This is a genomic window from Pseudorhodoplanes sp. (assembly GCF_046289595.1).
Lineage (GTDB): Bacteria > Pseudomonadota > Alphaproteobacteria > Rhizobiales > Xanthobacteraceae > Pseudorhodoplanes.
Window position 1 is genome coordinate 1 of sequence record NZ_JBKBVB010000003.1, and the last position, 103,060, is coordinate 103,060.

The following is a 103,060-nucleotide window of genomic DNA, read 5'->3' on the forward strand; positions in this document are numbered from 1 at the left end:
GCGGCATGGACGAGCCCGAACTCAAGATCATCGACGTATTCATCTGCAAGCTGCGCAAGAAGCTTGCGAATGCCTCGAACGGCAAGAACTACATCGAGACGGTGTGGGGCCGCGGCTATGTACTGCGCGAGCCGTCCGACGACGAAGCGCGTATCCCGGCCTGACGGCGTGTTGAAGGTTTTCCCTGGGGACGTAAGCCGTGCGTTGAACTGATCTCTCCTCTTCAAGAGCACTGAACCCCGCCGGAAACGGCGGGGTTTTTTCATACCGCGCGGCGTTAACCATTCCTTGGTTTTACCGGAACCCGCCACGATTTCGTCGCCTACAATCCTTTCTCGCGCCTTTACCCGCGTTTAACCACGCCGGGCCAAGGTGAGAGGGGGAAGTCTCCGTTGGGTTGTGTGGGGGTATTGCGTTCGATGACGCGTGCGACCTCTGGCCGGCGCGCCGCAGCGCCCGGGCGGCATCGGCCGTTTTGTCCTGTCCGCATGACCGTGTCGCTGATGCGCGGCGCCGCCGCAATCGCAGTGGCGCTGGCGGTCGTGACCGCGGCACTCTCGGCGGCTGGCTGGGTGTTCTCTGTCGCCCATGATGCGCGGGCGGAACGGCGCAGCACCATCGGGCTGCCCCCGGAATCCCGGCTTGCCTGGCTCTCGATCCCGGCGAGCGCCATCGCTTCGACCCTTCCCTATGTCACCCGCAACTGGCCGGAAGAGAGGCCGGACGTCACCGGCTCGGTTGCGCCGGACAGGATCGCGCTGCCCGCCGCCGGCTTTCTCGGCGAGGATGCGTCGCTCGACCCGTTCTTCACGGGCCTGCCGGTGCAGCAGGCACTGCGCTTCGAGCAACGCTTCTCGGCGGTCACCAACCGCTTCGAGCCGGCGGTTCGCAAGGCGATCGTGCCGCCAATGATTATGCCGCGCGCACGGCCGCAACGGCTGGCGTCGTTGCCGCCCGCAACCGGCATCACGATCCCGGACGAGGATCCCAAGCTCGAAAAGACCGCGATCTACGACATCACCGCCAAAGCCGTTTACATGCCGAACGGCGAGAAGCTCGAAGCCCATTCCGGCTTCGGCCAGTACATGGACAATCCGAAATACGTGAAGCTGCGCATGCGCGGCGTGACGCCGCCCAACACCTATCGGCTGCGCATGCGCGAGGCGCTGTTCCACGGTACCGAGGCGATCCGCATGCTGCCCGAGGACAGGGCTGCGATGTTCGGACGCGACGGCATCCTGGTGCACCCCTATTTGCTCGGACCGAATGGGCAGTCGAACGGCTGTGTTTCAATCAAGGACTATGACAAGTTCCTCGCCGCCTATAAGCGCGGCGAGGTCACCCGCATGGTGGTCGTATTCCGCCTGCCCGAGCCGCCGGCCTCCTATGCGCGGCGCCAGTCGAGAAGCGCGCGGGCCCTGTAGCGGGCGAATGCCGGGCCGGCATGCGCCGCCCAGACGATCCCCGCAATCAGCATGAGGGCGAATATCGTCTTGATCATGCGACCTCCGCCCTGTTGCCGGTGGCGGTCGCATTGACCCGAGACGCCAGCCAGGCGCAGGCGCGCATGGCGCCGGCGCCGGGAAATGGCCGAGTCGGCGGCTCAGGGCTGCGCGTGAAATTCACCCGCACGATGTTGTGCTCCCGGCCGATCACATAGCGGTCGAGATTAGCTGCGATCATTGCCCGCCCCTATTGCAGAGACCGGCCCTGATCGGGATCGGGATCGCGGCGCCGGATCAGCCCGCGCAGCCGCCGCCGGCGATAGCCACGGGCAACGCCGGGCATCGCCTCGCTGGCCTGCCGGTCAAGTTCGCGAAGACACTCCATGATGTCGTCGAAGCGCACGCGCGCCCCGCCCGGTATCTCGCGGAGCTCCGGGGTGGCTTCCAGCGCACAGGCATCCGACGCCCAGGATGCGAGGATTGCGCGCTTCTCGTTCAGGCTGAGATCGGCATCGCGCACGACATCGCGCGGATGCGCAAAAGCCCGTTCCGGGTGCAGAAGGTTGTCCAGATCAAGGGCTCTCACAGCTACATCCTCCGTAGAGCAACATTGCCATGAGCGTTGCGCCGGACGGTCCGCCGGCGCCCGCAACAGTCCCCGTCGGGGCGGCTGTCAGCGGCAAGATTTGGGATGACGGCGCGCCGGGTCAAGGGCTTTCCGGCATCCGATGCGTGACCCGGTGACCGGATTTTATCTTTTCAATTCAGATGGATAGCCGCAGGCGACAGCTTGTCGCGCAACTCGCCACGGCCGCCCGCCGGGAAGCACAGACGTCCGCAAAAATTTTCGTTCCCGGCTTTCCCCGTTGCGAAATCACGCTATGCATCGCCGAAATCCAAGGCGGGCGGCGCCGTCCCCCTCGGACCATGAGCGCACCGAGCTGTCTCTCCCGATGGACGCCAAGATCCGACACGCCTCCCATCACGCGCACGCCGATGCAAAGGCCGGCGCTCCTGTTGCCGGCCGCACCGCGACCCTGATCGGCTTCTGCGCCGTGCTGCTCTGGGGCACGCTGGCGACGCTGACCACACTGAAGGGCGGCGACATCGCGCCGTTCCAGTCCACCGCCATCACCTTCGCGGTCGGCGGCGTCACGATCGCGGGCTATGCCCTCGCCACCGGCCGCGCCCGCATGATGTTGCCGACGCTGCCGTCTTTCCTGCTCGGCATCTACGGCCTGTTCGTGTTTCACGCCATGTATTTTGCGGCGCTGAAATTCGCGCCGCCGGCGGAAGCCGGGCTGATCGCCTCGCTCTGGGCGCTGCTCACCGTCTTGTTGTCCGGCTTCCTGCCCGGCGTGACGTTAAGCTATCGTCACATCGTCGGCGCGCTGATGGGCTTCACCGCCGCAGCGCTATTGGTCTTTGACAAGATCGGCGCATCGAGCGGCTATCCCGATGCGCTGTTGGGCTTCATCTTCGCCTTCGGCAGCGCCGTGGTCTGGGCAACCTATTCGGTGATGTCGCGGCTGATCGCGGCGGTGCCGAGCGAAAGCGTGGCGCCGGCCTGTTTCGCCACCGCCTTGCTCGCGCTTGCGTGCAATCTGGTTTTCGAGGGCTGGACCGAACCGAGCGCCGCCCAATGGATCACCATGGTCTTTCTGGGGCTCGGCCCCATCGGCGCCGCCTTTATGCTCTGGGACATCGGCATGAAGCACGGCAATGTCGCGTTTCTCGGCGTGCTCGGCTATGCCTCGCCGGTGATCTCGACCGCACTTCTGATCACGCTCGGCTTCGCGCAGCCGACCTGGGTGTTGCTGGTTTCGGTGTCGCTGATCGTGGCCGCGGCAAGGTTCGCGGCGCCGCGCCGCCGCAAATCATGACGCGAGGCTTGATGCGACGCTTTCCCGCTCAAGGCCGGGCTGGAGGGTCACGGCTTCGGCCGGAGCGTAAAGGCCGCGCCGGCCGGGCACGGTCAAGAAAGCCTGTGTGAGACCGACCGTGGTCTCGGCGGCGCCAAGGATCAGAAAGCCGTCCGGTGCGATGGTTCGTGCCAGCCGGTCCAGGACATCCGTCTTGGTCGGCTGATCGAAATAGATCAAGACGTTACGGCAGACGATCAGGTCGAACCGGCCGAGCCGGGAGAAATCGGAGAGCAGATTGAGGCTGCGGAACTGAACCATGGAACGGATCTGCGGTGCGATCTGCCACATCTCCCCGACCTGCGTGAAATATTTGAGCAGAAGCTGGATCGGCAGCCCGCGCTGTACCTCGAACTGGCTGTAGATGCCGGCCTTTGCCTTTTCCAGAACGTCGTTCGACAGGTCGGTCGCGAGAATTTCGATGCAGTAGTCCTTCAGCGCGGGCGCCATTTCCCTGATGCCCATCGCCAGCGAATAGGGCTCCTGCCCGGACGAGGCCGCCGCGCACCAGATGCGGATACGCCTGGTGCGCTCGCGCGCCGCCATCAGCGAGGGCAGAACGAAGTCCCTGACCTGCTCGAACGGTATGCGATCGCGGAAGAAGAAGGTCTCGTTGGTGGTCATGGCCTCGACCACATCGGCGGTCAGCGTGCCGTCGGCGTCTCCGCGCAGGCGCTGCGCCAGCTCGCCAAGGTCCGGAATGCGGTGACGCTGCGCCACCGGCATCAGGCGGCTCTCGATCAGATATTCCTTGTCCGCCGCCAGCATCAGGCCGGAGCGCTGCTTCAGGAGCGCGCGGATGAATTCATAGTCGCTGGCGTTCATGCAGGCCTCCCGAAGGCCTGCAGGATCGCGGGTGCGATCTGCGGCAGCGGGAGAATCCGCGAGCAGAGGCCGGCCTCCGCGACCGAGCCGGGCATGCCCCAGACCACGCTGGTGCTTTCGTCCTGGGCGAGGAGCGTGCCGCCGGCCTCGACGATATCTCTGCCGCCGTCCAAGCCGTCTGTCCCCATTCCGGTCAGAACGACGCCGAGGGCCGCCGCGCCGAACACAGCCGCAGCCGAGGAGAACAGCACATCGACCGACGGCTTGCAAAAATGCACGGGTCCGGAATCGTCGAGTCTTGCGACCGCCTGGCCATTGATGCGTCCGATCCGCAGATGGCGATGTCCGGGTGCAACATAGATGCGGCCAGCGAGGAGCGGTTCGCCGTCTTCCGCCTCCCGCGCCGGATAGGCCGTCACACGCGCAAGGTGCTCGGCCAGGATGGTCGTGAAGGTCGGCGGCATGTGCTGGGCGATCAGGACCGGCACGGTTTCGATCACCGCACCGAGATGGCAGCAAACTTCGTTCAGCGCCTGCGGCCCGCCGGTGGACGAACCGATCACCAGTACGCGCGGTGTCACGGCCGAAGCGGATCTCAGCACCAGCGCCCGTTGGTCCCCGTCCAGGACCGGGCGCTCCCTGGGCGCTGGCATCGATACCGGCCGCAACATGGCGCGCGGGTTAAGCCTGCGGCGCGTGCGCGCACCGAGTTCGCGGAATTTGGTGATCAGGGCCTGGCGATAATCCTCGCTCGTGACCACACCCTGCGCGTCCGGTTTCTGAATGCAGTCCACGGCGCCAAGCGACAAGGCGCGCATCGTGACCTCGGCATTCTTTCGAGTCAGCGTCGAAGCCATGATGACCGCAAGTCCGGGCTTCTTTCTCAGAAGCAGCGGCAGCACCGTGATGCCGTCCATATCCGGCATCGCGACATCGAGCACCACAACATCCGGATCGACGCGATCCAGATACTCGATCGCCTCGCGGCCGGTATGCAGCGAGGCGACGATGACGATGTCGGGCTCGGCTTCGACCCAGCGGCGGATGAACCCGCGCGCCACCGCAGAATCGTCGACCAGCATCACTCGCAACGGCGATGCCAGCGCCGGAGACCAACCCTCGCCTCTGTTGGAAAGCGCCGTCACGTTTTTTCTCACGCCGGATGCCGGTTCAGATCAGTCCGACTTCCTGGAATTTTGCCTCGACGATGTCCCGGTCAAACGGCTTCATGATGTATTCGTTGGCGCCGGCATGGAGCGCGCGCGCGATATGTGCGACATCGTTCTCGGTGGTGCAGAAAACGACCTTCGGCCGTTCGCCGCCCGGCATGCGCCGCAGCGCCTTCAGAAAGTCGTAGCCGTCCATCTTCGGCATGTTCCAGTCGAGCAGGATCGCATCGGGCAGCCTGCGATGGCACTGATCCAGCGCCTGCTGGCCGTCCTCGGCCTCCGTGATCTCAAAATCGAGACCCTCGAGAATCCGCTTCGCCACTTTGCGGATGACGCTGGAATCATCAACAACGAGACAGGTCTTCATGGCTTCCCTCATTTCCAATTCAAGCGGACAAAGCCGCATATTTCCGCCGCCTCATGCGGCCATATCGGCAGGCTTCAGATCGATCAGCTTGTCCACATCGAGGACGACCAGCAGGCCGCCATCCAGGCGGTGAACGGCCGACGCGACGCGACGCAGCCGTTCGTCAAGATTGACCGGCACGGGCTCGGCGGTGTCGTCGCCGAGTTTCATGACCTCGCCGACTGTATCGATCACGAGGCCGTACGCTTCGCCTTCATAGTCGATGCCAACCGCCATGTGCGCGCGGCGGTCGGCCGCGACGCCAAGCCGCCGCCGAAGATCGATCGCGGTCACGATGCGGCCGCGCAGGTTGACGACGCCCGCAATATCGTCCGCCGCCAGCGGCACGCAGGTCATCTGGCTCAGCATGAACACGTCCTGTACGCGCGCGATCGGCAGGCCGAATAGCTGTCCCCCGATGGTGATCGTGACATATTCTCCTGGCGGACAGTTGTGCGGCATGGATGCCATCGTCTCACGCCGCCCGCTCGGTCATGGCGCCGGACTGCTCCTTGATCGCAGCGATCAGGCCCTGGCGGTCGAATTTTGCAACGAAATCGTGGAATCCGGCGCGCCGCACACGCGCAATGGTCTCGGGGGTGGCCATCGAGGATAGCGCGATCATCGGAACATGAGCCGTTGTGGACTCGGCGCGTAGCGCACGCGCCAGCGCAATGCCGTCCATGCCGGGCATTTCCAGATCGGTCACCACGAGATCAAAAGCCCGGCCGCTACGGATCAGACCGATGGCTTCGTGTCCGCTCGACGCTGCGGTGACGGCAAAACCAGCCGCACGAAGGACCGGCGACAGCATATTGCGGAAGAAGGCGGAATCGTCCACTAGCAGCACGTGCTGGCGGGTCGGATGCCGCCTGCCGCCGCCGAGCCAGTCGGCATGCGCAATCGGCAAATAATGCCCGACATCGACAATATCGGTCGCTTCACCCTTGACGATCGCCGAGCCCAGAATGCCCGGACGGTCGTCGCTCACTTCGATCTCGAACTCGCCTTCGACAATATCGACGATCTGATCGACCGCGAGCGCCATCGCGTGGCTGCCCTCGGAAAAAACCAGAAGCGGCTGCGATCCGCTCTCTTTAAGACGCACACAGGCGCCGGGAAAAATCACCGGCATCAGCCGTCCGCGATACTGCACGACGTGGCGCTCGCCCGTCATCTCGATCCTTGCGACATCGATCTCTTCGAGGCGCGTCACCAGCGACAGCGGCACGGCGCGCGGCGCGTTGGAGCCTGCCCGGAAAATCAGCAGCGCTGTCTTGTTTGATTCGGCCGCCTGCTTCACGGTGTCTGCCGCCGATTCCAGCGCGACCCTGCCTCCGCGCAACGATCCGAAGGAGGCGGCGATGCCGTTCGGATCGAGGATCATGATCACAGCGCCATCGCCAAGAATGGTGTTGCCGGAAAAGATCTGGATGTGCCGCAGTTTGCTGGCGAGCGGCTTCACTACGATTTCCTCGGTATGGAACACCCGATCGACCACCATGCCGAACGTCTCGGGTCCGACCTGCATGATCACGACGAAGCCCTGCTCGGTCTCGTACTGGTCGGGCTCGCCGATTTTCAGAATCTTGCGCAGGAAAGTCAGTGGCAGAAGCTTGTTGCGAAGTCGCAAGACCGGGGCATCCTTGATGCGCTCGATGCGGTGTTCAGCCTGCGCGCGCACCCGCACCAGTTCCATCACGGCCACCTGCGGGATTGCAAACCGGTCGCCTGCAGCCTCGACGATCAGGGCCGAAACGATAGCGAGTGTCAGCGGAATCCGGATGGTAAAGACCGTGCCCTGCCCCGGTACCGACTTGACATCGATCGTGCCGCCAATCTTGTCGATATTGCTTTGCACGACGTCCATGCCGACGCCGCGGCCGGATATCGCCGTGACCGTCTCTGCGGTCGACATGCCGGGAAGAAAAATGAAACGCTGGACTTGCACGTCCGGCATCTTGTCGAGGTCAGCCTCGCTGACGAGGCCGCTGGCGAGCACCCTGTCCCGGATTTTGCGGATATCGAGGCCGCGCCCGTCGTCGGACACCTCGATAATGATATGGCCGCCCTCGTGCCGGGCGCACAGCCGGATGGTCGCGCGGGCGGGCTTGCCACAGGCGCGGCGTTCTTCAGCCGTTTCGATTCCATGGTCCGCCGAATTGCGCAGCATATGCGTCAGCGGATCCCTGAGCATGTCGAGAATCTGCCGATCGAGTTCGGTCTCGGCGCCCTGCATCTCGATTTCGATATCCTTGCCGAGTTCGGCCGACAGATCCCGCATCAGCCGCGGCAGTTTCTGCCAGGCATTGCCAATCGGCTGCATGCGCGTCTTCATCACGCTTTCCTGGAGCTCGGCGGTGACATGCGACAGTCGCTGCAGCGGTTGTTTGAAGGTGGTCTCGGCCTGCCGGCGCGCCAGCTCCATCAGCTGATTGCGGGTGAGCACAAGCTCCGACACCATGTTCATGAGGTGCTCGAGGGTGTCGACATTGACCCTGATCGACTGGTTCGCGACCTTCGGGTCATGACGGTCCGGTGTCTGAACCGTGCCAGGACTGACCTTCGCGGCCGCGGGCCCCGGAGTTTCGCGAAACGCACGCTCCAGTTCGTCGAGTGTCGCCTCGCCCGGCTTCAACGGACGTTCGAGCACCTGATAAACCAGAGTTCCGGTTTCGCTTGACGGGGCCGGACCAGTCGCGCTCTGAGCCATCGCGTCCAGACGCGCAATCAGATCGTCATCCGTGCCCGCAGGCTCGGCTTGATGCGCTTCCAGCGCGTCAAGAACGGCCTTGATGCGATCGAGCGTCTCAAGGACCAGGGACACCGCATCCGGCGTCACCGCAAGCCCCGCACGGAATTGACTCATCAGATTTTCGGCAGCGTGCGCCAGCGCTGCGAGCCGCGGAAGATTCAGAAAACCGCAGGTGCCTTTGATGGTGTGCACCAGCCGGAAAATGTTGGCCAGGATCTCGGCATTGTTCGGCTCCTGTTCGAACCGGACAAGTTCGGAATCGACCGTATCAAGACTCTCATGGGTCTCGGTCAGGAAATCCCGCAACAACTCGTCCATGGCAAAACGCCTTCCGCGCCGGAAACTCATCGGCGCCGCACCGCTCGACCATGGTAGTGTGTTGGTAACCGTTTAAAATTGCGTAAGGGAAAGGCAACAAGGCGCGCAGAGTTAATGCGCCGTTAAGCACGTTTTTTTGCCGTTCGCTTCAGCGCGCCGCGATAACGATCGCTTCGCCTTCGCTGGTTGCAGCCACGGTCAGCCCGCATTCCTTCGCAAGCAGACTGGTGTAATAAGGCTGCACCGCATGCGCATCGACGCTTCCGCCATGTGTCCGGCCGGCGAGCAGATCCGGCACACCCTGCGGCAGCTTGGCATAGCCGCCGGTGGCGGAAATCCGAAAGCTCATGGCTTCCCCCTCGCCCAGCGGATCGACACTGATCTGCCCGCCGCGCGGGATCGACTGCCCGGCAATCAGCACCATGTTGAGCAGGAGCTTCACGCGGTTTTTCGGCATCAGAGCGCGTGGCAAATTCCAGGCGATCTTCGTTTTGTCGTCCTCGAGGAAGGCCCGCGCGACCTTTTCGGCATCGCCGAGATCGATCTGCGCACCCGCCGATCCCGCGGCCCCGAAAGCCAGCCGGCAGAATTGCAGCTTGGCCGAGGCCTGCCGCACGCTCTTCTTGATCAGGTCCATGGCGAAGGCCTTGGTCTCCTGATCGTTGTCGTCCTCCATGACCTCAAGGCCATTGACTATCGCACCGACAGGGCTGATCAGATCGTGGCAGACCCGCGAACATAACAAGGCCGCGAGGTCGAGGGATTCGATATTGGCGGCTGACGTGTTTGCAGCCGTATCCTGGGCAACGGTCTGAGCAACAGCATTGGCGGACATGAATCTGGCTCCGGTCAAAGCGGCGGCGGAACGCGAATCACTCGATCCTGATGCGGCCGATCGCTTGATACACCGCGCGCGCCGCAGCGCCAAGCTGCGTCTCGCCACACTTGAAACGACGGAGTGTCCTTGAATGAAGCGCAACTACTCCGATCCGGCCCTGCTCGATGCATTGACCGAGATCGCATCGCGGGCCGGAGAGGCGATTATGCGCGTGCGCCGCGCCGGTGCCGCAATTCGCAGCAAGGCCGATGCAAGCCCGGTGACCGAAGCCGACGAAGCCGCAGAGGCCATCATTCTCGAGGGGCTCGCGCGCACCTTGCCGGATGTTGCGGTGGTGTCGGAGGAAGCGGCACAATTGGGTCTTCCATCGGCGCTGCCGGACATCTTTATCCTGGTCGATCCGCTCGATGGTACACGCGAGTTCATCGACGGCCGCGACGAATTCACCGTCAATATCGCCATCCTGCGCAGCGGCCGCCCGATCGCGGGCGTGGTCGGCGCGCCGGCGCTGGATGCGATCTGGCGCGGCGCGGAGGGCGCAGGGGCCGAGCGGCTTGTGCTGCAACCGGGTCGCGCGCCGGATGCGGCAAGCGAGCGCGTCGCTTTGCGCACCCACCCGCATCGCGGCGGCCCGTGGCGCGCCATGGTCAGCCGCTCGCATCTCGATCCGAAGACCGAGGAATGGCTGACGCGTTTTGCGGCGGTGGAGCGCATGGATTGCGGCTCGTCGGTGAAATTCTGCCGGATCGCCGAGGGCAAGGCAGATGTTTATCCGCGGCTCGGCCGTACCTCGGAATGGGACATCGCCGCGGGAGACGCAGTGCTGAGCGCGGCAGGCGGCGTGGTGCTGTCGCTCGACGGGACGCCGCTGCGCTACGGACAGGTCGGACGCGATCTCAAGGTGCCGTCCTTCGTCGCCTGGTGCGATCCGAAGGATGCGGCGGCCTATTCGGCCGCCTAACCGTAATCACGGCACCAGGGTACGGCTGAGCTGCGGCCAGTTCGCTTCGGCCTGGCCCAGAATGCCATCCGGATCGGCGGCGAAGGCCGTGCGGGCTTCCTCCGAATAGAACAGGTACAATCTGTTGCCGTGAATTGCCCAGAAATCCGGATGGCCGTCGCGCACGACATGCCCTGCGATCGCCACCGGGTCATGGCCGCCAAAGCCGGGCATGTAGATGTCGGGATCGCGGATGAAGGCGGCGCGGTTGCCCTCGTTGCAAAACCGCCACGCGACGCCGCGATAGGTCCATTCGATGCCTTCGATCCCGGTTTTCGCCGCACGGTCGGTGAAATAGGCCACCGGATCGTAGCCATAGAGTGCGAGGCCCGAGTAGCGGTCGGCCACAACCTGCTCGGTTGTCGCGGTCTGCGCGATCCGGCCCGGCATCATCGCCAATGCCGCCAAAAGCAGCGCTCCGAGCGGCGCGGCAAGCGGCCCGCGGCGTTGACGGCGCAGTGTTGTCATGATTCGGTCCAACAAGTGTTCCGATTCGGATGGCCTTTACCTGATCCCATCCGCGTGAGTATCCGGTTAAGCCCGCGCGACCGACCGTTTTCGCCATGGAGCACATGATGGCTTCGCTGATCCGCCTTGCGGCTACAGCCCTTTTCCTGGCCTGCGCCTTCGGCCAGACCGTTCATGCACAGCAGCCGGCGCCGCCGCCCGTGGTGCAGCAGCAGCCGTCCCAACCGCAATACTCCTCCAACGAGATCCTCGAAAACGGCCACCGCTTCTTCGGCACGGTGTCGCGCGGCCTGGCACAGGTGGTGGAGAAGGCCTTCAGCCAGTTCGGCCAGCCGAACGGTTATATCCTCGGCGAGGAGGCGGGCGGCGCGTTCGTCGCCGGGCTGCGCTACGGGGAAGGCGTGCTTTACACCAAGAATGCCGGCGACCTGCGGGTGTTCTGGCAGGGACCGTCGATCGGTTTCGATGCCGGCGGCGAGGGCGCGCGGACCATGATGCTGGTCTACAACCTGCCCTCGACCGAAACGATCTACAACCGCTTCGGCGGGATCGACGGTTCGGCGTATTTCATCGGCGGTTTCGGCATGACCGCACTCGGCGCCGGGAACATCGTGGTGGTGCCGATCCGGGCCGGTGTCGGCCTGCGGCTCGGCGCCAATATCGGCTATCTGAAGTTCACGCCGAAGGCGACCTGGAATCCGTTCTGATCGCCGCCGCGGGCAACGGAATTTCCTTCCCCGCCGGGTGTCACCCGGTTTAGGTTAAACAGGGATCGAGTGCAGGCACGCGGCGGGGCCTTGCGGGGGCGCCTCCGCAGCGATCTGTGATGTGGCTGTTGCGCCCGAGGGTTGGAGTTTTCGGTCATGATCGAACCGGCCATGTATCTCGCCATCGGCTTCCTGCTGGCGAGCTTGCTCGGATTGATCGTCGTGCCGCTTGTTCACGCGCGCGCAGAGCGTCTGACAATCCGCCGGATGGAAGCAGCGACGCCGCTATCGATGGCGGAAATCCAGGCCGACAAGGACCAGATCCGGGCCGAATTCGCCATGTCGACCCGGCGTCTGGAGATGAGCGTCGAGCAGCTGAAGGCCAAAAGCACGAGCCAGCGCGCCGAGCTCGGCAAGAAGAATGACGCGATCAATCGCCTGAAGGCGGAACTCGGCGAGAAATCGGCCACGATCTTCGCGCTCGAGGCGCGGGAAAAGGCGCTCAAGGAGCAGATGAAGGCGACCGAGGACGAGCTTTCGGTCAAGACGCTCGGCCTGCACGAGACCGAACGCAATCTCTCCGACAAGGAAGCCGAACTCGCCCGGCTTTCGGCCGAACTCGGGGAGCGCACCGCCACGAGCGAGGCGCAGCGGATCGAGGTGATTTCCCTGAAAACCCAGATCGACGCGCTGCGGCTGCGCATCGAGGATTACGAGCGCGACATCAAGAGGACGGAGGAGCGGCTGGACAAGGAGCGCGCCGAAGCCGCGGCCGCGAGCCGCAGTCTGGAGGAGGAACGCGGCAAGGTCGAAAATCTCGGCAAGCGGGTCGCCCAGCTCGAACAGCAGCTGGTCGCGCAAAGCACCGAGGCCGAACTCCTCGGCAAGCGTGTCGCCGAGCTGGAGACCCGGATCGCCGATCAGGGCCGTCTCTTGGTGGAGCGCGAATACGAATGCGACCGCTTGCGCGCAGAGCTGGAGAATGCGCGCCGAACCGGTTTTCACCTGCGCGAGGAGCTTGCCACCGCGGGCACGCAGCATCGCGAAGCGATCCGCAATCTCACCGCCGAAAAAGAGGTCTTGCAGAAGGAATTCGAACTCGCCAACAGCGAGCGCACCCGTCTGCATGTGGAACTTGCCGCCATGAAGCGCGAAGCGGAATCGAGTTGGGCGGCCGAGCGCGTCGAAAATGCCTTGTTGCGCGAGCGGATCAACGATGTCGCAGCCGAGGTGGCCAAACTCGCGGTCGCGCTCGAAGGGCCGAATTCCCCGATCGAGGCAATCCTGTCCTCGGCGGAAAAGTCCGCCCCCGCGCCGGCTGCGCGCAAGCCGCTATCCGCACCGGTTCCTTCCATTGACGTCGACGCCGATACCGACACCCACGTCAAGGGCAGCCTTGCCGATCGCATGCGCGCCCTGCAGACGCGGGCATCGCGGCTCACGACATCGGCGTGACGAATTGGCTTTCGCCGCTCCGCGGAGAAACCGCACAGCGCCGACGATTTGCTCCGGAAGTATGGAAACAGCATGGTGACAACGCGGATCTGGCTTTCGGCCAGCGGCCTGCCGGTATTTTCACGCATGGCGCGTCGCGCGATCGCGATGCTGTCGGCGCTTGCGATCGCAGCCATGCTGTGGCCGGCCGCCGCCGCAGCCGAGCATCCGGAGGTGACAAAACGCCGCGCGGAGGAGCGAAAGGCATTCACCGATGCGGAGATCATCGATGGCTTTTTCCGCATCGTGTTCGGCGCCGAATTTCATGTGTCCGGACGGGTTGACCGGATCCGCAAATATGAAGGACCGGTGCGGGTTTATGTCGAAAGCCGGGCCAAGCCCGACCGCCGCAAGCAGGTCGAGCGGGTGGTCGCCGACATTCGCTCAAAAATCCCCAATCTCGACATTGCGATGGCCGAAAGCCGCGACGACGCCAATGTCACGGTGACCCTGGTGCGCGACCGCGATCTCAAAAAGACGATCCGGGAATTTTACGGCCGCGAACAGGCCGCCAGAATCGTCAAATCGCTGGAACCGCAATGCCTGTCCGGCTTCCGCAAGGACGATCTCTTTCGCATCCAGCATTCCGACGTGATTGTGGTGGTCGATGCCGGAGAGTTCATTTTTCTCGATTGCATGTACGAGGAATTGCTGCAGGCGCTCGGCCCCATAAACGACGACGACGATCTGCCCTGGACCATGTTCAACGACGAGGTCCAGATGGCTTTCTTCGGCATCTACGACCAGTATCTGCTGAATATTCTGTACGACCCGCGCATCCGCGCCGGCATGACCAAGGAACAGGTCAAGGCGCTGCTGCCGCAGGTGCTGCCGGACGTGCGCGCTTTGGTCGCCAGGCTCAACGGCCTTCAGGACTAAAGCAGCATGCGCCGCACTCACAATCCCCTCAGCCATTCGACAATCTGCCCGCGCGCCTGAAACGGCGTGGACAGATGCATGCTCGCCGTGACCAGATATTTGCTCTTCGGATGCTTTGGGGCACGGCCGAAAATATAGTCCTTGCCGTGAAGCACGATCGGATCAGCAACCCCCGCCACCCACAGAAACGGCACGCTGCCCATGGCCGCGGCGTTTTTCGGCATCACCGCGGGCCCATCAGGATCGAACATCGAAAGGTAGACGCGGGCGGTGGCTTGCACCGAAAACGGAATGCCTTGTGCGAGGTCGGGAAACGACACGCGCACGTCGCCCTGGCCCGCGGCGATCATCTTGCGGGCACGCGCGATTGCGCCGCCGGTGCGCATGCGCAGCGCCCAGGCTTCCGGCAGATGGCCGGGCGCAAGCGCCACGACCGCATGCAGATCCTTGCGCCGCGCGGCGTAGCCGATCGCGGCATTGGCGCCGAGGCTGTGCCCGACCACGGCGATCCGGGTGGCGCCCGCCTTTTTCAGGCGCTCCGCTGCCGCATCGATTTCGGTCATCGCGTCGTCGAAGGTCGCATCATAGATGCGACGCGCCGACCACGGCATTTCCGGCGCTTCCACCAGCGCCCCTTGCCGCTTCAGCGCCTCATGCAGCCCCTCGATTCCTGTGGTCGGCGTTCCGCCCTTGCCGTGGATCAGCACGATGCCGAATCCGGCGAGGCCGTGTTGCTGCGCAAGCGATGAGCCAGCCGCCATCATCGCCGCGAGCGCAACGAACAGTCCCATCACGAGATTGAGGCGGCCAAAGTACATGATCCCGGGCCCGGTCCGAATCATGGGATGCCATCATAGGCGCGGGCGCGGCGCCGCGCGACCCTGCGCGGATCGCAAACGTTGTCGCAGCTCCGGCCTCTATTCGCTGACGCCGATCAGGCTCGCCAGCCGTTCCGGATCGTCGCGCAACGGCTGCGATGGGCCGTCATAGACCACCCGGCCCTTGTCCATCACCACCGTGCGCGGCGAAAAGGCAAGCGCGACCCGGCTGTTCTGCTCCACCAGCACGATGGTGAGCGCGCCCTCGTCGCGCAGCTTGCCAAGCACGTCGGCGAGCGTCTCCACCAGCACGGGCGCGAGGCCCTCGGTCGGCTCGTCCATCAGGAGAACCTGCGGATTTGTCATCAGCGCCCGGGCAATGGACAGCATCTGCTGCTCGCCCCCGGAGAGCTGATTGCCCATATTGGTCAAGCGTTCGCGCAGCCGCGGGAACAATTCGAAAATCCGCGCCTCGGTCCAGTAGCCGGGCCGTGCTGCAATCTCCAGATTCTCCCGCACCGACAGCGAGGGAAAAATCTCACGCTCCTGTGGCACGAGGCCGAGCCCGTTCAGCGCGCGCTGGTAGACCGGCAACTGCGTGATCGGCTTGCCGTCAAGCATCACGTCGCCGCTCTTGATTTCGGTATGGCCCATGGCGGTGACCAGCAGCGTGGTCTTGCCGACGCCGTTGCGGCCGATGATGCTGACGCTCTCGCCCGCAGCCACATCGAGATTGATGTCTTCGAGCACGACGGTATCGCCGTAGCCAGCCGACAGGTTTTTCCAGGACAGCGCGCTAGCCATGAGACGCCTGCCCCAGATAGACAGCGCGGACATCGGCATTGGCGCCGATCTCCTTCGGCGTGCCTTCCGCAAAGATGCGTCCGCCGACCAGAACGGTGATGCGCTCGGCGAACCGGAACACCAGATCCATATCGTGCTCGATGATCAGGACGCCGATCTCCTTCGGCAATTGCCCGATGGCATCGAGGATGATGTGGCTTTCCGCACTCGGAACTCCCGCCGCAGGTTCGTCGAGCAAAAGCACCTTCGGCGCGAGCCCGAGCGCAATCGCGATCTCGACAAGGCGCTGGCGGCCGTAGGGCAGTTCGGAAATCTTGTGGCCGGCATCGTCCTGCAGTTTGAGCATTTCGAGGAGCGCCATCGCCGCGTCGATCACGTCCTTGCGCATGCCGGCGGGCCGGAACATGTCGGGGGCGGCGCCAAACTGCTCGGCGACGGGGATATAGACATTCTCCAGCACCGACAGGCCGCGAAACAGCCGGTTGATCTGGAAAGTGCGGGCGATGCCGCGCTTGACGCGCTCGGACTGGGCGACCTGCGTCACGTCCTCGCCGTTCAGGAAGACCTGCCCTTCGGTGGGCGCAAGCACGCCGGTCAGGAGATTGATAAAGGTGGTCTTGCCGGCGCCGTTCGGGCCGATCAAGGCGTGGCGAGCGCCGCGTTCGAGGCGGAAATTAATATTGCTCGCCGCGGCCAGCGCGCCGAACCTCTTGCCGACATTGCGGGCTTCGAGCAGCGTTTGCGTCATGACGACACGGTGCGCCGGCTTCGCAGGCGGTTGAGCAGCGAATCGACGATGCCGAGAATGCCGTTGCGCGCGAACAGCGCGATGATCATCAGCATCAGCCCGAGCCCGAGCTGCCAGGCGGTCGGATAGATTTTCGCGAGATAATGCGACAGCACCATATAGGCCACCGCGCCGACAAACGCGCCGTACAGCCGGCCATAGCCGCCGAGCACGAGGATGATCAGGACGGTCGCGGCGCGGTCGAGGCTCAGCGTCGAGAGATTCACATAGGCATTGGCCTGCGCCCATAGCCCGCCCGCGATCGCCGCAATGGCCGCCGAGATGGTATAGGCGATCACAAGCCGTTCGCGCACCGGCGCACCCACCGCATGCATGCGCAGCGTATTTTCGCGGATGCCGGTCAGGCTCTGGCCGAACGGCGAATAGACCAGCGTGCGCAGGAACACGAAGCTCAGGAACAGCACGCACAGCACATAGACATATTGCGTGGTCGGATAGAGCGGGCTGAACGCGAACACGCCGAACAAGGGGGGGATCGGCACGCTGTCGAGACCGTCGAAGCCGCCGGTCCAGTGATGGCCGAGATTGGCGGCCTCCTCGAGCAAGAGCATGGTGCAGAGCGTCAGCATCAACAGCGTCAGCCCGGTGGTGCGCAGCAGCACCAGGCCCGAGGCAAGGCCGCACAAAGCGCCCATGATCGCGGCAACGACGAGACTCGATATCGGCTCGTTCCAGAGCCCGTGCTTGGCCATCATCCCGACGGTATAGGCGCCGACCCCGAAAAATGCCGCGTGTCCCAGCGTGACGATGCCGGCATAGCCGAGCACCAGATCGAGCGAGAGCGCGAACAGGATCACGATCAGCAATTCGGTGCCGAAGCCGAGATGGTTCGGATAGGCGAAGAAATAGGCGATCGCCAGAATCCACGGAATCGGCTCCCACCAGCGTAGGCGATGGCGTTCGGTGAAGCTGCGCGCGGCGTCCGACGTCATCATGCTTCTTTCCGTCCGAACAGGCCCTGCGGCCGCCACAGTAGCAGCAGGATGGTCAGGGCGAAGATGAACAGGGTGCCGCCCTGCGGGATGTATTTCTTCAGGACGAAGTCCAGTACGCCGATCAGGAGCGAGGCGACGAACACGCCGGTGATGCGGCCAAGCCCGCCGACCGCGACCACGATCAGGAAGAAGACGAGATATTTCAGCGCATATTGCGGATCGAGGCCGAGAAATTCCGCGCCCAGTCCGCCGCCGAGCGCCGCCATGCCGCTGCCGAAGGCGAACACGATGGTGAACAGTCGGTTGATGTTGATGCCGAGCGATTCGGTCATGCGGCGGTTATCGACGGCGGCGCGGATCTGCGCCCCGATCCGCGTACGCTCGAAGCCGAGCCACAGCCCCAGCATGATGAGCGTGCCGACCACGATCAGCACAATGCTGTAGGTGCGGTAGGTGGTGAAGCCGAGATTCATCTGGCCCTGCAGCCAGGAGGGCAGCATCAGCGGCTGGTTCTCAGGACCCACGATCAGCGTGACCGAGGAGATCATGACGAAGACGAGGCCGATGGTGAACAGCACCTGGTCGAGTTCGGCCGCGCGATAGAGCCGCGAATAGAATGCCCGCTCGAACACCACGCTGACCGCGGCGATGACGATGAAGCCGAGCGCCAGCGCCGGTATGAAGGGCACGCCGAGCCTGTTAACCGACAAAACGATCACATAGCCGCCGAGCATGGCGAAGCCGCCATGCGCCAGATTGACGAATCCCATCAGACCCATCGTGATCGACAGGCCGACCGACACGATGAACAGCACCATGCCGGCGGCGAGCCCGCCGAGAAGGATGCTGACGACGTCAACGCCAAAGATCACGAAAGCAAATCCCCGCCCCGGAACCGATCAAGGCCGCCGCAACGCGGAAAGCGTAGCGGCGGCCTTGAAACAGCCGTCTAACGATCCGTCACTTCTTGGTCGCGCAAGGGCCGATCTGCTGTACCTTGCACTGATCCTTCACGGCCTCGATCATGCCGATCACCTTCTGCTCGAGCTTGCCATCCTTCATGACAACCTCGGACAGATATTCGTTCATGATGATGTCGCGGGTCTCGGCGTCGATCTCGATCGGACCGCGCGGCGAGTTGAACTTCCAGCCGCGCAGCGACTTGAGCGCGCCTTCGGTGTCCATCTTGCCCTTGGTGGCCTGTACCGCATGCACGATGGCTGCCATGCCGTCATAGCCGCCGACCGCCATGAAGTCGGGCGTGGAATTCTCGCCATATTCCTTCTTCCAGGCCTCGACGAAGCGCTTGTTCTCCGGATTGTCGAGGAAGGCGTGGTAGTGATGCATGGTTGTCAGGCCGACCGCCGACTGACCCATCGCCTGCAGCTTGGTGTCCTGGGTGATGTCGCCCGGGCCGATCAGCTTGATGCCGGCGTCCTTCATGCCGAGCGCGCCATAGGTGCGGGTCACCGCGGTCGCATGGTCGCCGGCCGGGACGAACACGTAGAAAACGTCGGGCTTCTTGTCCTTGGCGCGCTGGAAGAACGGCGTGAAGTCGGGCACCGCGCCCGCGCCGCCCATCGGGATTTCGTCGACCACCTTGCCGCCGAACTTCTCGAACGCATTCTTGAAGGCGGCGAGGCTGTCCTTGCCGGGCGGGAAGTCGGTATAGCCGACCACCGCGGTCTTGGCGCCGAGCTGCTTGGCGGCGGCTTCGCCCAGCGCATAACCCGAATGCCACATGCTGAAGCCGGTGCGCACATATTGCGGCGCCATATTGGTGATATGGGCGGTGCCGGCATTCATCAGCACGGCGAGCTTGTTGCCGGCGGTCACGATCGGCGCAGATGCAATCGCATTCGGCGAATAGACCCAGCCGGCCAGCGCATCGACCTTGTCCTGGGTCAGCAACTCCTGCGTCGCGGTGCGGGCGTCGGCGCCGCCCGGATTCTTGGCATCGCGCTTGATCAGCCTGATCTTGTAGGGTGCTACCTTGTCGGCATTGAGCTTGAGATAAAGCTCCATGCCGCGGTCGATCTGCTGGGCGAGTTCGGCGCCGATCCCGGTATAGGGCAGCACGACCCCGACCTTGACTTCCTGGGAGGTCGCAACCCCTGCCGTGGCGGCGAGGATCGCGGCCGATACGATTGTTTTCTCGAACATCCTAGGCTCCCTCTGGCGTTGCGCTTTGCGCGCATTTGTTGGGGCGCAATCTATAGGGCAAGCGCCCGCGCTTGCAAGCCGCGACGGCAACGGAAGGAGAGGGACCGGGCGCGATTTTTCGCGCCGGCTTTGTTCATTGCATCATGTTAAGGCGGGCCTCCTGAACTAACCCGCAAGTCCGACACTCACCTCAGGGTTGCGCGGGCCGGCCTGTCCCGCTCGGGCACGTGAAACCCCATGTCGCTACATCTCCACCCAGCCCTCCGGCGGTGTCTTGCCGGGGTGTACTGTACCACATTGCGGGCAGGTCCGCGCCTTCTCGTCGGCATAGAATGCCTCATACAGCGGCGGCAGATCCTTGACGATATCCTTGACCTGCACCTCGACGCGATGGACCAGCGATCCGCAATTGAAGCAGAACCATTCGAAGCCGTCGCGCATCTCGTCGGTGCGGGTGCCCTCGACCACGAGGCCGATTGAGCCTTCCACAGGCCGCTGCGGCGAATGGCGCACATGCGGCGGCAGCAGGAAGACATCGCCCTCCTTGATTTTGACGTCGTAGATTTTGCCGTCCTCGGCAATCTTCAAAATCATGTCGCCCTTGAGCTGGTAGAAGAATTCCTCAACCGGGTCGTCGTGGAAATCGACCCGCTTGTTCGGGCCGCCGACGATCATCACAACCATGCCGGTCTTTTCGTCGAACAATTGCTTGTTCGAAACCGGCGGCTTCAGGTTGTTCTTGTTGCGCTCGATCCAGTCCTGGAAGTTGAATGCCTTCAGGCGCGGATGGATGGTCATCGAAAGTCTCCTTCGCTTATCGGTGTGTGGCCCCGCCATCGACCGTCAGGCATTGGCCGGTCAGAAAGGCGGATGAATCGGACGACAGGAACAGTACCGTGCCGACGAGGTCGTCTGGCGTCTCGGCGCGCGGGATACATTGCTGCGCGACGATGCGGACCTTCTGCTCGGGGCTGACGGTCTTGCGCTCGATCTCGGTAAAGGTCGCGCCCGGGAGGATCGCATTGACGGTGATGCCGTCAGGCCCAAGCTCCCGGGCCATCGATCCGGTCATGCCGGCCAGCGCCCCCTTCGACGCGATGTAATGCAGATAATTCGGCCGCCCCATCGTCACCGCGCCTGACGCCATGTGAACGATCCGGCCCCATTTCGCGCGGCGCATCGCCGGCAGCACGGCCCGCGAACACAGGAACGGGCCGGTGACGTTGACCTTCAGCACCCGCTCCCATTCGTCGAGCGGGATCTGATCGAACGGCCGCATCTCGAGGGTGGAGAAGATTCCGGCATTGTTGACCAGAATATCGATGCGACCATAGCGGCGCTCGACAGCCGCGATCATGGCAGCGATGGAGTCCTCCGACGCGACGTCAGTGGCAACCGCCAGCGCCTGTCCGCCCGCATCGGCGATCTCCTTGGCCACCGCCTCGCCTTTCGCCGCATTCAGTTCGGCGATCACGGCAACCGCGCCACTGCGCGCAAAGGCTTTGGCAAAGGCGCGGCCGAGCCCCTGCCCCGCCCCGGTGACGATGGCAACGCGGCCGCTCAGCGAGCCGAAGTCCGTTGCGCTGCCGGGTACCGGCATAGCCTGAACAGTCATATCAGGCCGCCTGCGAGGTTGCGAGCTGTTCCAGCGAATGCCGCGCATCCCACGGCATCCACCACGGCTTCAGTCCAAGGTCGCGCGCGATGATGCCCGCCGCGATATAGCTCGGCCCGCCGGAAATCGCGCCGCCCGGATGCGCGCCCGAGCCGGCGTAATAGAAATTCGGCAGCGGCGTGCGATAGCCGAAATGGTTGTACATGACCTGTTCGGCATTGAAGGCGCCCATGAAGATGTCGCCGCCGCGCATGTTCGGCAGTTCCAGCACATAGTCGCGCGCGGTATAGGCATGGCGGGCGATGATGTTATCCTTCGTCATGTTCGGGCAATAGCGCGCATAGACCTCCTCGATCCGGTCGGAAAATTCCTCCTTGAAGGCCTCGAAATCGGCATCGCTCATCTCGTCGAGCAGCGGCATGACGTGCCAGGCATAGGTTGTGTGCTTGCCCGGAGGCGCCTGGGTCGGATCCAGCAGAGAGAGCGGGCCCGAACCGAACTGGACAAGCTTGGGCACACGTCCGGCCTGCACGTCTTGATGTGCCGCAAACAGATCCTGCATGGTGTCGGCACCGAGGCTCCATTTGAGGGCGCGGTCGACATTGGGATCGAACGCCGCCGCCGCAAAGGACGGGCTTTCGTGCAGCGCGTGGTGCAGCCCGAACAGGGTCCAGGCAGTGTATTTGAAATTGTCGAGCTTTTTGCGGAAATGCTCCGGCAACTGCTCCCGGCCCAGCATGCCTTCCAGCGTCGTATGGACATCGATCGTGCTCGCAACGAATTGCGAAGCGCGAACCGTACGTCCATCGGTCAGCGCGATACCGGCGGCGCGGCCGCCCTCCACGACGATCCTTTCGATTGCGACCTGGGGCTGGAATATGCCGCCGGCGGCAATGAAAGTCTCCATCAGGCCGCGCGCCAGATTGAACGAGCCGCCCTGACAGAGCTGATAGCCGGTCTGCAGGTCGAAGGCGCGGATCACCGATCCCATCGGACTTGTCTTGGACATGGTGTCGGTGAGCCAGGTGCCGAACAGCGACACCTTGAACAGGAACAGGAGCTTGACGTGCTCGTTCTCGAACAGCTCCTCGACCAGATCGAGCGGCTGGCGCTGCGTCACAGCCAGAAAGTCCCGGCCGATTGAAGTCCGGGACAACAGCGCCTCGCGCTCGGCCTGCGGCAGAGGCTCTGCATAGCGTTCGGGAATGAGAATCTTCGCCGTCATCTCCTCGGCGCGCGCGTTCCAGTCGCGGAAGGTCTGGGCGTCCTTCTTCGAAAATCGCGCGATATTGGCGACGGTTTCCTCAAGGTCGCGGCCGAGCACCAGCGCGGTGCCGTCGAGATGCGCCTGCCCGAATTCATAGCGCGGGGTAATGTAGGTGACCTTGTCGGCGAGGTTCAGGTCACGGAACCAGGGCGTGTCGCTGATGCTGAAATGATTGATCGAATGCAGGTTATGGTAGAAGCCGGGCTTCGTGACTTCACGTGTGCACAGCCCCCCGCCATAGGTGAGCCTGCGGTCAACCAGGAGAATTCTCAGCCCGGCCTTCGCCAGGTAAGAGCCGAGCACGAGGCCATGCTGTCCCGCGCCGATGATGATGCCGTCGTAGGTTCTGTCCAGCGCCGCTGCCATGCCCTGTCCTCCGCGCCTTGCCGCCGCTTGGTTCGTGGCCTTGCGGTCATCTTATACGCCACGGCCGGGGCGCAAAGCGCGGCTGCGCATGGCGGACTTGCGTCCGACGGTGCTAAGCACCGGCCGCCTTGCGCCGCCGCAACATATGCGCGCAGCGCAGCGTCAGGATCATCTCGTCATGCTGGTTCCAGCATGGATGATCCATCACCACCACGCCGCGATCGGGCTTTGACGACGACACCCGCACCTCGATGACGTCGGCGGCGGCGCGGATGGTGTCGCCTGGCCGCATCGGCTTCAGCCACTTGACCTGTTCCATGCCGGGCGAGGCGATGATGGCGTCGGGCCACAGATCGAGATCGAAGAACAGCCGCATCGACAGGCTCAGCGTATGAAAGCCCGACGCAATCAGGCCACCGAAAGCCGAAGACTGCGCCTTGAGCGGATCGACGTGATAATATTGCGGGTCGAATTCTTTCGCGAAAGCGATGATCTCGGCCTCGGTCACTGTCCGGCTTTTCGTCTCGTAGCGCTGACCGGCTTTCAGGTCGTCCAGATAAAGGCTCATTGCAGCGTCCCATGCTCCGCGGCCTTGTGCATCCGCCCTCCCGTTCTCAACAAGACGCGGATGGCCGGGTCAAGCCCGGTCCCGACGATTTCCATCATGCATATTTTTTCGAATCTGTATTTGAATTTCTTCCGGGGCCTGCTAGCCTGCGGACAAAGGGAGGACCACGCATGATCCATCTGCCGCGCGCCGACCATGTCGGGAGCCTGCTACGCCCCGACACACTGAAAAAGGCGCACCGGGCCCATATGGAAGGCCGGATCGATGGCGCGGAGCTGGAGGAGACGGTGGCGGCCTGTATCGCGGACGCGGTGCAGCATCAGGAGCAGGCCGGGCTGCAGAACGTCACCGACGGCGAATTTCGCCGCGGTTCGTGGTTTTTGGGGTTTGTCGAATCGCTCTCCGGCATCGAACTGAAGAAGGCCGAGCTGATGTTCCGCCTCGGCGGCCATGAGGCCACCTGGTTCGGCCCCGTCGTCACCGGCAAGCTCGCCCGCAAGCATCCGATCGTGGTCGAGGACTATCGCTTTCTCGCCGGCCTGACCACCCGCACGCCCAAGGTCACGCTTCCTACGCCGAGCATCCTGCATTTCTTCGCCGGCAAGGCCGGCATGGACCCAGCCTGCTATCGCGATCGCGATGCGCTCGCCGACGACCTCTGCGCGATCTACCGGCAGGAGATCGACGAGCTTTACCGCGCCGGCTGCCACGCGGTGCAGTTCGACGAGGTCGCACTGGCGCTGCTCTGCGACGAGTCGATCCGCGCTTCGCTGAAGGCCGGCGGCGAAGACCCGGTGACGCTGACGGACTTCTATTTCGAGATGATCGCCGCGGCGCTCCGCGACAAGCCGTCCGATCTCGCCGTGCTCATGCATCTGTGCCGCGGCAATTACAAAGGCCACTGGATGGGCCAGGGCGGCTACGATCCGATCGCGGAGCGGTTGTTTTCGACGCCCGGAATCGACGGCTTCCTGCTGGAGTATGACTCGGAGCGCGCCGGCTCGTTCGCGCCGCTGCGTTTCGTGCCGGCCGGAAAGCGCGCCTATCTCGGCCTCGTCAGCAGCAAGACCAGCGCGCTCGAAGACCTCGACACGCTGCGCCGCCGCGTCGACGAGGCCGCGCAACACGCGCCGCAGGAGCGCCTTGGCGTCTGTCCGCAATGCGGCTTTGCGTCGAGCGCCGGCGGCAACCCCATCACCGAGGCCGAGCAATGGGCGAAGCTTTCCCGCGTCACTGAACTCGCGCGCGCGGTGTGGGGGACCGACTGACCCTCTCGGTCATTGCCGGGCTTGACCCGGCAATCCATCGATCGAGAAGATGGATGCGCGGGTCAAGCCCGCGCGCATGACGTTACTACTACCGGCTCCGCCCGTCGACGAAGCGGCGCGCCTTCACATCGGTCAGGAACAGCTGCGCCAGCCGTCCGGTTTCCAGAATTTCGAGCTGCGGCGTCACCTCGAACGCGGTCTTGAGCATATTCATCAGCTTCGCGGCCTCCGCATGATGATCGGCCCCGCGCATCAATTCGATCTGCAGCAGCAGCGCATCGATGCCGGAACGGTCATGCACTTCGAGCCGGAAATCGATCACCGCCGGATTGCGGTGCATGAAGTCCTCGAAATCGGCGTGGTTGATGTTGATCCCCTTCACCTTGAAGAAGCCGGCAGTGCGCGCCGCATGCTGGAACACCGGATAGACCGACAGCGGCCCCTTGGTTGCACCGCGCTCCTTGAGAACGCCGATATCGCCCGTGCTCCAGCGCAGGAAGGGCGTCATGGTGTTGGTGAAGAGCGGCGTGATCAGGAGAATGCCGGCCTCGCCCGGCGCCACCGCCTCGCCCGTCGCCTCGTTGACGACCTCGATGAAGAACAGGTCGGACCACAGATGCAGGCCGTCATGGGCGTCGGATTCGGAGCCCATAGCGCCGCCTTCGGTGCAGCCGAACTGATCGTAGACTTTCGCGCCCCACAACCGCTCCAGCTTCTGCCGCTTCGGCAGCGACAGGGGCTCTGCGGCGCACAGGATGGTGCACACGCCGCATTCGGAGATGTCGAAGCCCTGCTTCTGCGCGAGCGAAGCAAGCTGCAGGCCGTAGCTCGGCATGCCGACCCAGACGCTCGGCCGCAGGGTTCGGATCAGATCGAGCTGCAATTCGGACGGCGTATTGTTGCCCGATCCCGCCCAGATGGTTCCGATGCCGAGCATTTCGCCGGAGCGCGCATAAAGCTGGCCGACCGGATGAATGCCCATCGGGAACGAGATATGGGCCTTGTCGTCCTTGTTGCAGCCGGCCGAGAGCCAGAGCCTGCGCCACATCTCGAGCGCCACCTCCATGTCCTCCGCCGAGCGCGGATAGAACAGCGGCCGCCCGGTCGCCCCGCCCGAACGCCAATATTCGACCGCAAGCGTATCGGGTGCGATGGCGAAAGCGTCGTGGAAGCCTTCCGCCGGAATGTTGCGCAGCTCGTCCTTGGTCAGGACAGGAATTTTCCGCCATTCCTCGGGTTGGTCGAGATGGTCGGCCTTCACGTGATCGAGCCGGCCCTTGTAGAAGGGGGACAGCCTTGCCCGTTCGAACGCCAGGCGCTTGCGGGCCTTCTGGATCGCCGCGACCTGCTCGCGCGAAGCGGCCGGAAATGTCACGTCGCGATAGTCCATACGCGCCCTCCCCTCGCTTCGGCGTTGCCGGAACGTATCGCCTATCCTAACGTAGGCTCGCATTAAAATTCAAATCGAAATTCGATTTTTCGGAGAGATCTGCGATGACGGCCAAGGCGGCACGGACGGCAAGGCGGATGGAGAAGACGGCGGCGGCCCGCGAGCCTTCCCCCCATGTCAAACAGAAGCAGGAGCGCCGCCGCGGCGAAATCCTGGATGCGGCGGCAGCGGTATTTTCCGAACGCGGCTATTTCAACGCCACCATGAAGGAGATTGCCGAACGGCTCGGTATGCAGCCGGCCAGCCTCTATCATTATTACCCCTCTAAGGAGGCTGCGCTGGAGGATATGTGCCGGATCAGCGCCGTGGAGTTCTGCGAAAGGCTGCGAGGCATTCTGGCCGAAGGCGGCCCGGCGGCCGCCATGGTGCGGGCCGGCATGCTGGCGCATCTGACCAGCGAGCGGCGCGCCTATGTGGAGAATTTTGCCTTCTCGCGCCGCAATCTTCCCGCGGGCGTGGTGAGGGAGCTGAACACGCTGGCGCGCGCCTATCGCCAGATCTGGAGAAAGATTTTCATCCACGGCGCCGAACGTGGCGAATGGCGCAGCGACCTCGATATCGATGTCGCCGCCGACGCCGTGCTCGCATTGTGCAACAGCGCCGCCGTCACTCTGCCCCGCCGCAAGAATGCCGAAGAAGACGCGGCGCTGAAATGGGTCGACCTGTTCCTGCAGGGCACGCAGAAGCGCCAGAGCTAGAATATAGCAGGCTTGCTCGATCCCCTCACTCCGCCGCCTGCGGCTGCGGCTCATAGCCGAGCGCCCTGCTGAGTTCGCCGGCGCGGCGCATCAGAAGTTCGGACAGCCGCGCCTCTGCCCGCTTGGTAAAGCGCGTTTGCGGAATCGTGATGCACAGGCTGCCGACCACACGCCGCTCGGAATTGAAGATCGGGGAACCGATGCCGACCGCCCCTTCGATTTTCTGGCCGTGGGTGATGGCGTAGCCGCGGCTGCGGATCGCCGCGAGATCGGCGAGCAGCGCCTTGCGGGCAGGCGGCGGCGCCCCTGTCGCGGGCGAACGGTCTTCATTGCGGATCGCCGCATCGATATCGTCCTGCGGCAGAAAGGCCAGCACCGCGCGGCCGGTCGCGCCCCAGAGCAGCGAATGCGGCTGATAGAATTCGATCCGGTAACGCAGCGGATGCGAGGAGAATTCCGCATGCAGCGCCATCACCTGACGGCGTTCCGGAACATATTGCAGAAGGCAGCAGGTCTCGTCGCAATCCTGCACCACAGCGCGCATGAAGGGCTTGGCGACGTCCACGATGCGCACCTTTGAGGCGAGGAGCGAGGCGATCCGCACCAGTTCGAGACCAGGCGCATAATTCGGACGGTCGGCGCTGCGCTCGACCATGCCCTGCTCGGCAAGAAGACCGAGCAGACGATGGACGGTGCTCGCCGGCAGCTTCAGCGTCTGGCAGAGAAACTTGATCGAGACCGGGCCGTCGGCTTCCGCAAGGCAGGCGAGCAATTGCACGACGCGCGCCACCGTGCCCGCCGCGGATGCATCGCGCATCCTTGCCGCCGTCGTGTGAGCTACGCCACGCTCGATCTGGCGCATCGTCCTTCTTCTCCGCGATTCCCAGCTGAAGCCAGCCTACGGAAGCGCCGGCCGCCGTCAACCTATTTTCCGATTATCGGAATTATTGACCATTGAGCGGAACTGCGGCACAGATCGGGCCAAGACAGAAGAACGTGCGCCGGCATATGCCGGCGCGGGAGGAGCGAGGAAATCACGATGCGCCTGTTCGCACTGATCGTTGCCGGCCTGGCTTTGCTGGGCGGACAAGAAGCCACAGCCCAGCAGTTTCCGTCCCAGCCGGTGCGCATTGTCGTGCCGTTCCCGCCCGGCGGCGGAACCGACATTCTGGTGCGCCTGATCCAGGACAAATATTCGGCGAAGCTCGGCCAGCCGATCGTGGTCGACAACCGGCCCGGCGCCAGCGGCAATATCGGCGCGGCGGCCGTCGCCAAGTCGAAGCCCGACGGCTACACCCTGATCGTGCAGGCGACCATCGTCGGCATCTATCCGTCGGTCTTCCCGAATCTCGGTTACGATCCGCTCACCGAGCTGGCCTATGTCGGCGGCGTCGCCGAGTCGCCTGCGGTGATCGTCACCAACCCGAATTCCAAATACAAGACCATCGCCGACCTGGTCGCCGAAGGAAAAGCGCGGCCCAGGCAGGTGAACTTCGCCTCGGCCGGCGTCGGCTCGCCGCAGCATCTGGCCACCGAGCGCCTCGGCAAGCTCAACAAGGTCGAGTTCACCCACGTGCCCTACAAGGGCTCGGCCACGGCGATCACCGACCTGATGTCCGGCGTGCTCGATTTCGGCACGCTCAGTCTGTCGTCGGTGCTGCCGCTGATCCAGGAAGGCAAGCTGCGCGCGCTCGCCGTCGCCAACGAAACCCGCGCCAAGGTGCTGCCCGACGTTCCGACGCTGAAGGAATCCGGCCTTGGTGACGTGTCCGGTACCGTTCGCTTCTTCGTCGCCGCCCCCGCCGGTACGCCGGACGCCGTGGTGCAAAGGCTCAGCAACGATCTGCAGGCCGTGGTGAAGGAGCCCGACATTCAGGACGGCTTCCTGAAGCGCGGCTACGAGATCACGCTGGCCTCGCCCCAGGAGGTGCTGGCGATGGTGCGCGAGCAGAAGGAGCTGTGGCAGGAGCTGGTCCGCGACCTCAACCTGAAATTCAACTAGCTGCGGCGGGAGAAAAAGCGTGACCGCTTCGCTCGGATTCATCGGCTGCGGTCACATGGGCGGAGCGATGGCGCTCCGCCTGGTCGAAGCCGGTTATCCGCTTGTCGTGTGCGATCCGGATGCGGCGCGGCTTTCCCCGCTCATCGCGAAGGGTGCGGTGGCGGCTGCAACCCCGCGCGAGGTCGCCGATCACGCGGAGATCGTGTTCGCCTGCCTGCCGGCGCAGGAGATCAGCCGTGAGGTCGCCTGCGGCGAGCGCGGCGTCGTTCACGGCAAGGCGATCCGCATCTTTATCGAATGCTCGACCATCGGACCCGAAACCGTCGGGACCATCGCAAAAAATCTCGCGGCAGCGAATATCGACACGCTCGACATGCCGGTCAGCGGCGGACCGAGCTGGGCGCGCGAAGGCAGGCTCACCTGCATACTTTCCGGTTCGCCGGAGGCGCGCGCGAAGGTCGCACCGGTGCTCGACAAGCTCGCCGGACGCACCATCGCGGTCGGCGACAAGCCGGGCCTCGCGCAGGTGGCGAAGATCGTCAACAACGCGCTGTCGCTGACCGCGATGATGATCACCTCGGAAGCGATGGTGGCCGGCGTGAAGGCAGGCGTCGAAGCCGATGCGCTGATCGAGGTCATCAACGCGGGGACCGGGCGCAACTCCGCGACCGTCGACAAGTTTCCGAAGGCCGTGCTGCCGCGCACATTTGCCTATGGCGGCCCGGTCGCCATGGGCATCAAGGACATGGAGCTTTACTGCGAGCTCGGCCATGCGGCGCAGGCGGCAACTCCCATCGGCGAACGGGTCGCGCAGCTCTGGCGCGTCATCACCGACGACATCGGCAAGGACAGCGATCTCACCGAGATGGTCCGCCATTTCGAGACAATCGCGGGCGTCGAGGTGCGCGGACGCAAGCCGCAGGGATCGTAACACCATCGTCAGGACAGTACGGGAGTAAGCCACCATGAAACGCATCATCACCGCAGCCGCCGCACTCGCTGCCCTGGCCGGTCCGGCCGTTGCGCAGGCCGATTATCCGAACCGGCCCATCACGATCATCGTCAATATCACGCCGGGCAGCGGCACCGACCTGATCGCGCGCACCGTCGCCGACGGGCTGAAGACCACGCTGAAGCAGACTGTCGTGGTCGAGAACCGGCCGGGCGCCGGCGGCTCGATCGGAGCCAATGTGGTCGCAAATTCCGAACCGGACGGTTATCGCCTGCTCGTCACCTCCTCGGCCATCGCCTCGCTGCCGGCGGTGCAGACATCGCTGCCCTACGACACCGAGAAGGATCTGACTCCGATCGTGCCGCTTGCTGACCTTCCCGCAGTGGTGTGGGTTTCGCCGTCCAAGGGCATCAAGTCGATCAACGATCTGATCGAGAAGGCCCGCAAGGCGCCGGGCGACGTGATGTTCGGATCGAGCGGCGTCGCCAGCGCCTCGCATCTGGAGGTCGAGCGGCTGCGCGCCGCCGCCAATATCAAGCTGACGCATATTCCCTATCGCGGCGCGCCGGAGGCGATCGGCGACGCGGCCGCGGGCCGGGTCGATTTCGTGATCGCACCGCTCGCCTCTGGCCGCGCCTTCATGGACAACAATCAGCTGATCGCGATCGCCTCGACCGCCAAGAAGCGCTCGCCGCTGATCCCCGACGTGCCGACCATCGGCGAGAGCGGGCTGAAGATGCGCATGGGCGCCTGGGTCGGGCTGTTCGGACCGAAGAATTTGCCGGCCGACATTGTGAACAAGATTCACGCCGCGACCGTGGCCGCGTTGCAATTGCCGGAAGCCAAGGACCGTTTCGCCAAGCTCGGCGCCGACACGATGCCGCTGTCGCCCGCCGAATTCAAAAAGATGCTTTCGGACGAGATCGCCGAGAACAAGGAATTGCTGGCCGACCTTGCCAAGACAGAGAACAAGACGGAGAAGAAGTAGCGGGACGGTGCTCCGTCATTCCCCGCGCTTCCTGAAATAGGTCTCGCTGTCGTATTGCGCGCCGATATGCAGACCGCCGTCGACAATGACATGGGTGCCGGTGCAGCCGCGCGCGGCGTCCGAACAGAAAAACAGGATCGGGTCGGCGATCTCGTCGGGCGCGAGCCAGCGCCCGAGCGGCACCTGTTTCGGCACCGCCGCCCGGCTCTTCGCATCGATCTTGGCGTCCATCTGCGGCGTCATGACCGGTCCGGGCAGCACCGCATTGACACGGATCTTGTCGCGCGACAGTTCGAAGGCGGCGTGGCGGGTGAGCCCGAGCACGCCGGATTTCGCCGCGGTGTAGCTGACGCCGTTATTGAACGACATCTGGAATGCCGCAAGCGAGCCCACGGTGACGATCGCCCCGCCGCCAACGCGCCGCATCGCCGGCGCCACCGCCTTGATGCAATAGAACGGCGCAGTGAGGTTCAGTCCGACGATGCGGCCCCAATCCTCAGGCGTTGCGCTCTGGATCGTGGTCGGCGAGCCGCCACCCGCGACATTGACGAGAATGTCGATCCGGCCGAATTCTTGCTCGACCGCGTCGACCGCGTCGCGCACGGCGTCCCATTGCGTGACGTCGAGGCAATGAACGGAGAGCGGGCCGGACGACGACGCCTTGAGCTGATCGAGCCGCCCCTGATCGCGGTCGAAGGCCGCCACTTTCGCGCCTGCATCGAGAAAGCGCCGCACCGTGGCCGTTCCGATCCCGCCAGCGCCGCCGGTGACGATGGCGACGCGGCCTTCAAACTCAGCTTTCGCCATGTTTCGTTTTTCCGTTCAGTGGAAAATGCTTTTGTTGAACGGAATGTAGCGGACTGATACCACGCTTGCCAAGATTGCTGAAAAGTTTGCCGAACAGCGCGCTGGAAAAGCGGGCACCAGGATCACTTGCAACGATGCAGCCGGTTGCGCGATGGACGTGTGCGCTTCGCCTGAAGGAGACGAGATGACCTATTCCGTGGACGAGATCGCCAAGGTGATGCAGACGCCGCTAAAGCTCAATGCCAAGGCCGGCGACAAGATTTTCGTCATCACCGACACCAAAATGGATCCCGTGCTCTGGCAGGGCTTTTCCAAGGCCGCGAAGGAGCTCGGCATGGAAGCCGCGGTCGGCGTGATGGAGCCCCGCGCCACGCATTCGTCCAATCCGGTGAGCGCAATCCATCGCGCCGCGCTCGACCCCGAACTCGATCTGATCGTCTATCTGACATCGACCGCAATGGCGCATGCGACCATCACCGAGGAGCTGATCGACAACGGCAAGCGCCACCTGCTGATGGAGGAGCTGACGCCGGCGATGCTGTCGCCGGACGGACCCGCGGGCGCCGATTATGCGGCGCTCAACGAAGTCGGCCTGCGCATCGCCAAAATCTTCACCGAAGGCGAGACCTGCCACGTCACCTGTCCGAACGGCACGAACCTCACCGCCAGCATCAAGGGCCGGCCCGGCCGCTCGATCGCCGGCATGCCGGTGCAGCTCAAGCCCGGCGGCGGCGGCGGCTGCGCCTTTCCGGATGGCGAGGCGCATGTCTGCCCCGTCGAAGGCACCGGCAACGGCACCATTGTGTTCGATCTCACCGCGCATTCGGTCGGCGCGATCAAGCAGCACCTCAAGCTCACCGTCGAGAATGGCTGGGTGACGAAAATCGAGGGCGGACGCGAAGCTGCGATCTGGCGCGACATCCTGGACAAGCACGGCGACAGGAACAGCTATAACTGCCCGGCGGAAATCTCGATCGGCCTGAATCCGAAAGTGACGCCGACCGGCTGGATGCGCACCGACAAGAAGATGTACGCCACATCGCATATCGGCATGGGCGACACCATGGCGCTCGGCGGCACCTGCCACGCCAAGCTCCGCCTTGAAGGCGTGATCCGCTATCCGGAAATCTCGGTGGACGGCAAGACGCTGACGCGCGGCGGCAAGATCCTGGTCTGACCGTACGAAGAGGCCTCGTCATGCGCATGATATCCGAGGCGGAGACGATCGACGCGCTGTCGATCGCCGAAGCCGCCGAGGTCATTGCCGCGACCTACAAGGCGCTGGGTAACGGCGACGTCGAGCCCTCCACGCCGTCGGCCATGCGGGTGGCGGGCCCGCCGCACCGCATCCAGCTGAAGGGCGCGGTCCTGAAAGCTGACGGCATCGCCGGAGCGCGGCTCTCGTCGCGCGGCCATCCGCGCCTGATGCTGTGGGATCTTCAAAGCGGCGCGCCGATCCTGTTTCTGGAAGAGAACTGGCTCTATGCGTTTCGCACCGGCATCTCAGGCGCCGTGGTCGCGCGCTGGCTCACGCCGCGCCCGAACCCGCGCATCGCGCTGATCGGCGCGGGTGCGATCGCCACGCATATGACACGCGCCTTCGGGGAACTCTGCGCACCCCAAGTCATCGCGGTCGCATCCCGCACCCGCGCGTCCGCCGAGCGGCTCGCGGCCAATGTGGGCAACACGCGCGTCACGGTCGCGGAATCCATCGAGGCTGCGGTGCGGGGCGCCGACATCGTCGTGACCATCACCACCGCGCCGCAGCGGATCGTGCAGTCGGACTGGATCAATCCCGGCGCGACGGTGCTGTCGATGGGCGGCGGACCGGAATTCGACAACGGGGTCTGGCACAACGCCGCGCATCGTTTCGTCGACGATCTCGATTATGCGCTTTACCAGGGCGATCTCGCCGCCTGGGTCAAGGATGGGGCGCTGACCCCAGCCGGCATCGCGGCGCGTATCACCGGCATCGGCGACGTCGCGAATAACCGCTGGAGCGGACGCCGCAGCGCCGATGAAAGCGTGTTCGCGGTCATACAGGGGCTGACCGCGCTCGACCTTTCGCTGGCCTACCGGATTCTGCAGAAGCGAAGGTGACGAAGCTATCCGTTGGTCCCCGCGATCTCGATCCGCTCGGGATGCGCCATCAGATAGCGCCCGGCTTCGTCCACACCCAGCGTATGCACGTAAAACGCGGTGGTGTCCGTGTCGCGCGCTTCCATCACCGGAGACGGCGCCGACACGATGACCAGGCGGCCGCAGCGGCCGATCCAGTCGAGATGGCGATGGCCGTGCATGACGATGGCGCGCCGCGCGATGCGCTGCACCTGCCGCACGAACCACGAGCCGTTGATCAGCGCGGTGCCGATCCGCTCCGACAGCTTCAGCGCCCGCGCCGGATATTCCACCATATGGTGATGCAGGGCCACGATCCATTGCGCCTTCGGGAACTGCCGGACCACGGCATGCATGGCGCGGGTTTGCTCCGCCGACATCAGGCCGAGCGCATTGGTGAAGGAGAAATGCGTCAGCGCGGTGGAGTTCAAAAGGATGATGCCAAGCCCCCCGTCGTCCTCGGGCGGCAGCACCACCGGAAAGGCTTCGGCCCAGACCTGCGCGAGCCCGATTGACAGCCGCAGCGATCCGGTGTCGGCGAAGCTGGCAATGTCGGCGGCATGCGGCGCGAGCCATTGCTGCACGGTCGGGCCGAGCCGCCGCTTGCCGAGATCGACGACATGGGTGCGCGCGCCCTGCACGGCGCAAAGCCCGGACAGCATCCGCATTTCGCGCAGCCGCCGCCCGGGACTGGTCGGAAAGTCGAGCCGCGCCGGATTGGAGCGGTCGACCACGTTGATGTCGTGGTTGCCGGGCAGGATCAGCATGCGGGCGACAAGGTTCGGATGGCGAAGGATCGCCGCAAAGAACTCCGCCCATTCGGCGGAGCGGCCGGCATCGGTGATGTCGCCGCTGATCAGGATATGGTCAAACGGCTTCTCGGCATGCATGGCTTCAAGTTGGTCGAGCAGCCGTGCAAAGCGATCGTTGCCGCGCGCGCCGAGCCGGCCGCTTTCGAGGCGGAAGCCGTAGCGCTCGCCGACCACATGCACATCGGAGAGATGCACGATGCGCCATTTGCGCCTGAGCAGCGACCCATCGACGAAATCGGACCAGCCGCGCGGCTGGTCCATCGAGGCATCGGCGAGGCCCCAGACGAACACCGCCGCCGCCCCATAGGCGAACAGGATGACGCCGGCATTGGCAAGCGCGGGCCGGACCAGTTGCAGCGGCGTCAGCAGATCGGAAAAATGCGCGGTCCAGCGCGTATAGGGCCCGATCAGCCAGACCAGGAACAGCGAGAATGCGCAAAGCAAGAGACCGGCGGCGGCCGCGCTCCAGCCGCGCAGCCGCGCGCGCCGCGCCTCGTCCAGCCAATGCGACAGCGCGATCTCCGCAACATGGCGGATGGTCTCGCGGATCAGCGCATAAATCGGCTGCACCGCGGTGGCGTTGAGCGCCCAGAACGCCTGCTCCACGGCGCGAAAGATTTTGCGCCCGCCGAACCAGCCGATGGCGAGCACCGTGACAAGGACGCCAAATGTCAGAAGCCCGCCATAGGCCGACGCCATGCCGCGCGGAATGCTCGACAGCCAGGCAGCGACGATCAGCGGCGCAAGACCGAGCAGCAGGCTCGGCACCACCACCAGGAGAAACCACGCAGCGATCAGCTTCGGCAGGCTGATCTCGGCCAGCAGCGTGCCGGCGAGCGACAATAGCGACCGGCCCTTGGTGCTCGACGCATCGTCCTCGACATCGCCGTCGCGCGGATCGATCAGGAGCATAGGCTGTCCGGTTACCGCTTCAGATGCGTGCCTAGCGATGCATTCAGCCGCTCGAACTGAGCACCGATATCGCGCCGGATGGATTCAAGCGAGCCGAAACATTCGCTCAGGGCCGCGATGCGCCGTTCGAGATCGTTCTTGTCCTTCGACAGGCGGTCGAGCCGGTCGCCGATCGTTCCGCTGTCGTCCTTCTCCAGCGACAGGAGCGTCGTATCGACCTCTTTCTGAAGCGCGGCGACCTGCTCGACCAGCGGCTTGATGCCCGCCTCCTGGCTGCGCAGCGGCGATAGGTCGTCCTGCAATTGCCGCATGCGGTCGCGGACCTGCTCGAACTTGCCGAAGACGGATTCCAGATTGTCGAGCCGTGTATGACCGCGATTCAGAAATCCTTCGGTCTCCTCGAGCCGGACATCGAGCCCCTTGCCGGTCTCGTCCTTTTCGAGGTCACCGAGCGCGCGTTCGATCAGGGCCTGCCGCTCCTTCACTTCTCCCAGCATCGGCTCGATGACGCGGCGCTTCTCCGACACCGAGCCGAGCTGCTTGCGCAGCGCCTGCTGACGCTTGCGGATCTCGTCGATCCGGCTTTGCAGATCGACCGCTTCGTTCTGCGCCGATTGCTCGGCGGTCCGGGCTTCGGCCTCCTTCAGACGGGCCTGCACCTCGTCGATCACAGCATTCGGATCGCTGCCGACGAGATGGGCGACCGCGGCATCGGTGCGACCCTGATCCTCCTCGGCCGCGGCGGTCTGGTCGCGCAGGCCGTGCATGCGCTTCTGCAGGATGTCGAGCGCGCGCTCCTGCCGCGCGACCTTGTCGGCCTGCCAGAAGCTCGCGATCAGCAGGAACACCGCAATGGCGGCAAGCAGCAGTGCCGCAAGCCTCTGTTCGAGCGGCCAGCGCATGACCGTGCCTAATGCATCGGTCACCGTCACACCGGTGCTTTGTTGCAGGACGATGACAGCCCCGAGCAGCAGCACAACCGCAACCATCAAAACAATTCGCATAAGAAATCCCCCCACCCGACCGAAACCGCAGAACAACGGTGCGCCATGACCCGGCGGGTTCCTCTTAGGACATCGGGGAGTCCGTGCAATCTCACATGCGCGTCATCGCGCGGGCACGAGTCGGAAATGAGCCGAAATGGCAGTCGCCGGACGCCCGCGCACCCGCCACCGCATCAACTTGCGCGCGAGCGCGACCGATGCGCCTTCCAGGCTGCCGTGCAGCGCGAAAGCGCGCCACGCCAGGAAAATCTGTCTGTCGGCCGGTCGCCGATTCGAGGAAATGGCGCGCCCTGGCGAAATAAAGAAAGATAGATACTCGCTCCGGGGCGCTCGACCAGGACCAACCGAACTTTGATCACCCAAACTCCTGCGGTATTCTTTCCGTTCCCAGAGCGAACAGGGCGCCGTTGGGAACACCGGGCAGGATGCGCCCACCGTACACAAGCGCGGTGCGTTCGATCGTCATCTCCGGCCAGGCACCGAATTCGGCGCCCATCCCTTTCAGCAAGGCGATTGCCGTGGGCGTGACGGTTTCGCCTTCGGATGCAATACCCCGCACTGGCACGCCTTGCAGAAGCTCAAACACGGCGGGCGCGGGCGATGGCAGCAAGCCGTGATCGCAGCTCACGATACCGTCGCAGAGCGGCAGCGGTCCGCAGACAAAACGCGAAGGCGACAGGCGCGCAAACAGTTCTGCGCACAGGCAGATATCGAGAATGCTGTCGAGCGCTCCGACCTCATGAAAGTGAACCGCCTCGGGTGCGAGGTTGTGAATCTTCGCCTCGGTGGCGGCCAGCAGAGCGAACGTCGCCTCGGCGAATTGCTTTCCGCGCGCGCTTAGTCCGCTTTCCGCAATGAGTTTGCGGATATCGAGCCAGGTGCGATGCGACGTCGTATCGGGCAATGAAACGCGGCAACCCCAACCGGATACATTGTTGACCGCACGTGGCTCGAGCGAGATGCAATCGTCCGGCAAACCGAGCATTTCCGCCATGGCGCGCAAGTCCACGGTTCCGGCATCGGCCATTCGGGCCAACCCAGTCAGCATCATGTCGCCGGAAAGCCCGCTCGTCGGGCGAATGACGACGATTCCAGCTTGGCGCACGGCGCGCTTGTATGATCCGTCTTCGGTCTCCGATCGCCCTTCTGCGTGCTGTCGCTCAAGGTGGCGATCATGACCGCTTTTGCCGTGGTCGTGGTGACGGTGATCATGATGATGATCACCGTGTCCGTGCCGGTGCATGCGCACCGGACGCCTCGACCATCCGATAGCAGGAATTGCGGGGAATGTAGGCGACTCGGCCCGCCGGCGGGTCAGCGACATAACAAACTCACGATCCGTGCGGCCGCGCAGGCCGCGCCATAGCCGTTATCGACGTTGAATACACTTACGCCCGGGGCACAGCTGGCCAGCATGCTGTTGAGGGCACTTTCTCCCTTGTTGACAACGCCATATCCGACCGAGGTCGGCACCGCGAGCAGCGGCTTTGGGGTCAGCCCGCCCAGAACCGAGGCCAGCGCCGCATCCATGCCGGCCACGGCGATGACGACATCGTGGTCGTTGATTTCGGGAAGCCGCTCGGTCAGCCGCCACAACCCTGCGACCCCGCAATCCTCGAAAATAGTGTGCCCAATCCCGAGATAGTCCAGCGTGCGCGCGGCCTCCCAGGCTACGGCCCCGTCGGATGTGCCTGCCGAGACGATCGCGACGCGTCCCGCATTGTTGCGCCGAGGCAGCATATCGCCCCAGGCGGTGCGGGAATGTGCATGAAAATCGACACCGGCCTGCACGTCCCGCGGAAGCGACATGAAAACATCGACGGACAGGCGCGTGAACAGCACCGGGTGGCCGCTCCCACGTGCGAACTTCCGCAAAAGCGCAATCAGGCTCTCGACCGGCTTGCCCTGACAGAAAACGGATTCCGGCAGGCCGATGCGCACGTTCCTGTCGAAATCGAACAGGACGTCGCGGCTAATTCCGGTTGGCGAAGTCATTCGTTTGGTCGCTGGATCTGAGGAAAGCGGACCCCTGACGATAGGGTTTGACGCCCAAGAAATCACGCCCCGCCTCCTCGCAGAGCTGCGCAGCACGAGCCGCCAATACACCCGGCTCGGAGCCTTCCGGTCCACCGACTTCAAGCACCACGCCATGCCGGGTGAGGCGGCAGCGCACATTCGCCTGCACCGGAAGGTGCTCGCGAATCTGGCGCTCCACCGCATCGATGAAGGCAAGGTCGTCGGCCTCGATGCGGATGCCGGTTTCGACGCGGCTCGCCAAGCATGGCTGCGCCGGCAGTTCGGCAAGATCAGTCAGGCCGTGCAACCGTGCCAGTTCGCGGATGGCGCTCTTGCCGATGCCGGCTTCGACGAAGGGATGAACAACATTGCGCTCTGCCGCAGCCTTCAGACCGGGACGGAAATCGCCGAGATCGTCGAGATTGGTGCCGGAGGCTATCACGCCGAACGACAGGCCCTGAATGCGCTCGTAGAGATTGGACTTGCAGAAATAGCAACGGTCGACCGGATTGGCGCGATACGACGGGTCCGCGAATTCGCCGGCATCCACCAGCGAAAGCCGCCAGCCTTCGCGCGCGGCATAGTCCCTGATCCGCAGGGTCGCCTCCGCGGGAACGGCCGGCGAGACCGCATGCACCATCAGCGGTTCGCGCGGCAGCAGGCGATGCGCGATGAAGCCGAGCGTCATGCTATCGATGCCGCCGCTCACCGCGACGGCGAGATTGTCGTAGCGACGCAGAACCTCGTGCAGCCGGTCATTATGCGCGCCGACGGCCTTTGCCGGCCCGGCATCGACCGGCGCGAGGCCGATGCGCTCCGCAAGCATGTCAGTGATGGGCATGGACTTTTTCCTGCAATCGGGTGCGCAGCACCGACGCGATACGTTCGGCAAGCGCCACCTTATTGCGCTCGGATTCCGCAAGCGCCTTCAGCAGGGCCCCAAGACCCAGCAGCACTTCGTCGGTCGGACCAGGCAAGGCGACGACGGTCGCGTCCAGCACCCTGGCAACCCCGATCCGAACTTCATTCTTATGAACATGGCGGCCAACACCGAGTTCATACTTGACGATCGTCGGGGTCGCAGCGTCCGGATCAAGCAGCAGCAGCGCCTCGATAGTCTTGTCCTTGACCTCCGCGCCGACGCCGCCGGTCGTGACGATGAGGCTGAAGCCCTCCTCCGCGCGTTCGCGAATGCGCCCGGCGATGAAGTGTTCGTCGTCGCGCAGCGTGCCACCGAGGCTGACCGCATAGCCGTTGCTCTCCAGACGCTCGCGGATCGCGGGACTGTTAGTGTCCTTGACCTGACCATTATTGATCTCAGTTCCTGTCGCGAACACGGTCACGAGACGACCGAGCCGCTCCTGCAGATCGCCGGCCATGCCGGCGGCTTCGTCGAGCCCTTCCCGGGCGATCGCGGGATCGGCAGCGACCCAGCTCAGGAGGCCGCGGGAATCGGTGCGTGCATCCGGCCGCAACGACACGCCTGGCAGCGCCGACAACGCAATGAATAAGTCCTTTTCGCGACCGACGAGCTTGCTGGGGTCGAGCCCCTTCTGCAGGATGTCGAGTACGAGATGCTCGCCGCGAACATCGGTTACGAGCACATCGCTGCGATGCAATCCGAGAACCTGCGCTACGACATCTGCCACGCCGCCAAGATCGGCGTTCTGCAGAACGATCCCGTGGATGCTCAGCTCGGTCTTCCCAAGCAAGTCGTAGTCGACCATTCAGCCCTCGCCTCGTCTGTTGCCGTGAGCTCTAAAGGGCCTCGGACGGATCGAGCCCGCGCTGCCGCAGCCATTTCGGCATCATCTCCTCCTCGACCCGCCGGCTCACTTCCGGCGCCCGTTTAATCAGGTGATCTGCGAGCTGCTCGCTGCAGGTGATGGCCCCATACGCGCCGTCGAACGCAATCAAGTTGTCGGTCCTGGCCACGCGCTTGGCGAACTTCACCGCCGCCGGCAGACTTTCGGATGTGACGACATGCTTGGACATTTCGATGTTCATGCAGTCCTCCTTGACCAGCTTGTACATCTCGTTACCGACCAGCACCATCGGACACGCAGTCGCGAGCTCCAGCTGCGGAACGCCGATCCAGAAATGGTTCATCACCATCGCCCGAATCGCCGGATTGACCGCCTTGAGCTTGGGCTGCGTCGGCGGCGGTTGATACAGACCAAACCCGAGGCTGACTGGCACCGCGTCGAGGTCGAACAAATCAAGCTCGGCTTCCAGCAGGTTACCGAAGGTTGTGCCGCCGCCGACCATGTAACGCGGCTCACCAGTGCCATCCATTATGCAGACGCAATCCTTGATCTCGTTGTACAGCTCGCGGATCTTGCCGTAGGACTTGAAAGCTAGCAGCATAAGCCGCCGGTCAATCGGCATTAGATCGTTGCCCGCTTCGATCCCTGTCACGCCTTGCGGCGAGGCGGCCATGAACACGCCGAAGGTGAATTTTTTCTGCACGAACTCGGATTCGAAAATCAGCCTTGGGATCAAATTGCTGCTGCGCGGGCCGAAATTCATATGATGGACCGAGCGCGTCTCGAACCGCGCATACGACATCGAGAACGGTTTCATGGTGCGGCTGATCATGCGGTGCATGTCGAGTTCGCGCAATTCGCCGTGATGCACGTGAATGATATAATCCGCGTCGTAAATCTTGCGGATGCCCATTAGCTTGCCGATCGGAGTATCGATTTCGACTGCGCGATCTACATAGAGCGCCGGCGACACCTTCCCGTCGAACATCTCGGCAAGCCCGTAATGCTCGATTATCTCTTCCGGTTCCTTAAGCCGGAACCCGGTTGCGATACGCAGCCGGATCTTCTTGCAGCCGGTCCGCTGCTCGACCACTTCCTTGATGGTCCGGACCATTTCACGGTAGGCAAACCCACCCATGATCATGAAGCCATACTGCGACGTCAGAATGTTGACGGTGCTGTCTGGCTTGATCTTGCTCATGTCGCAATTGACAAGGGCCTCCTCGGTTGCTTTGCGGATCGGCGCGAGATCGTCACCCTCGACATAGATCGCCTTCGGGATGTCCGGAAACAGCGACTGCACGGGCAGCGCTACCATTCCTGGAAGATCGGCCGCACGCATTTTCGGCAGCCCGGTTTCGGTGGCCGGCCCATACATAGATTTGCGGATGTAACTCGGCCTCGCTTTACCGAGTGTCGCAACATCAAGTGCAGTCATGGAATTCTCCTCCGCAAGAGGCAACTCAGAATTTACGGAATACGTCCTTGTCCTCGATCAGGAAGTAGTCGGAATACTTCTCGATGACCTCCTTAGGGACGTCCCACAGGGTTTGAGTGGTATCGAACAAGTGCCACTTGTAGGCCGGCGGCAGATTGACGCCCGCGGCTTTCAGAAGTCTCATCGACATCATCGCACAATAGACCGTGCAACCAGATCGCGTGCCGGTAGCAAGCGCCATATCCTCCGGAGTACGCGCCCCGTTGAGGATCGCCGCGACGCCCTCGCGCGCCCGCGTGGCGGTGCACAGGCAAAGCCATTGCATCGGATGGATATTCGCGCGCTTGCAGATTTCGTGGATTTTGTCCTGGTCGACAGACTGATAGTCGACGCCGCGCTCGACCGGTTCAGCCCGCTCGACCTTCACGATCGCATCGTCGCCGCAGACACCGATGCAGTTCTGGCACGCGACGCATTTCGATTCGTCGATTACCGCCTTGCGCGCTTCCATCTTGATCGCGAGAGTCGGGCAGACGAACACGCAGTCGACACACCCGGTGCAGTTTTCCGGAATGACCTCGGCGCGGTAGTTGATTTGAACCATTGTATCCTCCGGTCCGGATCCGCCGCGGCAATCGAAGCGATCCGGCGGGCCGGTTAGTCTTCAGCGGCCCGCAAGCAACAGGCCCATCCCCAAAAGCAACCCGCCCCACTTTTAGTATAACATTGTTCCATTTTATTTATTCTATGCCCAATGTCAAATCGTTTCACGATATCAAGCCATTGTTTTTAATGCAGTTTTATCTTATGCCTCCAATGCTGGGACTGGCCCGGCGCCGAACCGGCTGACGTTCATGTCCGTCCGCCATCTCCTCGCCAGACGGGACATGTTGTCCGTTGCGATCGAAAAAGCCGATGCCCGCAAAGAAGCCGGTTTCCCGCAAGCTGCAGGCAAAAGCTCCGGCCACGCCCTCCGACATCCCGACTACAATCAAGAATCCGGAGCGCGTCGCCCAACGCCGTACAGAGCTAATCGAGGTCGCGACCAAGATGTTTCTGGAACGCGGCTTCCACAACACCTCGATCCGCGACATCGCCCGCGCCTGCTCGTTTAATGTCGCGAGCCTTTATATGTACGTCACCTCCAAAGACGACATTCTATACTTGGTCGCCCAGGATCTGATGAAGCACATTGCGCAAAGGCTGGCTGAGATCGAACTCGACCCCGTTTCCCCGGAGCGCTCTCTTGAGATCGGATTCACCAGCTATTGCCGAATCGCCGACGACTTTCGTCGCCCAATTCGCCTGCTCTATCGCGAAATCGGTTTCATGCCGCCGAACACCCGGAGCAACGTAATCGCTACCGTATCGAGCGTCATCGACTTTTTCGAAGGTATTGTAGCGAAGGGGATCGAAGCCGGCGTATTCACCCGCATGCCAGCGCGCATGGCAGCGCTCGATATCATGATGATCGCGCACATGATAGCGCTGCACACGCGTGAGGTGCGCCTGCTCGGCGATCATGCCTCTTATGTCCAACACCAGCTCAGGATTATCTACGGAGGGCTGCGCGCACCCGCCGCGACGACCAGCGAAAATATCAAACGCAGGGGCACCTAATTGACCCGACGCTCCAAGCCCATCCAATAGGGTTCGCGCAGGGTGCGCTTGAGCAACTTGCCGCTCGCGTTGCGCGGCAGTTGATCGATGAAATCGACCGAGCGCGGCCGCTTGAAGCCCGCAATCTTGTCGCGCATCCATTCGATCAGCGCGTCTTCCGTCAGCGCACTTCCTGCACGCTTGACCACCACCGCCTTAACGGCTTCGCCCCATTTCCTGTCAGGCACGCCGATCACTGCGCATTCGACAATGTCGGGATGACCGGCGATCACGGCTTCTATTTCAGCCGGATAGACATTCTCGCTGCCGGACACGATCATGTCCTTGATGCGATCCTTGACGAAGATGAAGCCATCCTCGTTAATATAGCCGGCGTCACCGGAATGAAACCAGCCGTCGCGGATGGCATCGGCGGTTGCTTCGGGGCGGCCCCAATATCCAGCCATCAAACTTTCGCCCTGATAACAGATTTCCCCAACCTCGCCGGGTGGCAATTCTTTGCCATCGCTTCCCACGATCTTGGCGCGCGCGCCGAACATCGGTCGTCCGCAAGATAGTAATTTGTCGCCCTCGTGATGTTCGAACGGCAAGGACGAGAACGGGCCCGCCGTCTCGGTCAAACCGTAGATCTGATTGAGCCGGCATTTGAACATATCGATGCAGCGCTTAAGCAAATCGGGCGCGATTGGCGCTGTGCCATAGGTGATGTGCTTGAGGGAGGAAAAGTCGGCAGTGCGCGCCTGTGGCAATTCGGTGAGAAACAGCATCACTGCCGGCACCAACAGCGCAGTCTCGATCTTCTGCTGAACGATTACATCAAGCAGCTTTGGCGGGTCGATTTCGCGCACGATCACGACCGTCATGCCTTCCTGCATGCTCCAGATCGCCCAGCCGGTACCTCCGGTGTGAAACATAGGCATGCAGACCAATGATCGGCCGCCCTCACGCATTTCCGGCATTTCGAGAGCGAGACAAAGCCCGGTATTGAGCATAGCCGCGCCGGATAGCATGGCGCCCTTTGGCAAGCCGGTCGTACCCGAGGTGCAGAATTGCGTACTCACGGCGCCGTCTACATCGCGGCGTGGATCCTCCCCGCCGCGCGGCAGCTCTGAAAAGGTCAATGTCTTGACACCAAGTTCGGCAACTTGACTTTTAAACTCATCGCCCATCACCAACAGGACCGGCTTGATGTCGTCGACAATGGCCTTGATTTCGCGCGGCGTCAGCCGCCAGTTCAGGGGCGCGGCCACCGCACCCGCTTTATCGAGCGCAAAAACCAGTTCGAGATACTCGGGGCAATTCTTGTCGAGAATCGCGACCCTGTCGCCGGGCTGGAGTCCGAGCTCTCGCACCAGACCCCCGGCCAGTTCCGAACTGGAGCGGTTCAGCTCGCCGTAGGTCGTGGTGCTGCCCTCATACCAGATTGCATCGAGATCCGGGTGCCGCTGGCCGCGCCAGCGGATTAATTCAGCGATCGTTCGCACGATATGACCTCTGCTTCACAAATCACATCCCTAAATCCCGAGATAGGCGCTGCGGACCCGCTCGTCGCTCAGCAATTCCTTGCCAGTGCCGGTCGTGACGATGCGCCCGGTTTCGATGACATATCCTCGATCCGCGATGGCCAGCGCGGCATTTGCATTCTGCTCCACCAAAAGAACGGTGATGCCGCGCGCCTTCAAATCGCCAATGGTTCCGAAAATCTGTTCCACCAGAACGGGTGCCAGTCCCATGGAGGGTTCATCGAGCAACAGCAGTTTCGGCCGCGCCATGAGCGCACGGCCAATGGCCAGCATCTGCTGTTGTCCGCCGGACAAGGTACCGGCGGCATTTCTGCGGCGTTCTGCAAGAACCGGAAACATAGCGAAAATACCGTCCAGATCCGACTCGATCGCATCGTCGCGCCGCACGATTCCGCCGAGCCGCAGGTTCTCCTCCACCGTCAGCGGCGCAAAAACCTGACGGCCCTCGGGAACCTGGGCGATACCGCGCGCAACCCGCTGATGCGGTCGCCATCGGTCAATGACTTGATCGTCGAAGCGGATGCTGCCGGCCGCCACCGGCTGGATGCCGGAAATCGCTCGAAGCAGCGTACTCTTGCCTGCACCGTTGGAGCCGACCAGCGTTACAATCTCGCCCGTGCGCACCTCGAGCGAGATGCCGTGCAATACCTGGATGCGCCCATACCGGCTTGCGAGCTTTTCAATCGCAAGCACGCGCCGCCTCCCGCTCGCCCATGCTGCCGAGATAAGCGGCCACAACCGCCGGATTGCCACGCACCTCAGCGCCGCTGCCCTCGGCAAGCGTCTTGCCCCGATCAAGCACGTGAATACGGCTAGAGATACGCATCACCAGCCGCATGTCGTGCTCTACCAGAACGACTGTAACACCCTGCGCAGCGATAGTCTTGATCACCGCGTCGATCTCCTCGGTCTCAACCGGATTGCATCCGGCCGCGGGCTCGTCCAGCAGCAGAATCTTCGGCTCAGTGGCGAGAGCGCGCGCGATCTCAAGCCGCTTTAACGCACCATAAGGAAGGCTGCTGGCGGGTTTGTCGGCAAGCTCGGAAAGTCCGACCAAGTCGAGCAGCCGTTCCGCCGCTCCGCGGGTCATGCGATTCTGCGCGTGAACCGACGGGAGTGCGAGGAGATGCGCAAAGATATTGCGCTGTTCGTGCAAGTGACGTCCGACCATCACGTTCTCTGCCGCGGTCATGCGGAAAAACACCTGGAGATTCTGGAAGGTGCGCGACATGCCGCGGCGCGCGAGTTGATGGGGCGCGAGGTTGGTCACATCCTCGCCATCCAGAACAATACGTCCGCTTTGCGGCACGTAAAGTCCGCTGACCATGTTGAACAACGTGGTCTTGCCCGCGCCATTCGGACCTATCAGCGCGAAAATTTCGTTGCGTCGCACGCTGAAGCTCACGCCGTCGATTGCCACCACGCCGCCAAACGCAATCCTGAGATTCTCGACGGTGAGGATGCTCATGATACTCCTCGCCGGAACAGCGACGCCAGAGCAGGAACGATGCCGCTGGGAAGGACGATCAGCACCACGATAATGATCGCACCCAGAACCGCATGTTCGTAATCATGAAACACGGTAAGTACCTGCGGCAGAATCACGAGAATTGCCGCCCCCAGAATGCTGCCGAGAATCGAGCCGAGTCCGCCAAGTACTGCCATCACCACAAGTTCGATCGACAGCAGAAAGCCCGTCGTGTTTGGGGTGACGAAGCCATCCAGCAAGACCAGATAGCTGCCGGCAATCGAGGCGAATACCGCCGAAATTACGAACGCGAGCAACTTGTAGCGCGCAACATCGACGCCGAGCACGCGCGCAGCGATTTCGCTGTCATGAATGGCGCGGAATGCCCGCCCGGTTGGACTTTCGATCAAGTTTACCACGATCAGAACGCCAAGCACGAGGGTGATGCCGGAGACCCAATACCAAGTCATAGAGCCCGATACGCGCCAGCCGAACAGAACCATGCGCGGCACTTCCATGCCGTTCGGGCCTCCGGTGATATTCGCCTCGTTCGATACGACCATGGAAATGAGAATGCCCATACCGAGGGTCGCGATCGCGAGGTAATAGCCGCTCAGGCGCAGAATTGGACGACCGACGATGAATGCCAGCAACGCCGCCAACGCAGCGCCGCCAAGTAGCGATGCCCAGCTAGGCAGGCCGAGATGCACAGGGCCTACCGCAACCGCATAAGCGCCGATACCGAAAAAGCCAGCATGGCCGAGACTGACCTGACCGGCGAAACCCATCAACAGATTGAGTCCAAGTGCTGCAAGCGCATAGATATAAACTAGGGCGGCAACGCGTACATAGAAGCTGGATGGCAGGATCAGCGGCAGCAGCGCAACAATGGCGCCGACTGCAATCACGAGCAGAATGGGTTTCTTCAGGACGTGCCGCACGTTTACACTCGCTCGACTGTCTTGGCGCCGAACAATCCCTGCGGCATAGTGAAAAGCACTAAAAGAATAACAATGAAGGCTACGGCGTCCTTGTATTGCGAGGAGATATAGCCAGCGGAGAATTGCTCAAGCAAGCCGAGTACAAGGCCGCCGACAACGGCGCCGACTGGATTTCCCATACCGCCAAGCACTGCCGCAGCAAAACCCTTGAGCGCGAGCATGGTGCCGCCATCGTAATAGGTCAGCGTGATCGGCGTCACCAGAATTCCTCCGATGGCGCCGATTGCCGCCGATATGACGAACGCAATGCTAATCACCGCGGTGGTGTTGATACCTGTCAGTTGCGCCGCCATCCGGTTCGCCGCGGTCGCCAGCAGTGATTTTCCGCGCAGGGTCCGGCTCATGAACAGCCATAGCGCGAGCAGTACCAATCCCACGCCGACCAGCACGACGATACTTTGCGGCAATAGTGTTGCACCGCCCACACTCATGGGTTCGCTGCCGAAGAACGGCGGCAAGCTATGGAAATTCTTGTCGAGAACGATGGCGGTTATGCCGCGCAGAAAAATGGAAGCCCCAATTGTGATGATAATCAGCGTGACCGGGGACGCGCCACGCGCCGGCTCGATTGCAACTCGATGCAGCAGCAGACCGACCAAGGCGGTGAACACTATTGCGATCAGCGCGGCGAAAGGCAGCGGCAAGCCCGCCGCATATGCAAACACGGTGACCATCCCGCCCAGCATCACAAACTCGCCCTGGGCGAAATTCGCGACATCGGAGGCGTTGTAAATCAGCGTGAAACCCAGTGCGACGAGGGCGTAAATCGCTCCTACGGTCAGGCCCGAGAACGCGAACTGCAAAAATTCAGCCAAGGCCCGTCCCCGAATGATCGATCTGATCGGCCCGCGCCGTCATTGCTTGCTGGTAGGAAGTGTGAGTGTGGCGCGTGCCGTGCAAAGGACAACGGCACGCGCTTGGTCGCTACAATCAGAACCGGTCGGTTAGTCGACCAGGTGCCAGTCGCCATCCTTGATTTCTATCATGCGGAAAGACGTCAGATCGAGACCGAGGTGGTCGGTCGGCGACATGTTGACGATGCCGCCGGTGCCAACGAAGTTGCGCGTCTTTTCGATTTCGTCACGCACCTTCGCCTTATCTGCGGACCCGGCCCGCTGCATGGCTTCGACCAGCATGATCAAGGCATCGCGCGCGTGACCGCCGAAGGTCGAAACCGGCTGTCCGGTCTCTTTTTCAAACTTGTTCTTGTATTCCAGCGCGACTTTCTTCAGCGGGTCGCTGTCCGGCAGCTGCTCGGCAACCAGGAGCGCAGCAGCCGGCAATCGGATGCCGTTGGCGGCCGGGCCCGCGAGATTGATGAAGCTCTTCGAGGACACGCCGTGGCTCTGATAAAGCGGCGCCGTGATGCCGACCTGCCGATAGTTACGGGTGACGATCGCCGGCCCCTGACCGAAGCCGCAATTGATCACGGCCTGCACGCCGGGCGTATTCTTTATGTTGATCAGCTGCGGTGTCATATCGCTGTCTGCGGCACCGTAGATTTCGTCCCGCACCACCTTGATGCCTTCCTTCGGCGCCATAGCGATACATTCGGCACGCATCGCCTTGCCCCAGCCGTCGGTGCCGGAAATCATCGCGATCGATGTCAGGTTGCGTTTCTTCAGATCCTCGAAGATCTTGCCGCATGACATCGGCTCGGTGTGCGGCATCTTGAAGGTCCATTTGCGCACCGGGAAGACGATCTCGGCAGCACCGGCAAGCGAAATGTATGGCGTTTCGGCATCCTCGAAAACGCTGCGCATCGCCATCGATGTGCCGGTAATCGATCCGGCGATTACCGCATCGACTTTGTCTTCCTCCACAAGACGCGTTGCGAACGTACGCGCCCTGTTGGAATCGGTACCGTCGTCATAGATGACCAGTTCCAGCTTCTTGCCATTCACTCCGCCGGCGGCATTGATGTCGCGCACGTACATCTCCAGCGTCTTCTTTTCCGGATCCCCCAGGAACGAAGCCGGGCCGGTAACCGAAAGCACCGAACCGATCTTGATCGTGTTTTGCGCGTGCGCGGCGGTCATCATCAGCCCGGAAACAGCCACGGCTGCACCGAGCAATAAATTTCTGCATCTCATTGTCATCGTTTCCTCCAAGGTGAATTGTTGTGTGTTTTTTTCTTTTTCAGACCGGCAGCCCCGCCGTTTCCATCCGGATGCGATACACCGACGTTCTGGCGGTGATGTAGAGCGTCGACCAGTCGGCATCCCCCCAAGCGAGGTTGGCAGGAAGCTCCGGCACCGGAATGATGCCGAGGCAGTCACCGCCCGGATCGAGTATCCAAACGCCCCCTGCGCCGGTGACGAATACACGTCCTTCACGGTCCACCTTGATGCCGTCTGGCGCCAGGCTGCTCCCCGGAATTGATGCAAAAACGCGGCCGCCGAAAAGGCCGCCATCAGGTCCGACATCGTAGACCAGAAGATGATTCTGCTCGGTGTCGGCGACGTAGAGCCGTTTCTCGTCCGGCGAAAATGCAAGACCGTTCGGCGTGCAATTGTCGGCAAGAACCGCGATCTCGCTGCCGTCCGGTGCGACGCGGTAGACGCCGGCAAAGTCAAGCTCGGGAGATTCGGCGACGCCAAAAGTTGGATTGAGCCCGTAAGGTGGATCGGTGAAGTAGATCGAGCCGTCCGACTTGACCACGAGATCATTCGGGCTGTTGAGGCGGCGGCCTTTGTAATGCGATGCGAGCGTCTTAGCATTCCCATCACTATCGATACGGGATACACGCCGCCCGGCATGCTCGCAGACCAACAGCCGGCCTTCGCGGTCTCTGGTCAATCCGTTGGATTTTCCGCTCGGCGTCCGGAATACGGCCAAACCGCTATCTGGCTGCCATTGGTGGATGGCATTCGCGGGAATATCGCTGAAGTAGAGGCAGCCTTGCGCGGCGTCCCAGACCGGACCTTCGGTGAAGAAGAAGCCCGATCCAATCACCTCAACCCTGGCATCCTTCGCGACAATGTTGCTCATGGCACCCATATCGACCGACTCTGTGACGCGACCGTCCACTGCGCGGCAAGATCGCGGGGGCCGACCGCGTCGGCGCCACTATTTGGCTGCGCGCATCGGCAGTTCCACGACACCCTTTCCGGGCACGCACACCACGCCATCCTGATTTCTGATCCACAAATCGAGATCGACGCGCCCCTTACCATCCTCGACGGTCTTTGCCGTGACGCGCCCGCCGCAGGTGAGCACGTTGCCAGGGGTCATGAAGTTGCGGAACTGCAACCCGACCTTTCGCAGCCGGCCCTTTTCGCCGGCCCAGTCGGAGAGCAGTTGCACGTAGTAGTCGCCCGCCATGTTCCCCGGCGCGACGATGTCGGGCAGTCCGCGCCGCTTCACCGCATACGGATGGTCAAAGTGAATTCGGTCCATCAGCCAGACGGCGGCGACATACATCAGGATGTTCACCGTGTTGACGTCCTTGGTGAGGCTTGGGATTTCCTCGCCCACCGACACATCCTCGAAATAGACCTGCGATCGCATCCGGATTACTAGCCTGTTACTTGCGCGGAGAAGCGATCATCGTGACGATGTGCTTCGCCAGCAGTTCATCTTTCTGATTGGTGTAGGTGAATTCGGAGGTCACGAAGATAAGCGTGCCGCTCTTGCCGAGCTTTTCGGACATGCCGGTGACGCGCCCGCGCACCGTGACGCGGTCGTCAACATAAACCGGCTTGAAGAATTCAATCTCCTCTCCGCCGCGAACCCAGCCGAGCGACCATGCGCCCGGAATATCGGGGACGCCGACGAAAGACGACAGCCCGTCCTCTCCGAGATCCTTCGTGCGCTTTTCCGCGCCGGGAACGCCGACCGCCCAGCTAACGTAATTCAGCGGCGCTGTAATACCACCGTACCGGCCGGCCTTTGCGGCGGCTTCATCCACGAAGATCGGGTTGTCGTCGTCGATGGCATAAGCGTAGCGGCGGATATCGCGTGCGAGCACCGGCTCGCCGGTATGAGCGGGATATTCGTGCCCGATGAAATTCTTCCAGCCCAACTCGTCAAGCAGCGAACCCATGATGCTTCGGCACCCTCCCCGATCGCAGCCAAAAAAAACCGGCTAGCCGGATTATTATTAATCGCGTACTTTTCCAGCTGTCAAGCGCCGCACTTTGGGAATAGGGCCGGTGCGGTCGCACGGCTGCGGTGGGCAAGCCCCCAAACCCAACTTGGACAGCGGAAGTTGACAGAAACGGAGGCAGTTAACGATAAGCTTGCCAAGCACTCGCGGGCTAACCGGCGAGGCTCCTCTTATCCGCCGCGGGCGCGCTTTTGAGCGCGACATCATCTGAGCAACGAAGGCGTCGCAGTCCGAAATGACAGCTACCGAATCCACGTCGCTGAAAGCACTTTCGCCGAAGGAACTGCTCCGTATCGAGAGCGTCGCCAAGACGGCGGCGCTGCTATTCGACAAGGCGGGCTATCACGAGACCAGCCTGAAGGACATTTCGAATGCGGCGTCGCTCAGCAAGGGCGCAATCTATTATTACTTCTCAAACAAGCACGAGATCCTTCACTACATCCTCGACAACTACATGGATCTGCTGCTGAACGGGCTTGAGGAGGAGCTGGCACAAATTCCCGACAGCCTGTCGAAACTGCGGCATCTCCTGTCACGGCACATGTCGACATTCAGCTCGCATGCCTCAAGCGCCCGCATCCTGCTGAAATACGCACACAACCTGCCGGCAAGCGAACTCGCCGGCGTCGTCCGCAAGCAGAAGCAATACGCGCAGATTCTCGCCGAGATCCTCGCCGACAATGCCGGGCACCGGCTCGACAAGAAACAGATCAAGGCCTGCAGCTATATCGTGTTCGGGATGTACAATTCCATAATCTACTGGCACCGGCCCGACGGGCCGCTTCCGTTGTCGGAGCTGACCGAAATCTGCTGCGAATTGTTCCTCAACGGCTGGAAATCATTCATCGCCAAGAACGGCAAACCGTCCGGCTGATTGTTCGCCGTGCGCGTCCCGACAAGCGCCACCGGGCTCGATGGCGCAGCACTGTCAGATGTTACCGATCACGGTCACGATCCCGAACACTGCGACTGCGGCGCCTGCACCACGAACCAGGATATCCGGAATGGACCGGCGGCAGGCCTCTCCGATCGCTACCCCCACCCCGAGCAGCAACACGGTGGCTATGACAAAGCCCGCGCCATAAAGCAGCGGCTGCGCCAGATCGGGAATCTCGGCACCGTGCGCGTAGCCATGGAATATCGCAAAAAGCCCGACAAGGGCCGCGGCAAGCGCGGCCGGCAACTTCGCCAGCGTGCAGATCATCAGCCCAAACACGACAAGCGAAACCGCAATCGTCTGCTCGACGCCCGGCAAAGGGACGCCGCCGGCACCCAGCATCGCTCCGAGCGCCATCATGCCCGCAAAGGCAAGCGGAACACCGACCAGCGCCCGGCCGCCGAGATAGGCGGCCCAAAGTCCGATCGCCAGCATCGCCACCAGATGATCGGATCCGAGAAGCGGGTGCAGGAACCCGTCGACGAAGCTTTCGCCGCTTCCGAGATGATGAACACCCGGATGGGCCGCCGCCTCCGAGGGCGACAAGGCAACGGCAAGCCAAGCCAGACCGGCGAGACGAAGCGCGCACAGCCATCGTTTCATGAACGGCTCCTCGGTGTATTCCGGCGGATTGCCCGCCGGTTGAATCTCTCGACAGACATCTTAAAAATAAGCGCCCCGCGATCTACTCGGGAGTTTCCGCCTGCGCGTTCGTCAACCGCTTCAGGACGAACGCCTTCTGCTTGCCGAGCAGATCGAACAGCAACTGCTTGTCTTTCGACGAGTAGATCGAGAAGAAATCCTCGATCCAGATTTCCAGCATCTGCGCCGCCTCGTCGAAAAGCGCACGCCCCTTCTTGGTCATGTAAGCAAGATTGGCGCGGCGATTGGACGGGTCGACGACACGCTCGACGAGGCCGTCGGCCTCCAGTTCGTCGGTCAAACCCGTGACGTTGCCGGTCGTTACCATCATGCGGGACGACAGCTCCCCCATCCTCAGGCCGTCGGGAGCGACGCTGAGCTGAGCAAGTAGATGGAACCGCGCGAGACTCATGTTGTAGGACTCGCGCAGCCGCCTGCGCATCTCGTTGTCGATCAGCTTGTGTAGGGTCAGCAGCCGAAGCCAGAGGCATAAATCCTGATGCGGCTTCTTCCGGCCGGGTGTTTCGAGATCCTTGGGGCCGAAATCCTGCCCGACGTCGAATTTTCGAGCTTTGATTCGCGTCATGGGCGGAATCGAACCTCCGTGCCGATTTGGCGGCACAATAAAGGAACAGCGCGCCCGGATACAACGCCAAACGCCCTACCCTGCTTTCCTGAGCCGCCCCCATCTCGACCGGTTTTTTCATCGCGGGCCATTCACCGATGCGGTCACCCGGCAGGCGCTAGTTGCCGCCGCCCGGGTTGGGCGAGAACAGTTCGCGCTTGTTCGGCAGGTCGGCATTGTCTTTGGCATCGGGAGGCGCCGGCTTCTGCTCGGCGATATTCGGCCAGAGCTTGGCATATTGCGCATTGATGTCGAGCCATTCGCCGACGCTCGTATCGGTATCGGGCTTGATCGCCTCGACCGGACATTCCGGCTCGCACACACCACAATCGATGCACTCGTCGGGATGGATGACCAGCATGTTCTCACCTTCGTAGAAGCAGTCGACTGGACACACCTCCACGCAATCGGTGAATTTGCATTTGATGCAACTCTCGGTGACGACGTATGTCACGAGCGGCTCCTCCCTCAGTCGCACAATGTTTGCCGCAACCTGCGCTTTGCATAGCGCGTGAACGGCCCGGGCGCACTCATCTCAGTTGTATCGTTGACACTTATTTTGTTTCTTACTTATAAATATCTTAGTTGTCAATTATTGGTGCGCGATGACGAGCATTCCGGGCAATACAGCCAGCCTCACACTCGCTTTCGGATTGACGTTTTCCGATCTGTATGATCGCGACGGGCTTGCGCGCCTGGATGCACTGTTCGTAAGCGATCTGCGCGCGGCGTCGGACGATCTGGCCGAATGTCTGTTGCAGGCGCGCGCCGCACCGGCCCGACTTGGCAGGAAAGCGGAATCGGAGCTCATCATCGCGCTGGCTCCGCATCTGGAAGACTTCGTTGGGCGATTGTTCGGGATCGGGGACGAATTGCGGGCTCTGCGGCAAGAGCATCTGTCGAAGTCCGACCTCTTCGAAGTGAAGCGAAATTTCGTGCAACGCCGCGCCCTGCGTTCTGCAGCCGCAAAGTCCGCCGCCACAATCGACGCCGCAGCAATCACCAGGGATTTGGAAGCGTTGTTTGGCGAAGCTCTGTCGGAAAATGCCTTCGCGTACCACGTGACGCGCTGGCTCAAGGCGGAGGCCGCACATGCAGCCGAGTTGGACCTCGCTGCAACCTATGCGGCATGGGCTACGCTCTCGGCCGAAGGCAGGCACCGGCATCGCGCGGGCGTGCTGTTCAAGCAGCCGGCCAAGCGCGACCCGATGAACCTGATTGAGATTGAGCGCCGCAGCAAAGGCGATATTGCGGTCTGGACCGCGCCGGATCACCACCGCCGCGAACGCAGCGGCTTTCAGCTCACCGACCGCGGCACCTCGCTCACGGGTGCGCTCGATGAGGCCAATTACTGCATCTGGTGCCACAAGCAGGGGAAAGATAGCTGCTCGCTCGGACTGCGCGACCGTCGTTCCGGGGAGGTCGAAAAAGATGCCTTCGACGGCAAGCTGCTGGGTTGCCCGCTGGAGGAGCGCATCTCCGAAATGAACCTCGTCAAGTCCGAAGGTTACGCGCTCGGCGCACTCGCCATCGTGACCGTGGAAAACCCGCTTTGCGCGGCCACCGGCCATCGCATCTGCAACGACTGCGTCAAGTCCTGCATCTACCAGAAGCAGCAGCCGGTCGACATCCCGCAGATTGAATCGCGCACCTTGAAGGACGTGCTGCGTCTGCCTTGGGGAGTCGAAATCTATTCCTTGCTGACGCGCTGGAACCCGCTGAATTTCCGTCGTCCGCTTCCGCGTGAAGCAACTGGACGCAATGTGCTTGTGGTCGGCCTTGGTCCTGCGGGATTTACGCTCGCCCACCACCTCCTCAATGACGGGCACAGCGTCGCCGGCATCGACGGACTGAAAATCGAGCCCTTGCCCGAGCATCTTTCCGGCCGCAGGGCCGACGGCAGCCGCGTGCCATTCACACCGATACGCGACCTCGCCGAACTCTACGAAGACCTCGACAAGCGCGCGATGGCGGGTTTCGGCGGCGTCGCCGAATACGGCATCACCGTGCGCTGGGACAAGAATTATCTGAAGATCATCCGGCTGCTGCTGGAGCGGCGCGACGGATTCGCTATGTTCGGCGGCGTGCGCATGGGCGGCAGCATCACACCCGACAGCGCATTCGCGATGGGCTTCGATCACGTCAGCCTGTGTATGGGCGCAGGAAAACCGACCGTGATCCCGATGCCGAATGGTCTGGCCCATGGCGTCCGCCAGGCTTCGGACTTCCTGATGGCGTTGCAGCTCACGGGTGCGGCGAAGTCCGACAGCCTCGCCAATCTCACGGTCCGGCTGCCGATCGCCGTCATTGGTGGCGGCCTCACTGCAATCGATACCGCAACCGAGGCGCTGGCCTATTATCCGGTTCAGGTCGAGAAGTTTCTCGCCCGGTTTGAGACATTGCGCGCCGCCGACCCTCATTTCGATCTTGGACTGTCCGATGACGAAACCGGGATCGCGGACGAATTCATCCGCCACGCTAAGGCATTGCGCGAGGAACGCGCGACAGCCGCGCGGGAAGGCCGTGCGCCACGCATTTCCGCCCTGCTCGAAAGCTGGGGCGGCGCAACGGTCGTCTACCGCCGGCGCCTGACCGAATCGCCGAGTTACACGCTTAACCACGAGGAAGTCGAAAAGGCGATGGAGGAAGGCATCGCCTTTGCCGAGGGCCTCTCCCCGACGGCAGTCGAAGTCGACAGCCACGGCCATGCAACCGCGCTGCTTGTTGCTGAACACAATCAGGATGAGACCGGCACGCCGCTTCGTCTGCCTGCCCGCACCATCCTGATTGCCGCCGGCACCCAGCCGAACACGGTGCTCAGCCGCGAGCACGGCGTCGAGGTCAAGCTCGACGGGCGCTATTTCCAGGCCGTGGACGAAACCGGGCGGCCCGCGTCGCCGGAGCGCTCCTGCAAGCCGCAGACGCCGCATGTCTTGATGGACCGGCGCCCGGACGGCCGCTTTGTCAGCTTCTTCGGCGATCTGCATCCATCGTTTGCCGGCAATGTTGTGAAAGCGATGGCGAGTGCCACGCGCGGCTATTCCGTCATCACCAGCCTGATGGAAGCGCTGCCGGCGGCGAGCGGCATGAGTCCGCTTACGCGCCTCGCGCAGGAATTCCGAGCCGTCATTCACGACGTCGTGCGTTTGACCCCGACCATTGTAGAAGTGATCGTGCATGCGCCGGCAGCGGCACGCGCCTTCGAACCGGGGCAATTCTTTCGCTTTCAGAACTACGAGTCGTTTGCACCGCAGGTCGCCGGAACGCGGCTCGCAACCGAGGCACTTGCGTTGACCGGCGCTTGGGTGGACCGCGAACGGGGTCTCGTCTCCGTCATCGTTCTGGAGATGGGCGGCTCGTCCGACTTGTGCCAGTTGCTGCGGCCGGGGGAAGCAGTGGTGCTGATGGGGCCGACGGGCGAACCGACTCGCATCGAGTCCGGACGGACCTACATCCTCGCGGGTGGCGGGCTCGGCAATGCAGTGCTGTTCTCGATCGGACAGGCGGCGCGCTCCAAGGGCTCGCGCACGGTGTATTTTGCTGGCTACAAGAGGCCGCAAGATCGCTTCAAGGCAGAACAGATCGAGGCGGCGGCGGATGTCGTGGTCTGGTGCAGCGACGAAGCGCCCGGGTTTCAGCCGAGCCGCCCGCAGGATCGCGCCTTCACCGGCAATATCCTCGATGCGATGACCGCCTATGCGCGTGGCGATCTCGGAGCTCCGGACATCCGCCTCGATGAGGCGCAGCACCTGATCGCCATTGGCTCCGATGGCATGATGAGCGCGATTGCAAGGGCCCGCCACGGAGCCTTGCACCCGTATCTCGATCCAAAGATTGAGGCCATCGGTTCGATCAATTCGCCGATGCAATGCATGATGAAGGAAATTTGCGGCCAATGCCTGCAGGTTCATCGGGCACCGGATACGGGCAAGGAAACTGTGATTTTCACCTGCGCCTGCCAGGACCAGCCGCTCGAGGACGTGGATTTCGGCGTGCTACGCACAAGGCTGCGTCAGAATTCGGTTCAGGAAAAGCTGACGCGGCACTGGATCGCGCATTGCCTGAATCAGAACATGGACAAGCCAGCATTGCCGGCTTAGCAGGGCGCCGGATTCCGCGTGCCGATCCCGGCACGCGGACACTACGGATATTGCGAAAAGGTCTTTGCTCTATTGTTTCTCGATATTGGCGCGGCGGGCGACGTCTTCCCATCGCGCGATATCGGCCCTGATGGCGGCGGCGAATTCTTCCGACGTGCTGCCGACCGGCTCGACGCCGATGGTCTTGAAGCGCTCCCGCACCTCGGGCTTCTTCACCATCGCCATCAGCACGTCCTGTAGTTTCTTAATGATCACATCCGGTGTGCCGGCCGGGGCCACGATGCCGACCAGTGTCGCTACTTCCGTCCCCGGCAACCCCGCCTCGGCCACGGTCGGCACGTCGGGGAATTCGGAGCTTCGCTGCGTATCGGTATACGCAAGCGCCCGCAGCTTGCCGTCCTTGATCAGGCCGACGACCGGCGGCACGTCGGAGATCGCCAATGTGACTTGGCCTCCGAGCAATGCGGTCGCCGACTCGGCGCTGCTCTTGTATGGCACCGGCTGGAAATTCGTGCCGGACTTCTGCTTGAACAATTCGGTCGCTAGCTGAAACAGCGGTGCGCTGGACGCATAGTTGATTTTGTCGGGGTTCGCCTTGGCGTAGTCGATCAGTTCCTTGACGGATTTGACCGGCAACGAAGCATTGACTGTGATCAGCAACGGAAGCCGGCCGATGATTGACACAGGCGCGAAGTCGGTCTGCGAATTGTATGGCAGCGTCTTGCGCAGAACCGGATTCATCACCAGCGGTCCGGACGGCGCAACAAGGAGGGTGTATCCGTCTGGGTTGGATCGGGCGACCGCTTCGGCCCCGACAATCGCCGCGCCGCCCGGCCGGTTTTCGACAACAACCGGCTGTCCTAGCGCTTCGGACAATTCTTTCGCGGCGACGCGGCCGAGAATGTCCGTACCGCCGCCGGGGGCATACGGCACGATCATCTTGATGGGCCGCTGCGGATAGTTCTTGACCGCATCGTCCTGGGCCTGCGCGACTGCCCCGAACCCGCCAGCTACTGCAAGGAAAATTGCTCCAAACATCCAGCGTTTCATCCCTGACCTCCCATGGTTTTTGCAGGCTCTCTCGTAGATTCTTCAGATTGGACGCGGTGTCCCGTCGCGCGAGGGTTGATGCTCGCTTCTGGGTGCGCCGCTACTCGCCATGAAACACCCAAACATCCGGCGGCCGCCCTTCCAGCCCCAATTCGCTCCAGCGCCGGCGCACCTGCTGGTAGGTTTCGCGATCGAGGCGGGTCTCTTTCGGAAACGCCGCATAATGCCGGTGATCCTTGCAAGCGTTGATCAGCACCTTGGAGCCGTAAGGGCGTTCCGAGGCGGGAAAGCGCGGCGGATCGAGCGGCGTTGACCATGTGTTGCGCAACAGTTCGAGATCCTCCGCGGCGTTGACGCGCGTCGAAAGCGCCCAGAGCACCTGGTTGAAATCGGTCGGATCGACATCGTGATCGACCACGACAATCCATTTTGTGAAAAACGCCGCGGCAGGGCATTGCGCCGCCAATGCCAGCACCTGCGCCGAGTGACCGGGATACATCTGGCGGATGGAGACGACGACCATGGCATAACCGCCGAGGGCGGCGGGCGTGGCATAGACGCCTTCGACGCCAGGCACGCCAAGCCTGACAAGATCGTCCAGAATGCGCGAGGAACGCATCACGGCAAATCCCGTCCCGAGTTCGCTCGACGGGTAGCGCGCCATGATCGCCGCCGTGAGGATCGGCGATTTGCGGTAATGCAGCGCCTTCACCTCAATCACCGGCTGCGGCCCGCGCTCGTTGCCGTAATAGCCGGTGAACTCGCCGAGCGGCCCCTCCATCTCCGTCTCGCCGGCACGCAGAACGCCTTCGACCACGACTTCAGCGCGCGCGAGTATCGGCAGCGAACCGCTAACGCCACGCGTCAGCTCCACCGGTTGGCCCATAATGCCGCCGGCGACATCCAGCTCGGAGACATCCTTGCCAAAGCCGCTGCCGGCCATCATGAACAGCACGGGATCGACGCCGAACGCCGCGACGATTTCGCAGGGCTCGCCACGTGCCCACCAGGCATCCCGATCAAGCCGGCCATGCTTGCCCGATGTGATGTAGAGGCCGATCCTGTCCGGGCCATGCAGCATCTGGCGATAACAGCCGAGATTAATGCGCTGCTGATCGGGTCCGCGTGTCATCACCACATTCGCGGTGCCGATATAGGGGCCGCCGTCGCCCGGCCAGAACGTCGGGACTGGGAGCTTCGTCAGATCGATGTCCGAGCCGGTGAGAACGACGTCGTTGACGGGGGCTTGCTCCGGGGTAATTTCCCTCGGCGGCACCCGCGCCACCATCAGCGCCCGGGTCTGCGCCACCAGTTCGCGCAGCGATGCATCGGGGTCGAGCCCCATCGCCAGCGCGTAACGCCGCCGACACGAGCCGAGCATGTTGGTGACGACGCTGGCGCCAAGCGGATTGTCTGCAAAATTGCGGAACAGAAACGCCGGTGCGGCTTCGTTCTCCGCCGTCGCCATGATCGAGATGGCGGCAAGCTCATGCCGGGGGTTGACCGGCACATCGATCGTCTTGACCAGGCCGTGACTGTCTGCGAGCGCGAGGAAGTCCCGCAAATCGCGCCAGGCCGTCCGTCGGCCGGACACGGATTGCCACTCACCTGCGTCGGCGACGCGATCCTCCATGCACGTTCCCCCGCTGTTCTCACCCGTCCAAGTCGAGCCCGAACCGTTCGCTCAAGGGCACGGCGGCGAGCATCGTTGTCCCTGATGCCGCAGCGCGCAGCCATGGGCAGTCACGACCGCAAAAAACCGGCCAGCCGGATTAAATTAGAGCCGCAATCCTGAACTGTGTCAATAAATACCGGCTGGCCGGTTTTCTGATTGGTCGGACATGCAGTGCCCCTGGCCGGCGATCAAGTCGTATTTGGCGGAACCTAGGCCCCCTTGCGGGCGTCTTTCGAGCACCTGAGCCGCTTATCTTGAGGCTTCGGGTCTCTGCATCGACGCGATCTGCTGCTGCCAGGCGGCGCCGACGTTGTTCGAAAATGTTCCGACGAGTCAGCCGGTTCGGACGTCGAATTTGATGTCGACGATCGGCGCATCGAGGATGGCGCGTCCGATATCAAGAATGTCCACGTCATGCTGCGCGACGCTGGGAATGTCCTCCATTGCGATATCTCCGGCGAAGGCAATCGTTGTCCGATCGCGGCATCCGGCTTCGCGGACAAGACCCGCAACCATGTCAAGATCCTCCAACCGGCCGCTGTCGACCATCAGGATTTCCGCACCCAGCGCAATGGCCGCGCGCGCTTCTGCGGCAATGTCCTCGACCAGACCGCGCAACTGGATGGCGCGCACATACCCTTGCATCGGTGCGACCGCTTCCAGCGTCTTGCGCACCGACCCGAAAATCCGGACATAGTTCTTGTCGAGATACAGAAACGGCAGCTCCGAGATGCGTCCGCTGCCGCCCCCGCGATGCACGGCGCGCCGGATCTGCGGCTTGATTTCCTCCGGCATCTTCTTCGCCGCCCCCGACACGACGCGAACACGACTTCCGGCCAATTCCTGCGCACGGCGCATCGCACGCGCAATACCGGAGGGCTTTGCGATGGCGCCGGGAACGCAATCCTCCGCCATCGCGATCGCCTTGGCCGAACCGCGCATGCTGAGGATCGGCGTCTCGGTATCCGCCTCATCGCCATCGGCCGCGCAGCAAAGCACCTCGCAGCCAAGATCGGACGCTTTCTGACCTGCCATCTCTACACCGCAGACGACGCCCGGACTCGTGACCCTGACATCGGCCGTATAAAGGCGATCCGCCACCGGCGCGAAAATCGTATCTCTCAGATCGTAGGTCATGGTCGATCTCGATTCCTGGGGAATCTCGCAAACGCTAATTCGATACAGACGCATCAGCATCGCGCCAGGCCGCATCCACCTCCGCACGATGCTGCTCCAGAATGTCGATCGCGGCCCGCGGAACCAGATACGACAGATCGCGACGCTCCAGCCAGCGGCGGCGCACCAGCGAGGAACTGATGTCGATCCGCGGCAAAGGCAACAGCACTGCGCGCCGTCCCGGGATAAGCTCGAAAGCCATCACCGATCCAGCCGGCGGATCGATGCGGCGGCTTTCAGGCCAGGCAGCAGCGACGTCCAACGCAAACTCGTGGATGTCGAATTCGGTGCGGCAGACGATTGCGATATGCACCAATTCGGCCACACGACGGCCGGCCCGCCACTTGTGCAGGCGCAAAAACTCACGATCGCCGAGGAGAAAATATCTGTCGGACTCCCGCCCCGCCTCTGCCATTGCTTCCAAGGTCTGAATGGTGAACGAAGGCACCGGCAGATCTTTCTCGATCTCATTCACCGAGAAGCGGTCGTCCTCGCTTAGCGCCGCGTGCAGCAACGCCACACGAAGCTGGAAACGCAGCAACGCCGAATCGGCTTTGTGACGCGGCGCGTAGCCCGGAATCCATTCGACGCGCACCAGATCGAGCGCTTCCGCCACCTCGATCGCAGCCCTCACGTGCCCCACATGCACCGGGTTGAAAGTCCCACCGAAGATCAACGTTCGCAACATTCGAAGCCAGCCGGCCTTGTGCGACGATCAGACAACATCCCGACGTTTTACCCGCGCAAGTCGCCTCATGCCAACGCCAGCAACGGTTCCTCGACCACATCCTTTAGAGTTGCGATAAACGCGGCGGCCTTGGCCCCGTCGATGATCCGGTGATCGTAGGTCAGGGTCAGCTTCATGACCGGACGAACAACCACCGCGCCGTCGCGCGCGACCGGCGTGTCGACGATCGCGCCGACCGCGAGGATCGCGCTTTCCGGCTGGTTGATGATGGCGCTGAATTCCTCAACACCGAACATGCCCAGCGACGAAATCGTGAAGGTGCCGCCCCGCATCTGCTCGGGCGGCAGCTTTCCGGCGCGCGCCCGCGCGATCAGGCCATTGCGCTCGACCGCGATCTCGGAAAGCTTCTTCGTACCGATATCTGCAATCACCGGCACGACAAGCCCGTCATCGAGCGCTGTCGCTATCCCCATGTGAATGGGATCGATCCAGAGAATGCCCTCGGGCGTCCAGCGCGTATTCATTACCGGATGGCGCGCAATGGCGACTGCGACGATCTTGGCCAGCAGGTCGGTTAGAGTCGGGCGCACGCCTGTCTGCTTTTCTATGGATGGCATGAGCCGCTGACGGGCGTCGATCAGGTTTCCCGCGTCCACCGAGACGACCATATAGGCCTGTGCGGCCTCTACCTTACTCGCAAGCATCTTTCGGGCGATGATCTCGCGCATGGAGGAGAGTTTGACGATACGGCCTTGCGCGTGTTGCGCGATCGGCTCAACGGCGGGCTGCGGCCTAGACTGCCCCGCCGGCGTATGCGCCGCGAGGAACGACTCCACGTCAAGCCGCGTCAGCCGTTCCGACGGGCACGCGGCGGCAACCTGGGCGAGGTCGATCCCATGCGTTTTCGCGATGCGGCGCGCCAGCGGCGTAGCGCGGACTTTCGACGCCGCCATGCGTGGCTCCGCAGCTGCGACCGGAGCCGACGCGGGCGACGGTACGGCCTGAGCTGCAACGGCAGGGGCAGCCTGTGCCGGCTGAGCCCCATTGTTGCCACCCGTTGTTTCGTCCAGCAGCGCGACTTCGGTCCCGACCGGAACAGTCTCGCCTTCGTTCACCACGATCTTTGTCAGAAAGCCCGATTTCGGGGCTTCGACGTCGAAGCTCACCTTCTCGGTTTCGAACACGAAGACGGTTTCGCCCTTCTCGACGCGATCGCCGACGGCTTTTTTCCACTCGACAATCTTGCCCTCGGTCATGGTCAGACCGACCTTGGGCATGACGATTGCGGAACTCATGGACTCCCCGCCTCTCGACTCGTTTCCTGCAGTACGCCTTCGCACCCGGCGGCTGCCGAACGCCCGGACCGATGCTGCCGCCTAATACATCATCACCTTTTCGACGGCGCGCACGACATCGGCGGCGTTTGGAAGGTAATCGGCTTCCTGGCTGAATGGGACCGGCGAGAACGGCGCGCCGACGCGCGCGATCGGCGCATCGAGTACGTCGATCATTTCCTCGCTGACCATCGCAGATATTTCCGCGCCGATGCCAAACGATTTCACCGCTTCGTGCGCGATAACCAGACGCGAGGTTTTCTCGACGGATTTGAAGATCGCATCCCTGTCGAGCGGCGTCAGCGAACGCAGGTCGATGACTTCGGCATCGGTGCCGTTTGCAGCGAGCGTTTCCGCCGCGTCCATGGTCTGCTGCACCATGCGCGAGGCGGTGACGATCGTCACGTCCTTCCCGGACCTGCGCACGTCCGCTTTTCCGATCGGAACCAAATATTCGCCCTCCGGTACCGTTCCGGACGAGGCATAAAGCGCCTTGTGCTCGAGAAACAGCACCGGATCGTCGTCACGGATTGCACTTTTGAGGAGGCCCTTGGCGTCGGCCGGCGTCGCCGGCATCACAACCTTGAGCCCAGGAACATGGGCAAACCACGCTTCCAGGCTTTGCGAATGCTGCGGTCCGGCATTGAGCCCGGCGCCGCCCGGGGCGCGGATCACGAGCGGCGCCGTGAACTGGCCGCCGAACATAAAGCGCGTCTTGGCGATCTGGTTGACGATCTGGTCCATGCAGACCGGCAGGAAGTCGGCGAACATGACCTCGACAACCGGCCGCAGCCCCTTCATCGCCGCGCCCAGCGCCAGGCCGACAATCGCGGATTCGCTGATCGGAGTGTCGCGTACGCGCTTTTCGCCAAAGGCCTGAAGAAGACCGCGCGTCCCACCAAAGGCGCCGCCTGGCGCACCGACATCCTCGCCGATAACGAAGACGGTTTCATCGCGCGCCATCTCTTCATGCAAGGCTTCGTTGATCGCCTTGATGTATCGAAGTTCCTTCACGGCAGGCAAACCTCGCGGCAAGTGTCAGGCATAAACGTCTTTCAGAAATTCGCCCTTCGCAGCGGCGGGCGCCGCCTCCGCATGAGCGATCGCCTCATCAATTTCCGCGGCAAGGCGGGCATCGGCGGCGTCGAGCTGCGCGCGATCGGCGCGGCCTGAGTCGATCAGGAATTTCTGGAAATTGACGATGCAGTCGACGTTGCGCGACTTTTCGAGATCCTCGGCCGGCCGGTACTTCTGCGGGTCGCCGGCGTAATGACCGAACCAGCGATAGGTCTTGCATTCGAGCAGGGTCGGCCCCTCTCCTGCCCGCGCGCGCGCAACGGCCTCGCGCATAGCTTCGCGAACCCGCAGCACGTCATCACCATCGACGCAGACGCCGGGCATGCCATAGCCCTCGGCCCGTCGCGCGATACTGTCGATCTTCATATAGGATTTTTGCGAGGTGAATTGTGCCCAGCCGTTATTCTCGCACACGAAGATTATCGGCAGATCCCACAGCGCGGCGAGATTCATGGCTTCGTGGAAGGTGCCCTGATTGGACGCGCCATCGCCGAAGAATACCGCGGTGACGCTGTCCTCACCCTTGAAAGCGGAGGCGAACGCACTGCCGAGCGAAATCGGCAGCCCCGCGCCGACGATACCGTTGGCGCCGCCGACTCCAGCTTCGCTGCTGGCAACATGCATCGAGCCCGAATTGCCGCGACACGCACCGTTCGCGCGGCCGAAAATCTCGGCCATGAACGGCTTCAGCTCCATGCCCTTGGCCAATGTGTGGCCGTGTCCGCGATGCGTGGTGAAGATGGTGTCCGCCGGCGTCAGGCACGAGCACACACCCGCGGCAACTGCTTCCTGGCCGATACTGACATGAATGAATCCCGGAATCTTCCCCTCTGAAAAGACCTGAAGCAGCCGCTCCTCAACCCGCCGGACACGAAGCATTGAGTAATGTAGGTCAAGAAGGCCATCGTCGTTCGGAATCGCGTGCGCGCCCCCAGCTTCCGCCGGCTTGGGCGCACTTTTCATTGAAGTGGCGGGCTTATTCTGCTGGGGCTTGTTCATCGATCCTGAGGGCTTTTGATAATCACCGGCGGACGCTGTCCTGATACAAAATTACCCAATAAACCGGCTGGCCGGTTTATTTTTTTAGTTCATGATCTATCGGAGTGTCAAGGCGGCTGCGGAGGATTCAAAACGATCGCCGCGATCAGAGGCTGGCCGGAGCCGTCACCCGGTTCGCCGTCCGCGCGAGGCACGTTCAGGTTTATTGAACGCCGCGCAGTAAGCAAGCCTGCCGGCCTCCATCCGGCAGGCAGCGTGAATCACGTCATTCCTGATTTGGGAATCTTCAACGATTCAATCAGATCGGGTTCCGCTCTGATACAATTGATCTCGGCGGTGCTTTAGGAGGTTGACGAATAGCAATCGGGCCGCTGCACGCCTGCTATCCGTTGATCGTCTTCGATGCGATTCGGATCACAATCCGTCACGAAGGCTTTGTCCGTCACAAAAGCCGTCTATATTGCGCTCGGTGTTTTGCGCGATGGAACCAGGCAGATCCTCGGCCCCTGGATCGGACAGACCGAAGGCGACGCGTCTAGAGTCTTTCCGCTTTTCTTCGAATCGCGAAAAGACTCTAAGTTGTTGCGTTGGCGCGTTTTCTTCACGCGAACCGGTGCCCACTTCGCTCGAAAACGCTATAGGCTGCGCGTCTGCCTTCAAGGGACGGAACCGGCCAAAGGGCCAGCTTCAGAGCCTCTGCCTGATCAGGCCTTGAGACATTGTCTCCAAGAATGGTCGTTTTCGAGAATGCGCCCGATATCCACGCTTTCCTCACCAGGCACACGGATGCGCTTGAATTTCATCTCGGGTGCATCGAGCGGCTTGGTCGCGTCCAGCCCCATCTTCGCGCCGACGCCGTTGCGAGCCGACGGGTCCAGCTTGGAACCCTGACTTTCGCCTACGACGAGTAGATCGCGGTCGGCTTGAAAGCGGGTCGCCACCGCCCATTCGACTTCTGCTGGATCGTGAATGTCCACGTCGTCGTCCACCACGATCACCTGCTTGACATCGTAGTGCCCGGCGAAAGCTCCCATCATGATATTCTTGGCTTCGCCTTCCTGCCGCTTGTCGATCTGCACATAGAGGTGATAGCGGCAAACGCCACCACGCGCGAGATGCACATCGCATACATTCGGGAAACTGCGACGCAGGTGAGCGAGCAGTGTCGCCTCGCGCGGAATGCCGCCGAGCAGGAGATGTTCGAGACCGCCGCCGACGATGGTGTGGAACATGGCGTCCTTGCGATGCGTGAGCGCGTCGATCTCGATCACGTGGCGCTTCGCCCGTTCGCCGTAATATTGCGGGAATTCTCCAAACGGGCCTTCGGGCTCGCGGACATGCGGCAGCAGCCGGCCCTCGAGGACGATCTCGGCTTCCGCGGGAACGCGGACCTCGTTGGTCACGCACTTCACCACTGGAAGCGGCGCACCATGCAGGGCACCGGCGATTGTAAGTTCGTCGAAGTCGATTGGCGCAATCGCTTGGGACGCCAGAAGCGTAAGCGGATCGACACCAACCGCGATGGCAACATCGAGCGCCTGACCGGCGGCCTCCGCCATCTCAAAAAACATATGAGTATGGCGCGGCAGCAAAAGGGCCCCGAGCCGGTTCGGGCCGCTCACCTGCAAACGATGAATCGACACATTCTGGATCCCGCTCCTGGGATTGCGCGCGATCAGGAGACCCGCGGTGATATAGGCGCCGCTATCGTGCTCGTTATGGACCGGGATCGGCAATTGCCGGGTCATATCGACGTCGCGATGCACCATCTGCTGAGCCGGCGCATTTCGCACTTCCAGCCATGGGACAGGATTGAGGGCGGCCTCCTGGAACCGGGTCAGCACCTCGCCCGGGGCGACGCCCATGGCCTCGGCGATCCAGCCCCGGTCCGATACCAGCCCCGAAATTACCGGCATTGCATGTCCCCCGGCCTGCGGAAAGAACGTGGCCTTGCGGCCATCGAGCCGCTTGGCGACTGCCGCGATCTCGAAGGCCAGAGACAAGCCAGGTCGCGCCACGGCGAGCCGGTCTTGCGCAGCCAGATGATCGAGCCATCCGCGCAAGGTCGTGATCGGCCGCGGGCCTTCCCGGCCCGCCACAACGTTCGATTGCATGTCTCCGCACCGGACCGCCTCGGTCATATTCGGCCTTGATTTTCGTTGACCCCGGACTCGTTATCGGCCGCTTTGGCGCCATTTCGCATTACCGCGGCGTCTCATTTTTTATCTCGCACCGCAGCATTCCGGAGCGACCCGCTTGCAGCAATGGCGGAATTCGCGATACGCAATTTAACTTACGCAGTGCGACAATTCGGCAAGAATAGTCCGTGCGATCGCCGTAATAATAGAGCGGCCGACTGCGAAGAAGCCCCGGGTAGGAAACCAAACAAGGAATGTCCAACGCCTTGCGCATCGCCCATGGTGACTTCGGCCGTGTCGCCCTGCTCGACATGGACCGCTCACTCGTGCGGCATGCGCATCCGCACTGCCATGTGCTGATCAAGGCGAGCGGCGCCGACACCCAGTTTGCCGTCGGCGACCGGCTTGTTCCCCTCACCGATACACAAGCTGTGCTGATCAATACCTGGGAGCCGCACGCCTACGTGCATTATCAGGAACGGCCACGCACCATTATCCTCGCGCTCTACATCGAGCCCAGCTGGCTGAAAACCTTCCGCCCGAACTGGGCGGCGAGCGGCGCACATGGCTTTTTCGACAGGCCCGCCGGCGAGCTCTCGCCGCGCATCCGGCGCCTGTCGATGGATCTCGCCGCATTCATGATGGCGGACCCGAGCGCGGGCGCAACTCAGGAACAATTGCTGTCCGACCTGATGATCTCGATTATCGAACGCTTCACGCCCTGGCGAACGCTTTCGAAGAGAGCGGCTGATTTCCAGGCCCACAGCAATCCAATGGACTGGCGGATTCGCCGCGCCATCAACCTGATCCGTGCCGACCCGAAGGCGGCGCAGGACGTAGATTCCATGGCGAAGGAAGTTGGCCTTTCACGGGCGCACTTCTACCGCCTGTTTGAGCGTTCGACGCGGATGACGCCGCACCTCTACGTCAATCTTCTGCGGATGGAACTTGCGGTGAAGACCGTGGTCCACAGCGACGACAGCCTGGCCCTGGTCAGCGAAAAACTCGGCTTTTCGGCGCAGAGCCATTTCACCCGGTTCTTCCGGGACCATGCCGGTTGTACGCCGAGCGAATTCCGGCAGGTCGCCCGCATCGGGTTCGCATTCGGCGCCTGAACCACCGCCAGCACCGCACCAAATGAGACGCATCGGTAAGCCGTGAGACAGGATGGCATGGCCGGCCTGAGCGCGGTCGTGACAGCGTAACCCTTGCATGCGCCGGCAAAGAGCGCATCGAGGGACGTCGAAGCGATGGCAGGTCAGGCCACCACATGGTGCGGGCAATCGGTCGAGCGCGTGGAGGACGCAGCGCTCCTGTCCGGCCGCGGCCGCTTCATCGACGATCTCACAGTCAAGACCGGCACCCTGCATGCCGCGATCCTGCGCTCGCCTCATGCGCATGCGCGGATTGTCGCGATCCGCACCGAAGCGGCGCGCAAAGCACCGGGCGTCGCGGCAATCCTCACCGGGACCGATATCACGGCGCATTCGGCGAGCCTCGTCGTCGGCGTCAAAGCGCCGATCGAGTGCTGGCCGATCGCAACCGATCGCGTCCGCTACATCGGCGAGCCGGTGGCCATCGCCATCGCCGCCGACCGCTACCTTGCCGAAGATGCGCTCGATTTGATCGAGGTGGAGTATGAGCCGCTGCCGGCGGTTGTCGATCCGCTCGCCGCGCTCGAGCCGGACCAGCCGGTTCTGCACGAGCCGCTCGGCACCAATCTCGTGAGCGAACGCAGCTTCCGCTACGGCGATCCGGACAAAGCCTTTGCGGAAGCTGCCCATACGGTGTCCGTGACCATCCGCTATCCGCGCAATTCGTGCACGCCGATGGAAACCTATGGCGTCGTTGCCGAATACGATCCCGGCGAGGACAGCTACGACATTCTGGCGAATTTCATGGGTCCGTTCAGCCTGCATGCGGTGATGGCGCGGGCGCTGAAAGTGCCGGGCAACCGGTTCCGCCTGCGCACGCCGCCGGACTCCGGCGGCAGCTTCGGTGTCAAGCAGGGCGTGTTCCCCTACGTCGTTCTGATGGGGATCGCCGCACGGTTATGCGGGCGGCCGGTGAAGTGGATCGAGGACCGGCTCGAACATCTCACTGCGTCGGTGTCGGCGACCAATCGGGTCTCCACGCTTCGCGCCGCCGTCGATGCCGAGGGATGTGTGCATGCTCTGGCCTACGATCAGATCGAGGATGTCGGCGCGCATATCCGTGCGCCGGAGCCGGCCACGCTGTACCGCATGCACGGCAACCTCACCGGGGCCTACGACATACGCCATGTCTCCGTACGCAATCGCGTGGTCGTTACCAACAAGACTCCCACCGGCCTCAATCGCGGCTTCGGCGGCCCGCAGGTCTATTACGCGCTGGAGCGGCTGATGCAGCGCATCGCCATCGAGCTCGGCCTCGATCCGGTCGATGTGATCCGCAGGAACCTCGTTCCGTCCGGCGCCTTCCCGTACCGGACCGCAACCGGCGCGCTGCTCGATTCCGGCGATTACCTGAAAGCGTTCGAGCAGGCCCTGGACGACGGCGGCCTCGACGCCTTGCGCAAGCGCCAGGCGGAGGCGCGAGCGGAAGGCCGCATCTACGGCATCGGCCTGACCGCGGCGGTCGAGCCGAGTGTGTCCAACATGGGTTACATCACCACGGTTCTGACGCCGCAGGAGCGGCAGAAGGCCGGGCCCAAAAACGGCGCGCAAGCAACGGCAACGGTCGCGATCGACCCACTTGGCGGAGTTTCGGTGCATGTCGCCTCGGTCCCGCAGGGACAGGGCCATCGCACGGTTCTTTCGCAAGTCGTTGCCGATGCGCTCGGGCTGAAGCCATCCGACATCCGCGTCGTTACCGATTTCGACAGCGCCCGAGACGCCTGGTCGATCGCATCCGGCAATTATGCCAGCCGCTTTGCGGCCGCTGTCGGCGGCGCTGCGCATCTGGCTGCCGAAAGGATCAAGGCGAAGCTCGCACGCAGCGCCGCAGCGCAGCTCAACGTGCCGGCCTCGGAGATCGAATTCGCGCAAGGCCGCATCCGTGCTCGCGGCAATCCGGATAACGCCATCCCGTTCTCGCGCATTGCGGCGGCGAGCCACTGGTCTCCCGGCCTGATCCCTGAAGCGGATCAGGCGCTCCGCGAAACCGCATTCTGGACACCACCGGAACTGACGCCGCCGACCGGACAGGACGAAATCAACTCCTCTCTCTGTCACGGGTTTATTTTCGATTTCTGCGGCGTCGAGATCGATCGCGATACCGGTGCAGTGCGTATCGACAAATACGTTACCATGCATGACTGCGGCCGCATTCTTCACCCCGGAATGGTCGCAGGCCAGGTTACGGGCGGCTTCGCGCATGCAGTAGGCGCTGCGCTTTACGAAGAATATGCCTACGGGCCGGATGGCGCCTTTTTGACCGGTACCTTTGCCGATTACCTGGTGCCGACCGCAATGGAGGTGCCCGCTCCATTAATGCTGCACGTTGAGACGCCCTCCCCGTTCACGCCACTCGGCACAAAGGGCGTCGGCGAAGGCAACTGCATGAGCACACCGGTTTGCATCGCCAATGCTGTGGCAGACGCGCTCGGGATCGCGGAAATCGACCTGCCGCTGACGCCTGCGAAGATCGCAAAGCATCTGCACGGCGAGGAAAAGGAGCCGCCGCACGCATTCGTCCGCCCCGCTGTAGCTGCGGCCGGCATCCGTGCCCTCCACGGTTCGGGCGAAGCCAAAGTCGCCGCCGCGCCGGACGCGGTCTGGGAGCTGTTGCTCGATCCGGCGACGCTCGCCGCAATCATTCCGGGTTGCCACGGGGTCGCGCGCGTGTCCGAAACGCATTTCCGCGCCGACGTGACGCTCGGTATCGGTCCCGTCACCGGCCGTTACAAAGCCGATATCCGTTTGCGGGACCTGGTTCGCCCGCAATCCGTGACACTCGACGGCGTCGTCGACGGCGCGCTCGGCAATGCGGCGGGCACGGGCCGCATCCGCCTTTCGCCGATGCCCGAAGGCGGCTCCCTGCTGACCTACGACTACGATGCGCAGATCGGCGGCAAGGTCGCGTCCATCGGCGGACGCCTGCTCGACGGCGCGGCCAGGGTGGTGATCCGCCAGTTCTTCGCGGCCCTTGCCCGCAAGACCGGCGGAGGGAAAACCAAAGCCGGGCTGTTCGCACGTCTGTTCGGAGGCCGCGCATGAAGCCCGCCCGCTTCGATTATGTGCGCGCGCAGTCTGTCGCAGAGGCTCACGAGACCTTGGCGCAAGATGCCGGCGATGCCCGAATTCTCGCCGGCGGGCAGACATTGATGCCAATGCTGTCGATGCGGCTGGCGCGACCGAAGGTGCTGATCGACATCATGCATCTGCCTGAACTGCGCCGGATAAGCGACAACGGCAACGCCATCCGCGTCGGCGCCGCGGTCCGCCAGGACGAACTTCTCTCACGCCCGGACCTCGCCCGCAGCTTGCCGCTGGTCGCGGCCGCTTTGCCTTTTGTTGGCCATGCGCAGACCCGCAGTCGCGGCACGATCTGCGGATCGGCGGCCCATGCCGATCCGAGCGCGGAAATTCCGCTCGCTCTGGTCGCACTTCGGGGCAGCATCGAATTGTCCGCGCGCCGCAAGACGCGCAGCATCACGGCCGAGGATTTCTTCATTGGGATGATGTCCACCGCCCGCGGCGAAGACGAACTGATCGAGGCGGTGACCTTTCCGAAGGCGCGCCCAGGACAGGGCTATGCTTTCCGCGAATTCGGCCGGCGCCACGGCGACTTTGCCATCGTTGGCTGTGCGGCGGTCGTCTCGGACCGGGAAACGCGACTCGCGATCGGCGGGGTCGCCGACCGACCGGTCGCGCGTGACTTTCGTGCGCTCGACGGCACCGCGCTCGACGACGCGCTCCATGCCTTTGCTTTCGACCTCGACGCCCGCGACGACCTGCATGCCACGGCGCGCTATCGCCGCGAGCTGGTGCGCCGCATGGGCCGCGCCGTCATCGAGGAGGCACGCCGATGCCTCGCCTGAGCGCGGAAAAACGCCACCCGGTCCAGCTCTCGGTGAATGGCCGCACTTACCAGGCCGAGGTCGAGCCGCGCATGCTGCTCAGCGATATGCTGCGGCACACGCTCGGTTTGACCGGTACGCATGTCGGATGCGAGCACGGCGTTTGCGGCGCCTGTACCGTCCAGATCGATGGGGCACCGGCGCGCGCATGTCTGACGCTTGCCGTTCAGGCCGACGGCGCCGACATCCGCACGGTGGAAGGGCTCGAACCGGCTCCGGGGCGCCTGTCCGTGTTGCAGGAGTCGTTTCGACGCCACCACGCCCTGCAGTGCGGATTCTGCACTGCCGGGATTCTGATGTCGCTCGACCACCTGCTGCGCAGCGACCCGGCCCCCTCCGAGGAGACGCTGCGGGAATTTCTCAGCGGCCATCTGTGCCGCTGCACGGGCTATGTCCCGATCATTGCCGCAGCACTGGATGCTGCAAAGAGACTGCGGGAGACACACCCCGATGCTTGACCTCGGAACCAGCTTTCTCGCAAGCGTCGAACGCAAGCCTGGAGCGCTCGCATTCGTCGACGGACCGGTCCGTCTCACCTACGCGCAGGCCTATCGGCAGATTTCGGCCATCGTCGACAGCTTCGACGAACTCGGCTTGATGCCGGGCGACCATCTCGTGACCGTGCTGCAAAACCGGGTCGAGGCCGCGCTCCTTCATTGGGCGTGTCAGTTTGCCGGCGTCGTGATAACGCCGCTCAACTGGCGCGCCAAGCCGGACGAAATCGATTTCGGCCTTGCCGATTCCGAGGCCAAGGCCCTCGTGTTCGAGGATGTCTCCGCCGAAGCGGCGCGGACGTCGCAAGAGGCGCGATCGCGGCACAGGATCGCTCTCGACTCGGTCAAGTCCGACGAAATCGCCTACGCTTCGCTCGTGGACCGCTCCGGCAACGAGGCCGAACCGCGCGTGTCGGCGGACGCCTGGTCGGTGATGCTCTATACTTCCGGAACCACCGCGCGCCCGAAAGGGGTGCCGCGCCGGCAACGGGCCGAGCGCGCAGCCGCGGTCGCGCATGTTGCGCAGAACCTCTACTCCAATGGCGAATGTACGCTCGGCGTTATGCCGCTCTATCACACGATGGGGGTGCGCTCTCTGCTGGCAATGTCTCTGATCAACGGTACATTCGTGTGCCTTCCGCGCTTCGACGTTGCCAATGCCCTTGCACTGATCGAGGCGGAGAGAGTCACCAACCTTTATCTCGTCCCGACGCTTTATCACGACCTAATCCACAACGACCTTTTCGCACGCGCCGATATTTCGTCGGTACGCAAGCTCGGCTTCGCCGGCGCTCCGATGACAGACGGCCTGCTGAAGGATCTGAGTGAGGCATTCAAACCGGAGCTTTTCGTCAACCATTACGGATCCTCCGAGATCTATACCTTCACCATCGATCAGAATGCGGCAGCGAAGCCAGGCTCGGCCGGCCGCGCTGGCATCAACCAGCGCATCCGCGTGGTGAAACTGGGCGCCGCCTCCCCGGACGAAATCGCAGCCACCGACGAGGAAGGCGAGATCATCGCCCATCTGCTTGGCGACGAATCCTTCGAGGGCTATTGGCGGCGCCCGGAAGCCGACGCCAAAGCCCTGCGCAAGGGCTGGTACTTTACCGGCGACACAGGCTTCGTCGACAAGGACGGCGATCTGTTCGTGACCGGGCGGGTCGACGATATGATCATTACCGGCGGCGAGAACGTCTCGCCGGTAGAAATCGAGAGCTGCCTTTCGCTGCATCCGGCCGTGTCCGAAGTCGCCGTCGTCGGACTTCCGGACGAGCGCTGGGGCAAAATCGTGGCTGCCTTCGTCAAGCGACGCAGCCCGGTGCAGGACGCCGAACTCGATCAGTTCTGCCGCAATTCGGGTCTCGCCAATTTCAAGCGGCCACGCCGCTATGTCTTCGTCAACGAAATCCCGAAATCGCCGGTCGGCAAACTCCTGCGCCGCAAGCTGGTCGCAGGCGAATTCGAGGCCGAAGGCGGACCTCAGACCAAAGGCAACGCAGCATGACGTCGATGACCTTCACCGATCCGCGCCTTTTGACGCTCAACGGCTTCCGGGTGGAACTTACACCACACAAGCAGCGTGCCGATATCGTTCTCGACCGGCCGCCGCTCAACGTCATCGAAATGCCGCAGCGCGACCAGTTGCGGCTGGTTTTCGAGGCCCTCGACGAAGACGACAGCGTGCGTGTCATCGTGCTGCGCGCGGCTGGAGAGCATTTTTCCAGCGGCGGCAACATCAAGGGCTTCATGGAGGCCTCGCCCGAGCATGTCTCGAAACTCGCTTGGAACATCGCCGCGCCTGCACGCTGCGCGAAACCGGTGATCGCCGCGAACCGCGGCTACTGCTTCGGCGTCGGCTTCGAAATTTCGCTCGCCTGCGATTTCCGTCTCGTCTCGGATACCTGCCTCTACGCTTTGCCGGAGCAGAAGCTTGGCCAGATTCCGGGCTCCGGAGGGTCGGCGCGATTGCAGAAGATCGTCGGGATCACGCGCACCAAAGACATCGTGATGCGCTCCAGGCGAATCCCGGGCCGCCAGGCATACGACTGGGGGATCGCAACGGAATGCGTGGCCGACGACAGGCTTGAGGCTGCGACCGACGCGCTCGTCGACGAACTCCTTTCCTTTTCGCCGCTCGCGCAACGGACGGCCAAGAAACTGCTCAACGATACCGAGGATTCGACCCTCACCATCGCCATCGAACTGGAAGGCCATTGCTACAGCCGCCTGCGGCAGTCCGACGACTTCAAGGAAGGCGTCGAGGCGTTTCACGGCAAGCGCGCTGCGAAATTCAAGGGAAGCTGAAGGCGGTAAGGGCCGCCGCAATATAATGGAGGAATGCCAATGACCAGATTAGCCACCACCACGCTTGCCATTCTCTTGTCGACGACCGCGCTTTGCGCAGCCCAGTCCAAGGATCCGATCAAGATCGGCGTCGTTACGCCGCTGAGCGGCACCTATGCCGGCATCGGCCAGCAGGTCCGCTGGGGCCTCGAGCTCGCGACCAAGGAAATCAATGCTGCGGGCGGCATCATGGGACGCCCGATCGAGCTGACCTTCGAGGACGAGGAAGCCAATCCGGCCGTCGCCGTGCAAAAGGCGGAGAAGCTCTTTCAGGTCAACAAAGTCGATTTCCTCACCGGCACCGTATCATCCGGTTCGACTCTGGCCGTCGGCCAGCTCGCCGAGCGCGCCGGCCGGCTGATTGCAACCACCGTGTCCTTTGCGGATTCGATCACGGGTGAGCGCTGCTCGCCGAATGTGTTCCGCGTCAATGCCCGCGCCGGCCAGCAATCGGCCGCGCTCGCGAGCTGGCTGGCCAAGGAAAAGCCGAAAGCCCGCGTGTTCTATCTTGGGCCGGACTACGAGATGGGCCGCTCGACTGTTGCCGCCTTCAAGTCGAACGTCGACCGCGTCGGCGGCAACAGCACCGGCGAAGTCTTCGCGCCGCTCGATTCCAAGGACTATACGCAGTATTTCGGGCAAATCCGCGCGGCACGTCCGCAGGTGCTGTACACCTCGGTGGCCGGCAACGATACTGTCCGGCTGTTCTCACAGCTCCAGGAATTCGGACTGCTCGGCAATATCACCGTGCTCGGCGCATCCGGTACGGTGACCTCGCAGAATATCGGCGCCATCGGCAAGGCCGCGGAAGGCTTTGTGACCGGTGTCGGTTACTCGCCGGAAATCGACACGCCGGAGAACAAGAAGTTCGTTGAGGCATTCCGCGCCGCGTACAAGGTCGATCCGGATCTCTACGGGACCGATTCCTATGGGCTGCTGTTCGCCTACAAGGCCGCGGTCGAGAAGGCCCAGAGCACCGAAACCGACAAGGTGCGCGACGCGCTTCGCGACCTGAAATGGGCGACGCCGCAGGGCGAGAAGACCATCCGCGCCGGCGACCATCAGGCGATCCAAGACATGTATGTCGTCCAGGTTACCGGCGGCCAGTTCAAGATCGTGGGCAAGGTGCCCGGCGCCGACGCGATCGGCCCCGACGACTGCAAGCGCTTCTGACAAGGAACGGGCGCAGTGCCATCCCGGCGCTGCGCCCTCGCTAAGCTTCGCGCGTTACGCGGAAAACGCGCCTGACCGGCCCGGGGAACGAGGGATGGCGGATTATATCCAGTTCGTGCTTGCACCGCAGGTGGTGACAGGCCTGGCTCTCGGGGTCGCGGTGATCCTGGTCGCGCTCGGGCTGACCATCATCTTTGGCCTGCTCGACGTGATCAACATGTCGCACGGCGAATTCTACGCGCTCGGTGCGTTTATCGCCGTAACGCTCGGCGCGCTTGGCGTGCCGTTCGCGCTGCTGCTTGTCCTCGTGCCGGCACTGATGCTGCCGGTCGGCTATCTGGTCGAGCGGCTTCTGATCCAGCGGGTCTTTCACAGTCAGGACCGGCATGTCACCACGCTGCTCTTGACCTTCGGCTTCGCGCTCGTGCTCGAAGACGTGTTCAAACTGATCTGGGGACCCAACCCGATCCGGCCGGAGACTCCGATCCGTGGCGCGATCGAAGTGGCCGGTCTTTTCCTGCCGCTCTATCGCGTGTTCATGATTGCGACCGGCGCCCTTGTCATCGTCGCAACCGCTCTCATCGTTTACCGGACGCGGATCGGCGCGATGGTGCGCGCCGCCGCCTTCGACCGCAACATGGCGGCATCGCTCGGCGTCCCGGTGCAATGGGTCTATGCCGGCGCCTTCGCCTTCGGTGTATCGCTCGCGGCCCTCGCCGGGGTGCTGCTGGCGCCGATTTATTCGGTGTTCCCGACCATGGGGCGCGACTTCATCCTGATGGCCTTCACCGTCGTCATTGTCGGCGGAATGGGATCGATCGCCGGTGCGGTCGTCGCCGGGCTGTTTCTCACGCAGGTCCAGGCCATTGCTTCGCTATACATTTCGCCGGTCTGGACCGACCCGATCGTGTTCGGAATCATGGTTCTGATGTTGATGGTCCGGCCGCAGGGCCTGTTCGGACGGCTCGGCCATGCGTGACGCTCTCACAACGTCGATGCGCGCGAGCCACGTCCTGGCTCTGGCGCTCGTGATTTTCGCACTGATCGCCGCCGCGATCGGTGCGGCGATGGACGACACCTTTTATCTGCGGCTGGCGACCGAGGCGCTGATCTTCGCCGGGCTCGCGCTATCCGTGGATATCCTGCTCGGCTATACCGGTCTGCTTTCACTCGGTCAGGCACTCTATTTCGGCCTCGGCGCCTATATCTCGGCTCTGATGCTGATGCAGGTTCCCTCGTTCTGGGTCGCGATCGGGGTCGCCATCGCGTCCGGACTGGTACTGGGGCTGGTCGGCGGTTTCATCGCGATCCGGGTACGCGGCGTCTATTTCGCGCTGATCACCTTCGGCATGGCGCAGGTAATCGCCAAGGTGATCTATAACACACGCGCCATCGGCGCTTCCGACGGCATGACCGGCGTCCCTATCATCGATATCAATCTCGGCTTCGCCACGGTTTCGAGCGCGTCGCCCGCGGGTTTCTTCCTCGTCGTGCTCGCAGTGACCATGGTTCTCTATGCCATCGCGGCCTATCTGCTCGACACGCCCTTCGGCCGCCTCCTGATCGCGATCAAGACCAACGACCGGCGCGTGCCTTTCCTCGGCTATCGTTCCTCGTCGCTGCGGCTTAGCTCTTATGTTCTGGCCGCCACGATCGCCACCGTATCTGGCGCGCTCTACCCGATGCTGCGCGGCTTTGTGTCGCCGGAGCTGCTGTTCTTCGCAACCTCGGGCAACGCGGTGATCACGGTCATCCTGGGCGGCGTGGGAACGCTGGTCGGGGCGCTTTACGGCAGCGTGCTGCTCACCGTTCTCAAATCCTTCGTCGGCAGTTGGACCGAGCACCATCTTATCGTCATCGGACTTCTGTTCATGGGCGCGGTGATCTTCTTTCCACAAGGCCTGATGGGCGTGGTGCGGCCGTGGATCGCAAAACAGCTCGGACGGGGAGACAGGCCGTGACCGCGCCGATCCTGGAGGCGCGCGGTCTGTCAATCGCCTTTGGCGGACTTCGCGCTGTCGACAATGTCAGCTTTACCGTCGCGCGCAATCGCATTACCACCATCATCGGTCCGAACGGGGCCGGCAAGTCGACGCTGTTCAATCTGATTTCCGGTGCGCTGCGGCCGCGCGGCGGACAGGTGTTGATCGAAGGCGTCGACCAGACCGGTCAGCCGCCCTACCGCATGCAGGCGGCGGGGCTCGCCCGCTCCTTTCAGATCACCAACCTGTTCTTCGAGCTGTCGGTCGGAGAAAATCTGCGCCTCGCGTCACAGATCCTCGAACCCTGGTCGCTCGCGCTGCGCCCGGTTTCTGCGAGCCACGCAGCCCTGGCTCGGGTCGACGAGTTACTGCAGCGATTTTCGCTCAAGGATAAGGCTTCGTTCCGCGTCAGCGCACTGTCACACGGCGAACAGCGGCGCCTCGAGGTCGCGCTCGCACTCGCCTGCAAGCCCAAGGTGCTGCTGCTCGACGAGCCGACGCAAGGTATGAGTCACGGCGACACCCAGGATACGGCAGCGCTGATCAAATCGCTGGCAAACGACGTGACCGTGCTCCTGATTGAGCACGACATCGGTCTCGTCATGAGCCTGTCGGACCACGTCATCGTCATGCATCAGGGCCAGAAGCTCGCCGAAGGCGCTCCTGCCGATATACGTAACAATCCGGCTGTCCAGGCCGCCTATCTCGGGCATCCCTGACCATGCTCGATATCCGCAATCTGCACACCCATTACGGTTCGAGCCACGTCATCCAGGGTATCGACCTGAGCGTTCGCGATGGCGAAATATTCGGCGTATTTGGTCGAAACGGCGTCGGCAAGACCACGCTGCTCAAGACCATTGCCGGCTGGATCATTCCGAGCGAAGGCGAAATCGTGTTCGACGGCGCCTTGATCGCCGGCGTCAGCCCGGACCGGATCGCGCATCGCGGGGTCGGTTTCGTTCCCGAAGACCGCCGGATCTTTCCGGGTCTGACGGTTGAGGAGAACCTGACGCTTGGCTTTCTGCAAGTGCCGGGCCGTTCCAAGGCGGACAATCTCGCCGCGCTCGACCGCATCTACCGGCGCTTTCCGCGGCTGATGGAACGGCGCAGCCAGCTTGGCACGACGCTCTCCGGCGGAGAGCAACAGATGCTTGCGATGGCGCGCGTCATGGTCGGGAAGCCACGTCTCCTGCTGGTCGACGAACCGAGCGAAGGTCTGGCGCCGATGATCGTCGCGGACCTGTACGCCATTATCGGAGAAATGAAGGCCGCGGGCTGTGCGGTCCTGCTGGTCGAGCAGAACGTGCATCAGGCACTCACGGTTTGCGACCGCTTTGTCGCGATCGAGCGCGGCCGGGTGACCTTCTCGGGCGATGCCGCAAACAAATCGGATTGCGAGCGGCTTATGGAGGTCATTGCAGTCTAGCAATACTGACAGAACGACAATCACGAAAGGGAGAACGAAGGCATGTTTAGAATTCTCAAGGTCCTCATTACAATATTGCTGACCGGAACCGCTGCCTCGCCCGCAGCATTCGCACAGACGGATACGTATCCGAACCGGCCGATACAGGTTCTGATTCCCTTTGCCGGCGGCAGCGCGAGCGATGTGATCAGCCGGATCCTGCTCGACCGTATGGGAAAGTATCTCGGTCAGCCTCTGGTCGTGGAAAACCGTCCGGGCGCAGGTGGCAATAGCGGCACTGCCGCAGCCACGAAACTTCCTGCGGACGGCTACAATCTTGTCGTCAGCACCTCGGGTCCGCTCGCCGCCAACCGCACCTTGTTCAAATCCCTCGGTTACGATCCGGAAAAGGATTTGGAACCAATCTCGCTGTTCGCCATCCTTCCAAACGTGATCGTGGTGAACTCGAAACTACCGCCGAAGACGCTCCAGGAATTTATCGCCTACGCCAAGGAGCGGCCGAAGCAGCTCAACTACGGCACGGTCGGCGTCGGCTCATCGCAGCATCTCGCCGGCGCATATTTCGACCAAGTTGCCGGAGTTGAGCTGGTGCATGTTCCCTACCGCAACATCGCGCAATATTCGCCGGATTTCATTGCCGGCCAGGTCCCGGTCGGCTTCCAGTTGCTGCCGAACATCTTGGCTCTGATCCAGAAGGGCGATGCACGGCCGTTAGCCGTGACAGCCGAAAAGCGCATGGCGGCACTGCCGGACGTGCCGACCACAGCGGAAGCCGGCGTGCCGAATTATGTGACCGGAGCATGGTTCGCATTGCTGGCGCCCGCAGGAACGCCGAAGCCCATGATCGACAAGCTGTATGACGCGCTCAAAGAAGCGATCGAAGATCCCCTGGTCCGGCAGCGATTCACCGAACAGGGTGCCGAACCCGTAGCGCCCGGACCTGACGCGTTACGCAAGTTCATCAGATCCGAGACCGAAAAACTCGGCGATATCATCCGCAAGGCTGGCATTCAGCCGATGTGAGCCCATCATCTGCGCCGGAAGGACATCGTTTCTCCTTCCGGCGCGTGCTGGGCGCATATGGCGGCCCGCCGGTTCATCGACGACTGGGTTACCGATTACAACACCGCGAGGCCGCACGCCTCGCTGCGTTGCCAAACACCGGCCGACTATACCGAAGCTGTATCTAAATCCTTGATGTATATGGCGCTCCCTAGGGGAATCGAACCCCTGTTTCAGCCTTGAGAGGGCCGCGTCCTGACCGCTAGACGAAGGGAGCGTCGCGCCTTCAGATAGCCGTGATCGGCCGTCCGCGCAAGCAAGGCGCCGCGCCCGTCAGGTCGCGGCTGGCCTGGCTGGGAGGCTCTTGCCCGCCCGACTGCCGCCATCCTTCTTCACGTCGGCGCAGATCGCGCGCAAGGCCTGCCATTCGGCATCCGTCAGGATCGGCGGGCCGGGCTGCGCGGGCTCTTCCTTTTTCATGCGGTCGAGCCGGTCGGCGCTGAGCGGATGGCTGTCGATCACCGTCGCGACCTTGCCGCCGCCGGTGATGCGGACCAGGAACTCGCCCATCGGCCGCGGCGAGCGGCCGAGCCCGGTCATCGCCTTGATGGCAAAGCCGTCGGCGCGGCTTTCGGCCTCGCGCGAATAGGACGCATCGAGGATCGAGCGCGCCGCAAACAGCATCGCCGAGCCGCCGGTAACATCGCCGAACAACAGTCCGATCAGGAACGACGAGCCGCCGGTCTGGATCAGCTTGCGCAGGCCGTCGCGATTATGCGCATGGCCGAGCTCATGCGCCATGACGCCTGCGACCTCGTCGACATTCTTCGCGCGCTGCAACAGGCCGTCGAGCAGATAGATCTTGCCGCCCGGCAGCGCATAGGCGTTGACGACGCGCGACGACAGCACCTGCGCTTCCAGCGGCCCCTCATAGCCGCCGGCCTCCTTCAGCCGGGCGATCATCGTGTTGAAGGCGGCCTGGCCCTCCGGCCGCGTGCATGCCTGCCCGCCGAAAATGGTGCGCGCCTGCTTGTCCACGGCTTCGCCGAGCCGCTTCTCCACTGCAAAGGGCACGAGCGGCGCCAGCCGGTCGGCGATGAGCGGAATGCCGTAGATCGTCACCAGCACGATGGAGATCGCGGCCGCGACCGACCAGCCGACGATGCGTCCGGTCTGGCCCGGGCCGCGCCCGGCATCGAGCTTCGGGAAACGCGCAGCCAGCTGCGCGGCATGGTCCTGCGCGATTTCAAGCCGCGCCAATGGCAGCGCAGAGGTGCAGGACAGCCGCAGCCGCTGGCCGCCGCCATCGGCGCGCCGCACATCGTCATAAGGCCAGGTGGCGACAACCACACCCTCTTCGACGATGTCCATCGCATCGTCAAAGCGCAGCGTGACGTTGCGCCTGCGGTTGGAGGTGCCGTCGTAGAATACGGCGGGAATTGTCGCGCAATCGGAGTTGCCAGTCATCGCGTGAACCATCCGAATTCCGCTCATGCCCGCTGCTGCGGGCATGCTGCATCCTTGTTCTGGGTCCCCGCTGTCGCGGGGACGAGCGGCCGATATCTCGCGATATGGTCTCAGAACCCGCCGATATCCAGGGAATCGGCGAAGCCCTCGCCGATCGCGCTCGCTGCAGCGCCGGAGACCGCGACATTATCGGCTGCGGCAATGTTGTGCACCACCGTCGTGCCGGCGACCTTGGTCCAGATGTCATGCACCAGATAGATGCGCAGCACCGCATTGAAGGCGAGAGCGGATATCAGGTAGCCGACGCCGAGCGCAGCGATGATGAACACATTGCCCATCACGGCGGCCATCTTGGCTTCGCCCTCAAGGCCCGCGCCGGCAAGTCCGTGGCCGAGCGCGATCACCGCGGCGAACCACATACCAAGCGCAACGAAGATCAGCAGCAGCCAGCCGATCACTTTCCAGTACACCCCCATCAGATCGGCGATATCGAGATCGCTCTCGAACCGCACGCCGCCGAGGCGCAGGCCGTTGACCCACCAGCGCCACTCGATGGCTTTGTACATCGCGTAGAGAAACGGCAGCGGAACGATCAGCAAAGCCGACGGCCACATCAACAGCCACAGCCACCAGCCCTTCTTGAAGAACGCCCCGCCTGTCCCTTCGAACGACCCCTGCAACGTGCCATAGGCGGTGTGGCGCATCTTGAATCGCTCCAGCGCCGCCGCGCGCCACGGCAGCGCAAGGCCGAGGGTCGCGGCGGCAAACACGCCCCACAGCACCGAGCGCCAGGCATAATCCCAGCCCGAACCGCCCATATTGAAACGCACGCCGCGCCACACAGTGCGGGTGACGCGATAGCGCCGCGCCCGATACATCGCAAATTGCGCAAACAGATACAGAAACACGATCAGCGGGATCGAGGCGAAGGCCTGCACGCGCTCGGCTTCGAGGCCGACGAAGAAATAGGCCACATAGACCGGCACCAGGATCGCCATCGCGACCAGGAAGCCGATGAACAATTCCTTGGCGGTGCCGGTATATTCGGCGGCGTCGCCATGCACCTCGGTGTGCGACCACAGATGCCGCCGGATGTCGGTCGCGAGCCAGAAGCGGTAGAAGCCGAGCGTAACGAGTTCGAGCAGCGCGCCGCGGGTGACGAGGCGGCGGAAATCGCGCCGCTCGCCGGAAAAGCCGATCGCCTGCGGGAGCTGTGCGTGTTCATCGCCCTGCCCTTGCGGGACCGGCGGGATCTGCGGCACCGAAAACGGCTTCAGCATGCGGGCCTCGCGCTCCTGACCTGGCCCTGCCTCGGGCCGCGTGACGCCGGGCGCGGCTGCGCCGGGCGGGGTCTCGTCCCCGTGCATGCGTCGTCACTCGTGAGGAAAGGGTTCAAGCAGGTTGGCAAGTTGCCGGGACAGGATACCGGCGGGCATGAGCTAGGCGAAATGGTTGACGGAATGTGGGCGGGAGGGGGTGAAAACACGCTTAGCCAAACGAAGCACTTTTCGGTCCGTTCCTGCAAAGGCGGGCCCCATAATAGTCACGGCGACGGACATTTTTCCGGTCGGCCCGAAGTCACGCCAGCAATGCGTTGAGCGCCAGACACTCATATGGTAATTTTTCCGTATCATGAACGGCCCGGACTTCGAATTGGATGACCTGAAGGACCGGCAGAATCGGACCAAGCATGGCGTTTCGTTTGCACTGGCGCAGGAGGCCTTCCTCGACCCAGACCGTGTCATTGCAGAGGACCTCGACCACAGTGACGCAGAGAAACGCTATTTCTGCTTTGGGCAGGTCGCAGGCGGCGTGATGACGGCTCGCTTCACCTATCGCGCCGGGCGCATCCGCATTTTCGGGGCGGGCTTACTGGCGGAAAGGCAAGAAAATCTATGACGAGCAAAACCGTTAGGTACACAAAAGGCGAAATCGGCCGCGCGCGCGTGATCGAGGATTTCCTCCCGGCACCCGACGACCTCGTGCTGCGCGATGACAACGTGAAGGTGACGCTGTCGCTGTCCCGCCGCAGCGTCGATTTTTTCAAGCGTGCGGCGAAAGCGCGGCGCGTGCCTTATCAGCGCATGATCCGCGCGCTGGTCGATCAATATGCGGAGAAGCAGGGCAAGAAGGGGTAGCGGCCGGGTCTAACTAACGTGTCTCTGCACCCTCACCGCGCCACCAGCCATCCCGCGATCACCAGCAGCATCGCCACCTGCGGATAGAATGTCAGCGCGAAGCCGAGCGCGCGGCGCGGCGCGCCGGCAGCATAGCCGCGCCAGAACAGCACGCGGCCGATCACGAACAGTATCGCCGCGACCGGCACCGCGGCCTGAAAGGCGCGCGGCATCGCCGTCGCCCATGTCAGATGCACACCGAGCGCCAGCACGGTTTGCTCCAGCGTATTCTGCAGCATGGATTGCAGCAGATGCGCCTTCGCGGTGCCTTCGGTCAGCCCGCCGCCGTCGATATCGTCCGGCGTGAAGAAGCGGTGGCGCGCCAGCATGCCAATACTGACGGCAAGACATGCGAGCACCAGCATGTCCCACTTCAGCGCAAAGCCGAGCGCGGACTCTGCGCCCGGCATCAGTGGCGTCAGCACGCCATTCATCGCAAGCGCGAGCGCCACGATGGTCATCGCGAGCCCCGTCAGCATGCCGCGCAGCACGCCCGATTGCTTGTGCGTCAGCATGAAAAGCTACCCCTGCGCCAGCCGCCTGGCATCATGCCGGGCACGGTTTTAGCGCATCATGAGTCGGGCTTTCGCGCCACCGGATATTCCACGTTGCAGCGCTTGCATCGGAATATGTCGGTCACTTTTGCGACGGCCTTCGGCGCTTCGGCCAGAACGGTTTCGCCGCCACAAACGGGGCAAGGCGGAGTCGGCGCGGGATTCAAATCACCAATCGACACATCGGTCATGGAAACCTCCATCTGCTTGCGCGCAGACATGCATCTCCGGCTGTTCGGGTGAGCCGCCCGGATCGGGCGTGCGCATAGAACGCGGTCGCCTGCGATCCGGTGCCACTGCAATTTTTTCAAAATGTCCGTGATGCCCAGGAACCGGGCAGAGGTCATTTCACGGTTCGCAGCCGAGGCCGCGCCGCAAATATGCGCCGAAAATGCAAATGGCCGGGCAAGCCCGGCCATCACAAACGGCGATCGTCGAAACATCTCATCGATGCCTCGTCGCCGAGGCAAGCGAACCTCGCCATTACATCCGTGGCTTGAGGTCCGCCGCTCACGCAGCGCGCTTGCGCGCGCCGCGGAGCAATCTTTCGGCAAGCTGCGGTGACGCGGCTTGCGGCAGCCCGCAATTATGCGGCCTGCAGGTTGTCGGCCGAAGACTTACCGGTCTTGCGGTCGGCGCGAAGCTCGTAGGAGATCTTCTGGCCTTCGTTGAGGCCGCGCATGCCGGCGCGCTCGACGGCGCTGATATGCACGAACACGTCGCTGCCGCCGTTGTCGGGCTGGATGAATCCGAAGCCCTTGGTTGCGTTAAACCACTTCACGGTTCCCGTCTGCATGGGAGCCAATCCTTTACATAAGCGTGTATAGAGCCGCGCGCGAACGCGGCCGGGTTCTATTCGAGATTTTCAGGGGTGAAAGTCGTTTTTCAGGCGCTGCTCTGGTGAGCGGTTTGCGCGAGGCCACGTCGTTCGGCCGAAAGCTCGAAACATCAATATAGCGCAAATCCGGAAAATTGCAATCGCTGTTTGCCGCGCGCGTCTTGCGCAAAAGTCGTCGCGATGACGACGCGAACAATGATCGCCGCGTCAACGCGATTAGCGTTCCTCCATGAAGCGCAGCCGGCCGGTCTGCTGCAGGGTGCGGGTATCGAAGGTGCGCACCTCGATCGCGCCGCCGGCATCGATGGTCACGACCAGCCGGTCGCCGGCGGTCTGCGCGGCGATGATCCGCGCACCCTTCGGCAGCATGGCCTGGACGTCGACGGGCTGGGACGGCGGCGCGCCATCGCCGCTGCGCGAGACCTTCCAGCCGATCACCATCAGCACCACCGCGATGCCGAACATCGTGGCAAAACCGGAAATCGCGGACATGCGACGCACCCGATCCACCACCGCCTGGGCCTGCGGATCGAGCGGCTTGCCGTCGGGGTCTTTCAGGGGTTCGGGAGATGACATACGTCAGGTTTGCTCGGCTCACCTCTCCCCTTGGAGAGGTCGGCGTACGAACTACGCCGGGTGAGGGGTTAAATTCTAGCGTATAGAGCACGAGCCTCCTCACCCCAACCCTCTCCCCAACGGGGCAAAGGGTGCCCACTGAGCCCGCTGCGACCATTATGTCCCTCGCCTCCACCGAAACCCTTACCGTCGCGCCGGAAGACGCCGGCACAAGGCTGGACCGTTTGCTGGCCGCACAGCTCGCCGAACTCTCGCGCACGCGGCTGAAAGCGCTGATTCTGGAAGGCGCCGTCACCGCGAATGGACGCGCGATCGAGGATCCCGGCTACAAGGTCAAGGCTGGCGAAATGCTCATCGTGAATGTGCCGCCGCCCGAGCCGGCCGAGCCGGAAGGCGAAGCCATCCCGCTCACCATCCTTTATGAGGACGACCAGCTGATTGTCATCGACAAGCCGGCCGGCCTCGTCGTGCATCCGGCCGCCGGCCATCAGACCGGCACCCTGGTCAATGCCCTGATCGCCCATTGCGGGGATTCGCTCTCCGGCATCGGCGGCGTCTTGCGGCCGGGCATCGTGCACCGGCTCGACAAGGACACCTCGGGCGTGATGGTCGCCGCCAAGACCGACAGGGCCCACAAGTCGCTGTCGGCGCAATTCGCCGATCACGGCCGCACCGGCGATCTGGAGCGCGGCTATCTTGCCTTCGTCTGGGGCGCACCCGACCGGCCGCGTGGCACCATCGACGCCCCGATCGACCGCCATCCGCATGCCCGCGACAAGATGGCGGTGCGCCAGGGCGGCCGCGAGGCCATCACCCATTGGCAGGTGAAGGAGCGCTATGCCGGCGCCGACGGCAAACCGGTCGCGAGTCTGATCGAATGCCGGCTGGAGACCGGACGCACCCACCAGATCCGCGTGCATCTCGCCCATCTCGGCCATCCGATTCTGGGCGATGCGACCTACGGCACCGGTTACCGGACCAAAGCCGCGCTGTTGCCGCCGGGCGCCCGGCAGGCCCTCGCAGCCCTTGCGAGGCAAGCCCTCCATGCCTATTTCTTGGCTTTCCAGCACCCGGTTTCTGGCGACGTCCTGCAATTCCAGTCGGAACTGCCGGGGCCGCTTGCCCGTTTGCGTGATAGTCTGGCCCCGGCCTGAAACGCGGCGGCCCCCGCCGCGTATTTCAAAACGCCAATCGGACCAGAGACTTGGGTACGGTGCCGAAGCATTCCCGTTCACGCCGAGGTGACAGGAATGTAACTATCTTTCGCAGTTCTCGTCCCCTATGCTGCGAATGCGGTATGTTGCACCGCAACATGTCCCGTCGGCCCGTTGACGGCGGCGGATCATCTGCCCGCCGCGATTCGGGGGGTAAGTTTGGGGACATGAATTTGGAGGGCGCAAGTCATGGCCCGTTCTGCGGCTATGCCGATGATCACCGCCGAAGGTGGTCTGTCGCGGTATCTCGAAGAAATCCGGCGGTTTCCGATGCTGGAGCCGCAGGAAGAATACATGCTGGCCAAGTCCTGGCGCGAGCACGGCGACCGCGAGGCGGCGCACAAGCTCGTCACCAGCCATTTGCGGCTCGTCGCCAAGATCGCGATGGGCTATCGCGGCTATGGCCTCCCGATTTCAGAAATCGTGTCCGAAGGCAATGTCGGCCTGATGCAGGCGGTGAAGCGGTTTGAGCCGGACAAAGGCTTCCGCCTCGCCACCTATGCGATGTGGTGGATCAAGGCATCGATTCAGGAATACATCCTGCGTTCGTGGTCGCTGGTGAAGATGGGCACCACCGCGAACCAGAAGAAGCTGTTCTTCAACCTGCGCAAGGCCAAGAGCAAGATCAACGCGCTCGGCGAAGGCGATCTCAAGCCCGACCAGGTGGCCCAGATTGCCAAGCGCCTCGGCGTCACCGAGAAAGACGTGGTCGACATGAACCGCCGCCTCGGCGGCGACGCCTCGCTCAATGCGTCGATCCGCGACGACGGCGATTCCGGCGAATGGCAGGACTGGCTGGCGGACGAATCCGCCGGGCAGGAAGAAGTGCTGGCCGAGCACGAGGAGCTCGACAACCGCCGCGCCGCGCTCGATCACGCGCTCACCGTGCTGAACGATCGCGAACGCCGCATCTTCGAGGCGCGCAGGCTCGCCGACGATCCGGTGACGCTGGAAGAACTCGCAGCCGAGTTCGGCGTGTCGCGCGAGCGCGTGCGGCAGATCGAGGTGCGCGCCTTCGAGAAGGTGCAGAAGGCAGTGAAGAACAAGGTCGCCGCGATGGAGACGCCGAAAACGCCGCAGGCGCTGCCGGCCCACTAGTAGGCTCCCGAGACCGCAAGACGCTGCGTGTCAGTTCGGCAGCAGGGGCTGCGCGGCAATCTCCCCGCGCAGCCTACACGCCGGACGTGTATGCCGCAGGTGTTTTTTACAAACGCCTTGATCCCGCCGCTTCGCCGCCATAAGAGGCATTCTTCCGTGTTTTTAGCCCTATCAGTTTGGAAATCTCGTGGAGACGATTGCCTCTTTCAATGAATCGGCGTTGGCCTTCGAAGACGCGGTCGAACTCGTCCTGCCCTATCTGTATCTGTTCATGGCGCTGACGATTCTGGCGGGAAATTTCGCGGTCAAATCCTTCTTCGACGCATGCGGCCTCGATCTCTATGGGCGGACGCTGTGCGGAATAGCTTTCGCCGTTTGCGGGCTGACGCTGCTGACCGGCCTGTCAACATGTCATGCGACGACCGCGGTTATCGCATTGCTGATCTTTCTTGCCGGGATGGCGCTGCGCGGCGGCGCACGGCAAATTGCAGCCATTAATATCGGCGCAGCCGCGGCGCTGACTCCGGTCGTGATCGTTCCATGACGGGCGTTTCTGCTGCGTCCTCCCCGTTCTGGCCCGCCGGATGGCGCCTCGATGCCTTCGAGGGCATCGAGCGCATGAACGGCTATTTCCAAGGCGAACGGCTGACGCGCTATCCGCTGCGCTTCCTGCGCTACTGGTTCGTGCGCCACTTGATCGAAGCCCATGCAGGGCATCTCGGCAGGCCCGTGGATGTGCTGGAGGTGGGTGTCGATCGCGGACAGATGCTGACCTTCATGAAGCCGCGCAGCGACGCAGGACGGCCGGCCATCATACGGCGCTGGGACGCCGTCGACATCGCCTGCGATCCGGAGCAGCTCGCCGCCAAGGGCTATACTCAATTCGTTCGCTTCAATGTCGAGCACGGTGCGCAACCCCCGCTCGAGCGGCGGTACGATGTCATCGTCTTTCTGCACCTGCTGGAGCATCTGCAGAACCCCGAGGCCTGCCTGCGCGCCTTCTTGCCGTTCCTTCTGACCGACGGGCTCATGGTCGGCGGTTCGCCGACCATGCCCAAGGTGATCGCGGATCTCGGCTACGAGCGGAGGCTGCGGCAACGCGCACGCAAGTTTGGCCATGTCAGCATAATGTCGCCGGAGCGGCTGGAATTGTTTGCGCAAGCGGAAGGGCTGCGGCTGCGCTTCCTGTCCGGATCCTATCTCACCCGCAACAATGGGCGGTTCATCGAGAATTCGGCGCTCTGGCTCAGAGCCAACATCGCCTTTGGCTCGCTTTTTCCCTCGCTTGGCAGCGAGGTCAATTTTTGCATGTCACGCTGAGACAACCGCGGGGTCGTGCGGAACATGGGCCATTCCCAAAGCACCGCCAATTGGCAGGAGCGGCTTGGCTGTGGAACTGGCCCCCACGTCAATCGTGGCACCACGGATGCGGCACCGTCACCGCAGACGACGGGTATCGGGCAACAGTCCGCAGAGCCAAGCCCCCTGACGACGCCTGCGGAATGATCGCCCGGGGCGCATTTTCATAGCGCGGGAATAAATCCAGGCAAACGGCGCGCGGTTTGCCATTCCGGCCAACGTCCGTCCCGCATCGCGCAGGAATTAATGGGGAGATGGCGGTCGGATGGCCGGGAACAGCTTCGACAGAGGGCCGCAAGAGGCCGCGAGAGGGGTTACGCTGCCGGGGCTGCGATGGCATAAAGAGTGCAACCCAGTGTGCATCTCTGGTGGGAATGGGCAGTTTTCCGCCGCGATCCTGTCACAGCTCCGTGCGAGGCTTTTGCGTATGCCGCGATATTATTTCAACACCCGCATCGACGGGGAACTGATCCGCGATCCCGACGGTGCCGAGTTGCGTGATCCCGATCATGCATGGACGATGGCGCGTGCCATGATCCGTGACATTCTCCACGACGAGGATGCCGAGCCGCGCCTGATGCGTGCCGCGATCGAGGTCACCGACGAGGACGGGGAAATCGTGCTGGAATTCCCGTTCACCGAGGCGCTCATCGAACCGGGACAGGGATCGATCCGTCTGCATTGAGACGCCATCGTCCCAGGTCGCCAATTCAAGCCGGGATTCCAGGTCGCGCGCGCAAGCTCTACTGCTTCCACGCCGCAAAGGCTTCCTGGAACGCGCGCTCGCCCGGTGTGCCCTTCTCGATCGCCAAAATGGCCCGGCGGTTATTATTGTAGACGATGGGAATATCGAACCAGGCGCGCTCCTTCAGGAGCTGCACGTTCCGCGCCTGATCCGCGTCCACCGCCGACAACCCGATCAGGAAGAAGTTGTTCGTCACCTTCACCGCGAGGCCAGCAAGCGGCGTGCCGCGGGTCTGCTCGGCCTGCTTCATCAAAACGCCCGGGACGTTTGAGATGCCGCCGGCCGGGAAATCCGCGGGCAGGTTGAACATCACCTCCATGGTGTGGCTGGCCGGCAGCGTCTGGTCGGTGTTGCGCCGGATCGAGAACGACATCGTCAGCCGCCGTTCGGGAATCTCGACATCGGCGCGGATCGCAAGCTCCGGCGGACGGCCCGGTCCGGGCGAGACCGTTTCGGTGCGCCAGATCGCCGAACCGACATAGCGGCGGCCCTGCGGATCGTTCGGCTCTTCCTCATAAAGCACGACGCGCTGCGCCACCGCGGGTCCGGATTGTGCATCCTGCGCGTTCAGGCGGTCGGTGATTTTTGGCCGCTGACCCGGTTGCGCCGGTTTGCTGTCGTTAGCCACCTGCGGCGTCGCGCTGCCGCGGAACGACTGCAGCAGATCGGTGACGAGACCACGCTGCGACCAGGCCAGAGCGCCCAATCCCAGAATCAGGACCACGGCCACCAAGGCCTTCACCAGCCCGCCGAGCTGACGGCGCGGGCGCGCGTCCTCGGCAGGCTCCTCGTCGTCCTCAAACTCGTGCGGCGGGCGGCCACGCGGCGGCGGGGGCTGATCGCGGAACGCATCGCCCTGCGGTATCGGCCCCGGAGGCCGGTTGAAATCCTCCTGCGCAAGACGCGGCTCCATCAGCCGGTCGAACTCATGCGCGCTTGGAAGTTCGGCAAAGGGGTCGCGTGCGGGCGGCCGCTGCGGCACGGGCGGACGCGCATCAGCGGCGGGTTGCGGACTCAGCGGTCCGGGCGGCTTTGGCGCAGCACCCGGCACGGGCGGCTTTGGCCGTGGCGGCAGCGGCGGCAATGACTGCGGCGGCAGACCGGGCTTCGCGGCCGCTGGCGGGCCTGCGGGTCTTGGGCCAGCCGCGGCCGGCGGCTGCTGCGGGCGTGGCGGCTGCGGTGCCGGCGGTTGCGCCGGCGGCTGGCGGCTCGGCGCCGGAGCCGCAGCATTCGGAAAGCGTGGCGCCGCGGACGCAGGCGGCGCGCCCGGCGCTGCCGCAGGCGCATCGGCGCGCGTCCGGCGCGCAGCCTCGCCCTCGACCTTGCGAATGGCTTCTTCCAAAGCCAGGCGCTCGCGCGTGATCTCGGCCTCCGGCAGAGGCGGATCGACGCCGCGCAATTGCGCGACCAGCGCCGTGCGCGCCCGCTCGTACAGCGCGCGCCGTGCCTCGCCGGTGTTCTTTTCCAGCCCGGCAATGGCGCGCTGGATCAGAGGGTAATAGTCAGCCATGCGTCCCTGATTGGCTCCGGATCACAAAGCAGCCCCGTCGTCCCATGGTGTCACGTCTCGAATGGATTCTGCACCAGAATTGTGTCCTCGCGCTCCGGCGACGTGGACAGAAGAGCGACCGGGCATCCGATCAATTCTTCGATCCATCGGACATACTTGATCGCCTGGGCCGGCAGGTCGGCCCAGGACCGGGCGCCGGCGGTGGCATCCTGCCAGCCTTCGATGGTTTCGTAGACCGGCTCGACCAGCGCCTGGGCGTGTTCGCTGGCCGGCAGATGGTCGATCAGGCGGCCGTCCAGCCGGTAGCCGACACACACCTTAATGTCTTTGAAGCCGTCCAGAATGTCGAGCTTGGTCAGCGCGATGCCGTCGATGCCGCTGGTTCTCACGGTCTGACGGACCAGCACCGCATCGAACCAGCCGCAGCGCCGCGGCCGGCCGGTGACGGTGCCGAATTCGCGTCCGCGCTCGCCGATCAGCCGGCCGATCTCGTTGTCCTGCTCGGTCGGGAACGGCCCCTCGCCGACCCGCGTGGTGTAGGACTTGCAGATGCCGAGCACATAACCGATCGAGCCCGGCCCAAGCCCCGAGCCGGTTGCGGCCTGCGCCGCCACCGTATTGGACGAGGTCACGAACGGATAGGTGCCATGGTCGATGTCGAGCAGCGCACCCTGCGCACCCTCGAACAAAATGCGGCGGCCCTCGCGGCGCTTGGCATCGAGCAGCGACCACACCGAGTCGAGATAGGGCAACACGCGCGGCGCGACCGCCGCCAATTCCTCATAGACACTGTCCGCCGAGACATCCGGCAGGCCGTTGCCGCGGCGCAGCGCGTTATGGTGCGCCAGCAGCCGCTCGATCTTGCCGCGCAAGGCCGGCAGGTCGGCGAGATCCATCATGCGGATCGCACGGCGGCCGACCTTGTCCTCGTAAGCGGGGCCGATCCCGCGCTTGGTGGTGCCGATGCGCGCCGCTCCTGATTCGCGAATTGCTTCCAGCTCGCGATGCAGCGACAGGATCAGGGTCGCATTCTCGGCAATGCGCAGATTGTCCGGCGTCACCGCAACACCCTGCTCTTTCAGCCGGTCGATCTCGGCGGCGAGCGCATGCGGATCGATCACCACGCCGTTGCCGATCACCGACAGCTTGTTGGACCGCACCACGCCCGACGGCAGCAAAGAAAGCTTGTAGGTCTTGCCGTCGATGACCAGCGTATGTCCGGCATTGTGCCCGCCCTGAAAGCGGACAACGATATCGGCCTGTTCGGACAGCCAATCGACGATCTTGCCTTTGCCTTCGTCGCCCCATTGCGCTCCGACGACAACTACATTCGCCATCCGACCAGTTTCCTCCCGCGGGCCGCGGGCCCTTGCTTCACCTCTTCCCTGGCCGCAGCGAGGGCCCGATCCGGATACGGCAAGCGCGGCCCTGAGGCAAGCCGCGGAGCCCGCGGAAGCGCCGGAATCCCGGCTTTAAGCGGTTGAAAAAGATGAAATTTTGGGAAGGTTGGGGCGGCCTGGGGTTAACGCGCGGCCCTTATGCGGCACGCGCCCTTCCTCACCTCAGGCCGCTTGTGTAGCAAGGACGCACGCTCGGGAAAGCCGGTACCGGTTTTTCGGGCAGGAGACTGAATTCAACAATAATTCGACTGCGCCGCCGTCCGGCCGGCCCTGTCGATCGAACTGCCGGGGGCGACGCGATGGCCAGTCTGTTCGGCCGGTTGGGCAGCTGGCTCAACCAGCAGGCCTTTCTGCTGGTCTGCCTGACCTATCTGATGTGGTCGCTCAACATCGTGCTCGGCCGGCATATCGCCGGGGTGATGCCGCCGGTGACCCTGAGCGCGCTGCGCTGGGGGATCGGCGCACTGATCCTGCTTCCGTTTGCCTGGGGCTATCTGAAGCGCGACTGGCCCGCGATCCGCGCCCACCTGCCGATCCTGTGCCTGCTCGGCCTGACCGGCACCACCGGCTACGCGATCCCGGCCTATTGGGGCCTGCAATATACGCTCGCGATCAACGGCCTCCTGATCCAGTGCACCATGCCGCTGGTGATCGGGGTGATGTCGTATCTTCTGGTTGGCGACCGCATGGGCGTCTGGCAGATCGCCGGGCTTTTCATCTCGCTCGCGGGCGTGGTCGTGATCCTGACGCGCGGCGACCCGGACGTGCTGCATTCGATTTCGTTCAATCGCGGCGACCTCTGGTTCCTTCTCGCGATCCTGATCTTCGCGCTGTATTCGCCGCTGTTGCGCAAACGGCCTGCGATGCATCCGCTCTCGTTCCTGGCGGTCACCGCGATTGCCGGGACCGTGCTGGTGCTGCCGCTGGTCGCCTGGGAAGTGTCGGTGCGGCCGCTGCCGCCGCTCGATCTGCATATGACGGCGGTCGTGCTCTATATGGCGGTCTTCCCCTCGCTCCTTGCCTATCTCTGCTACAACCGCGGCGTCCAGCTGCTCGGCCCCAACCCGGTTGCCGCGCTCTATCCGACCATCGTGGTGTTCGGCTCGATTCAGGCGATGCTGCTGCTCGGCGAAGTCCCGCAATGGTTCCACTTCGTCGGCACGGTCTTCATCGTCGGCGGCGTCTTGCTGGCGACGGGGGTGCTGCGGATCAGAAGGTCCTATTGAATCTCATTTCCTCCGCTCGCCCCCGCGCAAGCGGGAACCCGGCGCATTGAAAGCTGGATTCCGGCTTTCGCGGGAACGAACGGTGATGGCTTCAGAACCGCAGCGGCTTGGCCGACTGCACCTGCGGCAGCGCCCGCACCGCCTCCAGCACATCTTGCGGCAATTCGCCGTCGATCTCGATCAGCGCCACCGCGTTGCCGCCCGGCTTGTCGCGGCCGACATGGAAGGTCGCGATATTGATCCCGGCTTCGCCGAGCGTGCCGGAGAAGCGGCCGATAAAGCCCGGCTTGTCGAGATTGGTGATGTAGATCATCGAGGGGCCGAATTCCGCGTCCATGCGGATGCCCTTGATGTTGACGATGCGCGGCCGGCCGTCGGCGAACACCGTGCCGGATACCGATCGGGTTTGCCGCTCGGTCGTCACCGTCACCGTGATCAGGCTCTCATAGTCGCACTCACCCTCGCGCGTGATCTCGTCGATGACCATGCCGCGCTCCTTCGCAACCACTGGCGCCGACACCACGTTGATGTCCTGCAGCATCGGACGAAGCAGGCCCGCGAGCGCCGCAGAGGTCAGCGCCTTGACTTTCATCTGCGCCACCGCGCCCTCATAGGTGATCGTGACCTTTTCGATGCCGGTCTCGGTGAGCTGGCCTGCGAACGATCCAAGCTTTTCCGCCAGCTCGATGAAGGGCCGCAGCCTTGGCGCCTCCTCCGCGGTGATCGAAGGGAAGTTCACCGCGTTCGAGATCGCACCGCGCAACAGGTATTCCGACATCTGGTCGGCGACCTGCAGCGCGACATTCTCCTGTGCCTCGGTGGTCGAGGCGCCGAGATGCGGGGTGCAGATCACGTTCGGATGGCCGAACAGCGGATTTTCGGTCGCGGGCTCGGTGGAGAATACATCGAAGGCAGCTCCCGCAACCTGGCCGGAATCGAGCGCCGCGCGCAGCGCCACTTCATCGACGAGGCCGCCGCGCGCGCAGTTGATGATGCGCACGCCTTTCTTCATCGCGGCGAGCGCCCTGGCGTCGATGATGTTCCTGGTCTTTTCGGTCAGCGGCGTATGCAGGGTGATGAAGTCGGCGCGCTTGAACAACTCGTCGAGATCGACCTTCTCGACGCCGAGATCGAGCGCGCGCTCCGGCGACAGGAACGGATCGTAGGCGATCACGCGCATGCGAAGCCCGAGCGCCCGGTCGATCACGATCGAGCCGATATTGCCCGCGCCGATCACGCCGAGCGTCTTGCCGGTGATCTCGACGCCCATAAAGCGGTTCTTTTCCCATTTGCCGGCCTGGGTCGAATGGTCGGCGGCGGGAATCTGCCGCGCCAGCGCCAGCATCAGGGTGATCGCGTGTTCGGCCGTCGTGATCGAATTGCCGAACGGCGTGTTCATCACGATGATGCCCTTGGCGGTCGCCGCCGGAATATCGACATTGTCGACGCCGATGCCGGCGCGGCCGATCACCTTCAGGTTCTTGGCATTCTGCAGGATTTTCGGCGTCACCTTGGTCGCGGAGCGGATCGCAAGGCCATCATAGCCGCCGATGATGGCGGCAAGCTTGTCCTTGTCCTTGCCGAGATCGGGCTGGAAATCGACGGTAACGCCGCGATCCTTGAAGATCTGCACGGCGGCCGGGGAGAGAGCGTCGGAGATGAGGACTTTGGGTGCGGTCATGGTTCGGTCTCGGTACTGGTCGTTCCGGCCGAGCGAAGCGAGGGCCGGAATCCATGGTCTCGGTGTTGATGCTTGAACTGATGCGCAACGGCGTATGGGTTCCCGCCTTCGCGGGGACGACCGGTCGCTAAGCCGCCTTTGGCAGCGTGTCCTTGGCCTTGGCATAGGCCCAGTCGAGCCACGGCAGCAGCGCCTCGACGTCGGAACGCTCGACGGTCGCGCCGCACCAGATGCGAAGACCGGGCAGCGCATCGCGGTGATTGGCGAAATCAAACGCGACGCCTTCCTTCTCGCACAACGCCACGAGGTTCTTCACGAAGGCCCATTGCGCATCGACCGACAGCGCGGTGATCGCCGGATCGACAATCTTGAGACACACCGAGGTGTTCGAGCGCGTCTTCGGATCCGTCGCGAGATTCTCGACCCATGCGGTTTTGGCCACCCAGTCGTGGATCGCCTTTGCATTGGCATCGGCGCGCGCGATCAGGCCTTTCAAACCGCCGGCCTGCTTTGCCCAGGCGAGCGTGTCGAGATAATCCTCGACGCACAGCATCGACGGCGTGTTGATGGTCTCGCCGACGAAGATGCCTTCGTTCAGCTTGCCGCCCTTGGTCATGCGGAAGATTTTCGGCAGCGGCCAGGCCGGCTTGTAGGTCTCCAGCCGCTCCACCGCGCGCGGCGACAGGATCAGCATGCCGTGCGCGGCCTCGCCGCCCAGCGCCTTCTGCCAGGAGAAGGTCACGACATCGAGTTTTGCAAAATCGAGCGGCTGCGCGAAGGCGGCCGACGTCGCGTCGCAGATCGTCAGGCCCTTGCGGTCGGCGCGGATCCAGTCCGCATCGGGCACGCGCACGCCGGAGGTGGTGCCGTTCCAGGTGAAGACGATGTCGGTATCGCTGTCGACCTTGGAGAGGTCGGGCAGTTCGCCATACGGCGCCTTGTAGGTCGTGACATCCTTCAGCTTGAGCTGCTTCTCGACATCGGTCACCCAGCCTTCGCCGAAGGATTCCCAGGCGAGCATGGTGACGGGGCGCGCACCCAGGAGCGACCACATCGCCATTTCGACAGCGCCGGTGTCGGAGGCGGGGACGATGCCGATCCGGTAATCGGCCGGCACTTCGAGGATTTCGCGGGTGAGATCGATGGCGCGCTTCAGCTTCGCCTTGCCCTCTTTCGAGCGGTGCGAGCGGCCAACGAGTGCGTCTTTGAGGGCTTGGAGGGTCCAGCCGGGGCGCTTGGCGCAGGGGCCGGAGGAAAAATGCGGATTGGCCGGCCGCATGCCGGGTGTCGTGGTCGTCATTGGTCTATCCTTCCAGATAGCACGCCCGCTCGTTGGGGAGGGGTGGCCCACGGACCGGGATAAGGACAGACGCCTGCGCCGTCAAGCGGCGCGCGTAAAAACGTTGCTGGACCGGCCTTTCATCGCAAAAACGGCCATGGCCGGGACAGGCCCGGCCATGACGATGGAGAGCGAACCTGCAATTAATCCGGATCAATCCAGATTGTAACGCAAACCGATGCGGAATTCGTTGGCGCTGATGTCGTCGAGCCTCAGCGCATTGCGCAGATGCGGATTGAAGCTCATTTCGCCGAGATTGAGCCTGCGATAGCTGAAGTCGACGCTCCAGCGCGGCGCGAAGCACCACGCAAGGCCCGCCATATAGGCCCAGGCGAAATCCGCCTTGCTGTGCGAGGAATTGTCGATCGGCCCGTTCGGCGCGGTGTAGCCATGGCTCCAGAAATTCACGAAGCCCACACCGGCGCCGACATAGGGCGTGATCCCCGACCAGGTGCCGAGATCGAGATACACATTCGCCAGACCGACCAGCGTATCGACCTTGGCATCGTAGACGCCCGACGGATTGGTCAGGGTATAGAAGCGCGTCTTGCCGGAATAGTCGAAGGTGACGTCGGCGCGGAACCAGTGCCACTTGTAGCCGCCGCCGCCGCCTGCGGTCACCACGTCTTTCAGCGATACGCCGACCGGCGTCGGAAAACCGGTATAGCTGACGTCGCCGATCTTGGTGTCGGTGCGCCAGCCCAGATCGCCGCGCAGATACCAGCCGGAGGTGAATTCGGTGACGGTGCCGGCGGGCTGATATTGCTGATAGAGGCCGGGCATGTCGGCGGCGTGAGCGATGGGCGAGCCGCAGGCCGCGGCGATGAACCCGGCACAGGTGAGGGCAAGCGATAGGGAACGACGCATCGGCACTGATCCTTCAGCCATTCGCCCATTGCGGGCGTCAACGCTTCGGAAACCATAAGCGCCGTTGGTTAAGGCATCGCTAACCATAACCGCCCGGACCGAAATTGACTCTATTTTGCGGAACAAGCTGCCGGACCGGGCCAGATGCCATACCTTGGCGCGCAGATGCAGAACAACGCCGCATACGCGATGACGCAAGCCGGCCGGCTTGCCTGGGTCGACACCGCCAAGGGCATTTCCATTGTGCTCGTGGTGATGATGCATTCGACGCTGTCGAGCGAAGCCGCGCTCGGCGCCATGGGCTGGCTGCATCCGGTCGTCGAATTCGCCAAGCCCTTCCGCATCCCGGCTTTCTTCCTGATCGCGGGCCTGTTCGCCGCGCGCAGCCTCGGCAAGGACTGGCGCAGCTTCTTCGATTCCAAGGTGCTGCATTTCGTCTATTTCTATCTGCTGTGGCTGACCATCCAGTTCGCCTTCCGCGCCCCGGTCTATGCGGTGCAGGACGGCCCGCTGGAGGCGATCAGGCTTTATCTCGCAGCCTTCGTCGATCCGTTCGGCACGCTGTGGTTCATCTATCTCCTGCCGGTATTTTTCCTCGCGGCGCGGCTGACGCGCGCACTGCCGCCCGTTGCGGTACTGATCGCGGCGGCGCTGCTTGAGAGCCTGCATCTTCAGACCGGCTGGACGCTGATCGACGAATTCGCCGCCCGCTTCGTCTATTTCTATGCCGGCATGCTGCTTGGCAGCGTCATCGTCGCACATGGGAAAGGGATCGCCGCGCGCCCCGCGATGACAGCGGCGGCGCTCGCGGTGTGGGCCCTGGTCACTGCGCTGTGCATTCACGCGGGCATCGCCGCCCTGCCCGGCATGTCGCTGGCGCTGGGTTTTGCCGGCGCGGCTGCGGTGATTGCGGCCGCGGTGCTGCTGGCGAATATCAAGGCCGCCGCGGTCCTGCAGTTTTGCGGGCGGCAGTCGCTTGCGATCTATCTCGCCTTCTTCCTGCCCATGGCGGCGACGCGGATCGCGCTGACCAGGAGCGGGATCGTCAGCGATCCCGGCACGGTCGCTGCGCTCGTCACCTGTGCTGCGGTGGCTGTGCCGCTGATCCTGCAGCGCCTTGTGCGCGGGACCGCGCTGTCCTTCCTGTTCGAACGGCCGGACCGCTTCCGCCTGGGCAGGCGCAACTCGCAACGTCTGCAGCCCGCCGAATAATTCGGTTCAACGCAAAAGAGGCGGAGCCTGCGCTCCGCCTCTCTCAAATCCATATCGCCGGAAACTCGGATAACTCAGCCCTTGGTCATCAGCGGCGGCGCATAAGCCGGCGCATAGACCGGCTGGACCGGCGACAGGTTCCAGCGCAGACCGAGCTTGAAGTCGTGCGAGGTGACGCCGTTCAGATAGATCGGATTGTAGGCGGCGTTCTGGCCGTTGAACCCGATCATGTCCGCGGTCGCGAAATCGCCGAGGTCGAGATAGCGATAGGCGAATTCGACGGTGAAGTTCGGCGTGACCTGATAGGCGAGACCGGCATGCACCGCCCAGGCAAATTCCCATTGCGAATGCGTGTCGGCATAGGCGGTCGCGCCGGTCTGGTTGTTGATGTCGCGCCAGTTGCTGATGGTGTTGCGCGAATAGCCGATGCCGGCGCCGACGAACGGGGTGAAGCCCCACCAGGTGCCGAGATCGACATAGGCATTGCCCATGAACAGCCACTCGCTTTTGGTGCCGAAATAGTCGTTCGACGCGACGGTGTAGGTGTCGAGACCGCGGAACGTGGCGCCGCCCCGGTATTCGCCGGTGACGTCGACGCGGAACCAGTTGTTGAACTGATAGCCGATGCCGAGACCGCCGAACGGCGCTGCGTCGACTTCCTTCTTCAGGACCGTCACCGCCGGCGTGAAGACCGGGCTGGTCAGTTCATCGACCTTCTGATTGGAGAAACCGATATCGCCGCGCAGGTACCAGCCGCCGGTCTGCAACACGACCGGGGCCTTGTAGACCGGCATCGGCATGTCGGCGGCGAAAGCCGGGGCGGTCATCGTCATCGCGGCGGCAGCGCCAGCGATCAAACTCGTCTTGATACATTTCATAGTCCGTCCTCACTCGGCGAATGGAGTGAGGGCACGGTCGCAGAAATTGCTTAAGCGGCGCTTAACCTTGATTTTTAACCGCGATTGTTAACGTTTGCGGGTGCCACGGCGCGTTTGTACCGCACCCGTTCACGTTTCTGTTTACGCCGCATCAAGGTTCCCCAACGCACCGTTAACAAACGAAAGCGCGGCGCCAGGCGCCGCGCAAAATTTTGCTGATTCGTTTTGCTGTCATCGCCGTCATGCCGTTTCAAGAAAGCGGCGCCAAAACGGAGATGGCCGGGACAAGCCCGGCCATGACGACGCGATCGAGACTCGCATGCAGGCTCAACGACGATCAATCGTCGTCGAGCTTGCCGATATGGTGCTGCGAATACAGCTCCAGGCCGACCTTCTTGATCAGATCGAGCTGGGTTTCGAGGAAGTCGATGTGGTGTTCCTCGTCCTTCATCAGCTGTTCGAACAGATCGCGCGACACATAGTCCTTGACCGAATGGCAATAGGTCGCGGCCTCCTGATAGAGATTGCGCGCATCATGCTCGGCGGCGAGATCGCAATCCATCACTTCCTTGACGGTCTGGCCGATGCGCAGCGGATCGAGCACCTGCATGTTCGGGAAGCCGTCGAGGAACAGGATGCGCTCGGCGAACTTGTCGGCGTGATGCATTTCCTCGATGGATTCGGCCTTCCACTTCTTGGCCAGATCCTTGAAGCCCCAATTGTCCAGAATCCGGTAGTGCAGCCAGTACTGATTGATCGCGGTCAGCTCGCTGCGCAGACCCTTGTTGAGATATTCGATGACCTTGGGGTCGCCCTTCATATTCAGTCACTCCATTAGTTTGGAGCAATTCTAAACAGTGAGGCAGAGCGATGCAAGGCGTGGCTGCTTGCGGCGCAGGGAACTCACAGCAACGGGCAAAGCGCTCAGGCGGCTTCGGCGGGAACCTGCGCAGGAGCGGCGGCCGAGACAGCGGATTCAAGCGTGTTCGCGGCGGCGGCGGCGGCCGGGCAGACCGGACAACCCGCGGCGCAATTGCCACCCAGCGCCTGGTCCATGATCGACTTGATGGTGCGCGCGCAGCGTCCGCATTGCGGACTGCAGCCGAGGCACCCATAGACCTCGCCCGTGGTCCGCGGCCGCTCGGTATGGCAGGCGGTGCGAATCGCGGTATCGGTCAGGACGTTGCAGGAACAGACGATCATGACACTTCAGGTGGGCCGGCACGGCCGATAGTTCAACTTGCAACAATCGTTAGCAGGGCGGCCCCCGCCGCCGCAAAGCGAAAATGCCGATTTTGTACGTAATCTAAACTGGCCGGACCGGGCCTCGTTGATCCCGGTCAACCGCCTGGGGTGCCACGGGAACAGCGCGTTTATTTGTGCGGGGGCGGCTAGGTTCTGTACCCATAAAGGGGATTCCCGAAGCGGGTGTAAAGTGATTCAACCTCCTGACGGAGGAGATCATGGCCCGT

Annotated in this window: 101 protein-coding genes, 1 tRNA gene and 3 pseudogenes; 40 read left to right on the top strand and 65 right to left on the bottom strand. The window is 63.2% G+C overall.

What is annotated here, in order from left to right; translation table 11 throughout:
- Both ACK41X_RS01295 and ACK41X_RS01300 read left to right on the top strand, forming a co-directional pair.
- The coding region (locus ACK41X_RS01295; RefSeq protein ID WP_409718570.1) for a helix-turn-helix domain-containing protein at nt 1-164 on the top strand (164 nt) is incomplete at its 5' end.
- Nucleotides 165-1,001: 837 nt separating this feature from the next.
- Nucleotides 1,002-1,424: pseudogene (locus ACK41X_RS01300) on the top strand (DUF2778 domain-containing protein); the annotation flags it as partial.
- 73 nt (nt 1,425-1,497) lie between these two features.
- On the opposite strand, the gene ACK41X_RS01305 reads toward ACK41X_RS01300, so the two are convergent.
- Nucleotides 1,498-1,683, bottom strand: coding sequence for a hypothetical protein (locus ACK41X_RS01305; RefSeq protein WP_409718287.1), 186 nt, complete (start codon nt 1,681-1,683; stop codon nt 1,498-1,500).
- Between the two features lie 9 nt (nt 1,684-1,692).
- Nucleotides 1,693-2,031 (bottom strand): hypothetical protein, encoded by a 339-nt coding sequence (locus ACK41X_RS01310; protein WP_409718290.1) that lies wholly within the window; start codon nt 2,029-2,031, stop codon nt 1,693-1,695.
- Nucleotides 2,032-2,398: 367 nt separating this feature from the next.
- Here ACK41X_RS01310 and ACK41X_RS01315 point away from each other — a divergent pair, with 367 nt between their 5' ends.
- Nucleotides 2,399-3,328 carry a DMT family transporter gene (locus ACK41X_RS01315; protein WP_409718293.1) on the top strand — a complete coding sequence of 310 codons (930 nt, stop codon included), beginning with the start codon at nt 2,399-2,401 and terminating at the stop codon, nt 3,326-3,328.
- Here ACK41X_RS01315 and ACK41X_RS01320 read toward each other — a convergent pair.
- From ACK41X_RS01320 to chpT, 6 genes are all read right to left on the bottom strand, one after another.
- Complete coding sequence (locus ACK41X_RS01320; protein ID WP_409718296.1) at nt 3,323-4,192, bottom strand: CheR family methyltransferase; 870 nt, start codon at nt 4,190-4,192, stop codon at nt 3,323-3,325. The genes ACK41X_RS01315 and ACK41X_RS01320 overlap by 6 nt on opposite strands.
- On the bottom strand, nt 4,189-5,274 hold the full coding sequence (locus tag ACK41X_RS01325) for a chemotaxis response regulator protein-glutamate methylesterase (RefSeq protein ID WP_409718573.1): 1,086 nt from the start codon (nt 5,272-5,274) through the stop codon (nt 4,189-4,191). The genes ACK41X_RS01320 and ACK41X_RS01325 overlap by 4 nt, the downstream gene beginning before the upstream one ends.
- An 88-nt stretch (nt 5,275-5,362) precedes the next feature.
- Nucleotides 5,363-5,728 (bottom strand): PleD family two-component system response regulator, encoded by a 366-nt coding sequence (locus ACK41X_RS01330; protein WP_409718298.1) that lies wholly within the window; start codon nt 5,726-5,728, stop codon nt 5,363-5,365.
- Nucleotides 5,729-5,779: 51 nt separating this feature from the next.
- Nucleotides 5,780-6,229 (bottom strand): chemotaxis protein CheW, encoded by a 450-nt coding sequence (locus ACK41X_RS01335; protein WP_409718300.1) that lies wholly within the window; start codon nt 6,227-6,229, stop codon nt 5,780-5,782.
- 13 nt (nt 6,230-6,242) lie between these two features.
- Nucleotides 6,243-8,840, bottom strand: coding sequence for a chemotaxis protein CheW (locus ACK41X_RS01340; protein WP_409718303.1), 2,598 nt, complete (start codon nt 8,838-8,840; stop codon nt 6,243-6,245).
- A gap of 148 nt (nt 8,841-8,988) precedes the next feature.
- Nucleotides 8,989-9,675, bottom strand: a complete 687-nt coding sequence (gene chpT, locus ACK41X_RS01345) for a histidine phosphotransferase ChpT (RefSeq protein ID WP_409718306.1) — start codon at nt 9,673-9,675, stop codon at nt 8,989-8,991.
- 133 nt (nt 9,676-9,808) lie between these two features.
- Between chpT and cysQ the strand changes: the two genes are divergently transcribed.
- A complete protein-coding gene (cysQ, locus tag ACK41X_RS01350; RefSeq protein ID WP_409718309.1) occupies nt 9,809-10,639 on the top strand; it encodes a 3'(2'),5'-bisphosphate nucleotidase CysQ in 831 nt (276 codons plus the stop codon).
- 6 nt (nt 10,640-10,645) lie between these two features.
- On the opposite strand, the gene ACK41X_RS01355 is transcribed toward cysQ, so the two are convergent.
- Entirely contained in the window at nt 10,646-11,146 is a 501-nt protein-coding gene (locus ACK41X_RS01355) for a YHS domain-containing (seleno)protein (protein ID WP_409718312.1), read from the bottom strand.
- A 107-nt stretch (nt 11,147-11,253) separates the two neighbouring features.
- Between ACK41X_RS01355 and ACK41X_RS01360 the strand changes: the two genes are divergently transcribed.
- From ACK41X_RS01360 to ACK41X_RS01370, 3 genes are all read left to right on the top strand, one after another.
- Nucleotides 11,254-11,853, top strand: a complete 600-nt coding sequence (locus ACK41X_RS01360; RefSeq protein WP_409718315.1) for a DUF1134 domain-containing protein — start codon at nt 11,254-11,256, stop codon at nt 11,851-11,853.
- A gap of 156 nt (nt 11,854-12,009) precedes the next feature.
- Nucleotides 12,010-13,308 carry a hypothetical protein gene (locus ACK41X_RS01365; protein ID WP_409718318.1) on the top strand — a complete coding sequence of 433 codons (1,299 nt, stop codon included), beginning with the start codon at nt 12,010-12,012 and terminating at the stop codon, nt 13,306-13,308.
- Nucleotides 13,309-13,380: 72 nt separating this feature from the next.
- On the top strand, nt 13,381-14,226 hold the full coding sequence (locus ACK41X_RS01370; protein WP_409718321.1) for a DUF2927 domain-containing protein: 846 nt from the start codon (nt 13,381-13,383) through the stop codon (nt 14,224-14,226).
- Between the two features lie 17 nt (nt 14,227-14,243).
- Here ACK41X_RS01370 and ACK41X_RS01375 read toward each other — a convergent pair whose 3' ends face one another.
- The 10 genes from ACK41X_RS01375 to ACK41X_RS01420 form a co-directional block, all read right to left on the bottom strand.
- Nucleotides 14,244-15,068 carry an alpha/beta hydrolase gene (locus tag ACK41X_RS01375; RefSeq protein ID WP_409718324.1) on the bottom strand — a complete coding sequence of 275 codons (825 nt, stop codon included), beginning with the start codon at nt 15,066-15,068 and terminating at the stop codon, nt 14,244-14,246.
- 75 nt (nt 15,069-15,143) lie between these two features.
- The gene (locus ACK41X_RS01380; protein ID WP_409718327.1) at nt 15,144-15,848 is read right to left on the bottom strand and encodes an ABC transporter ATP-binding protein; all 705 of its coding nucleotides are present in this window, start codon (nt 15,846-15,848) and stop codon (nt 15,144-15,146) included.
- Nucleotides 15,841-16,596 carry an ABC transporter ATP-binding protein gene (locus ACK41X_RS01385; RefSeq protein WP_409718330.1) on the bottom strand — a complete coding sequence of 252 codons (756 nt, stop codon included), beginning with the start codon at nt 16,594-16,596 and terminating at the stop codon, nt 15,841-15,843. Before ACK41X_RS01385 ends, ACK41X_RS01380 begins: the two co-directional genes overlap by 8 nt.
- The gene (locus ACK41X_RS01390; RefSeq protein WP_409718333.1) at nt 16,593-17,591 is read right to left on the bottom strand and encodes a branched-chain amino acid ABC transporter permease; all 999 of its coding nucleotides are present in this window, start codon (nt 17,589-17,591) and stop codon (nt 16,593-16,595) included. Before ACK41X_RS01390 ends, ACK41X_RS01385 begins: the two co-directional genes overlap by 4 nt.
- Nucleotides 17,588-18,463: a branched-chain amino acid ABC transporter permease gene (locus ACK41X_RS01395; protein WP_409718336.1), complete on the bottom strand. Its 876-nt coding sequence runs from the start codon at nt 18,461-18,463 to the stop codon at nt 17,588-17,590. Before ACK41X_RS01395 ends, ACK41X_RS01390 begins: the two co-directional genes overlap by 4 nt.
- Nucleotides 18,464-18,551: 88 nt before the next feature.
- Nucleotides 18,552-19,754, bottom strand: coding sequence for an ABC transporter substrate-binding protein (locus ACK41X_RS01400; protein WP_409718339.1), 1,203 nt, complete (start codon nt 19,752-19,754; stop codon nt 18,552-18,554).
- A 243-nt stretch (nt 19,755-19,997) separates the two neighbouring features.
- Nucleotides 19,998-20,552: a 3-hydroxyanthranilate 3,4-dioxygenase gene (locus tag ACK41X_RS01405; RefSeq protein WP_409718342.1), complete on the bottom strand. Its 555-nt coding sequence runs from the start codon at nt 20,550-20,552 to the stop codon at nt 19,998-20,000.
- Nucleotides 20,553-20,568: 16 nt separating this feature from the next.
- The gene (locus ACK41X_RS01410) at nt 20,569-21,369 is read right to left on the bottom strand and encodes an SDR family NAD(P)-dependent oxidoreductase (RefSeq protein ID WP_409718345.1); all 801 of its coding nucleotides are present in this window, start codon (nt 21,367-21,369) and stop codon (nt 20,569-20,571) included.
- Nucleotide 21,370: 1 nt separating this feature from the next.
- Nucleotides 21,371-23,002 carry a phytoene desaturase family protein gene (locus ACK41X_RS01415; RefSeq protein ID WP_409718348.1) on the bottom strand — a complete coding sequence of 544 codons (1,632 nt, stop codon included), beginning with the start codon at nt 23,000-23,002 and terminating at the stop codon, nt 21,371-21,373.
- Nucleotides 23,003-23,114: 112 nt separating this feature from the next.
- Nucleotides 23,115-23,570, bottom strand: coding sequence for a MaoC family dehydratase (locus ACK41X_RS01420; protein WP_409718351.1), 456 nt, complete (start codon nt 23,568-23,570; stop codon nt 23,115-23,117).
- 170 nt (nt 23,571-23,740) lie between these two features.
- Between ACK41X_RS01420 and ACK41X_RS01425 the strand changes: the two genes are divergently transcribed.
- Complete coding sequence (locus ACK41X_RS01425) at nt 23,741-24,838, top strand: 5-methyltetrahydropteroyltriglutamate--homocysteine S-methyltransferase (protein ID WP_409718354.1); 1,098 nt, start codon at nt 23,741-23,743, stop codon at nt 24,836-24,838.
- Between the two features lie 88 nt (nt 24,839-24,926).
- Here the strand turns inward: ACK41X_RS01425 and ACK41X_RS01430 are convergent, their stop codons facing one another.
- A complete protein-coding gene (locus ACK41X_RS01430; RefSeq protein ID WP_409718357.1) occupies nt 24,927-26,228 on the bottom strand; it encodes a phenylacetate--CoA ligase family protein in 1,302 nt (433 codons plus the stop codon).
- Nucleotides 26,229-26,332: 104 nt separating this feature from the next.
- On the opposite strand from ACK41X_RS01430, the gene ACK41X_RS01435 reads away from it, so the two are divergent.
- Complete coding sequence (locus ACK41X_RS01435; protein WP_409718360.1) at nt 26,333-26,986, top strand: TetR/AcrR family transcriptional regulator; 654 nt, start codon at nt 26,333-26,335, stop codon at nt 26,984-26,986.
- Nucleotides 26,987-27,011: 25 nt separating this feature from the next.
- Here ACK41X_RS01435 and ACK41X_RS01440 read toward each other — a convergent pair whose 3' ends face one another.
- Nucleotides 27,012-27,803, bottom strand: coding sequence for an IclR family transcriptional regulator (locus tag ACK41X_RS01440; protein WP_409718363.1), 792 nt, complete (start codon nt 27,801-27,803; stop codon nt 27,012-27,014).
- 222 nt (nt 27,804-28,025) lie between these two features.
- On the opposite strand from ACK41X_RS01440, the gene ACK41X_RS01445 reads away from it, so the two are divergent.
- The 3 genes from ACK41X_RS01445 to ACK41X_RS01455 are packed head-to-tail and all read left to right on the top strand — an operon-like array spanning nt 28,026 to nt 30,928.
- Nucleotides 28,026-28,988 carry a Bug family tripartite tricarboxylate transporter substrate binding protein gene (locus ACK41X_RS01445; protein WP_409718366.1) on the top strand — a complete coding sequence of 321 codons (963 nt, stop codon included), beginning with the start codon at nt 28,026-28,028 and terminating at the stop codon, nt 28,986-28,988.
- A gap of 19 nt (nt 28,989-29,007) precedes the next feature.
- On the top strand, nt 29,008-29,919 hold the full coding sequence (locus tag ACK41X_RS01450) for an NAD(P)-dependent oxidoreductase (RefSeq protein ID WP_409718369.1): 912 nt from the start codon (nt 29,008-29,010) through the stop codon (nt 29,917-29,919).
- Nucleotides 29,920-29,953: 34 nt separating this feature from the next.
- Nucleotides 29,954-30,928 (top strand): Bug family tripartite tricarboxylate transporter substrate binding protein, encoded by a 975-nt coding sequence (locus ACK41X_RS01455; RefSeq protein ID WP_409718372.1) that lies wholly within the window; start codon nt 29,954-29,956, stop codon nt 30,926-30,928.
- 15 nt (nt 30,929-30,943) lie between these two features.
- On the opposite strand, the gene ACK41X_RS01460 is transcribed toward ACK41X_RS01455, so the two are convergent.
- Nucleotides 30,944-31,735, bottom strand: coding sequence for an SDR family NAD(P)-dependent oxidoreductase (locus tag ACK41X_RS01460; protein ID WP_409718375.1), 792 nt, complete (start codon nt 31,733-31,735; stop codon nt 30,944-30,946).
- Between the two features lie 184 nt (nt 31,736-31,919).
- Between ACK41X_RS01460 and ACK41X_RS01465 the strand changes: the two genes are divergently transcribed.
- Together ACK41X_RS01465 and ACK41X_RS01470 are read left to right on the top strand one after the other, a co-directional pair.
- On the top strand, nt 31,920-32,912 hold the full coding sequence (locus ACK41X_RS01465) for an aminopeptidase (RefSeq protein ID WP_409718378.1): 993 nt from the start codon (nt 31,920-31,922) through the stop codon (nt 32,910-32,912).
- Between the two features lie 20 nt (nt 32,913-32,932).
- Entirely contained in the window at nt 32,933-33,835 is a 903-nt protein-coding gene (locus ACK41X_RS01470; RefSeq protein ID WP_409718381.1) for an NAD(P)-binding domain-containing protein, read from the top strand.
- Nucleotides 33,836-33,840: 5 nt separating this feature from the next.
- Here the strand turns inward: ACK41X_RS01470 and ACK41X_RS01475 are convergent, their stop codons facing one another.
- The 8 genes from ACK41X_RS01475 to ACK41X_RS01510 all read right to left on the bottom strand — a co-directional run bounded on the left by ACK41X_RS01475 (nt 33,841) and on the right by ACK41X_RS01510 (nt 42,405).
- Nucleotides 33,841-35,577, bottom strand: a complete 1,737-nt coding sequence (locus tag ACK41X_RS01475; RefSeq protein WP_409718384.1) for a metallophosphoesterase family protein — start codon at nt 35,575-35,577, stop codon at nt 33,841-33,843.
- A gap of 11 nt (nt 35,578-35,588) precedes the next feature.
- A complete protein-coding gene (locus ACK41X_RS01480; protein WP_409718387.1) occupies nt 35,589-36,581 on the bottom strand; it encodes a hypothetical protein in 993 nt (330 codons plus the stop codon).
- Nucleotides 36,582-36,936: 355 nt separating this feature from the next.
- Nucleotides 36,937-37,905: a LarC family nickel insertion protein gene (locus ACK41X_RS01485; protein ID WP_409718390.1), complete on the bottom strand. Its 969-nt coding sequence runs from the start codon at nt 37,903-37,905 to the stop codon at nt 36,937-36,939.
- Nucleotides 37,896-38,576: a nickel pincer cofactor biosynthesis protein LarB gene (gene larB, locus ACK41X_RS01490; RefSeq protein ID WP_409718393.1), complete on the bottom strand. Its 681-nt coding sequence runs from the start codon at nt 38,574-38,576 to the stop codon at nt 37,896-37,898. Before larB ends, ACK41X_RS01485 begins: the two co-directional genes overlap by 10 nt.
- Nucleotides 38,554-39,438 carry an adenine nucleotide alpha hydrolase gene (locus ACK41X_RS01495; RefSeq protein WP_409718396.1) on the bottom strand — a complete coding sequence of 295 codons (885 nt, stop codon included), beginning with the start codon at nt 39,436-39,438 and terminating at the stop codon, nt 38,554-38,556. Before ACK41X_RS01495 ends, larB begins: the two co-directional genes overlap by 23 nt.
- On the bottom strand, nt 39,425-40,324 hold the full coding sequence (locus ACK41X_RS01500; protein ID WP_409718399.1) for a molybdopterin-binding protein: 900 nt from the start codon (nt 40,322-40,324) through the stop codon (nt 39,425-39,427). Before ACK41X_RS01500 ends, ACK41X_RS01495 begins: the two co-directional genes overlap by 14 nt.
- A gap of 31 nt (nt 40,325-40,355) precedes the next feature.
- Nucleotides 40,356-41,801, bottom strand: coding sequence for a hypothetical protein (locus tag ACK41X_RS01505; RefSeq protein ID WP_409718402.1), 1,446 nt, complete (start codon nt 41,799-41,801; stop codon nt 40,356-40,358).
- Between the two features lie 25 nt (nt 41,802-41,826).
- Complete coding sequence (locus ACK41X_RS01510) at nt 41,827-42,405, bottom strand: indolepyruvate ferredoxin oxidoreductase subunit alpha (RefSeq protein ID WP_409718404.1); 579 nt, start codon at nt 42,403-42,405, stop codon at nt 41,827-41,829.
- Between the two features lie 311 nt (nt 42,406-42,716).
- Here ACK41X_RS01510 and ACK41X_RS01515 point away from each other — a divergent pair, with 311 nt between their 5' ends.
- Entirely contained in the window at nt 42,717-43,421 is a 705-nt protein-coding gene (locus tag ACK41X_RS01515) for a TetR/AcrR family transcriptional regulator (RefSeq protein ID WP_409718407.1), read from the top strand.
- Here ACK41X_RS01515 and ACK41X_RS01520 read toward each other — a convergent pair.
- The 9 genes from ACK41X_RS01520 to ACK41X_RS01560 all read right to left on the bottom strand — a co-directional run bounded on the left by ACK41X_RS01520 (nt 43,418) and on the right by ACK41X_RS01560 (nt 51,458).
- Nucleotides 43,418-44,905 carry an AMP-binding protein gene (locus ACK41X_RS01520; protein ID WP_409718410.1) on the bottom strand — a complete coding sequence of 496 codons (1,488 nt, stop codon included), beginning with the start codon at nt 44,903-44,905 and terminating at the stop codon, nt 43,418-43,420. The genes ACK41X_RS01515 and ACK41X_RS01520 overlap by 4 nt on opposite strands.
- 30 nt (nt 44,906-44,935) lie before the next feature.
- Nucleotides 44,936-45,637 carry an ABC transporter ATP-binding protein gene (locus tag ACK41X_RS01525; RefSeq protein ID WP_409718413.1) on the bottom strand — a complete coding sequence of 234 codons (702 nt, stop codon included), beginning with the start codon at nt 45,635-45,637 and terminating at the stop codon, nt 44,936-44,938.
- Entirely contained in the window at nt 45,624-46,412 is a 789-nt protein-coding gene (locus ACK41X_RS01530; protein WP_409718416.1) for an ABC transporter ATP-binding protein, read from the bottom strand. The genes ACK41X_RS01525 and ACK41X_RS01530 overlap by 14 nt, the downstream gene beginning before the upstream one ends.
- Complete coding sequence (locus tag ACK41X_RS01535; RefSeq protein ID WP_409718419.1) at nt 46,409-47,353, bottom strand: branched-chain amino acid ABC transporter permease; 945 nt, start codon at nt 47,351-47,353, stop codon at nt 46,409-46,411. The genes ACK41X_RS01530 and ACK41X_RS01535 overlap by 4 nt, the downstream gene beginning before the upstream one ends.
- A 2-nt stretch (nt 47,354-47,355) precedes the next feature.
- Nucleotides 47,356-48,228, bottom strand: coding sequence for a branched-chain amino acid ABC transporter permease (locus ACK41X_RS01540; RefSeq protein ID WP_409718422.1), 873 nt, complete (start codon nt 48,226-48,228; stop codon nt 47,356-47,358).
- A gap of 129 nt (nt 48,229-48,357) precedes the next feature.
- Nucleotides 48,358-49,512: an ABC transporter substrate-binding protein gene (locus ACK41X_RS01545; RefSeq protein WP_409718576.1), complete on the bottom strand. Its 1,155-nt coding sequence runs from the start codon at nt 49,510-49,512 to the stop codon at nt 48,358-48,360.
- Between the two features lie 40 nt (nt 49,513-49,552).
- Nucleotides 49,553-50,413 (bottom strand): SMP-30/gluconolactonase/LRE family protein, encoded by an 861-nt coding sequence (locus ACK41X_RS01550; RefSeq protein WP_409718425.1) that lies wholly within the window; start codon nt 50,411-50,413, stop codon nt 49,553-49,555.
- Nucleotides 50,414-50,482: 69 nt separating this feature from the next.
- A complete protein-coding gene (locus ACK41X_RS01555; RefSeq protein WP_409718428.1) occupies nt 50,483-50,923 on the bottom strand; it encodes a hypothetical protein in 441 nt (146 codons plus the stop codon).
- Between the two features lie 16 nt (nt 50,924-50,939).
- Nucleotides 50,940-51,458: a MaoC family dehydratase N-terminal domain-containing protein gene (locus ACK41X_RS01560; RefSeq protein ID WP_409718431.1), complete on the bottom strand. Its 519-nt coding sequence runs from the start codon at nt 51,456-51,458 to the stop codon at nt 50,940-50,942.
- A 298-nt stretch (nt 51,459-51,756) separates the two neighbouring features.
- Here ACK41X_RS01560 and ACK41X_RS01565 point away from each other — a divergent pair, with 298 nt between their 5' ends.
- Nucleotides 51,757-52,395 carry a TetR/AcrR family transcriptional regulator gene (locus tag ACK41X_RS01565; RefSeq protein WP_409718434.1) on the top strand — a complete coding sequence of 213 codons (639 nt, stop codon included), beginning with the start codon at nt 51,757-51,759 and terminating at the stop codon, nt 52,393-52,395.
- Nucleotides 52,396-52,449: 54 nt separating this feature from the next.
- On the opposite strand, the gene ACK41X_RS01570 is transcribed toward ACK41X_RS01565, so the two are convergent.
- The 3 genes from ACK41X_RS01570 to fdxA form a co-directional block, all read right to left on the bottom strand.
- Nucleotides 52,450-53,061 (bottom strand): HupE/UreJ family protein, encoded by a 612-nt coding sequence (locus ACK41X_RS01570; protein WP_409718436.1) that lies wholly within the window; start codon nt 53,059-53,061, stop codon nt 52,450-52,452.
- 82 nt (nt 53,062-53,143) lie between these two features.
- Nucleotides 53,144-53,686 (bottom strand): MarR family winged helix-turn-helix transcriptional regulator, encoded by a 543-nt coding sequence (locus ACK41X_RS01575; RefSeq protein ID WP_409718439.1) that lies wholly within the window; start codon nt 53,684-53,686, stop codon nt 53,144-53,146.
- Between the two features lie 157 nt (nt 53,687-53,843).
- Nucleotides 53,844-54,179 carry a ferredoxin FdxA gene (gene fdxA / locus ACK41X_RS01580; RefSeq protein ID WP_409718442.1) on the bottom strand — a complete coding sequence of 112 codons (336 nt, stop codon included), beginning with the start codon at nt 54,177-54,179 and terminating at the stop codon, nt 53,844-53,846.
- A 151-nt stretch (nt 54,180-54,330) separates the two neighbouring features.
- Here fdxA and ACK41X_RS01585 point away from each other — a divergent pair, with 151 nt between their 5' ends.
- On the top strand, nt 54,331-57,825 hold the full coding sequence (locus ACK41X_RS01585; protein ID WP_409718445.1) for an FAD-dependent oxidoreductase: 3,495 nt from the start codon (nt 54,331-54,333) through the stop codon (nt 57,823-57,825).
- Nucleotides 57,826-57,894: 69 nt separating this feature from the next.
- Here ACK41X_RS01585 and ACK41X_RS01590 read toward each other — a convergent pair whose 3' ends face one another.
- The 7 genes from ACK41X_RS01590 to ACK41X_RS01620 all read right to left on the bottom strand — a co-directional run bounded on the left by ACK41X_RS01590 (nt 57,895) and on the right by ACK41X_RS01620 (nt 65,704).
- A complete protein-coding gene (locus tag ACK41X_RS01590) occupies nt 57,895-58,875 on the bottom strand; it encodes a Bug family tripartite tricarboxylate transporter substrate binding protein (RefSeq protein WP_409718447.1) in 981 nt (326 codons plus the stop codon).
- Nucleotides 58,876-58,975: 100 nt separating this feature from the next.
- Nucleotides 58,976-60,508 carry a UbiD family decarboxylase gene (locus tag ACK41X_RS01595; RefSeq protein ID WP_409718450.1) on the bottom strand — a complete coding sequence of 511 codons (1,533 nt, stop codon included), beginning with the start codon at nt 60,506-60,508 and terminating at the stop codon, nt 58,976-58,978.
- Between the two features lie 375 nt (nt 60,509-60,883).
- The gene (locus tag ACK41X_RS01600) at nt 60,884-61,687 is read right to left on the bottom strand and encodes a hypothetical protein (protein ID WP_409718453.1); all 804 of its coding nucleotides are present in this window, start codon (nt 61,685-61,687) and stop codon (nt 60,884-60,886) included.
- A gap of 34 nt (nt 61,688-61,721) precedes the next feature.
- Complete coding sequence (nadD, locus tag ACK41X_RS01605) at nt 61,722-62,414, bottom strand: nicotinate (nicotinamide) nucleotide adenylyltransferase (RefSeq protein WP_409718456.1); 693 nt, start codon at nt 62,412-62,414, stop codon at nt 61,722-61,724.
- A 65-nt stretch (nt 62,415-62,479) separates the two neighbouring features.
- Nucleotides 62,480-63,709, bottom strand: coding sequence for a dihydrolipoamide acetyltransferase family protein (locus ACK41X_RS01610; RefSeq protein WP_409718459.1), 1,230 nt, complete (start codon nt 63,707-63,709; stop codon nt 62,480-62,482).
- Nucleotides 63,710-63,790: 81 nt separating this feature from the next.
- Entirely contained in the window at nt 63,791-64,762 is a 972-nt protein-coding gene (locus tag ACK41X_RS01615; RefSeq protein ID WP_409718462.1) for an alpha-ketoacid dehydrogenase subunit beta, read from the bottom strand.
- 24 nt (nt 64,763-64,786) lie between these two features.
- A complete protein-coding gene (locus ACK41X_RS01620; protein ID WP_409718465.1) occupies nt 64,787-65,704 on the bottom strand; it encodes a thiamine pyrophosphate-dependent dehydrogenase E1 component subunit alpha in 918 nt (305 codons plus the stop codon).
- A 488-nt stretch (nt 65,705-66,192) separates the two neighbouring features.
- On the opposite strand from ACK41X_RS01620, the pseudogene ACK41X_RS01625 reads away from it, so the two are divergent.
- A pseudogene (locus ACK41X_RS01625) lies at nt 66,193-66,352 on the top strand (transposase); the annotation flags it as partial.
- Between the two features lie 176 nt (nt 66,353-66,528).
- Here the strand turns inward: ACK41X_RS01625 and ACK41X_RS01630 are convergent.
- Nucleotides 66,529-67,938, bottom strand: a complete 1,410-nt coding sequence (locus tag ACK41X_RS01630; RefSeq protein ID WP_409718468.1) for a UbiD family decarboxylase — start codon at nt 67,936-67,938, stop codon at nt 66,529-66,531.
- Between the two features lie 278 nt (nt 67,939-68,216).
- On the opposite strand from ACK41X_RS01630, the gene ACK41X_RS01635 reads away from it, so the two are divergent.
- From ACK41X_RS01635 to ACK41X_RS01695, 13 genes are all read left to right on the top strand, one after another.
- Nucleotides 68,217-69,077 (top strand): helix-turn-helix transcriptional regulator, encoded by an 861-nt coding sequence (locus ACK41X_RS01635; protein WP_409718471.1) that lies wholly within the window; start codon nt 68,217-68,219, stop codon nt 69,075-69,077.
- 135 nt (nt 69,078-69,212) lie between these two features.
- Nucleotides 69,213-72,158, top strand: a complete 2,946-nt coding sequence (locus tag ACK41X_RS01640) for a xanthine dehydrogenase family protein molybdopterin-binding subunit (protein WP_409718474.1) — start codon at nt 69,213-69,215, stop codon at nt 72,156-72,158.
- On the top strand, nt 72,155-72,982 hold the full coding sequence (locus ACK41X_RS01645) for an FAD binding domain-containing protein (protein WP_409718477.1): 828 nt from the start codon (nt 72,155-72,157) through the stop codon (nt 72,980-72,982). Before ACK41X_RS01640 ends, ACK41X_RS01645 begins: the two co-directional genes overlap by 4 nt.
- Nucleotides 72,970-73,479: a (2Fe-2S)-binding protein gene (locus ACK41X_RS01650; RefSeq protein WP_409718480.1), complete on the top strand. Its 510-nt coding sequence runs from the start codon at nt 72,970-72,972 to the stop codon at nt 73,477-73,479. The genes ACK41X_RS01645 and ACK41X_RS01650 overlap by 13 nt, the downstream gene beginning before the upstream one ends.
- Nucleotides 73,472-75,022, top strand: coding sequence for an AMP-binding protein (locus ACK41X_RS01655; protein WP_409718482.1), 1,551 nt, complete (start codon nt 73,472-73,474; stop codon nt 75,020-75,022). The genes ACK41X_RS01650 and ACK41X_RS01655 overlap by 8 nt, the downstream gene beginning before the upstream one ends.
- Nucleotides 75,019-75,822 carry an enoyl-CoA hydratase/isomerase family protein gene (locus ACK41X_RS01660; RefSeq protein ID WP_409718485.1) on the top strand — a complete coding sequence of 268 codons (804 nt, stop codon included), beginning with the start codon at nt 75,019-75,021 and terminating at the stop codon, nt 75,820-75,822. The genes ACK41X_RS01655 and ACK41X_RS01660 overlap by 4 nt, the downstream gene beginning before the upstream one ends.
- 39 nt (nt 75,823-75,861) lie before the next feature.
- Nucleotides 75,862-77,034 carry an ABC transporter substrate-binding protein gene (locus tag ACK41X_RS01665; protein WP_409718488.1) on the top strand — a complete coding sequence of 391 codons (1,173 nt, stop codon included), beginning with the start codon at nt 75,862-75,864 and terminating at the stop codon, nt 77,032-77,034.
- 94 nt (nt 77,035-77,128) lie between these two features.
- Entirely contained in the window at nt 77,129-78,013 is an 885-nt protein-coding gene (locus tag ACK41X_RS01670; RefSeq protein ID WP_409718491.1) for a branched-chain amino acid ABC transporter permease, read from the top strand.
- A complete protein-coding gene (locus ACK41X_RS01675; RefSeq protein WP_409718494.1) occupies nt 78,006-78,995 on the top strand; it encodes a branched-chain amino acid ABC transporter permease in 990 nt (329 codons plus the stop codon). Before ACK41X_RS01670 ends, ACK41X_RS01675 begins: the two co-directional genes overlap by 8 nt.
- Nucleotides 78,992-79,735 (top strand): ABC transporter ATP-binding protein, encoded by a 744-nt coding sequence (locus ACK41X_RS01680; RefSeq protein ID WP_409718497.1) that lies wholly within the window; start codon nt 78,992-78,994, stop codon nt 79,733-79,735. Before ACK41X_RS01675 ends, ACK41X_RS01680 begins: the two co-directional genes overlap by 4 nt.
- A 2-nt stretch (nt 79,736-79,737) precedes the next feature.
- The gene (locus ACK41X_RS01685) at nt 79,738-80,445 is read left to right on the top strand and encodes an ABC transporter ATP-binding protein (protein ID WP_409718500.1); all 708 of its coding nucleotides are present in this window, start codon (nt 79,738-79,740) and stop codon (nt 80,443-80,445) included.
- Nucleotides 80,446-80,487: 42 nt separating this feature from the next.
- On the top strand, nt 80,488-81,468 hold the full coding sequence (locus tag ACK41X_RS01690; protein ID WP_409718503.1) for a Bug family tripartite tricarboxylate transporter substrate binding protein: 981 nt from the start codon (nt 80,488-80,490) through the stop codon (nt 81,466-81,468).
- 57 nt (nt 81,469-81,525) lie between these two features.
- Entirely contained in the window at nt 81,526-81,690 is a 165-nt protein-coding gene (locus tag ACK41X_RS01695) for an integrase core domain-containing protein (protein ID WP_409718579.1), read from the top strand.
- Here the strand turns inward: ACK41X_RS01695 and ACK41X_RS01700 are convergent.
- The 3 genes and pseudogenes from ACK41X_RS01700 to ACK41X_RS01710 form a co-directional block, all read right to left on the bottom strand.
- A tRNA-Glu gene (locus ACK41X_RS01700) sits at nt 81,650-81,724 on the bottom strand. The two genes, ACK41X_RS01695 and ACK41X_RS01700, sit on opposite strands and share 41 nt — an antisense overlap.
- Before the next feature lie 251 nt (nt 81,725-81,975).
- Nucleotides 81,976-82,959: pseudogene (locus tag ACK41X_RS01705) on the bottom strand (M48 family metallopeptidase); the annotation flags it as partial.
- A gap of 65 nt (nt 82,960-83,024) precedes the next feature.
- Nucleotides 83,025-84,281, bottom strand: a complete 1,257-nt coding sequence (locus tag ACK41X_RS01710) for a YjgN family protein (protein WP_409718505.1) — start codon at nt 84,279-84,281, stop codon at nt 83,025-83,027.
- Nucleotides 84,282-84,567: 286 nt separating this feature from the next.
- Between ACK41X_RS01710 and ACK41X_RS01715 the strand changes: the two genes are divergently transcribed.
- Both ACK41X_RS01715 and ACK41X_RS01720 read left to right on the top strand, forming a co-directional pair.
- Entirely contained in the window at nt 84,568-84,813 is a 246-nt protein-coding gene (locus ACK41X_RS01715; protein ID WP_409718508.1) for a BrnT family toxin, read from the top strand.
- On the top strand, nt 84,810-85,052 hold the full coding sequence (locus ACK41X_RS01720; RefSeq protein WP_409718511.1) for a hypothetical protein: 243 nt from the start codon (nt 84,810-84,812) through the stop codon (nt 85,050-85,052). Before ACK41X_RS01715 ends, ACK41X_RS01720 begins: the two co-directional genes overlap by 4 nt.
- A 32-nt stretch (nt 85,053-85,084) precedes the next feature.
- On the opposite strand, the gene ACK41X_RS01725 is transcribed toward ACK41X_RS01720, so the two are convergent.
- From ACK41X_RS01725 to ACK41X_RS01740, 4 genes are all read right to left on the bottom strand, one after another.
- Nucleotides 85,085-85,606 carry an MAPEG family protein gene (locus tag ACK41X_RS01725; protein ID WP_409718514.1) on the bottom strand — a complete coding sequence of 174 codons (522 nt, stop codon included), beginning with the start codon at nt 85,604-85,606 and terminating at the stop codon, nt 85,085-85,087.
- Between the two features lie 56 nt (nt 85,607-85,662).
- A complete protein-coding gene (locus ACK41X_RS01730) occupies nt 85,663-86,088 on the bottom strand; it encodes a hypothetical protein (protein WP_409718517.1) in 426 nt (141 codons plus the stop codon).
- Nucleotides 86,089-86,231: 143 nt separating this feature from the next.
- Nucleotides 86,232-86,441, bottom strand: coding sequence for a cold-shock protein (locus tag ACK41X_RS01735; protein WP_409718520.1), 210 nt, complete (start codon nt 86,439-86,441; stop codon nt 86,232-86,234).
- 258 nt (nt 86,442-86,699) lie between these two features.
- Nucleotides 86,700-87,059: a hypothetical protein gene (locus ACK41X_RS01740; RefSeq protein WP_409718523.1), complete on the bottom strand. Its 360-nt coding sequence runs from the start codon at nt 87,057-87,059 to the stop codon at nt 86,700-86,702.
- A gap of 158 nt (nt 87,060-87,217) precedes the next feature.
- Between ACK41X_RS01740 and ACK41X_RS01745 the strand changes: the two genes are divergently transcribed.
- The 5 genes from ACK41X_RS01745 (at nt 87,218) to ACK41X_RS01765 (ending at nt 91,415) form a co-directional block, all read left to right on the top strand.
- Nucleotides 87,218-88,213, top strand: a complete 996-nt coding sequence (locus ACK41X_RS01745) for an RluA family pseudouridine synthase (RefSeq protein ID WP_409718582.1) — start codon at nt 87,218-87,220, stop codon at nt 88,211-88,213.
- Nucleotides 88,214-88,462: 249 nt separating this feature from the next.
- On the top strand, nt 88,463-89,371 hold the full coding sequence (rpoH, locus tag ACK41X_RS01750) for an RNA polymerase sigma factor RpoH (protein ID WP_409718526.1): 909 nt from the start codon (nt 88,463-88,465) through the stop codon (nt 89,369-89,371).
- A 220-nt stretch (nt 89,372-89,591) separates the two neighbouring features.
- Nucleotides 89,592-89,915 carry a hypothetical protein gene (locus tag ACK41X_RS01755; RefSeq protein WP_409718529.1) on the top strand — a complete coding sequence of 108 codons (324 nt, stop codon included), beginning with the start codon at nt 89,592-89,594 and terminating at the stop codon, nt 89,913-89,915.
- Entirely contained in the window at nt 89,912-90,691 is a 780-nt protein-coding gene (locus ACK41X_RS01760) for a methyltransferase domain-containing protein (protein WP_409718532.1), read from the top strand. The genes ACK41X_RS01755 and ACK41X_RS01760 overlap by 4 nt, the downstream gene beginning before the upstream one ends.
- Before the next feature lie 466 nt (nt 90,692-91,157).
- Nucleotides 91,158-91,415, top strand: coding sequence for a DUF6894 family protein (locus tag ACK41X_RS01765; protein WP_409718535.1), 258 nt, complete (start codon nt 91,158-91,160; stop codon nt 91,413-91,415).
- 58 nt (nt 91,416-91,473) lie between these two features.
- On the opposite strand, the gene ACK41X_RS01770 is transcribed toward ACK41X_RS01765, so the two are convergent.
- Both ACK41X_RS01770 and ACK41X_RS01775 read right to left on the bottom strand, forming a co-directional pair.
- A complete protein-coding gene (locus ACK41X_RS01770; RefSeq protein ID WP_409718537.1) occupies nt 91,474-92,985 on the bottom strand; it encodes a hypothetical protein in 1,512 nt (503 codons plus the stop codon).
- 50 nt (nt 92,986-93,035) lie between these two features.
- On the bottom strand, nt 93,036-94,322 hold the full coding sequence (locus ACK41X_RS01775) for an adenylosuccinate synthase (RefSeq protein ID WP_409718540.1): 1,287 nt from the start codon (nt 94,320-94,322) through the stop codon (nt 93,036-93,038).
- A 362-nt stretch (nt 94,323-94,684) separates the two neighbouring features.
- Between ACK41X_RS01775 and ACK41X_RS01780 the strand changes: the two genes are divergently transcribed.
- Nucleotides 94,685-95,611 (top strand): DMT family transporter, encoded by a 927-nt coding sequence (locus ACK41X_RS01780; protein WP_409718545.1) that lies wholly within the window; start codon nt 94,685-94,687, stop codon nt 95,609-95,611.
- Between the two features lie 91 nt (nt 95,612-95,702).
- On the opposite strand, the gene serA is transcribed toward ACK41X_RS01780, so the two are convergent.
- The 3 genes from serA to ACK41X_RS01795 form a co-directional block, all read right to left on the bottom strand.
- On the bottom strand, nt 95,703-97,292 hold the full coding sequence (serA, locus tag ACK41X_RS01785) for a phosphoglycerate dehydrogenase (protein WP_409718549.1): 1,590 nt from the start codon (nt 97,290-97,292) through the stop codon (nt 95,703-95,705).
- A gap of 127 nt (nt 97,293-97,419) precedes the next feature.
- The gene (locus ACK41X_RS01790) at nt 97,420-98,592 is read right to left on the bottom strand and encodes a phosphoserine transaminase (protein ID WP_409718552.1); all 1,173 of its coding nucleotides are present in this window, start codon (nt 98,590-98,592) and stop codon (nt 97,420-97,422) included.
- Between the two features lie 192 nt (nt 98,593-98,784).
- Entirely contained in the window at nt 98,785-99,498 is a 714-nt protein-coding gene (locus tag ACK41X_RS01795; RefSeq protein WP_409718555.1) for an outer membrane protein, read from the bottom strand.
- Nucleotides 99,499-99,642: 144 nt separating this feature from the next.
- Here ACK41X_RS01795 and ACK41X_RS01800 point away from each other — a divergent pair, with 144 nt between their 5' ends.
- Complete coding sequence (locus tag ACK41X_RS01800; protein ID WP_409718558.1) at nt 99,643-100,710, top strand: acyltransferase family protein; 1,068 nt, start codon at nt 99,643-99,645, stop codon at nt 100,708-100,710.
- Nucleotides 100,711-100,784: 74 nt separating this feature from the next.
- Here the strand turns inward: ACK41X_RS01800 and ACK41X_RS01805 are convergent, their stop codons facing one another.
- The 3 genes from ACK41X_RS01805 to ACK41X_RS01815 all read right to left on the bottom strand — a co-directional run bounded on the left by ACK41X_RS01805 (nt 100,785) and on the right by ACK41X_RS01815 (nt 102,791).
- A complete protein-coding gene (locus ACK41X_RS01805; protein ID WP_409718561.1) occupies nt 100,785-101,588 on the bottom strand; it encodes an outer membrane protein in 804 nt (267 codons plus the stop codon).
- A gap of 337 nt (nt 101,589-101,925) precedes the next feature.
- Nucleotides 101,926-102,408 carry a bacterioferritin gene (bfr, locus tag ACK41X_RS01810; protein WP_409718564.1) on the bottom strand — a complete coding sequence of 161 codons (483 nt, stop codon included), beginning with the start codon at nt 102,406-102,408 and terminating at the stop codon, nt 101,926-101,928.
- A gap of 104 nt (nt 102,409-102,512) precedes the next feature.
- Nucleotides 102,513-102,791 carry a bacterioferritin-associated ferredoxin gene (locus tag ACK41X_RS01815; RefSeq protein ID WP_409718567.1) on the bottom strand — a complete coding sequence of 93 codons (279 nt, stop codon included), beginning with the start codon at nt 102,789-102,791 and terminating at the stop codon, nt 102,513-102,515.
- Nucleotides 102,792-103,060: the final 269 nt, after the last annotated feature.

Excerpts from the sequence above, each read along its gene's own strand:
- ACK41X_RS01330 (WP_409718298.1), bottom strand. The coding sequence starts at position 5,728 with ATGAAGACCTGTCTCGTTGTTGATGATTCCAGCGTCATCCGCAAAGTG.
- ACK41X_RS01660 (WP_409718485.1), top strand. The coding sequence starts at position 75,019 with ATGACGTCGATGACCTTCACCGATCCGCGCCTTTTGACGCTCAACGGC.
- ACK41X_RS01515 (WP_409718407.1), top strand. The coding sequence starts at position 42,717 with ATGCCCGCAAAGAAGCCGGTTTCCCGCAAGCTGCAGGCAAAAGCTCCG.
- ACK41X_RS01695 (WP_409718579.1), top strand. The coding sequence starts at position 81,526 with ATGGCGGCCCGCCGGTTCATCGACGACTGGGTTACCGATTACAACACC.
- ACK41X_RS01685 (WP_409718500.1), top strand. The coding sequence starts at position 79,738 with ATGCTCGATATCCGCAATCTGCACACCCATTACGGTTCGAGCCACGTC.
- ACK41X_RS01670 (WP_409718491.1), top strand. The coding sequence starts at position 77,129 with ATGGCGGATTATATCCAGTTCGTGCTTGCACCGCAGGTGGTGACAGGC.
- ACK41X_RS01425 (WP_409718354.1), top strand. The coding sequence starts at position 23,741 with ATGATCCATCTGCCGCGCGCCGACCATGTCGGGAGCCTGCTACGCCCC.
- ACK41X_RS01355 (WP_409718312.1), bottom strand. The coding sequence starts at position 11,146 with ATGACAACACTGCGCCGTCAACGCCGCGGGCCGCTTGCCGCGCCGCTC.
- ACK41X_RS01455 (WP_409718372.1), top strand. The coding sequence starts at position 29,954 with ATGAAACGCATCATCACCGCAGCCGCCGCACTCGCTGCCCTGGCCGGT.
- ACK41X_RS01325 (WP_409718573.1), bottom strand. The coding sequence starts at position 5,274 with ATGCTGGTCGACGATTCTGCGGTGGCGCGCGGGTTCATCCGCCGCTGG.
- ACK41X_RS01765 (WP_409718535.1), top strand. The coding sequence starts at position 91,158 with ATGCCGCGATATTATTTCAACACCCGCATCGACGGGGAACTGATCCGC.
- ACK41X_RS01365 (WP_409718318.1), top strand. The coding sequence starts at position 12,010 with ATGATCGAACCGGCCATGTATCTCGCCATCGGCTTCCTGCTGGCGAGC.
- ACK41X_RS01575 (WP_409718439.1), bottom strand. The coding sequence starts at position 53,686 with ATGACGCGAATCAAAGCTCGAAAATTCGACGTCGGGCAGGATTTCGGC.
- ACK41X_RS01480 (WP_409718387.1), bottom strand. The coding sequence starts at position 36,581 with ATGCGAATTGTTTTGATGGTTGCGGTTGTGCTGCTGCTCGGGGCTGTC.
- ACK41X_RS01370 (WP_409718321.1), top strand. The coding sequence starts at position 13,381 with ATGGTGACAACGCGGATCTGGCTTTCGGCCAGCGGCCTGCCGGTATTT.
- ACK41X_RS01380 (WP_409718327.1), bottom strand. The coding sequence starts at position 15,848 with ATGGCTAGCGCGCTGTCCTGGAAAAACCTGTCGGCTGGCTACGGCGAT.
- ACK41X_RS01465 (WP_409718378.1), top strand. The coding sequence starts at position 31,920 with ATGACCTATTCCGTGGACGAGATCGCCAAGGTGATGCAGACGCCGCTA.
- ACK41X_RS01640 (WP_409718474.1), top strand. The coding sequence starts at position 69,213 with ATGGCAGGTCAGGCCACCACATGGTGCGGGCAATCGGTCGAGCGCGTG.
- ACK41X_RS01600 (WP_409718453.1), bottom strand. The coding sequence starts at position 61,687 with ATGACCTACGATCTGAGAGATACGATTTTCGCGCCGGTGGCGGATCGC.
- ACK41X_RS01665 (WP_409718488.1), top strand. The coding sequence starts at position 75,862 with ATGACCAGATTAGCCACCACCACGCTTGCCATTCTCTTGTCGACGACC.
- rpoH (WP_409718526.1), top strand. The coding sequence starts at position 88,463 with ATGGCCCGTTCTGCGGCTATGCCGATGATCACCGCCGAAGGTGGTCTG.
- ACK41X_RS01335 (WP_409718300.1), bottom strand. The coding sequence starts at position 6,229 with ATGCCGCACAACTGTCCGCCAGGAGAATATGTCACGATCACCATCGGG.
- ACK41X_RS01560 (WP_409718431.1), bottom strand. The coding sequence starts at position 51,458 with ATGGGTTCGCTGCTTGACGAGTTGGGCTGGAAGAATTTCATCGGGCAC.
- ACK41X_RS01415 (WP_409718348.1), bottom strand. The coding sequence starts at position 23,002 with ATGGCAGCGGCGCTGGACAGAACCTACGACGGCATCATCATCGGCGCG.
- ACK41X_RS01655 (WP_409718482.1), top strand. The coding sequence starts at position 73,472 with ATGCTTGACCTCGGAACCAGCTTTCTCGCAAGCGTCGAACGCAAGCCT.
- ACK41X_RS01675 (WP_409718494.1), top strand. The coding sequence starts at position 78,006 with ATGCGTGACGCTCTCACAACGTCGATGCGCGCGAGCCACGTCCTGGCT.
- chpT (WP_409718306.1), bottom strand. The coding sequence starts at position 9,675 with ATGTCCGCCAATGCTGTTGCTCAGACCGTTGCCCAGGATACGGCTGCA.
- ACK41X_RS01505 (WP_409718402.1), bottom strand. The coding sequence starts at position 41,801 with ATGACTGCACTTGATGTTGCGACACTCGGTAAAGCGAGGCCGAGTTAC.
- ACK41X_RS01795 (WP_409718555.1), bottom strand. The coding sequence starts at position 99,498 with ATGCGTCGTTCCCTATCGCTTGCCCTCACCTGTGCCGGGTTCATCGCC.
- ACK41X_RS01790 (WP_409718552.1), bottom strand. The coding sequence starts at position 98,592 with ATGACGACCACGACACCCGGCATGCGGCCGGCCAATCCGCATTTTTCC.
- ACK41X_RS01510 (WP_409718404.1), bottom strand. The coding sequence starts at position 42,405 with ATGGTTCAAATCAACTACCGCGCCGAGGTCATTCCGGAAAACTGCACC.
- ACK41X_RS01545 (WP_409718576.1), bottom strand. The coding sequence starts at position 49,512 with ATGACAATGAGATGCAGAAATTTATTGCTCGGTGCAGCCGTGGCTGTT.
- ACK41X_RS01385 (WP_409718330.1), bottom strand. The coding sequence starts at position 16,596 with ATGACGCAAACGCTGCTCGAAGCCCGCAATGTCGGCAAGAGGTTCGGC.
- ACK41X_RS01375 (WP_409718324.1), bottom strand. The coding sequence starts at position 15,068 with ATGATTCGGACCGGGCCCGGGATCATGTACTTTGGCCGCCTCAATCTC.
- ACK41X_RS01770 (WP_409718537.1), bottom strand. The coding sequence starts at position 92,985 with ATGGCTGACTATTACCCTCTGATCCAGCGCGCCATTGCCGGGCTGGAA.
- ACK41X_RS01650 (WP_409718480.1), top strand. The coding sequence starts at position 72,970 with ATGCCTCGCCTGAGCGCGGAAAAACGCCACCCGGTCCAGCTCTCGGTG.
- ACK41X_RS01780 (WP_409718545.1), top strand. The coding sequence starts at position 94,685 with ATGGCCAGTCTGTTCGGCCGGTTGGGCAGCTGGCTCAACCAGCAGGCC.
- ACK41X_RS01420 (WP_409718351.1), bottom strand. The coding sequence starts at position 23,570 with ATGAGCCTTTATCTGGACGACCTGAAAGCCGGTCAGCGCTACGAGACG.
- ACK41X_RS01390 (WP_409718333.1), bottom strand. The coding sequence starts at position 17,591 with ATGATGACGTCGGACGCCGCGCGCAGCTTCACCGAACGCCATCGCCTA.
- ACK41X_RS01630 (WP_409718468.1), bottom strand. The coding sequence starts at position 67,938 with ATGCAATCGAACGTTGTGGCGGGCCGGGAAGGCCCGCGGCCGATCACG.
- ACK41X_RS01530 (WP_409718416.1), bottom strand. The coding sequence starts at position 46,412 with ATGAGCATCCTCACCGTCGAGAATCTCAGGATTGCGTTTGGCGGCGTG.
- bfr (WP_409718564.1), bottom strand. The coding sequence starts at position 102,408 with ATGAAGGGCGACCCCAAGGTCATCGAATATCTCAACAAGGGTCTGCGC.
- serA (WP_409718549.1), bottom strand. The coding sequence starts at position 97,292 with ATGACCGCACCCAAAGTCCTCATCTCCGACGCTCTCTCCCCGGCCGCC.
- ACK41X_RS01745 (WP_409718582.1), top strand. The coding sequence starts at position 87,218 with ATGTCCCTCGCCTCCACCGAAACCCTTACCGTCGCGCCGGAAGACGCC.
- ACK41X_RS01435 (WP_409718360.1), top strand. The coding sequence starts at position 26,333 with ATGACGGCCAAGGCGGCACGGACGGCAAGGCGGATGGAGAAGACGGCG.
- ACK41X_RS01815 (WP_409718567.1), bottom strand. The coding sequence starts at position 102,791 with ATGATCGTCTGTTCCTGCAACGTCCTGACCGATACCGCGATTCGCACC.
- ACK41X_RS01485 (WP_409718390.1), bottom strand. The coding sequence starts at position 37,905 with ATGTCGCTGACCCGCCGGCGGGCCGAGTCGCCTACATTCCCCGCAATT.
- ACK41X_RS01690 (WP_409718503.1), top strand. The coding sequence starts at position 80,488 with ATGTTTAGAATTCTCAAGGTCCTCATTACAATATTGCTGACCGGAACC.
- ACK41X_RS01590 (WP_409718447.1), bottom strand. The coding sequence starts at position 58,875 with ATGAAACGCTGGATGTTTGGAGCAATTTTCCTTGCAGTAGCTGGCGGG.
- ACK41X_RS01550 (WP_409718425.1), bottom strand. The coding sequence starts at position 50,413 with ATGGGTGCCATGAGCAACATTGTCGCGAAGGATGCCAGGGTTGAGGTG.
- ACK41X_RS01725 (WP_409718514.1), bottom strand. The coding sequence starts at position 85,606 with ATGCTGACGCACAAGCAATCGGGCGTGCTGCGCGGCATGCTGACGGGG.
- ACK41X_RS01475 (WP_409718384.1), bottom strand. The coding sequence starts at position 35,577 with ATGCTCCTGATCGATCCGCGCGACGGCGATGTCGAGGACGATGCGTCG.
- ACK41X_RS01440 (WP_409718363.1), bottom strand. The coding sequence starts at position 27,803 with ATGCGCGATGCATCCGCGGCGGGCACGGTGGCGCGCGTCGTGCAATTG.
- larB (WP_409718393.1), bottom strand. The coding sequence starts at position 38,576 with ATGACTTCGCCAACCGGAATTAGCCGCGACGTCCTGTTCGATTTCGAC.
- ACK41X_RS01400 (WP_409718339.1), bottom strand. The coding sequence starts at position 19,754 with ATGTTCGAGAAAACAATCGTATCGGCCGCGATCCTCGCCGCCACGGCA.
- ACK41X_RS01470 (WP_409718381.1), top strand. The coding sequence starts at position 32,933 with ATGCGCATGATATCCGAGGCGGAGACGATCGACGCGCTGTCGATCGCC.
- ACK41X_RS01645 (WP_409718477.1), top strand. The coding sequence starts at position 72,155 with ATGAAGCCCGCCCGCTTCGATTATGTGCGCGCGCAGTCTGTCGCAGAG.
- ACK41X_RS01775 (WP_409718540.1), bottom strand. The coding sequence starts at position 94,322 with ATGGCGAATGTAGTTGTCGTCGGAGCGCAATGGGGCGACGAAGGCAAA.
- ACK41X_RS01305 (WP_409718287.1), bottom strand. The coding sequence starts at position 1,683 with ATGATCGCAGCTAATCTCGACCGCTATGTGATCGGCCGGGAGCACAAC.
- nadD (WP_409718456.1), bottom strand. The coding sequence starts at position 62,414 with ATGTTGCGAACGTTGATCTTCGGTGGGACTTTCAACCCGGTGCATGTG.
- ACK41X_RS01710 (WP_409718505.1), bottom strand. The coding sequence starts at position 84,281 with ATGCACGGGGACGAGACCCCGCCCGGCGCAGCCGCGCCCGGCGTCACG.
- ACK41X_RS01460 (WP_409718375.1), bottom strand. The coding sequence starts at position 31,735 with ATGGCGAAAGCTGAGTTTGAAGGCCGCGTCGCCATCGTCACCGGCGGC.
- ACK41X_RS01760 (WP_409718532.1), top strand. The coding sequence starts at position 89,912 with ATGACGGGCGTTTCTGCTGCGTCCTCCCCGTTCTGGCCCGCCGGATGG.
- ACK41X_RS01610 (WP_409718459.1), bottom strand. The coding sequence starts at position 63,709 with ATGAGTTCCGCAATCGTCATGCCCAAGGTCGGTCTGACCATGACCGAG.
- cysQ (WP_409718309.1), top strand. The coding sequence starts at position 9,809 with ATGAAGCGCAACTACTCCGATCCGGCCCTGCTCGATGCATTGACCGAG.
- ACK41X_RS01410 (WP_409718345.1), bottom strand. The coding sequence starts at position 21,369 with ATGACTGTTCAGGCTATGCCGGTACCCGGCAGCGCAACGGACTTCGGC.
- ACK41X_RS01720 (WP_409718511.1), top strand. The coding sequence starts at position 84,810 with ATGACGAGCAAAACCGTTAGGTACACAAAAGGCGAAATCGGCCGCGCG.
- ACK41X_RS01405 (WP_409718342.1), bottom strand. The coding sequence starts at position 20,552 with ATGACCATCCATCCGCGCCTGAAGGCATTCAACTTCCAGGACTGGATC.
- ACK41X_RS01570 (WP_409718436.1), bottom strand. The coding sequence starts at position 53,061 with ATGAAACGATGGCTGTGCGCGCTTCGTCTCGCCGGTCTGGCTTGGCTT.
- ACK41X_RS01730 (WP_409718517.1), bottom strand. The coding sequence starts at position 86,088 with ATGTTTCGACGATCGCCGTTTGTGATGGCCGGGCTTGCCCGGCCATTT.
- ACK41X_RS01495 (WP_409718396.1), bottom strand. The coding sequence starts at position 39,438 with ATGCCCATCACTGACATGCTTGCGGAGCGCATCGGCCTCGCGCCGGTC.
- ACK41X_RS01635 (WP_409718471.1), top strand. The coding sequence starts at position 68,217 with ATGTCCAACGCCTTGCGCATCGCCCATGGTGACTTCGGCCGTGTCGCC.
- ACK41X_RS01585 (WP_409718445.1), top strand. The coding sequence starts at position 54,331 with ATGACGAGCATTCCGGGCAATACAGCCAGCCTCACACTCGCTTTCGGA.
- ACK41X_RS01320 (WP_409718296.1), bottom strand. The coding sequence starts at position 4,192 with ATGAACGCCAGCGACTATGAATTCATCCGCGCGCTCCTGAAGCAGCGC.
- ACK41X_RS01565 (WP_409718434.1), top strand. The coding sequence starts at position 51,757 with ATGACAGCTACCGAATCCACGTCGCTGAAAGCACTTTCGCCGAAGGAA.
- ACK41X_RS01430 (WP_409718357.1), bottom strand. The coding sequence starts at position 26,228 with ATGGACTATCGCGACGTGACATTTCCGGCCGCTTCGCGCGAGCAGGTC.
- ACK41X_RS01620 (WP_409718465.1), bottom strand. The coding sequence starts at position 65,704 with ATGCTTCGTGTCCGGCGGGTTGAGGAGCGGCTGCTTCAGGTCTTTTCA.
- ACK41X_RS01445 (WP_409718366.1), top strand. The coding sequence starts at position 28,026 with ATGCGCCTGTTCGCACTGATCGTTGCCGGCCTGGCTTTGCTGGGCGGA.
- ACK41X_RS01500 (WP_409718399.1), bottom strand. The coding sequence starts at position 40,324 with ATGGTCGACTACGACTTGCTTGGGAAGACCGAGCTGAGCATCCACGGG.
- ACK41X_RS01595 (WP_409718450.1), bottom strand. The coding sequence starts at position 60,508 with ATGGAGGATCGCGTCGCCGACGCAGGTGAGTGGCAATCCGTGTCCGGC.
- ACK41X_RS01735 (WP_409718520.1), bottom strand. The coding sequence starts at position 86,441 with ATGCAGACGGGAACCGTGAAGTGGTTTAACGCAACCAAGGGCTTCGGA.
- ACK41X_RS01315 (WP_409718293.1), top strand. The coding sequence starts at position 2,399 with ATGGACGCCAAGATCCGACACGCCTCCCATCACGCGCACGCCGATGCA.
- ACK41X_RS01805 (WP_409718561.1), bottom strand. The coding sequence starts at position 101,588 with ATGAAATGTATCAAGACGAGTTTGATCGCTGGCGCTGCCGCCGCGATG.
- ACK41X_RS01340 (WP_409718303.1), bottom strand. The coding sequence starts at position 8,840 with ATGGACGAGTTGTTGCGGGATTTCCTGACCGAGACCCATGAGAGTCTT.
- ACK41X_RS01740 (WP_409718523.1), bottom strand. The coding sequence starts at position 87,059 with ATGTCATCTCCCGAACCCCTGAAAGACCCCGACGGCAAGCCGCTCGAT.
- ACK41X_RS01800 (WP_409718558.1), top strand. The coding sequence starts at position 99,643 with ATGCCATACCTTGGCGCGCAGATGCAGAACAACGCCGCATACGCGATG.
- ACK41X_RS01555 (WP_409718428.1), bottom strand. The coding sequence starts at position 50,923 with ATGCGATCGCAGGTCTATTTCGAGGATGTGTCGGTGGGCGAGGAAATC.
- ACK41X_RS01360 (WP_409718315.1), top strand. The coding sequence starts at position 11,254 with ATGGCTTCGCTGATCCGCCTTGCGGCTACAGCCCTTTTCCTGGCCTGC.